This is a genomic window from Bacillus sp. FSL K6-2861 (genome assembly GCF_038630725.1).
GTDB lineage: Bacteria > Bacillota > Bacilli > Bacillales > Bacillaceae > Bacillus > Bacillus velezensis.
Genome location: NZ_CP152037.1, coordinates 230,172 through 345,514 on the forward strand (window position 1 = coordinate 230,172; position 115,343 = coordinate 345,514).

General features: G+C 45.2%; 94 protein-coding genes, 2 pseudogenes and 1 other annotated feature (1 of these 97 only partly in view). Of the genes and pseudogenes, 71 read left to right on the top strand and 25 right to left on the bottom strand.

Features of this window, described 5'->3' with window-relative positions; genetic code table 11:
- From NYE62_RS01240 to NYE62_RS01285, 10 genes are all read left to right on the top strand, one after another.
- Positions 1-5,900: the 3' portion of an amino acid adenylation domain-containing protein gene (locus NYE62_RS01240; RefSeq protein ID WP_342497183.1), read on the top strand. It extends 4,858 nt beyond the left edge of the window; 5,900 of the gene's 10,758 nt are visible here — the last part of the coding sequence; its start codon lies off the left edge, out of view; its stop codon occupies positions 5,898-5,900.
- Between the two features lie 82 nt (positions 5,901-5,982).
- Positions 5,983-7,236 carry an ACP S-malonyltransferase gene (fabD, locus tag NYE62_RS01245; RefSeq protein WP_033575111.1) on the top strand — a complete coding sequence of 418 codons (1,254 nt, stop codon included), beginning with the start codon at positions 5,983-5,985 and terminating at the stop codon, positions 7,234-7,236.
- Between the two features lie 43 nt (positions 7,237-7,279).
- Complete coding sequence (locus NYE62_RS01250) at positions 7,280-12,052, top strand: SDR family NAD(P)-dependent oxidoreductase (RefSeq protein WP_342497184.1); 4,773 nt, start codon at positions 7,280-7,282, stop codon at positions 12,050-12,052.
- A 185-nt stretch (positions 12,053-12,237) separates the two neighbouring features.
- Positions 12,238-17,028 (top strand): SDR family NAD(P)-dependent oxidoreductase, encoded by a 4,791-nt coding sequence (locus NYE62_RS01255; RefSeq protein WP_342497185.1) that lies wholly within the window; start codon positions 12,238-12,240, stop codon positions 17,026-17,028.
- Between the two features lie 21 nt (positions 17,029-17,049).
- Entirely contained in the window at positions 17,050-18,573 is a 1,524-nt protein-coding gene (locus NYE62_RS01260; protein WP_342497186.1) for an FAD-dependent oxidoreductase, read from the top strand.
- Between the two features lie 97 nt (positions 18,574-18,670).
- Positions 18,671-25,291, top strand: coding sequence for an amino acid adenylation domain-containing protein (locus tag NYE62_RS01265; RefSeq protein ID WP_342497187.1), 6,621 nt, complete (start codon positions 18,671-18,673; stop codon positions 25,289-25,291).
- 20 nt (positions 25,292-25,311) lie between these two features.
- The gene (locus NYE62_RS01270) at positions 25,312-26,355 is read left to right on the top strand and encodes a methyltransferase (RefSeq protein ID WP_033575115.1); all 1,044 of its coding nucleotides are present in this window, start codon (positions 25,312-25,314) and stop codon (positions 26,353-26,355) included.
- 156 nt (positions 26,356-26,511) lie between these two features.
- Positions 26,512-26,988 carry a DUF4879 domain-containing protein gene (locus tag NYE62_RS01275; protein WP_033575116.1) on the top strand — a complete coding sequence of 159 codons (477 nt, stop codon included), beginning with the start codon at positions 26,512-26,514 and terminating at the stop codon, positions 26,986-26,988.
- A gap of 80 nt (positions 26,989-27,068) precedes the next feature.
- Positions 27,069-27,317 (top strand): sigma-G-dependent sporulation-specific acid-soluble spore protein CsgA, encoded by a 249-nt coding sequence (locus tag NYE62_RS01280; protein WP_007408989.1) that lies wholly within the window; start codon positions 27,069-27,071, stop codon positions 27,315-27,317.
- Between the two features lie 109 nt (positions 27,318-27,426).
- Entirely contained in the window at positions 27,427-28,125 is a 699-nt protein-coding gene (locus tag NYE62_RS01285) for a hypothetical protein (RefSeq protein ID WP_033575117.1), read from the top strand.
- Positions 28,126-28,169: 44 nt separating this feature from the next.
- Here NYE62_RS01285 and NYE62_RS01290 read toward each other — a convergent pair whose 3' ends face one another.
- Positions 28,170-28,430, bottom strand: a complete 261-nt coding sequence (locus NYE62_RS01290; RefSeq protein ID WP_003156732.1) for a hypothetical protein — start codon at positions 28,428-28,430, stop codon at positions 28,170-28,172.
- A 185-nt stretch (positions 28,431-28,615) separates the two neighbouring features.
- On the opposite strand from NYE62_RS01290, the gene NYE62_RS01295 reads away from it, so the two are divergent.
- The 4 genes from NYE62_RS01295 (at position 28,616) to NYE62_RS01310 (ending at position 32,935) form a co-directional block, all read left to right on the top strand.
- Positions 28,616-30,235, top strand: coding sequence for an APC family permease (locus NYE62_RS01295; protein ID WP_015239073.1), 1,620 nt, complete (start codon positions 28,616-28,618; stop codon positions 30,233-30,235).
- A 448-nt stretch (positions 30,236-30,683) separates the two neighbouring features.
- Positions 30,684-31,346 (top strand): hypothetical protein, encoded by a 663-nt coding sequence (locus tag NYE62_RS01300; RefSeq protein WP_223255269.1) that lies wholly within the window; start codon positions 30,684-30,686, stop codon positions 31,344-31,346.
- A gap of 61 nt (positions 31,347-31,407) precedes the next feature.
- Positions 31,408-32,610 (top strand): hypothetical protein, encoded by a 1,203-nt coding sequence (locus NYE62_RS01305; protein ID WP_033575119.1) that lies wholly within the window; start codon positions 31,408-31,410, stop codon positions 32,608-32,610.
- A gap of 76 nt (positions 32,611-32,686) precedes the next feature.
- Positions 32,687-32,935 (top strand): DUF2651 family protein, encoded by a 249-nt coding sequence (locus NYE62_RS01310; RefSeq protein ID WP_014720665.1) that lies wholly within the window; start codon positions 32,687-32,689, stop codon positions 32,933-32,935.
- A gap of 178 nt (positions 32,936-33,113) precedes the next feature.
- Here the strand turns inward: NYE62_RS01310 and NYE62_RS01315 are convergent, their stop codons facing one another.
- Entirely contained in the window at positions 33,114-34,001 is an 888-nt protein-coding gene (locus NYE62_RS01315; protein WP_033575120.1) for a glycerophosphodiester phosphodiesterase, read from the bottom strand.
- 95 nt (positions 34,002-34,096) lie between these two features.
- A complete protein-coding gene (gene glpT, locus NYE62_RS01320; RefSeq protein WP_003156725.1) occupies positions 34,097-35,431 on the bottom strand; it encodes a glycerol-3-phosphate transporter in 1,335 nt (444 codons plus the stop codon).
- Between the two features lie 334 nt (positions 35,432-35,765).
- Here glpT and NYE62_RS01325 point away from each other — a divergent pair, with 334 nt between their 5' ends.
- Positions 35,766-36,008: a DUF2651 family protein gene (locus NYE62_RS01325; RefSeq protein WP_007408994.1), complete on the top strand. Its 243-nt coding sequence runs from the start codon at positions 35,766-35,768 to the stop codon at positions 36,006-36,008.
- Positions 36,009-36,063: 55 nt separating this feature from the next.
- Here the strand turns inward: NYE62_RS01325 and hpaB are convergent, their stop codons facing one another.
- From hpaB to NYE62_RS01340, 3 genes are all read right to left on the bottom strand, one after another.
- A complete protein-coding gene (hpaB, locus tag NYE62_RS01330) occupies positions 36,064-37,509 on the bottom strand; it encodes a 4-hydroxyphenylacetate 3-monooxygenase, oxygenase component (RefSeq protein WP_021495313.1) in 1,446 nt (481 codons plus the stop codon).
- Positions 37,510-37,659: 150 nt separating this feature from the next.
- Entirely contained in the window at positions 37,660-38,085 is a 426-nt protein-coding gene (locus NYE62_RS01335; protein WP_023356680.1) for a hypothetical protein, read from the bottom strand.
- Between the two features lie 72 nt (positions 38,086-38,157).
- Complete coding sequence (locus NYE62_RS01340) at positions 38,158-40,332, bottom strand: glycoside hydrolase domain-containing protein (RefSeq protein ID WP_342497188.1); 2,175 nt, start codon at positions 40,330-40,332, stop codon at positions 38,158-38,160.
- Between the two features lie 375 nt (positions 40,333-40,707).
- Between NYE62_RS01340 and NYE62_RS01345 the strand changes: the two genes are divergently transcribed.
- From NYE62_RS01345 to NYE62_RS01385, 9 genes are all read left to right on the top strand, one after another.
- Positions 40,708-41,151, top strand: a complete 444-nt coding sequence (locus NYE62_RS01345) for a Ser-Thr-rich GPI-anchored membrane family protein (protein ID WP_007408999.1) — start codon at positions 40,708-40,710, stop codon at positions 41,149-41,151.
- A 264-nt stretch (positions 41,152-41,415) separates the two neighbouring features.
- Entirely contained in the window at positions 41,416-41,886 is a 471-nt protein-coding gene (locus NYE62_RS01350) for a helix-turn-helix domain-containing protein (RefSeq protein ID WP_003156718.1), read from the top strand.
- 71 nt (positions 41,887-41,957) lie between these two features.
- Complete coding sequence (locus NYE62_RS01355; RefSeq protein WP_108725186.1) at positions 41,958-43,028, top strand: iron-containing alcohol dehydrogenase family protein; 1,071 nt, start codon at positions 41,958-41,960, stop codon at positions 43,026-43,028.
- Positions 43,029-43,109: 81 nt separating this feature from the next.
- Positions 43,110-44,264, top strand: a complete 1,155-nt coding sequence (gene purT / locus NYE62_RS01360; protein WP_007409001.1) for a phosphoribosylglycinamide formyltransferase 2 — start codon at positions 43,110-43,112, stop codon at positions 44,262-44,264.
- Between the two features lie 476 nt (positions 44,265-44,740).
- Positions 44,741-45,274 (top strand): CDP-diacylglycerol--serine O-phosphatidyltransferase, encoded by a 534-nt coding sequence (pssA, locus tag NYE62_RS01365; RefSeq protein WP_003156712.1) that lies wholly within the window; start codon positions 44,741-44,743, stop codon positions 45,272-45,274.
- Positions 45,265-45,753 (top strand): DedA family protein, encoded by a 489-nt coding sequence (locus NYE62_RS01370; RefSeq protein ID WP_003156711.1) that lies wholly within the window; start codon positions 45,265-45,267, stop codon positions 45,751-45,753. Before pssA ends, NYE62_RS01370 begins: the two co-directional genes overlap by 10 nt.
- Positions 45,746-46,561: a phosphatidylserine decarboxylase gene (locus NYE62_RS01375; RefSeq protein ID WP_007409003.1), complete on the top strand. Its 816-nt coding sequence runs from the start codon at positions 45,746-45,748 to the stop codon at positions 46,559-46,561. The genes NYE62_RS01370 and NYE62_RS01375 overlap by 8 nt, the downstream gene beginning before the upstream one ends.
- A gap of 42 nt (positions 46,562-46,603) precedes the next feature.
- Positions 46,604-46,879: a hypothetical protein gene (locus NYE62_RS01380; protein ID WP_007409004.1), complete on the top strand. Its 276-nt coding sequence runs from the start codon at positions 46,604-46,606 to the stop codon at positions 46,877-46,879.
- Positions 46,880-46,983: 104 nt separating this feature from the next.
- Complete coding sequence (locus tag NYE62_RS01385; RefSeq protein WP_007609165.1) at positions 46,984-47,952, top strand: rhodanese-related sulfurtransferase; 969 nt, start codon at positions 46,984-46,986, stop codon at positions 47,950-47,952.
- Positions 47,953-47,988: 36 nt separating this feature from the next.
- Here NYE62_RS01385 and gltP read toward each other — a convergent pair whose 3' ends face one another.
- Positions 47,989-49,239 (bottom strand): glutamate-aspartate/proton symporter GltP, encoded by a 1,251-nt coding sequence (gene gltP / locus NYE62_RS01390; protein WP_007409006.1) that lies wholly within the window; start codon positions 49,237-49,239, stop codon positions 47,989-47,991.
- A 369-nt stretch (positions 49,240-49,608) separates the two neighbouring features.
- Here gltP and NYE62_RS01395 point away from each other — a divergent pair, with 369 nt between their 5' ends.
- Positions 49,609-50,676, top strand: a complete 1,068-nt coding sequence (locus tag NYE62_RS01395) for a branched-chain amino acid aminotransferase (RefSeq protein ID WP_251257347.1) — start codon at positions 49,609-49,611, stop codon at positions 50,674-50,676.
- A 40-nt stretch (positions 50,677-50,716) separates the two neighbouring features.
- Here the strand turns inward: NYE62_RS01395 and NYE62_RS01400 are convergent, their stop codons facing one another.
- From NYE62_RS01400 to NYE62_RS01415, 4 genes are all read right to left on the bottom strand, one after another.
- Complete coding sequence (locus NYE62_RS01400) at positions 50,717-52,120, bottom strand: amino acid permease (protein WP_162782339.1); 1,404 nt, start codon at positions 52,118-52,120, stop codon at positions 50,717-50,719.
- Between the two features lie 113 nt (positions 52,121-52,233).
- Positions 52,234-53,181 carry a homocysteine S-methyltransferase gene (gene mmuM / locus NYE62_RS01405; RefSeq protein ID WP_144464844.1) on the bottom strand — a complete coding sequence of 316 codons (948 nt, stop codon included), beginning with the start codon at positions 53,179-53,181 and terminating at the stop codon, positions 52,234-52,236.
- Between the two features lie 115 nt (positions 53,182-53,296).
- The gene (locus NYE62_RS01410) at positions 53,297-54,733 is read right to left on the bottom strand and encodes an alanine/glycine:cation symporter family protein (RefSeq protein ID WP_032870223.1); all 1,437 of its coding nucleotides are present in this window, start codon (positions 54,731-54,733) and stop codon (positions 53,297-53,299) included.
- Between the two features lie 24 nt (positions 54,734-54,757).
- Entirely contained in the window at positions 54,758-55,741 is a 984-nt protein-coding gene (locus NYE62_RS01415) for a glutaminase (protein ID WP_007409011.1), read from the bottom strand.
- 243 nt (positions 55,742-55,984) lie between these two features.
- Between NYE62_RS01415 and NYE62_RS01420 the strand changes: the two genes are divergently transcribed.
- The 5 genes and pseudogenes from NYE62_RS01420 to NYE62_RS01440 all read left to right on the top strand — a co-directional run.
- Positions 55,985-57,277: a sensor histidine kinase gene (locus tag NYE62_RS01420; RefSeq protein ID WP_160222818.1), complete on the top strand. Its 1,293-nt coding sequence runs from the start codon at positions 55,985-55,987 to the stop codon at positions 57,275-57,277.
- A gap of 1 nt (position 57,278) precedes the next feature.
- A complete protein-coding gene (locus NYE62_RS01425; RefSeq protein ID WP_039252880.1) occupies positions 57,279-58,226 on the top strand; it encodes a DNA-binding domain-containing protein in 948 nt (315 codons plus the stop codon).
- A gap of 5 nt (positions 58,227-58,231) precedes the next feature.
- Positions 58,232-58,468: pseudogene (locus tag NYE62_RS01430) on the top strand (hypothetical protein); the annotation flags it as partial.
- Positions 58,469-58,516: 48 nt separating this feature from the next.
- Positions 58,517-58,766: a binding site (T-box leader), on the top strand.
- A gap of 88 nt (positions 58,767-58,854) precedes the next feature.
- The gene (locus NYE62_RS01435; RefSeq protein ID WP_007409016.1) at positions 58,855-59,019 is read left to right on the top strand and encodes a tryptophan RNA-binding attenuator protein inhibitory protein; all 165 of its coding nucleotides are present in this window, start codon (positions 58,855-58,857) and stop codon (positions 59,017-59,019) included.
- Between the two features lie 115 nt (positions 59,020-59,134).
- Positions 59,135-59,313: pseudogene (locus NYE62_RS01440) on the top strand (IS5/IS1182 family transposase); the annotation flags it as partial.
- A gap of 144 nt (positions 59,314-59,457) precedes the next feature.
- Here NYE62_RS01440 and NYE62_RS01445 read toward each other — a convergent pair.
- Complete coding sequence (locus NYE62_RS01445; RefSeq protein ID WP_007409018.1) at positions 59,458-60,351, bottom strand: cation diffusion facilitator family transporter; 894 nt, start codon at positions 60,349-60,351, stop codon at positions 59,458-59,460.
- 427 nt (positions 60,352-60,778) lie between these two features.
- Here NYE62_RS01445 and NYE62_RS01450 point away from each other — a divergent pair, with 427 nt between their 5' ends.
- The 4 genes from NYE62_RS01450 to NYE62_RS01465 all read left to right on the top strand — a co-directional run bounded on the left by NYE62_RS01450 (position 60,779) and on the right by NYE62_RS01465 (position 63,402).
- Positions 60,779-61,399, top strand: a complete 621-nt coding sequence (locus NYE62_RS01450; RefSeq protein ID WP_007409019.1) for a nitroreductase family protein — start codon at positions 60,779-60,781, stop codon at positions 61,397-61,399.
- Between the two features lie 24 nt (positions 61,400-61,423).
- Positions 61,424-62,362, top strand: a complete 939-nt coding sequence (locus NYE62_RS01455; RefSeq protein WP_342497189.1) for a ring-cleaving dioxygenase — start codon at positions 61,424-61,426, stop codon at positions 62,360-62,362.
- 132 nt (positions 62,363-62,494) lie between these two features.
- Positions 62,495-62,884: a DoxX family protein gene (locus NYE62_RS01460; protein WP_015239089.1), complete on the top strand. Its 390-nt coding sequence runs from the start codon at positions 62,495-62,497 to the stop codon at positions 62,882-62,884.
- A gap of 179 nt (positions 62,885-63,063) precedes the next feature.
- The gene (locus tag NYE62_RS01465) at positions 63,064-63,402 is read left to right on the top strand and encodes a thioredoxin family protein (RefSeq protein ID WP_064115789.1); all 339 of its coding nucleotides are present in this window, start codon (positions 63,064-63,066) and stop codon (positions 63,400-63,402) included.
- A 63-nt stretch (positions 63,403-63,465) separates the two neighbouring features.
- Here NYE62_RS01465 and NYE62_RS01470 read toward each other — a convergent pair whose 3' ends face one another.
- Complete coding sequence (locus tag NYE62_RS01470; RefSeq protein WP_003156684.1) at positions 63,466-63,849, bottom strand: DUF2512 family protein; 384 nt, start codon at positions 63,847-63,849, stop codon at positions 63,466-63,468.
- Between the two features lie 153 nt (positions 63,850-64,002).
- Between NYE62_RS01470 and NYE62_RS01475 the strand changes: the two genes are divergently transcribed.
- The 4 genes from NYE62_RS01475 (at position 64,003) to tatC (ending at position 67,443) form a co-directional block, all read left to right on the top strand.
- Entirely contained in the window at positions 64,003-64,431 is a 429-nt protein-coding gene (locus NYE62_RS01475; protein ID WP_007409023.1) for a cell wall hydrolase, read from the top strand.
- Positions 64,432-64,694: 263 nt separating this feature from the next.
- Positions 64,695-66,446 carry an alkaline phosphatase gene (locus tag NYE62_RS01480; protein WP_033575133.1) on the top strand — a complete coding sequence of 584 codons (1,752 nt, stop codon included), beginning with the start codon at positions 64,695-64,697 and terminating at the stop codon, positions 66,444-66,446.
- A 12-nt stretch (positions 66,447-66,458) separates the two neighbouring features.
- Complete coding sequence (locus NYE62_RS01485; protein ID WP_003156681.1) at positions 66,459-66,656, top strand: twin-arginine translocase TatA/TatE family subunit; 198 nt, start codon at positions 66,459-66,461, stop codon at positions 66,654-66,656.
- Between the two features lie 61 nt (positions 66,657-66,717).
- Entirely contained in the window at positions 66,718-67,443 is a 726-nt protein-coding gene (gene tatC, locus NYE62_RS01490) for a twin-arginine translocase subunit TatC (protein ID WP_007409026.1), read from the top strand.
- Here tatC and pcp read toward each other — a convergent pair.
- Positions 67,440-68,087 (bottom strand): pyroglutamyl-peptidase I, encoded by a 648-nt coding sequence (pcp, locus tag NYE62_RS01495; protein WP_007409027.1) that lies wholly within the window; start codon positions 68,085-68,087, stop codon positions 67,440-67,442. The genes tatC and pcp overlap by 4 nt on opposite strands.
- 71 nt (positions 68,088-68,158) lie before the next feature.
- Here pcp and NYE62_RS01500 point away from each other — a divergent pair, with 71 nt between their 5' ends.
- The gene (locus NYE62_RS01500) at positions 68,159-69,286 is read left to right on the top strand and encodes an aminotransferase class V-fold PLP-dependent enzyme (RefSeq protein ID WP_342497190.1); all 1,128 of its coding nucleotides are present in this window, start codon (positions 68,159-68,161) and stop codon (positions 69,284-69,286) included.
- Positions 69,287-69,321: 35 nt separating this feature from the next.
- Here the strand turns inward: NYE62_RS01500 and lmr(B) are convergent, their stop codons facing one another.
- Together lmr(B) and NYE62_RS01510 are read right to left on the bottom strand one after the other, a co-directional pair.
- Positions 69,322-70,761, bottom strand: coding sequence for a lincomycin efflux MFS transporter Lmr(B) (lmr(B), locus tag NYE62_RS01505; RefSeq protein WP_032865253.1), 1,440 nt, complete (start codon positions 70,759-70,761; stop codon positions 69,322-69,324).
- Between the two features lie 36 nt (positions 70,762-70,797).
- A complete protein-coding gene (locus tag NYE62_RS01510) occupies positions 70,798-71,364 on the bottom strand; it encodes a TetR/AcrR family transcriptional regulator (RefSeq protein WP_015416737.1) in 567 nt (188 codons plus the stop codon).
- Between the two features lie 177 nt (positions 71,365-71,541).
- Between NYE62_RS01510 and NYE62_RS01515 the strand changes: the two genes are divergently transcribed.
- The 4 genes from NYE62_RS01515 to NYE62_RS01530 all read left to right on the top strand — a co-directional run bounded on the left by NYE62_RS01515 (position 71,542) and on the right by NYE62_RS01530 (position 75,767).
- On the top strand, positions 71,542-72,657 hold the full coding sequence (locus NYE62_RS01515; RefSeq protein WP_144664461.1) for a type II asparaginase: 1,116 nt from the start codon (positions 71,542-71,544) through the stop codon (positions 72,655-72,657).
- Between the two features lie 195 nt (positions 72,658-72,852).
- A complete protein-coding gene (locus tag NYE62_RS01520) occupies positions 72,853-73,497 on the top strand; it encodes a triacylglycerol lipase (protein ID WP_007409033.1) in 645 nt (214 codons plus the stop codon).
- 136 nt (positions 73,498-73,633) lie between these two features.
- Positions 73,634-74,704, top strand: a complete 1,071-nt coding sequence (locus tag NYE62_RS01525) for a helix-turn-helix domain-containing protein (RefSeq protein ID WP_015416739.1) — start codon at positions 73,634-73,636, stop codon at positions 74,702-74,704.
- Between the two features lie 130 nt (positions 74,705-74,834).
- Positions 74,835-75,767 carry an aldo/keto reductase gene (locus NYE62_RS01530; RefSeq protein WP_007609226.1) on the top strand — a complete coding sequence of 311 codons (933 nt, stop codon included), beginning with the start codon at positions 74,835-74,837 and terminating at the stop codon, positions 75,765-75,767.
- Between the two features lie 43 nt (positions 75,768-75,810).
- Here the strand turns inward: NYE62_RS01530 and NYE62_RS01535 are convergent, their stop codons facing one another.
- Positions 75,811-76,806: a DUF5105 domain-containing protein gene (locus NYE62_RS01535; RefSeq protein WP_015416740.1), complete on the bottom strand. Its 996-nt coding sequence runs from the start codon at positions 76,804-76,806 to the stop codon at positions 75,811-75,813.
- 126 nt (positions 76,807-76,932) lie between these two features.
- On the opposite strand from NYE62_RS01535, the gene NYE62_RS01540 reads away from it, so the two are divergent.
- Both NYE62_RS01540 and NYE62_RS01545 read left to right on the top strand, forming a co-directional pair.
- Positions 76,933-78,333, top strand: a complete 1,401-nt coding sequence (locus NYE62_RS01540; RefSeq protein ID WP_144664556.1) for a YcdB/YcdC domain-containing protein — start codon at positions 76,933-76,935, stop codon at positions 78,331-78,333.
- A 200-nt stretch (positions 78,334-78,533) separates the two neighbouring features.
- Positions 78,534-79,892, top strand: a complete 1,359-nt coding sequence (locus NYE62_RS01545) for a YcdB/YcdC domain-containing protein (protein ID WP_094032898.1) — start codon at positions 78,534-78,536, stop codon at positions 79,890-79,892.
- On the opposite strand, the gene NYE62_RS01550 is transcribed toward NYE62_RS01545, so the two are convergent.
- Positions 79,889-80,392 carry a M15 family metallopeptidase gene (locus NYE62_RS01550; RefSeq protein ID WP_060563028.1) on the bottom strand — a complete coding sequence of 168 codons (504 nt, stop codon included), beginning with the start codon at positions 80,390-80,392 and terminating at the stop codon, positions 79,889-79,891. The two genes, NYE62_RS01545 and NYE62_RS01550, sit on opposite strands and share 4 nt — an antisense overlap.
- A 109-nt stretch (positions 80,393-80,501) precedes the next feature.
- On the opposite strand from NYE62_RS01550, the gene NYE62_RS01555 reads away from it, so the two are divergent.
- From NYE62_RS01555 to NYE62_RS01580, 6 genes are all read left to right on the top strand, one after another.
- Entirely contained in the window at positions 80,502-81,623 is a 1,122-nt protein-coding gene (locus NYE62_RS01555; RefSeq protein WP_061861129.1) for a Rap family tetratricopeptide repeat protein, read from the top strand.
- Positions 81,624-81,738: 115 nt separating this feature from the next.
- Positions 81,739-82,518: a glucose 1-dehydrogenase gene (locus NYE62_RS01560; protein WP_094032899.1), complete on the top strand. Its 780-nt coding sequence runs from the start codon at positions 81,739-81,741 to the stop codon at positions 82,516-82,518.
- A gap of 83 nt (positions 82,519-82,601) precedes the next feature.
- Positions 82,602-84,281, top strand: a complete 1,680-nt coding sequence (locus NYE62_RS01565) for an alpha-glucosidase (protein ID WP_144664463.1) — start codon at positions 82,602-82,604, stop codon at positions 84,279-84,281.
- A 185-nt stretch (positions 84,282-84,466) separates the two neighbouring features.
- Positions 84,467-85,426, top strand: a complete 960-nt coding sequence (locus NYE62_RS01570; RefSeq protein ID WP_144664465.1) for a metal ABC transporter substrate-binding protein — start codon at positions 84,467-84,469, stop codon at positions 85,424-85,426.
- 54 nt (positions 85,427-85,480) lie between these two features.
- Positions 85,481-86,176: a metal ABC transporter ATP-binding protein gene (locus tag NYE62_RS01575; protein WP_003156655.1), complete on the top strand. Its 696-nt coding sequence runs from the start codon at positions 85,481-85,483 to the stop codon at positions 86,174-86,176.
- Positions 86,134-86,973 carry a metal ABC transporter permease gene (locus tag NYE62_RS01580; RefSeq protein WP_007409044.1) on the top strand — a complete coding sequence of 280 codons (840 nt, stop codon included), beginning with the start codon at positions 86,134-86,136 and terminating at the stop codon, positions 86,971-86,973. The genes NYE62_RS01575 and NYE62_RS01580 overlap by 43 nt, the downstream gene beginning before the upstream one ends.
- A gap of 44 nt (positions 86,974-87,017) precedes the next feature.
- Here NYE62_RS01580 and NYE62_RS01585 read toward each other — a convergent pair whose 3' ends face one another.
- Complete coding sequence (locus NYE62_RS01585) at positions 87,018-88,013, bottom strand: LLM class flavin-dependent oxidoreductase (protein ID WP_007409045.1); 996 nt, start codon at positions 88,011-88,013, stop codon at positions 87,018-87,020.
- Positions 88,014-88,288: 275 nt separating this feature from the next.
- Here NYE62_RS01585 and NYE62_RS01590 point away from each other — a divergent pair, with 275 nt between their 5' ends.
- The 10 genes from NYE62_RS01590 to NYE62_RS01635 all read left to right on the top strand — a co-directional run bounded on the left by NYE62_RS01590 (position 88,289) and on the right by NYE62_RS01635 (position 98,388).
- Complete coding sequence (locus tag NYE62_RS01590; protein ID WP_144464861.1) at positions 88,289-88,885, top strand: TerD family protein; 597 nt, start codon at positions 88,289-88,291, stop codon at positions 88,883-88,885.
- A 23-nt stretch (positions 88,886-88,908) separates the two neighbouring features.
- Positions 88,909-89,490 carry a TerD family protein gene (locus tag NYE62_RS01595; protein WP_003156648.1) on the top strand — a complete coding sequence of 194 codons (582 nt, stop codon included), beginning with the start codon at positions 88,909-88,911 and terminating at the stop codon, positions 89,488-89,490.
- A 32-nt stretch (positions 89,491-89,522) separates the two neighbouring features.
- Positions 89,523-90,101, top strand: coding sequence for a TerD family protein (locus tag NYE62_RS01600; RefSeq protein ID WP_003156645.1), 579 nt, complete (start codon positions 89,523-89,525; stop codon positions 90,099-90,101).
- A 38-nt stretch (positions 90,102-90,139) separates the two neighbouring features.
- Positions 90,140-90,913, top strand: a complete 774-nt coding sequence (locus NYE62_RS01605) for a TerC family protein (RefSeq protein ID WP_003156644.1) — start codon at positions 90,140-90,142, stop codon at positions 90,911-90,913.
- A gap of 72 nt (positions 90,914-90,985) precedes the next feature.
- Positions 90,986-92,608, top strand: a complete 1,623-nt coding sequence (locus NYE62_RS01610; protein WP_007409048.1) for a YceG family protein — start codon at positions 90,986-90,988, stop codon at positions 92,606-92,608.
- Positions 92,609-92,614: 6 nt separating this feature from the next.
- Complete coding sequence (locus NYE62_RS01615; RefSeq protein ID WP_007609246.1) at positions 92,615-93,703, top strand: toxic anion resistance protein; 1,089 nt, start codon at positions 92,615-92,617, stop codon at positions 93,701-93,703.
- 114 nt (positions 93,704-93,817) lie between these two features.
- Positions 93,818-95,020, top strand: a complete 1,203-nt coding sequence (locus tag NYE62_RS01620) for an MFS transporter (protein WP_144664469.1) — start codon at positions 93,818-93,820, stop codon at positions 95,018-95,020.
- Between the two features lie 381 nt (positions 95,021-95,401).
- The gene (gene opuAA / locus NYE62_RS01625) at positions 95,402-96,658 is read left to right on the top strand and encodes a glycine/proline betaine ABC transporter ATP-binding protein OpuAA (RefSeq protein ID WP_015416756.1); all 1,257 of its coding nucleotides are present in this window, start codon (positions 95,402-95,404) and stop codon (positions 96,656-96,658) included.
- Positions 96,659-97,507 carry a glycine/proline betaine ABC transporter permease subunit OpuAB gene (gene opuAB / locus NYE62_RS01630; RefSeq protein WP_003156639.1) on the top strand — a complete coding sequence of 283 codons (849 nt, stop codon included), beginning with the start codon at positions 96,659-96,661 and terminating at the stop codon, positions 97,505-97,507. It abuts the gene before it with no gap.
- Complete coding sequence (locus NYE62_RS01635; RefSeq protein ID WP_007409051.1) at positions 97,507-98,388, top strand: glycine betaine ABC transporter substrate-binding protein; 882 nt, start codon at positions 97,507-97,509, stop codon at positions 98,386-98,388. The genes opuAB and NYE62_RS01635 overlap by 1 nt, the downstream gene beginning before the upstream one ends.
- 34 nt (positions 98,389-98,422) lie before the next feature.
- Here NYE62_RS01635 and NYE62_RS01640 read toward each other — a convergent pair whose 3' ends face one another.
- The gene (locus tag NYE62_RS01640; protein ID WP_039252859.1) at positions 98,423-99,544 is read right to left on the bottom strand and encodes a M20 peptidase aminoacylase family protein; all 1,122 of its coding nucleotides are present in this window, start codon (positions 99,542-99,544) and stop codon (positions 98,423-98,425) included.
- 133 nt (positions 99,545-99,677) lie between these two features.
- On the opposite strand from NYE62_RS01640, the gene NYE62_RS01645 reads away from it, so the two are divergent.
- From NYE62_RS01645 to NYE62_RS01660, 4 genes are all read left to right on the top strand, one after another.
- The gene (locus NYE62_RS01645; RefSeq protein WP_144664471.1) at positions 99,678-101,111 is read left to right on the top strand and encodes a YfcC family protein; all 1,434 of its coding nucleotides are present in this window, start codon (positions 99,678-99,680) and stop codon (positions 101,109-101,111) included.
- A 91-nt stretch (positions 101,112-101,202) separates the two neighbouring features.
- Positions 101,203-101,691 carry a DUF6773 family protein gene (locus NYE62_RS01650; protein ID WP_015416759.1) on the top strand — a complete coding sequence of 163 codons (489 nt, stop codon included), beginning with the start codon at positions 101,203-101,205 and terminating at the stop codon, positions 101,689-101,691.
- A 229-nt stretch (positions 101,692-101,920) separates the two neighbouring features.
- The gene (locus NYE62_RS01655) at positions 101,921-103,900 is read left to right on the top strand and encodes a starch-binding protein (protein ID WP_144664473.1); all 1,980 of its coding nucleotides are present in this window, start codon (positions 101,921-101,923) and stop codon (positions 103,898-103,900) included.
- Positions 103,901-104,170: 270 nt separating this feature from the next.
- Complete coding sequence (locus NYE62_RS01660) at positions 104,171-105,124, top strand: L-lactate dehydrogenase (protein WP_014416851.1); 954 nt, start codon at positions 104,171-104,173, stop codon at positions 105,122-105,124.
- Positions 105,125-105,165: 41 nt separating this feature from the next.
- On the opposite strand, the gene NYE62_RS01665 is transcribed toward NYE62_RS01660, so the two are convergent.
- Entirely contained in the window at positions 105,166-106,698 is a 1,533-nt protein-coding gene (locus NYE62_RS01665) for an MDR family MFS transporter (RefSeq protein WP_003156627.1), read from the bottom strand.
- Between the two features lie 113 nt (positions 106,699-106,811).
- On the opposite strand from NYE62_RS01665, the gene NYE62_RS01670 reads away from it, so the two are divergent.
- The 3 genes from NYE62_RS01670 to NYE62_RS01680 all read left to right on the top strand — a co-directional run bounded on the left by NYE62_RS01670 (position 106,812) and on the right by NYE62_RS01680 (position 108,795).
- Positions 106,812-107,273: a MarR family transcriptional regulator gene (locus NYE62_RS01670; RefSeq protein WP_144664475.1), complete on the top strand. Its 462-nt coding sequence runs from the start codon at positions 106,812-106,814 to the stop codon at positions 107,271-107,273.
- Between the two features lie 63 nt (positions 107,274-107,336).
- Entirely contained in the window at positions 107,337-107,966 is a 630-nt protein-coding gene (locus NYE62_RS01675) for a LysE family translocator (protein ID WP_043021494.1), read from the top strand.
- A gap of 67 nt (positions 107,967-108,033) precedes the next feature.
- Complete coding sequence (locus NYE62_RS01680) at positions 108,034-108,795, top strand: YqcI/YcgG family protein (protein WP_064115801.1); 762 nt, start codon at positions 108,034-108,036, stop codon at positions 108,793-108,795.
- Position 108,796: 1 nt separating this feature from the next.
- Here NYE62_RS01680 and NYE62_RS01685 read toward each other — a convergent pair whose 3' ends face one another.
- The gene (locus NYE62_RS01685) at positions 108,797-110,125 is read right to left on the bottom strand and encodes an amino acid permease (RefSeq protein ID WP_144664477.1); all 1,329 of its coding nucleotides are present in this window, start codon (positions 110,123-110,125) and stop codon (positions 108,797-108,799) included.
- A 124-nt stretch (positions 110,126-110,249) separates the two neighbouring features.
- Between NYE62_RS01685 and NYE62_RS01690 the strand changes: the two genes are divergently transcribed.
- Both NYE62_RS01690 and nadE read left to right on the top strand, forming a co-directional pair.
- On the top strand, positions 110,250-110,846 hold the full coding sequence (locus NYE62_RS01690) for a DUF1989 domain-containing protein (RefSeq protein ID WP_011996295.1): 597 nt from the start codon (positions 110,250-110,252) through the stop codon (positions 110,844-110,846).
- A 134-nt stretch (positions 110,847-110,980) separates the two neighbouring features.
- Positions 110,981-111,799, top strand: a complete 819-nt coding sequence (nadE, locus tag NYE62_RS01695) for an ammonia-dependent NAD(+) synthetase (protein ID WP_007409061.1) — start codon at positions 110,981-110,983, stop codon at positions 111,797-111,799.
- Between the two features lie 50 nt (positions 111,800-111,849).
- Here the strand turns inward: nadE and NYE62_RS01700 are convergent, their stop codons facing one another.
- From NYE62_RS01700 to NYE62_RS01710, 3 genes are all read right to left on the bottom strand, one after another.
- On the bottom strand, positions 111,850-112,134 hold the full coding sequence (locus NYE62_RS01700) for an antimicrobial peptide LCI (protein WP_007409062.1): 285 nt from the start codon (positions 112,132-112,134) through the stop codon (positions 111,850-111,852).
- Positions 112,135-112,314: 180 nt separating this feature from the next.
- Positions 112,315-112,908, bottom strand: a complete 594-nt coding sequence (gene tmrB / locus NYE62_RS01705) for a tunicamycin resistance ATP-binding TmrB (RefSeq protein ID WP_053573756.1) — start codon at positions 112,906-112,908, stop codon at positions 112,315-112,317.
- Between the two features lie 54 nt (positions 112,909-112,962).
- Positions 112,963-113,751, bottom strand: coding sequence for a sugar phosphate isomerase/epimerase family protein (locus NYE62_RS01710; protein WP_326243981.1), 789 nt, complete (start codon positions 113,749-113,751; stop codon positions 112,963-112,965).
- A 217-nt stretch (positions 113,752-113,968) separates the two neighbouring features.
- Here NYE62_RS01710 and NYE62_RS01715 point away from each other — a divergent pair, with 217 nt between their 5' ends.
- Positions 113,969-115,279: an MFS transporter gene (locus NYE62_RS01715; protein ID WP_342497191.1), complete on the top strand. Its 1,311-nt coding sequence runs from the start codon at positions 113,969-113,971 to the stop codon at positions 115,277-115,279.
- Positions 115,280-115,343 lie beyond the last annotated feature (64 nt).

The window sequence follows — 115,343 nt, forward strand, 5'->3', positions numbered from 1 at the left end:
TATTAGGAAAACAATTGGAATTACTTCCTTTAGGGGCAGCCGGGGAACTTTGTGTCAGCGGAGAAGGGCTTGCGGACGGATATAAAAATAAAGCGGGCTTGACGTCAGAAAAATTTGTAGATAACCCCTTTGAACCCGGGGCTAAGTTATACAGAACAGGGGATATGGCAAAATGGATGCCGGACGGGACAATTGATTATTTAGGAAGAATTGATGATCAAGTCAAAATCAGAGGGTATCGTATTGAAACGGGAGAAATAGAAAACCGGCTTCTGAAAATGAGTCACATAAGAGAGGCTGTTGTTGTAGCGAGAGATGACCAACATGGGGATAAATATCTCTGCGGTTATGTTACTTCCGACAAAAAAATAGATGTTTATGCTTTAAAAGAAAATCTGTCTAAAGAATTACCGTTATTTATGGTGCCAAGTTATATCTTCCAGATTGAAAAAATGCCGTTAAGCTCAAACGGAAAAATAGATACGAAATCATTGCCGATTATAGATATTGCGGATGTATTGGAGTCTGCATATGAAGCACCGCGAAATAAAAAGGAACAAATTCTCGCATGCGTATGGGAGAAAGTTCTGGGGATGAAATCAATCGGGATTAACTATAACTATTACGAGATCGGCGGAGACTCAATTAAATCCATTTTAGTAGTTTCCGAACTCCAAAAATACGGCTTAAAACTTGAAGTCAGAGATTTAATGAAATATCCGCACATAAAAGACTTGAGTGCTCACGTAAAATCAGCTGATATACAAGCAGATCAGTCGATTGTAGAAGGAGACGTTGATCTGACACCGATTCAAAAATGGTTTATAGAACAGAGATTTGAACAAGAAAACCACTATAACCAAGCCTTTATGCTTTACAAAAAGTCCGGCATAGAAGAAAAAGCAATCGAAACGGCCTTTTTGGAATTGGTGAGGCATCATGATGCCCTCAGGATGCAGTTTAAAAAGGAAAACGGTGAAATTAAGCAATGGAATAGGGGCATTAAACAGGCAAAAGAAACATTTACTTTAGACGTATTTGATATGACACAAACAGAAGATCCAGCCATGGCAATTGAATCACTGGCTGACCGTATGCAGAACGAATTGAGCTTGGAAAAGGGGATTTTAATAAAACTGGCGGTATTTAAAACCAAAAACGGAGATCATCTTCTATTAACCATTCATCATATGATCATTGACGGAGTATCTTGGAGAATCCTATTGGAAGATTTTGAAACTGCTTATCTTCAAACAGTTAATGGGAACAAGGTGGAGCTGGAAACTAAAACAGCATCGTTCAAAGAATGGGCGCGTCAATTGAAAGAATATGCAAACAGCAAGGCTCTTCAAAAGGAAGCTGGGTACTGGGAGACCATAGAAACGGCTAATATTGAACCTCTTCCAAAGGATTTCATTGCCGAAAGCTGCTCTTATGAAGATAGTAAAGAAATTAAAATTGAATTAACAGAGGATCAAACAAAAACACTTTTAAGAAATACAAATGCAGCATATCATACACAAATTAATGATATATTGCTTTGCTCACTGGGACTTGCAGCCAAAGAGTGGACCGGCAACGAGAAGATCCTTGTGAATCTTGAAGGGCACGGCCGTGAAAGTGTTATAAAAACCCCGGTCCATCGCACAATAGGCTGGTTTACGACAATATACCCAATTGTTCTCGATATGACAGAAAGTAATAGTTTATCAAGCTCCATTAAGTATACAAAGGAAATGCTTAGACATATCCCCCAAAACGGGATTGGTTACGGAATACTCAGATATTTGTCGGACTCGGTTCACCTTCAATTAAAACCTGATATCAGTTTTAACTACTTGGGTGAATTTGGCCAAGAAGATCGCAGCAACCTATTTCAAATATCACCTTTGTCCGCCGGAACGAGCATATCTGGAAGAAATAAAAAGACACATAGTATAGAAATAAATGGATATATCATGGATGGCAGGCTGATGTTTTCGTTCAATTACAGTGCAAACCAATATAAACGAGAGACGATTGAGCAATTTACGAAAGCCTATCAATTGAAAATAAATCAGATCATAGAACATTGTGTGAATAAGAAAATATCTGAGAAAACCCCATGGGATTATGGGGATCCCGATCTTCAAATAGAGGAGTTAAATCAAATTCTTGCAAGCGGTGCTGAAGTAGAAAAAATTCATTCTCTTTCACCGATGCAGGAAGGCATGCTGTATAACGCTGTGATTGACCATCAATCTAGCGCTTATTTCGAACAAAGTGAAATAACAGTTGAAGGAAATCTGAATACAGAAGTTCTCAGTGACGCATTAAACAGACTGATTGATAAATATGAAATATTAAGAACGTCATTTTTCTATAACGGTTTCCGTGTATTTAAACAAGCCATTTTAAAAGAAAGAAAACTAAACATTCAATATCATGATATCAGCCAATGGGAGGAGCAGAAGAAGGATGCCTTTGTAGGGCAATTCAAGGTGAGAGACAGGAATACTCCGTTTGATCTGAACAAAGATTGTCTGATCAGAGTATCGGTGATCAAGCTGGGAAGAAATAAATTTAAAGTCATATACAGTTTCCACCACATTATTTTGGATGGCTGGAGTGTCGGTATTCTGTTAAAAGAGCTTATGGATCTATACGGTGACGTGGCTGAAGGGAAAAAACTCCTTCAAGAAACACCTGTACCGTACAGTCGTTATCTTGAATGGCTTGATCAGCAGGACAAGGACCGTGCATTTGAATATTGGAAGGAATACCTTTCTGCATATGAACAAGAGATCTCATTTCCGGAACTGGTATTGAAATCTGACGAGTATCAGCATGATCAAAAACTGGGAGCGCTTAACGGTGAAACCGCCGCTAAGCTGAAAAAAATCGCTGAGTCAAACAGCATTACATTAAATTCTATCGTTCAAACAGCATGGGGGATATTGCTGCAGAAATATAACAATACAAATGATGTGGTATTTGGTTCCATTGTTTCAGGCAGACCGAGTGAGATAAACGGAATTGAAAATATGGTCGGCTTATTTATAAATGCAGTGCCAATCAGAGTGAAAAGAGAATGTGATACATCATTTATTTCATTGGCTAAACAAATAAATAAAGACTTTATTGAAGCGAACGAATACAGTTATTGTTCTCTGGCAGACATACAGTCTTTGACAAGTATGAAGAATAAATTAATCAATCACGTAGTCGTGTATGAAAATTACCCGTTGAATGAGGATCTTTTCCAAGATTCAGCCCATTCGAGTGTGAAAATAACTGCTGAACATGGGTTTGAACAAACCAACTATGATTTAGAGCTTTTAATTGCTCCCGGTGACGAATTGCATATGAAAATCACATATAACGCCAGTGTTTACAGTAAAGAAACGGTAAGTTCAATCTTGGATAACCTGGTTAGCGTTTTACAGCAGGCAGCGGCTGATCATGAAGTAATGGTTTCTCAGATCGATATGGTAAATGAGACAGAGAAACAAAAGCTGGTGAAAGAATTCAACTGCACGGAATTATCATATAAGAAAGAAAAGACGTTACAAGAGCTTTTCGAAGAGCAAGCTGTAAGGACACCTGATGCAATCGCTCTGGAATGGAACGGAGACTTCCTGACCTATAAGGAGCTGAATAATAAGGCAAATCAATTGGCACGAGCCCTCAGGGAAAACGGCATCAAAGAGAATGTTGTGGTTCCTATTTTGGTAAGAAGGTCTTTCCGATTGATTATAGGAATATTAGGAATACTAAAGGCAGGGGGATGTTACTTACCGCTTGATCCAGATTATCCGGCAGACAGGATCAATTATATGCTGAAAGACAGTAAAAGCGGCCTGCTGTTAACTGAGGAAGGACTTCCAAATGAATTAACGTACAGCGGAACTGTATTTAACATAGATTCAGAGGATTTATTACATCACTTGGAGACGAACATTGATGTTATTAACAGGGCCGAAGATTTAGCATATGTCATTTATACGTCGGGATCAACCGGAAAACCGAAAGGGGTCGCCGTAGAGCACCGTGCCGTTCATAACTTTATCAAGGGAATAACAGACAGGATCAGCTTTTCACAAGACAATGTCCTTCTTTCGGTCACCACGTGTTCATTTGACATATTCGGATTAGAGTCGCTGCTGCCTTTAACTCAAGGGCTGAAAGTTGTCATAGCCGGTGAAGCGGAACAAAGAGATCCGTACTTGTTAAACAAGATCGTTGTTGAGACTGATGTCAATACTATTCAGCTTACGCCATCCAGATTAAAGCTGATGCTAAGTGCAGAAAACAGCACGGAGAGTCTTCAGAAATTGAAGACCATCATGGTTGGGGGCGAGGTATTTCAACGGGAATTGTTATTTGAACTAAAAAAATATAAAAATCTGAAGATCTATAATATGTACGGTCCGACTGAGACGACGATTTGGTCTTCTGTGAAAGACTTAACCAATGAAAATAGTGTAAATATAGGCAAGCCGATTGCGAATACACAGATATATATTGTAGATCATGATGGAAACACTGTACCGCTCGGCAGTACTGGCGAATTATGCATTGCTGGAGCCGGAATGGCCAGAGGATATTTAGGAAAAGAAGATTTGACTGCGCAAAAGTTTGTAGACAATCCGTTTGTTAAAGGAACCAAGATGTATAAGACAGGAGATTTAGCAAGGTGGCTGCCTAATGGTGAACTGGACGTTATCGGAAGAATGGACAATCAGGTAAAGATCAGAGGGTATCGGATAGAATTGGGAGAGATTGAAAGCATAGTAAACCAACACGAAAAAGTTAAGGAATGTGTAGCTGCCGGAAAAACAAATTCCGCAGGAGTCCAAGATTTAGTTCTGTATTATGTGGCAGAAAGCACTGTATATCCTTCAGAATTTATTAAATTATTATCACCTGTGCTTCCTGAGTATATGATTCCGCAGATCTTTATGAAAATTGACCAAATTCCGCTGACAGCAAACGGAAAAATAAATGTCCTGGCACTGCCTGAACCTGTGATAGATAGAACAGGTTTTGACCGGCCTTTTGAGGAAGCGGTAACGGATGTACAAAAAAGTATCAGCCGTGTTTGGACCGATGTTTTAAAAATAGAAGAGCTTGGAATACATGATAACTTCTTTGAAGCAGGCGGTAATTCAATCAAAATCGTTGCAGTTTATAATGAGCTTCAGAAGCTGTATCCAAAACAAATTCAAATTGCTGACTTGTTTGCATATCCGACTATTTACAGATTGTCCGAATATATAGAATCAGCTATAGCCTTTGCGGAGATAGCAGTGTCCTTGGAAAAAGAAATCATTCCTATTACTTTACCGCTTGAATACATCTCGGAATCAACTGGACAAAGTCATACAGCCATGCACGAATATGCGGTAAATGCGAATTATTATGATGGTTTAAAAACAATATGCAATACCTACAAATATGATATTTCTCATGTTTTATTAGCGGGTTATGTATTTTTATTAGCTGATGTCAGCCAGCAAAACTTGGTTCATATCCAATTTTCGGGTCATGGAGATGATCGGATGAGTCAGCTGTCTTTTGATCTGTCTGATATCGAGAATTTTCACGATATTATTCGTATGGCGAAGGAGCAGATTGAGAATCAAGAGGATTCAGATCAATACGATTTGAATACTCACTATAAGAAATCAAGTTCGGCCCAAGATGTTTTTCCTCTTTTTTATATTAGTAATGAATCAAAAAAAGAGTACTCAGAATTATATGATCTGGTTTTTGCAGTTCATGAAAAGCCATCCGAAGCAGAAATCGTTTTTATATATAACCATCAGAAACTAAATGAGCACAAAATGAAAGATTTATTTTATAACTACATGAATTTGATTCAAGTGATTACAGCAGACAAAGCAGACAATTCAATATAAAGCGGCCGGTTCTGCCTTACATTTTGCTGATCGGCAGAATGTAAGGCAAATCAGGCATTATAGAGACTTTGGAGGTATTTAAATGTCGAAAATAGGTTTTTTATTTTCAGGACAAGGATCTCAATATGCAGGAATGGGCAAACGTTTATGTGACAATTTTATTATCGCTAAAAAAACGTTTGACGAAGCCAGTGATGCATTGGGATTTGACCTGAAGAAATTATGTATAGATGGAAGTGCCGCTGAGCTATCTCAAACAGAAAATACTCAGCCGGCCATCCTGGCAACAAGTATTGCACAATTCAGAATCTACATGGAAGAGGTCGGAAAAGAACCTGAATACATCGCCGGCCATAGTTTAGGAGAATATTCTGCCTTGGTTTGCAGTGACGTTTTGGATTTTCAGGACGCTGTAAAGCTGGTGAGAGCCAGAGGATTATTAATGAAAGAAGCTGCCGCACAAGGGACCGGAGCAATGGCTGTTATCAGGAACCTGGATGAAAGAATAGCAGAAGAAGAGTGCGAATCTCTCTCTTCAAGAGGAAAAACGATTGCTGTTTCTAACTACAATGGATATAAAGATGTTGTGGTATCCGGAGAAGCGGCAGCAGTTGAAGAGCTTAGTGAAACTCTTAAAGCCAGAGGAGCAGACATTTTTAAATTAAATGTAAGTGCTGCTTTTCATTCTCCGATCATGGGTTTTGCTGCGGAAAAATTCAGCCATGAGCTAAAAAAGTATGATCTCAGAACTCCAAAATACAAAGTTTTATCTAATGTGACGGCTCTTCCATATTCGGATAAACAGCAAATGGCTGACATACTGGGAACTCAAATCGTAAAACCGGTAAATTGGATGGGAATCATGAAGTATTTAGAAGCAAACCATACTGATACTGTGATTGAATTTGGACCGAAATCTGTATTAAGGAATCTTGTAAGAAACAATATCGCTGACATCAAATCGTACAGCTATGACAAAGAAGAGGACGTGAAAATTATAAAAGAGACTCTTTTGAACGAATCTGTTTCACTGCAAGCCGGTTTTTCTATTATCTCGAGAAGTTTAGGGATCGCGGTTGCTACTAAAAATTACAACTGGAACAATGAGGAATACGCCAAAGGTGTAATCGAACCATATGAAAAAGTAGCTGCCATACAGGCTGAACTTGAAACATCAGGTCGTCAGCCGTCAAGAGAACAAATGCATATGGCAGTAGAAATGCTGAAGTCAGTGTTTCGAACCAAAAAAACCCCTATAGATGAACAGAAAAAAAGATTTAATCAATTATTTTCTGAAACAAACACAAAAAAACACTTTGAAGACTTTGAAGTTTGACAGGTATGATTACCTATCTAGTGATTCTCAGCGAGGTAAAAAAATGAAAACAGACTTTATAAGTTTAAGTAATTTAAAAGCGGCCGCTTTTACAAATCAAACTCTGAATGTAAAGAAACAAAAAAACGAGGTAGGGGCCAAAGACATTTCCGGAGATGACATTGCCATTGTCGGTTTATCATGCAGAATCGGCGAAGCCAATCACGTAAATGAATATTGGGATTTACTTTTACGAGGAAAAGAGTTCATCAGAGACATTCCGCTGAACAGAAAAAAAGATGCTGACCAGTCATTAAAAAACAGCGGAACCAAGTACAGTAAAGATGCAGCCTATACAAAAATAGCCTATATGGATGAGATTGATAAATTTGATTGTGACTTTTTCAGTATCCTTCCAAATGAAGCAAAGTTGATTGATCCCAGACAAAGATTATTTATTGAAACGGCCTGGAACGCATTGGAAGACGGGGGTTACGGCGGCGGAAAATTATGTGGGACAAATACGGGAGTATACATTGGACTCAGCAGTGACGGCTCAAATGAATACTTCAGATTGCTTGAAAAAGGAGATCAATCGTTACTCGGACTGGCTACCGCGGGTAACATTAAATCAGTTATCGCAAGCAGACTGTCATATATCTTGGATTTTAAAGGGCCAGCAATGGTAATCGATACTGCATGCTCTTCATCACTTGTCGCCCTCCATACGGCTTGTCAGGCAATAAGAAATAAGGATTGCGATATGGCATTAGCCGGCGGAGTGAATATAAAAGTATTCCCAAAGACAATAGAGGAGAGCAGGTTAAATATCGGGAATTCTTCATCTGATTTTGCTGTAAGGACTTTCGATGATTCAGCTGACGGCACGAATAGCGGCGAAGGAGTCGCTGCCGTATTGCTGAAGCCGCTGGCCCAAGCGATTCGTGATCATGACCAGATCTATGCAGTCATTAAGGGGAGCGCTGTTAACCAGGACGGCAGCTCAGTAGGAATTACCGCTCCTAACGCAGCAGCTCAAGAACAAGTAATAGTAGATGCGTGGAAAAATGCAAAAATAGATCCTAAAACAATTACATATATTGAAGCTCATGGGACAGGGACCAAATTAGGGGATCCGATTGAAATAAATGCGTTGCAACGGGCTTTCAGAAAATATACAGACCGAAAACAGTTCTGTGCCGTATCTTCAGTCAAAACAAACATCGGGCATCTTGATAGTTTGTCGGGAATAGCGGGTTTAATTAAAGCGGTAATGGCATTAAAGCATAAAAAAATTCCGCCAAGTTTACATTTTAAAGTGCCGAACCGAAATATCAATTTTCATGAATCGCCTGTTTACGTCAATGACTCCGTTTCAGCATGGGAGAGCAGCGGAGTATACAGGTGCGGCATCAGCAGTTTTGGGCTGAGCGGTACAAACTGTCATGTCATTTTAGAAGAGGCACCCGCAGTTGAAAAAGTCGATCAATCCGTTTTATCTGAACATATTTTTACTGTTTCAGCTAGGACTAAAACATCACTCGCGCACTTGCTTACAGATCATATTGATTATTTAAAGAGAGAAACAGATGTGAATCTGGGAGATATATGTTATACAGCAAACACTGGGAGATTGCCAAACAAATACAGAATCGCTATGGTAATAAGCTCTGTCGCGGAACTGCTGAAAAAGCTGGAGTTTTTATCATGCTCTGAATGGAAAACGTATCGGGAGAAAAATATATACTTTCAATCGATAACAAATCAAACAAAGTTTATAGGAAAAACGCATACAGACAGTGTGCAGAATACTCAAACAATAAAAAATGTGATTCAAAGAGTCAGACAAAACGTCTCTAATATTTCAACCTCTGACTCACATATTTTATGTGAAATGTATTGTGATGGGGCGAATATCAACTTTGAAGATCTTTATAGCGAGATGAATTTTCAAAAGGTCAGCTTGCCGACATACAAATTCAGCGGAAAAAGATTATGGGCTGAGCCGGCTGCAGACGGCCCTTCAGCCGATGAGAAAAAACAATCTTTATTGAGCAATCTTGCAGTGCAGTCACTGAATCTGGAAGTGTATATATCCCATTTGAATGTCACTGATTATTGGTTTTTAAATGAACATAAAGTGAATGATTCTTACGTTATCCCTGGAACGGTTTATATAGAAACAGCTAGAGAAGCGGGAAGAAAATACTTCGGCGCACCTTTCGGCATTCTGTTAAAAGACGTTACGTTTTCAAATCAGTTAAAGGTAAAAGCAAATGAAGTTAAAGAAGTTCATACGATCATAAAGAAAAAGGACAGCGTTTTAGAGTTTAGTGTGATAAGTAAGTCCGGCGATAAATGGATAAAGCACGCGGAAGCGGTCATTGCGAAAGAAGAACCGGTACGGGAAACATATGACATTGAGGATTTAAAGAAAAGCTTCAATGCTGTCTATGCCATTCAACGTAATAATCATCCATTGACAGAAATAAACACCGATGAATACAAGTCGGTTTATCATATAGAAGATACCAATAGACCGGAAAGCATCGTTCAAGTCGGAGGCAGATGGAAATGCACCAATGCAATCTACAGAGACGACGACAGGCTTCTATGTGAATTGGAATTGCCGAAAGAATATGAGAGTGATTTCGTTCAGTTTTCGCTTCATCCTGCGATGATGGATTGTGCCGTTAATGCCGGGACATTCACGATAGATAACGAAACCTATCTCCCTTATTTTTATAAAGAATTTAAGATTTATGGCTCCGCTTCTAAAAAGTTTTACAGTTATATCAAGAAAAAGAGCCGAAGCAACGGAGAAACAGGAACGTTTCGCATCGTCCTGCTGAATGAGACTGGAGAAGTATTCGGTGAAATAAACAATTACATCGTAAAAAGGGTGCATAAAGCAGCTGAAAAGACTAAAAGGAACAATATATATCATAAGCTATCTTGGATAAGAGAAAGCGATCAATCACACGAGATGCGAGAAATTCATCATCCTATTTTATTATTTAAGAATAATGGCTGCAGTTTATCCGAGGAAATCATTCGAAGCTTAGAACTGGAAGGGAAAACTGTGATTGTCGCGGAACAGGGTGACTATTTCTCTAAAATCGGAAGCCATCATTATACAGTCAGTGATTCTCAAGAAGATTATGACTGTCTTGTAAAAACTCTTCAAAGTGAAAAGGTTTCTCAGATTGTCCATTTGATGTCTATCAGCGATGAGAAAGACAAAAACATATATCAGCTTCAGAAAAAAATATCCTCAGGGGTAGACAGTTTATTTTATTTAACAAAATCACTTGTAGAAAATACAAAAAATAACATAGAACTGATGCTGTTTGCAGACCTTGCACATCAAGTAAGCGGTGAAGAACCAGACATTAACCCGCATAACGCGGCATTTTTCGGTTTTGGAAAAGTAATTGAAAAGGAATATTCGCGTGTAAGTGTCAGATGCATAGATTTGGATCAAAATCTTATGGCGGAAAACATCATGTTTGAAATCAACTCAAAAAAACAGTCAGAGCTTGTCGCTTACAGAGACCGGCATAAATACGTTCAAGAGCTCCAGACTGAAGACTTATCCGTAATTCGGGAAGGGAAAATAAGCATCAGAAAGAACGGTGTATATGTTATTACCGGCGGTATGGGCGGACTGGGATTAGAAATGGCCAAGTATTTATCATCAAAAGAAAATGTCCAATTAATCCTCATTGGACGCTCCGAGCAGCAGATCAACATGGAGAAGGGAAACAAAAAGAAAATCGATGCTCTAAAAGAAATAAAAGAAAGCGGTTCTAAGGTAGATTACTATAAGGCCGATGTCGCAAATGAAAGTGAAATGATTCATGTATTCGAGGAAATAAAGAGTAAATACAATACAATCCACGGTGTCATACATAGTGCTGGTGTTTCTGGAGATGGGTTTATTTTCAGAAAGGAAAAAAAAGTGTTTGATAACGTGCTCAGACCGAAAGTTAATGGAACATGGATATTAAACGAGCTGACAAAGCATGAGCATCTGGATTTCTTCATAATGTTTTCTTCTATCACAGCACTTGCGGGGAGTATGGGGCAGGCTGATTATACTGCGGCTAATGCCTACCTGGATTCCTTCGCAGAACGCAGACAGCGAAGAAGACCGGATGAAAAAACAGTTACGATTAATTGGTGCGGCTGGTCTGATGTGGGTATGCTTGCCGAATATATTGAAGAGCGTCAAAAGGCCGGAAACGAACATAAAGATGAAAACGGCTTTAAGACGATTACCTCAGCTGAAGCGATACGTGCCTTCGATGAAGTCATGCAAAAGGACATCCGGAATGTGATCATCGGGGAAATTGATCATCGGGTACTGGAATTAAATCAAGATCAAATTCAGTTCCGATTATCCCCGGATATTTTGACTTTTAAGGAGCAGGCGATTGTAAAAAAATCTGTTGAGTCGAAAACTGATCAGACATTTTGCTTCAGCGATATTGAAAATAAACTAATGAAAGCTTGGATAAAAGTTTTAGGCTTAGAACAAATCAGTATAACTGATAAATTTTATGATTTGGGCGGAGATTCAATATCCGCGATATATCTGGTAAAAGAAATAGAGAAAGAATGGCCTTCTCTCATTGATGTTTCTGATATTTTTACGTATCCCTCCATTAAGGAGATGTCAACCTACCTTGAATCCCACTTCAGTGATCAGAAGTCTTCTGACCGAATCCCTGAAGAAGACAATGAAGATGACCTGGATGCAATTTTGAATAAGCTGGCATCCGGAGAGATGGAAGTCAGCGAAGCAAATCAAATATTTCATCCAGACCGAAAATAACTGAATTGGGCCTGTAAAAATATATTCGCAAAATGAAATATTGGCAGGCTGCGAATGGAATGAAGAAAAAGCAGCCTGCCTATCACATTATTATGGGAACTGAATTCCATTTTAAGGTAAAATTGTAGATCTTATTACCCTTCCTATCAAAAATTTTCTTAGAAAGAAAGCGGGAGTGATCCGTAATGAATAGCGTTCAATCTTATATATTTGAACAAGTGAAACAGCATAAGCTAAGCCAGAAAGAAGCAAAGCGAATGCTAAAAGAATTAAAGGCTGCAAGCAGCAATGAAGATATTGCTATCATTGGAATTTCCTGCAAACTGCCGAAAGCAAACAATACAGATGAATACTGGCAGAATCTGATGAATGGAGAAGACTGCAAAGCGGAATATCCAAAAGATATGATCAATTACATTAAACCGATCGTAAACAATAAAGGGTTTACTGATTTTCTCGGTTCAGGATATCTGACGGAAGAACAAGCAGATAACTGGAAACCTGGCGGATATTTAGAAGACGTAGACAAGTTCGATCCTGAATTTTTTAATATTTCTCCTAAAGAAGCAAAGGCCATTGACCCGTCTCATAGAGTATTGCTGGAGACGGTATGGACTGCGATTGAAGATGCAGGGTATGCAGGGGACAAAATTTATGGAAGCAACACATCGCTCTTTGTTGGAAAAGACCATGTCAATAATACGTTGTACCGCTACATTACAGAATCAGAATCGACAAGTATGACGGGCAACTGGCCGGGTTTGATGGCGGGGCGGATTAATTATTTATTAAATTTAAAAGGAAGTTCTATGGTTTTGGATTCTGCTTGCAGCTCGGGGCTGCTTGGTGTGCATCTTGCCTGTAATGCTTTGAAAAATAAAGAATGCGATATGTCTATTGTCAGCGGAATTTCATTAGGATTCTTTCCGCGCTTCAAAACGTCCAAAAAATCAATGATGGAATCAGTAAGTGATAAAGTACACTCATTTGATAAAGACGCAGACGGGACATTTTTCAGTGACGGAGTAGCGGCAGTCATCTTAAAACCTTTAAGTAAAGCCAAGCAGGACGGAGATCATATTTATGCTGTTATCAAAGGGAGTGCAGTTAATAATGACGGGGCCTCAAACGGATTGACAGCTCCAAATGCCATCGCCCAGGAAGAAGTACTGGTTCAGGCATGGGAAAATGCTCAAATTGATCCCGAAACCATTCAATATATCGAAGCGCACGGTACAGGCACAAAGCTTGGAGATCCAATTGAAATAAAGGGGATTTCCAATGCGTTTTCAAAATATACGGACAAGCTGCAGTTTTGCGGGATCGGATCTGTTAAATCTAATATTGGCCATACCGTTGCCGTTTCGGGTTTGGCGTCACTTATCAAGATCGTTCTGTCTATGAAGCATCAAGTCATCCCTCCGAGTATTAATTTTAAAGAACCGAATTCATTGATTAACTTTGTGAAGTCACCTGTATTTGTTACAGACAAAGCCCATGAATGGCCTAAAAATAACTCACCGAGGAGAGCGGGAATCAGTTCTTTCGGCTTTGTGGGGACCAATTCACATGTAGTGATTGAAGATGCTGGAGATGAGGTTGAAGAGGTCATTCCTGCAAATGAAACATTTGAGATATTTACTTTATCAGCTAAAACAGAGAATTCTTTAATGAAACTCATCAAGGAATATAATGAATTCTTTAAAAAAGGAACTCAAAAAAACGTAAAACACATTTGCTATACGGCAAACACAGGGCGGGGCCATTACGGCTACCGATTGGCTCTGATTGTAAAAAGTTACGAAGAATTAAAGAGAAAAATCGGCAGGCTTGCAGGACAAAACCTGAATGAAATATCAGAAAAAGGCGTATATTTTTCTTTCCATAAAGTTGGTTCTGATAGAAAACAGATTATGGATGAAGGAGAAATTTCCTTATCTGAACATCGAAAAATGAATGCTCAATCTGACAATTTGATACATGACATTCTTACTGAAGGGGATGAATATTTACTGCTAAACCTTACGGAAATTTGCAACCTGTATATCAGAGGAGCAAAAGTAGAATGGACAAAAATGTACAAGGATGAGCACAGAAAGATTGTCAGTCTTCCGACATACCAATTTGAAAGAACATTATGCTGGGGAGAAGTAAAGGACAGAAGAGGTGAAGCGCCGCATCAGAAAAATATCAGTCACCCGCTGATTGACCAGTGTTTGGCTGATTCAATGAATGAGACGATTTATTCAACGACATTTAATGTGAATAAGGATTGGGTTTTAAGTGACCATAAAATCATGGGGGCTTGTGTTATTCCGGGGACGACTTATATCGAAATGGGAAGAAGAGCAAGTGCCGCTTACTATAAAAGCAATCAATTAGAATTACGAGATATTATCTTCTTCACTCCGTTAACGGTAAATGAGGATGAGAATAAGGTTGTACACACAATCATTAAGAAAAAGAAAGAATGTATTCAATTTATAATAGCCAGTCAGGAAGGAGAAACCTGGATTACACATGCAGAAGGAAAAGCGTTTCCATTAACAGACTCTGTATCAATGTTTGATTTACACTCTGTTAGGAATGACAGTAACAGAGAGAAGATAAAAGTCAATTATGAAAATAAAAATGGTTTAATCAGCAAAGTCTTTACTTTCGGACCGAGGTGGCTGAACTTCAAAGAAGTCATACTGGGCCCTGATGAACAGTTGGCCGAATTAAAATTGGCTGATGAATTTACAGCAGATTTAAAAGACGTCTTTTTACATCCCGCTTTGCTAGATAATGCGGTGAACGTGTTTATTGGAGAAGATGATGACGATAGTACATTCCTTCCTTTTTCATATAAAAGTGTGAAGATTTACTCAAGAATGCCGCAGCATTTTTATGCATTTGTCAAAAAGAACGCAAGCAGCAAAGAGACAAAGCTGTGTGATATTCAGTTAATAGATACAGAAGGACATGTTTTTGCAGAAATCACCGATTATGTATTAAAAAAAGTAAATCGGATTAATGCCCTTTTTGAAGAAAGTTCTGAATCACTTTATCAATTAAAATGGGTGGCGCAAGAAGCTTTTGAAGAAGAAAAAACAGAGGTAACAGGTCCTGTACTGTTATTTAAAGACAACATGGAAATTTATAAATCTATACTGGAACAGTTGAAAATTCGTGACGATGATGTTATTGAAGTGGAGTTTGGGGATGAATTTCAGAAGATAAATGGGCGGAAATTTCTAATTAGCGGATCAGAAGAAGACTATGTTCAATTATTGCATAGCATAAACGATCAAAATATCAGCAGCATTATACATATGTCTTCTATCAGCCGCCAAGGAACGGAATCATTAACAGATTTAGAAGACATGCAGAATAAAGGCGTATACAGCCTGTTCCGCTTAGTCCGGGGGTTAAGTAAGAATAAGATGAAAAGCAATATTAATTTGCATCTTATTTCTGATCTTGTGACAGAAGTGTCAGGAGAAGAAAATACAATCAATCCATTGGGCGCCGCGCTGTTTGGTCTGGGACGTGTTATTTCGCAGGAGTTCCAAAATGTTTCATGTAAAGCAATTGATATTGATGAACATACTTCACCGGAAATTATTAGTGAGGAGTTAAGAACAAAAGGGAAACACTATCAAGTCGCCTTTAGGGATGGTAAGCGGTATATCAGTCGGTTGGATACGGTTGAACGAATAAAGAATAAGAAACACGGCGGTTTGGAAATTAAAGAAAACGGTGTCTATATGATTACCGGCGGCACCGGCGGAATCGGTTTGGAGATCGCAAAGCACCTGGCTGGAAAACATAACGTCAATGCTGTATTGCTCAATCGCTCTAAACTGCCTGATCAAAGCCGATGGGACGACATCATTGCTGATGGAACGGATTTAAAGCTTTGCAGAAAACTGAAGTCCATCAGAGCTATCGAGTCAATGGGTTCTAAAGTTGATTGCTACAGCTGTGAAGTTTCTGACTTAAACAGCATGGGGCCGGTAATTGAAGAAATAAAACAGAAATACGGTACGATCAATGGCGTGTTCCATTGTGCCGGAGTTGCCGGGGACGGTTTCCTCTTTAGAAAAGAAGCTGATATTTTTAAAGAAGTGCTCGCTCCTAAAATTAATGGAACATGGGTTATCAATCATTTAACGAGAGACGTAGATTTAGATTTCACGATTTTGTTCTCCTCAATTAATTCTATTTTCGGAGGTGCCGGACAGGGAGATTATACAGCTGCAAATGCTTATTTAGATTCCTTTGCTTATATGCAAAACAAACAGGGAAAAAACACGCTGTCAATTAACTGGCCGGCTTGGGATGAGGTCGGCATAGCTGTCGATTATGGAATTACTGATGAGAGTTCTATTTTCAGATTATTGACGGTAGAAAGGGCTATTTCCGTTTTAGAAGAAATAGCATCGAATAAGCTTACTAATATCATTCCAGGTACATTAAATATGAAGCTCCTCGCTTTTGCAAAGGATGAATTGTCTTTTGAATTATCTGAGCAAATCAAAAACAAATTAATAGATAAAAACAGGACAAAAAACGAAGCAGAAAAACGTCGAAGAACAGATACTGAAGATATAGTGCTCAAAGGAAAGGGAGAACTTTACTCCGATACCGAAAAAAGTATTGCGCAAATGTACTCTATGGTTTTGGATATGCAAGAGCTAGATTTATATGAAAGCTTTAGTGCCATGGGCGGCGATTCTATTATGGCAACCCAACTGTTAAAACTGATTAATCAACAATATCCTGACATTGTGGATATATCCGATATATTTACATATTCCTCTGTAGTGGAGCTATCAGAGTATATTGACAAGCAGCTGAATAAAGATCCACAGCAAGAAACGGAAGAAGATACTGCTGAAAATCGGCTTGAGCAAGAACTCAACAATCTATTTGACGACCTGGAGAACGGCAAAATCAATATACAAGAAGGATTGAAAATTTTAGAAAACTAGTTTCGGAAAAGGGGAAAATTAATGAAGAATACAGAAGAAAACAAGACTGCAATCATAATCGGAGGCGGTATTGCAGGAATGGCCGCGGGCTGTTACTTGCAAATGAACGGATACAGCACGAAAATTTTTGAAATGGGCTTGCTGCCGGGTGGTTTATGTACCGGCTGGAAGAGAAAAGGGTACTTTTTTGACGGTTGTATCAGCTGGCTGGTCGGTTCAGGACCTAACAACACGTTCCATAAATTTTGGAAAGAGCTGAACGTGATACAAAGTATGGAATTCATTAATGATGAAGAATTTGCGGTTGTTAACTTTAGAAATGGTGATACATTTACGCTGTATGCTGATGTAGATAAATTAGAACAGGAGTTTTTAAAAGTTGCACCTGAAGATGCGGAAACAATTAAGCTTTTAACTGATGGCATTCGAGTTGTTTCTGATGTAGATCTGGATTTGGATAAAGCGCCCGAACTGTTCGATTTAGCAGACTTTGAGGCCTTCAAAGCAAAGGCTGGCCCTTACATGAAAGTAATGGGGCAATGGGGAAAAGTGACGATCAAAGAATTCGCCCAGCGCTTTAAAAGCAGTTTTGTAAGAGAAAATGTAAATCGTCTGTTTTGGTTTAATGTAGATACCCCTATATCTTACTTTATGGCTACTTTAGGCTGGGCTAATAGCAAATCTTCAGGACATCCTGTAGAAGGTTCTCTGCAATTCGCAAAAATTATTGAAGCCAGATATGTTGAATTAGGCGGTGAGATTCAATATAAATCACCTGTTTCTAAGGTTTTAGTAGAAAATGATAAAGCGATCGGAATAGAGTTGAAAAACGGACAGTGTCATTATGGAGATATCGTCATTTCAGCAGCGGATGGCTATAAAACTATTTTTGAAATGCTGGATGGAAAATATACAGATGATGAACTGACATTTTGTTATGACAACCTTAAAACAAGTGCGCCGCAAATTTATGTCGGATTGGGCGTATCAAAAACGTTTGAAAAATATCCTCATTATTTGAGCCTGGAATTAGAACAGCCTCTTAATGCCTATGGCTGTGACAACGTTAAAAACATATTTGTGAAAATATATAACGAAAATCCTTCATTCGCACCTGATGGCAAAACGAGTATTATCGTGTATGCGAAAACTTCTGCTGAATACTGGGAGACTTTGCAAAAAAACAACCGCGAAAAATATGAAGAAGAGAAAAAAGCAATTGCGAATGTAATGATTGATGAATTAGACAAATGGTTTGGTGAAATTAAATCAAATATTGACGTGACTGATGTATCCACCCCATATACGATCAGAAGATACACAAATAATAGAAATGGAAGCTGGCAGGGCTGGGAAAAACAGATGGAAGGCATCATACACGAGAAAAAACTGAAACGTTCACTTCCCGGACTTAAAGACTTTTATATGGTTGGGCATTGGAGTCAAGTGGGAGGAGGTCTTCCGAGTGTTGTCTTACAGGCAAGAAATCTAGTGCAGGTGTTATGTAAAGAAGATGGAAAGGTTTTTGAGACAAAAATTAACTAATTCAATAAGCTGCTTCTTCAATTGAAGCAGCTATTCTATATATCCATGATGCTTCTCATATTTTATATAGAATCAAAATCGATAGGGGTGATTAATCGTGGATGATATTTCGATTATAAAACAATATGTATTGGAGCAAGTAAAAGAGCAAAAAATGAACAGGGAAATGGCTTTGCGCATTTTGAAAGGATTATCAGATAAGTCTAAGAAAAATCAATGTGATATTGCCATTATCGGCATATCCTGCCGTTTCTCAAAAGCCAATAATGCAAAAGAATACTGGCAAAACATTATGAACCGTGCCTCATGCATCCGGGACTTACCGAAGAAGCGGCGGAAAGATATTGATCCATTGCTGCCCAGTGCGAATGAGAATTCTTATTTTAAAGCGGGTTTCTTAGATGAAATTGATAAGTTTGATTCATCATTTTTCAGAATTTCGCCAAGAGAAGCCATGCTTATGGATCCGAAACAAAGATTGTTTTTGGAGACAGTTTATCACGCTATTGAGGACTCCGGTTATGCTGGGAACAAGTTACAAGGTTCGAATACAGGTATTTTCGTTGGACATGATCATAGCGGTGACTTGAAGTTTTCCTATGCTTCCCTAGTAAATGATGCGGATATGATTGCAATGACAGGTACTTATCCCGGCATATTGGCAAGCAGGACCTCCTACATTTTTAATCTGAAAGGGCCAAGCTTGGTTGTTGATACAGCCTGCTCTTCCGGACTCGTTTCGGTTCATCTTGCTTGTGAGGCACTTAAAAATGAAGAATGCAGCATGGCTATTGCGGGAGGCGTTAATTTATTTCTGAGACCTGAAAATATAGGTACGATGAGCGAAATAGAAGCGGAAAACGCTAAAATCAGCATTTTTGATAAAAATGCAAAGGGGACAGCATGGGGTGAGGGGATTTCTGCTATTGTATTAAAACCTTTACATAGGGCTATAGAAGACAGAGACCACATATATGCTGTCATTAAAGGGAGCGCTACGAATAATGACGGGGCTTCTAACGGAATCACCGCTCCTAATGCTGAATCACAAGAGAAATTGATTACGCGTGCCTGGAAGAATGCGAATATTAGTCCGGAAACTATTTCTTATATTGAAACGCATGGAACAGGCACGATTTTGGGAGACCCGATTGAGATCAAAGGGATAACGAATGCGTTTAAGAAATATACCGATAAAAAGCAGTTTTGCGGTATAGGTTCAGTCAAACCCAATATCGGCCATACAGTCGGGGCATCAGGCATGGCGTCTCTCATTAAAGCATGCATGGCTTTAAAAGAGAAGGTCATCCCCCCAAGTATCAACTTTAATGAACCGAATCCTTTAATTAATTTTTCGAATTCACCTGTTTATGTGAATGACATGATAAGAAATTGGGAAAAAGGAGAGACGCCAAGAAGAGCCGGTGTAAGTTCGTTTGGCTTCAGCGGAACCAACTGTCATATTGTATTGGAAGAAGCACCTGGAATAATAGGTGAGACTGAACAGAGACAGGTAAAAGAGGTATTCACTCTGTCTGCAAAAAATAAGTCCGTCCTGAATGATATTGCATCAAAGTATCTTCATTTTATCTCGGAAGAAAACAATTTGAATCTCTCTGATCTTTGTTATACAGCGAATACGGGAAGAAAACATCTGGAGAATAGAGTGTGTTTTCTCGTAAAAGACATCGAAGATCTGAAGGAAAAACTTGAAAGTCTGCTCGAAGCGCCGGTTCAGCAAGAAGAAGCTGCATTTTCTTTTAAGACCGATAGAGATCTAAGTACCGCTGCTGGAAAAAAACTTAAGGCTTATAATGCAGGCGGGAGAACAGATGAGAGTCTTCTGATTGATATAAGCAAGCTCTATGAAAAAGGTGCAGAGATCGATTGGGAAATGATATACGAAGGAGAAAAAAGAAGAAAAATCAGCTTGCCGGGTTACGCATTTTTGCGGGAGAGACATTGGGTGAAACTGCCTGAAAAATTACCGATAAGCAATGCACTAGATAACCCTTCAGTCAACAAGCCTCAAATAATAAGACTGAGTGGCAGGGAAGACGGCTGTTATTCAGAAACAGAGCTAATGGCAGGACAAATTTGGGGAAATGCCCTTGGAATCAATCCGATCGATGTTACATCCGATTTTTATGAAATGGGCGGAGATTCAATCATAGCAATAGAAATCATCAACTTTATCAATAAACAGCAAGGAACGGAGCTTTCAGTTTCAGACTTGCTAAAGCATTCGAATATAAAACTCTTCTCAGCTTATTTGGATGAATATTCTCTGAGGAAGACAAATGATGTGAATGTGATTCCCAAAGCGGGCGATTTTGAGTGGTATGAGGCATCATCTGCACAGAAAAGAATTTTTATTCTAGATCAATTAAATAAAAACAGCACTTCTTATAATATCCCGTTCTTTTTAATGATTGAAGGAGAGTTGGACGATAAACGTTTAGAAGATGCGTTTAAAAAATTAATAATCAGGCATGAGGTTTTAAGAACGTCCATAGTTTTAAGAGGCGGGCAGCTTGTGCAAAACATAGAAAAAGACGTTCGATTTAAAATGGATAGAATCAAGACCTCCGACGAAGAATTAGAGAGCCTTATGGCTAATTTTGTCCGCCCGTTTGATGTAGAAAAGGCTCCTTTACTGCGTGCAGGATTAGCCGAGATTAGTCATCAAAAACATCTTTTAATGATAGATTTACAGCATATTATAGCGGATGGGGCGTCTATCCCGATCCTCCAAAGGGAATTGATAAATTTATACGAAGGCAACGAACTGCCGCCATTGAACGTTCAATTTAAGGATTTTGCGAATTGGCAAAATGAATTATTTCATACTGAAGAAATGAAAAAACAAAAAGACTTTTGGTTAAATGAGTTTAAAGGAGAAATTCCCGCTCTCAATCTGCCCGCAGATTTTTCAAGAGAAGCCAAACGAGATGATCAAGGTGAACGAATCTATTTTTATGCAGGAAGAGAGCTGACCGCCAAGTTAAAAGAATTAAACGCAAAACAAAAAGTCACCCTTTTCATGACTTTAATGGCTTCATTTAATGTGCTGCTCCATAAACTTACTGGTCAAGAAGATATTGTTATCGGCACACCTGTAGCCGGAAGAAAGCATAAAGAATTAGAAAACATGATAGGAATGTTTGTAAATACGCTGGCACTGAGAAATAAACCATCTGCCGACAAAACATTCAAAGAACTGCTTGAAGCCGTTAGGGATAATGCGCTTCTGGCTTATGAAAATCAAGATTATCCTTTTGAAGAGCTTGTAGACCATTTGAACCTTGAGAGGGATATAAACCAGAATGCTCTTTTCAACGTTATGTTTGTCCTTCAGCTGATGGATAATCCGGCAATTGAAGTAAATGGGCTGAAATATAAGCCGTATCCTTACGAAAACAAAACAGCCAAATTTGATCTTTTGCTTCAAGCATTTCCTTCAAAAGAGGACATCAAGTTTGAGTTCACTTATTCATCAAACTTGTTTAAGCGCACAACTGTAGAAAAATTCTCACAGCGATTCTTAATGATTCTCAATCATATTGTTGAAAGTCAAAATGGACTAATCGGTGAGATTAACATTTTAGAAGAAAATGAACGACGCGATATGTTGAGTTACAGTGGAAAATCACTGAGAAGCAGAGGCACAGATGCATCTATCTGTGAGCTTTTTGAGAAGCAGGCGGAAGCAACGCCGAATCAAATAGCTGTGTCTGCACAAGACGGAAGCTTAACTTATAGTGAGCTGAACAAAAATGCAAACCGGCTTGGAAGAGCACTCATTCAAAAAGGTATCAAAAAGAATGAAGCAGTGGGCATAGCTGCAGACCGAACCACTGATTTTATCATCGGAGTAATGGGAATTTTAAAAGCGGGAGCAGCTTATCTGCCAATTGATCCATCATATCCGCAAGAAAGAGTTGAGTATATGCTCAAAGACAGCGGGGCCCGCTTGTTACTGACGGATCGTAACAATCATTGTCAAAGGTACGGAGTAGAAAGTGTTTGTCTGAATGAATTGGAAACAGTTCCAGACGACGGGAGAAATGTTAAAGGAGGAGCGGAACGGCACAGCCTTGCCTATATCATCTACACTTCTGGATCAACGGGACACCCAAAAGGTGTGATGATCGAACATAAAAGTATAGTGAATTTAACAGAAGCCCTGCATGAACGTATCTACTGCAAACATGGCGGGCGGCAGAATGTAGCGTTGTTGGCACCCTTTTCCTTTGACGCTTCTGTCAAACAGATTTTTTCTGCGCTGCTTTTGGGACACTCTCTTTACATCATCTCTGAAGAAGCCAGGCATGATATCACGAAACTTGCTGAGTTCTATATCCAAAATAAAATAAATATTTCTGATGGAACACCAGCCTATCTCAGCCTGCTCTCTGAGTCTCCGCAGTGTGGCCGTATAGGTGTAAAACATTTTATTATAGGCGGCGAAGTGCTTAAACCTGAAGAAGTAAAGCGTTTTTATAAAGTATTTAAGAAGAATGACCGTCCTTATATAACAAATGTATATGGACCGACGGAATGCTGTGTTGATGCTGCATCTTATACGATAAACCCAGATAATATTTCCAATATAAAGAGGATCCCTATCGGCACGCCGATAAAAAACTGTTCTATCTACATACTAGATAAACAGCAGAAGCCTGTGCCGCCGGGAGTTATCGGAGAGTTATACATCGGAGGGGAAGGAGTTGGACGGGGTTATTGCAATCGTGAAGAACTAACCGAGGCTAAGTTTATCCCGGATCTTGTTCATTCTGGTGAGAAAATGTATAAAACCGGAGATTTAGGCAAGTGGAATGAGGATGGGAATATAGAATTTGCCGGAAGAATCGATCGTCAAGTAAAAATCAGAGGATTTAGAATTGAACTGGATGAGATTGTAAACAGACTGCTGTCTCACCAAAATGTTCAAGAAGCGGTTGCGATTGCTCACAATGATCAGATATATGCCTATACAGTATGTAAAGATACGCAGCCGCCTTCTCAGCTAAAAGAATACTTATTGGAATATCTGCCGGAATATATGGTCCCGACAGTCATTATGGGCATAGATAAAATTCCGTTGACGAACAATGGGAAGACTGATGTAAAACGTTTGCCGCTACCAGCTGAAAATAATGCCGAGCTGCATCACTTTATTGCTCCGAGAAACGAGATTGAACGAATCGTCAGTGAGGTCTGGTCCGACATTCTTGAAGTTTCTAAAATCAGTATAAAAGATAATTTTTTCGTTTTAGGCGGAGACTCAATTAAAGCCATACAAGCAGCGGTCAGAATGGAAAAATTCAATCTTAGGCTGGAAGTGAAAGACATTTTTCATTACCAGACAATCGAAGGAGTTTCGAATAAAGTCAGTTATATAACAGCGGCATCTGATAACAGTGTGATAACGGGGGAAGCCGGTCTTGTGCCAATTCAATGCTGGCTGGCTGAACGCCATAATGATACTCTGCACCATCGGAATCTTTCTTTTATGCTATACAGGGAAGCCGGGTTTGGCGAAGATATTGTAAAAGACATTTTCACCCGGATTATTCAGCATCATGACAGTCTGAGAACAGTATTCAAACGTAAAGGCGATAGAATGGTACAGGTAATAAGAGGCCTGACGGACGGCGACTTGTTTGACTTTCATCTGATCAATGCAATAAACATGCCGCAATCAGTTTTAAAAATGAAAATAAATCAAATACAAGCCAGTATGGATCTGACTCACGGACCGCTTGTTAAATTGGCACTTATTAAGGAAGCAGATGGGGAACATCTGTTAATCGTCATTCACCAAATGATAATTGATCATATGTCTTGGAGAATACTGCTTGAAGATTTTAATACAGCATATCAGCAAGTTAAAAGTAACGAAGACATTGTATTACCAAATAAAACCGATTCGTATTTAAAATGGTCTGATTATCTCTATAAATATGCTGAAAGTGAACGGCTGTTGTTTGAGAAAGAGTATTGGACGAAACTCGAAAATGTTTATGCTCCGTCTATTCCGGTTGATATTCAGGAGCAAATTGCCAAAGTCAAAGATAACAGACAAGTGTACAGGCAGTTTAATGTTCGGGAAACTGAAAATATAATGAATGCGATTCAAGGACAAGATCATTTCACTATTGAGACTGTTTTGCTCACAGCGTTAGGTTTGACAATAAAACATCAAACAGGCAGTAATACATCTCTCGTGCACTTAGGCAACCATGGCCGCACTCATCAGAGTGAGAAGCTTAATATCTACAGAACAGTAGGCAGATTTTCTGCAATCTATCCAGTGGCTTTGGAGGTCTCCGATTCAGATCATATCGGTTCGAGTTTAGATAATGTTAACTCGACCTTAGCAAATATTCCTGATCAAGGGATAGGATATGGTATTTTAAGATATTTAAAACAAGATATAAAAGAGAAATCAAAACCAGACATTTCATTTAATTATATGGGCGAATTTGATAATGAACTGCACACAGAAAGCTTTACGGTATCTCCGCTTTCAACCGGGAATGATATAAGTGAAGATGAAATTTGGAATTACAAGTTTAAGTTTATTGTGTTGGTAAGAGAGAAAAAATTGAGCATTGGAATTGAATATAATCAAAATCAGTACCATAAGAGTACTGTAGAAAATCTGCTTAATCAGTATATGCATTATATCAAAAAAGCAGCAGAAACCATTTAATTAATCGGAGGTTAACGTAAATGACCAATTCAGTTCAGCAAGATAAACAAGTACCGAAGAAATATCCTCAGGCCGCAGTCATGCAAATGGTTTCAGGGCTGGGGTTTTCCCTGGCAGTTAAAACAGCGGTAGAATTAGATGTATTTTCCGCTTTTCAAAATGGACCAGCTTCAGCGGAAGCGATAGCTGAAGCCCTTGAATTGAACCCCTCTGCCTTATTCAGGCTCTTAAGAGCGCTGGAATCCGTCGGTTTGGTCGCCCAAGCTCAAAATGGCTATTATGATGTAACAGAGTATGGTGCCACTTTGATGCCTGGGAAAGCAAAATCCATTGAGCCTTTGGTAGAATATCTGCTGCATGAAACAGTAGTGCAGTCTATGTTTAAAATGGATTATAGTATCAAAACCGGCAAATCCGCTTTTGAAGCCATTTATGGCGATAAATGGTATGAGAATAATAGTCTTGATCAAGATTACTTAAAAACAATGGATAAGGCGATGGAGATTTATTCAAAAATGAGTCTGCCATCCATATTGAAAGCTTACTCATTTGAAAAGTTTGATGTTATCGTAGACGTCGCGGGAGGAATGGGCCAGTTAATAACAGGCATTTTAGGTGCTGCTCCTAAATCAAAGGGGATATTGTTTGATCTTCCAAAAACGATACAAAGTGCAAAAAAGCATTTAGCATCTTCAGAGATGAGCGAACGCTGTCAGTTTACGGAAGGGAGTATGTTTGAGGAAATTCCTTCCGGAGGAGACTTGTATGTGATAAGCAAAGTGTTAAATGATTGGGATGATGAGCATGTGGTTGCTATTCTTGAAAATATAGCCGGTGCCATGTCTGATCATTCCAAGCTGATTATAGTTGAAAATGTGCCTGAAGCAGACAAGCTGTCCCCTGAAGAAGCTTTTCGTGATTTATTATTTTTAGTATGCTCTGCAGGCGGCAGAGTCAGAAAGAAAACCGAGTTTGAACAATTGATTGAGAAAGCCGGATTAACACTATTAAATGTAATTCAGACCCCGAGTAAATACACAATTTTGGAGTGTGGAAAGAAATAATGTTATATAAGCTATCTCTTTAGGAGATAGCTTTTTTTATATAAAAAGTTCACCAATTTGACTGATTGATTCTGTCTATCTATTGATTTCTCTGATAAAATAAAACTTATAATATTTAACATAATTATAAATTTGAACCATCAGGGAGGAAGAAACATGAAAAAGAGACTCGTTATGCTATTCGCGGCGGCCGCCGCTGTTTTGTTGCTTGTGAGCGGGTTGTGGGCTCCATCAGCGTCTGCGGCGCCGGCTCCTGCTTTAACACAAATCCGTATTATCGGTGTGACGTCTGACGGTCAGAATTACCAATGGGAAAATATCGGGCCGAACCAAATCAGCGCATCAAAACCGATGAAGGGGACAACGGGTTATTTAGCCGTATATTTCCAAGGGTATCCGAACAATAATACGATCCAGGCGTTTAACAACGGAACGAATATTACAAATCTTACGTCAAAAGCGCTGGAAGATGAATATACAAAAAACGGCAATATCGTTACAGGCTATATTAAATATTACAGCGTTCCTCTTTCTTATGTCAGTTCAGGAACGTTCTCTTTCTCCGCAACGGGGCTGAACGGGCCGTACACGCCGTTAAGCAGCGGATTTTTCTCCATTCAGGTACAGAGTTAAAACAGCCGCCCGGTGCTTTCATGTATAGTTTTTCTCTCTTTCCGGGAAGCTATTCCTAAAGAAAAGGGAGGGCTTACATGATGGACAGGACACTCGGATATTTGCGCGAGTCGCTTTCGAACCACTTGGAGCATGATGTGTGCCGAGGGATTTATAAAAAGCTTCAGGTGAAGCATTATGCAAATGAGGGCGAGTTTGTGAAAGATCTAAATGATTTGGAAATGGATGCGCTGAATCAGGTGCTTGAAAAGGAAATCAAATATGCTGAGAACGAGCAGGATGAGAAGCGCACGATGGAATTGAATGAAGTATATGAGCTCCTGTTTTAAAAAGCCTCCCGGCGGTCGGGAGGCTTTTTATTGTTTCAGAAACAGTTTACAGAATCATCCAACCCTTTGTATAATGGATAGTTGTGAAAAACACAGACGGAGGAGAAACATGAACGAATTAAAAAAACAGACGGTTCTTGAGTTGTCATCGGTTGAAAAAGCTTTGGTTTTTCTGGTGCCGCCATTATTGGGGCTGGTCATCGGATGGTTTCTGCCGGTCATTGCGAAGTGGGCCGTAACATTGGATTGGCTGCCTGTTATCGGGCCGCTGGAAATGATCGCTTCTTTTCACGGATGGAAGGCTGCGGCTGTCATCGCCGTTATCGGCTTAATCGGGGGAGTGTGGCTGACGCGGACTGTTTTTAAAGAATGTCTTACGGCGGTCGTGACGGACAGCGAGGTGTCCTTAACCATATATAATGAAGAAAGCGTGTTTTCGAAAGACAGCATTTCCGGTGTGTTTACGGATGAGAAGCATCTTGTCTTATTAGGCACTGAAGGACAGGAGCTTTTTCGGGAGAAGCTTGAGCCGGCGGTTGAAAAAGCGGCTGATGCGTTTCGCGCGCATGGGTATGTCTGGCTGGGGACGGAAGATCCTTTTAAAGAAGAATACAAACGGTGGGTGCCGGACACGCCGGATTTGGAGCCAGGGGCAAATGCTCTTTTAAAAGCGAGAGAAAAGGCGCTGAAAGAGGAGGAAAAGGCTGATGCGAAAGAACTGAAAGCGGAAATATCCAAACTGGGCATTACCGTGCGGGATAAAGGCTCGCGCCAATATTGGCGGTTCTATCAAACGCCGTCTGCATAAAAAAGCTGCCGCCGTTTGATACGGCCGGGCAGCCCGGGAACAGATTATTTCTTCTTGTCATCATAATATTGAACCGGGTACATGGAGCCTTCGGATACCATTTTGTTATCTTCAATATCTTCGGGATGCGGGTTGCCTGCTTTGTTGACGGGGAATGATTCAATATCCTGCTTCCCGGAGAGCGATGTTTTCATATTGCGGATAAAGTTCATCACCTTTTGGCGGTTTGATTTATCTTTGAGCAGGTAGGAAGTCACTCCGACAGTCGACACGGCAAGTCCTGAAATGAGCAGTTTTTGTTTCACGATAAAAACTCCTTTCTATTTCTGGCTTGCAGTAGTTATTCCCGCTTAACGGCTGTTTAAACATCGGAAGGGTAATTTTGGCTTTCTGCTTTAATGCGATAAAGATTGACAAAACTATTTTCAGAATAATATTATAAATATATGATAGCGCTGGAGTCATATTTTAATTGAAAGGTGTTAACTTTATGAATCAATTACATCGCAGAATGGGAACGTTTGCACTCATGATGGTCGGACTTGGGTCGATGATTGGCTCCGGCTGGTTATTCGGGGCGTGGCGGGCGGCTCAGATTGCGGGACCTGCCGCAATTATTTCCTGGATTATCGGTATGATCGTTATTTTGTTTATCGCACTTTCTTACAGTGAATTGGGTTCAATGTTCCCGGAAGCCGGGGGAATGGTAAAATATACTCAATATTCTCATGGATCATTTATTGGATTTATCGCAGGATGGGCAAACTGGATTGCGATTGTTTCCGTTATTCCGGTGGAAGCGGTTGCGTCTGTTCAATACATGAGCTCATGGCCGTGGGAATGGGCAAAATGGACAAGCAATCTCGTTCACAACGGCACTCTTACGGGAGAGGGGCTCGGCTTCGCATCCGTATTACTGATTATTTACTTTTTACTGAATTATTGGACAGTTAACTTATTTTCAAAAGCGAATTCATTGATTACCATCTTTAAAATTATTATTCCGGGGCTGACAATCGGAGCGCTGCTGTTTACCGGTTTTCACGGCGGAAACTTCACATCCGGTTCAAGCATTGCGCCGAACGGCTGGGCGAGCGTGCTGACGGCGGTGGCCACATCAGGTATCGTATTTGCGTTTAACGGGTTTCAAAGCCCGATTAACATGGCCGGAGAAGCAAAAAATCCCGGCAAATCGATTCCGATTGCGGTTGTCGGTTCGCTGCTGGTCGCAACCGTCATTTACGTCCTATTGCAAATCGCATTTATCGGTGCGGTTGAACCTTCCATGATTGTTCACGGCTGGAGTCACCTGAACTTCAACTCTCCATTTGCCGATTTGGCGATCGCATTGAATATCAACTGGCTTGTCATTATTCTTTATGCGGATGCGTTCGTATCTCCGTCAGGAACGGGTATCACATATACCGCCACGACGTCACGCATGATTTACGGCATGGAAAAAAATAAATATATGCCGAGCATTTTCGGAAAGCTTCATCCGCTGTACGGCGTGCCGCGCCAAGCGATGATTTTCAACCTGATCGTATCGTTTATCTTTCTGTTTTTATTCAGAGGATGGGGCGTGCTTGCTGAAATCATTTCCGTTGCGACGCTGATTTCTTATATCACGGGTCCCGTGACGGTGATGACGCTGCGGCGGACGGCGGCGGATTTGTACAGGCCTCTCCGTCTGAAAGGTCTCAGCGTGGTGGCACCGCTCGGCTTCGTGTTCGCGTCTCTCGTGCTGTATTGGGCGCGCTGGCCGTTAACAGGGCAGGTGCTGTTTATCATTTTGATCGGCCTTCCGATTTATTTCTACTACCAAGCGAAAGCGAAGTGGAAAGGATTCCGCAGAAACTTTAAAGGCGGCGTCTGGATGGTTGTCTATCTGCTCAGCATGATGGTCATTTCATGGCTCGGAAGTGAAAAATTCGGCGGTCTGAACATCATTCCGTACGGCTGGGATATGGGGCTGATCGCAATCGTTGCCCTTGCCTTCTATGCGTGGGCCCTGAAGAGCGGATTCAAGACTGAGTATTTGAAAGACGCCAAAGCAATCAACGATCAATTAAAAGGCGGACAGGCGGAAGCCGCTGCCGGAAAAGAATAATGATTGATAAAAACCTTGCGGTAACGTTCCCGCAAGGTTTTTTGATCGGGCAAAAAAACATGGGTTCGATACAGACGTGACGATGAATGAGAAAGCCTAACGACAGGCAACCACGGACAGTATTCTTTTTTTCTCATGATTTCTCCGCCTTATCAATAACTGTCTTCCATATTAAACAATGAATGTAAAAGATATGTTGGGCAACTTCTTTCTTCTCCGTAACTTCATCCGTTTTCCTGTACTTCAAGTCAAAGTTTTAGCGACAAAACAAATAATTAATCATAGAGAAAATACAGTACGTAAGTTGCGTTTGAAATAATTGTATAATAAATTAAAATATGGGAAAGTAAATAGTTGGGGATAATAAGTATGAAAATGCGAAGATTTTTTTGCAACATTATGCATCGTTACTCCCTTAGTATTTGGAGGTTTTACGAGTGTTAAGGCTGTGGACTCGTATAATTCAGAAACAGTAAACTACATATTGAAAATGAATCCGAATCTGTCGAAAAAAGAATTAATTGAATCCGTTAATAATTTAGTTAAACAAGATAATAAAACATCTAATGAGATCTTAGAGGAAATTAAAACTGAATTAAAGAAGCAAGAAAAGCTAGATAAAGAAGATAAAAGTAATAGAATGAGCACAATGGGCAAGAGTAGCGGGCCGAAAATTATAGGATCAAGCTCTAAAGGTAATGTTTACTATACACCTGCATCTACTTTTGGGCTTCCGCATGGACATGTCGGTATGTACTATAAGGGAAATCAAATTGTCGAATCGGTCCCTAAAAAAGGTGTTCGTGCAATAGCTTCATCGAAACATAAGGTCGAAAAAAACGCTGTAATTCAAAATGTGAAAGTTTCTAGTTCTAAAAAAAATAATTCAGTAAATTGGGGTTACAGCAGGGTTGGGAAGGATGGTTATTCATATAATTTTGCAACAAATAGAAAATCGAGTCATTATGGTGATAAAAACTGTTCAAAACTATTATGGTCAGCTTTTAAGCTAAAGGCTGGTATAGATATGGATAAAGATAAAGGTATGGGCGTCTATCCAAGAGACATCAGAGATTCCAGTTATACAAAAACTATTAAAACATTTAGATGAATTATTTTCACTCCCTAAGTTTATTTAGGAAGTCATATTATTTTAAGGAGAGAGATTATATTTGAACAAGATTAAGTGGCTTATTATAATTGCGGTCATAGTATTAATAGGTATATTTATATGTATTGGAACTTTTAAATATACTAATTCAGTTTCTGACGTTAAACAAACTGAAAAAGAAAAGGAAAAGTATTTCTTGAATGATAAAATTGCAGCTATATATTATTCAGCTACAATAGATTATCCTAAAGATGGGAGTTATACTGTATACATTGATGAAAAAGGAGCAGCAACAGCTGTAAAAGGAGATGCTATTGAGGTTGGAACCATTGCACAAGATGAAAAAAACATAGTTAGACAGGACAAAAAAGAAGTTTATATGATAGGCGATAACTTTAAAAAATTCCCGATGCAGCATCAAGTACATACAAGTTATGGGCAATCATCAGGCCATTTAATAAAAGAAAATATCTTTTATTTTTTGAATAATCAAGGAGTCGGTGAAAACCATTATAATAGTTTAATTAGATGGGGTAACGGCAGTGGATTTCATGAAAAGATTATTCCGGGTTTCTATACAAGTACTGGTAATGACGGTGAATATATTTACGTGATAAATGAAGATTCTTCAATAAAAAATCCGACTTTTCAGGGTATTAAAATAGATAAAGATAAAGTTACAGTAGGGAAAGGAACAACAATTCCTATATTAAATGAAGAAAATTGGAGTGTTTATTCACAAATAATAGTTAAAAAAAGCTCAGCCTTTTTTATACTATATAACCAAACGGATAAATCAAACAAAGTACAATTCAAAGTAGCAGAAATTGATTTAGAGCATAAAAAGTTTAAAGGGGCATATCCTTTAGGCAGTTATAATATCCCTGATGAAATTTCTCAACTGGCAATTCCTCTTTCCACTAATAACTTTTTTGTGAAAAATGACACTTTATATCATTTGGCAGCTAATTCAATACTTTATACTTTCGATTTGAAAAGTATGAAGCCGGGAAAAAAAATTCCGTTAAATAGGTCGACAAAATTTGAAAACCAAGCAAAATTCACTTATTTTGACGAATCTAAAATTTTCTTGTTAGAAATAAGCAAGGGTGGGAAATATGTGATTAATTCTTACTCTTATAAAAACGGAAAAAAATTAAAATCTACTCCTATCAGAGGACTTGAAAAAATTATTAACAATACCCATGTTTCTGAATATGACTTTTTTATGATTAAGAAAAACAAAGAAGTATGGAGTGGATAGATACATTTTTTAAATCGCTAGATAGCTGAGTGAGTATATTTAAAGGGAAAAATTAAATTCACAAAGGAGAATAATAATGGATGAGCTAGATCTTGCTTTTGGTATTTTACCACTTTCTATTATCGTCTTATCGATTATATTCACTTATATTTTCAAAAAAGTGTATATAATGCCGCTTGTCAGTATAGTTGTTTCAGTCATATTAATGTTCACTGTTTTTAATCTATCCTTCTGGGGATGGGTGGTTGTCTATGGTTTAGTATCACTTGTATTATCGTCTATTACAAATAGTATAAGAAAGAAAATAGATAATAGAAATAAATAATTATATCCTTTTGTTTGTAAGGTATCATAGGTAATTCACAATTACAGTGATACCTTTAATTAATATAAAGGTGAATGTAAGCTTTAATAATATGCTCCGCCCGCTACATAACCCATGACGGCGTTTGCATGATCGGGCAAAAAAATGGGTTCGGCATCATCTCCGAACCCATGTGGCTTTATGATTTGTATTCTTTTTTAACCTTTTGGAATATATCCGCATAGTTGGTAAACACACCGGTTACGCCCCAATTCAGCAGACGGCGCATGTCCGCCTCGCTGTTTACGGTGTAAGGATGAAGCAGAAGGCCGTGGCTGCGAATGTTTCGGACATTTTGAGCGTTCAGCGCTTTGTAATCCGGTCCGATTCCGACGGCATATGTTTTAATGTCCGTTAAATCTGCGTCAGTCATTGACGTCATCTGTTCCGCTTCAAGCAATTGGACAGCGGGAAGTTTCGGATCGAGCTGTTTGATTTTCAGAAGGCTGTCCCTGCTGAAAGACTGAATGATAACTTGTCCAAGTTTCGCATGCTTACCTGCCAATTTGTATTTTTTCAGTGAAGCGATCAGTTTTTCTTCCATACCCGGATATGTTTCGGGCGCCTTTGTTTCAATATAATAGTTTGCATGTCTGCCGAACCGTTTTAACACGTCATCAAGTGTGGGAACGCGAAGTCCGACGTAATTCGGTTTTGCTTTTTCCGGATAGGCCTTATTGAACCAAGAGCCGGCGTCGAGCTTTTGAATCTCGGCTAATGTATGATCCTTCACCCAGCCTTGTCCGTTTGTGGTACGGTCCAGTTTTTCATCATGCATGACGATCAGCTTGCCGTCTTTTGTCATTTGTAAATCCAGCTCAATATAGTCAGCCTTCATTTTTTGCGCAGTTTCATAAGAAAGGATCGTGTGCTCCGGGACATATCCCGAAGCACCGCGGTGGGCAATGGTCAAAATTCTGTCAGGAGACAAGAGGTTTCCTTTTCCCGCCGCCGATACAGGCGTGACGATGAATGACAATAAACCGAATGAAAGCAATACCAGAGCAAACAATTTATGTTTCCGCATGTTTTCTTCCCCCTTAAAAATCAATATCTGTCTCTAGCGTAGAAAATCGTTGTAAATGCTGTACTGCAAAAATATTAATCTTTTATGTTGTTTTCTTACACATGCTCCGCCCGCTTGCCCGTATTCCACGTCATAGCCAAGAAGACGATGGACAGCACGCATGAGGAGATAAGCATGATAAAGCCGCCGTTCCAGTCAAAGCGGTCTACGACATAACCCATGATGGCGTTGGCGAAAGCAGAGCCTCCGATGTAGCCGAAAAACCCGGTTAAGCCGGCTGCCGTTCCCGCCGCTTTTTTAGGCGCAAGGTCAATGGCCTGAAGCCCGATCAGCATGACAGGTCCATAGATTAAGAAGCCGATGCTGATCAGCGCGATATTATCGATGAGCGGATGACCGGCAGGGTTAAGCCAGTAGACCAATACAGCGATAAATACGCCGGCCATGAACAGTACGCCTGCCGGCGCGCGGCGGCTTTTGAAAAACCGGTCGCTGATCCAGCCGCACAAAATCGTTCCCGGAATTCCCGCATATTCATAAAGGAAATAAGACCATCTGGAATCTTCAGGAGAGAACCCTTTCGCTTCCGTCAAATAAGTCGGCGCCCAGTCAACGACACCGTACCGTACGAAATAAACAAAGACATTGGCAAATGCGATATACCACAGAAATTTATTATTCAGCACGTATTTGAAAAGAATTTCTTTGGTCGTCATCTCTTTTTCCTGGTCTTTGAACGCATGCTTCGGATAGTCATTCCGGTATTCTTCAATCGGCGGAAGCCCGCAGGATTGCGGCGTGTCCCGTACGAGAAGAACAATCACAAATGAAATGACGATGGCGATAATCGCCGGAAAGAAAAACACGCTTTTCCAAGTAACAAACATGGCGATGCCGAGAGTCACGAGCGGGGCGAGAATACCTCCGCCTATGTTATGGGCGACATTCCATATCGACATTTTCGTGCCGCGTTCACTGATGGAAAACCAATGAGCCATCGTCCGTCCGCAAGGCGGCCAGCCCATTCCTTGAAACCATCCGTTAATAAACATAAAAATAAACATAATCGTCACGCTTGACGTGACCCACGGCATGGAAACAAATAAAATGTTTACGACACCTGACAAAAACAGACCCGTCGCAAGGAAATACCTCGGGTTGCAGCGGTCAGACACCATCCCCATAATAAATTTACTGAAGCCGTAAGCGATTGATACGGCCGCAAGCACCAAGCCAAGTTCCCCTTTTGAAAACCCTTGTTCCTGAAAATAAGGAATAGCGAAGGCAAAGTTTTTGCGAAGCAAATAATACCCGGCATACCCGATGAAAATCCCCAAAAATACTTGCAGCCTGAGCCGTTTATAGGCCGCATCCGTCTTTGAATCATCCAATCTCTCAATATGCGGAGCCGGCTTAAACAATTGAAACATCATATCCTCCCCTTTGCTGAACGTCTATCATGATGTATGTATGACTCCTTTCCTTGAAAATGACAAAAAGAACCAGAAATCACCCTTGTGAAAGGGCGGGGTTTCCTGGTTCTCCTCATCTCCATCCAAAAATCATTAACTTGTGTATGATAGCGCTTTCTTAAATTATCACAGTCTGACGTGAATGTAAACGCTTTAAGGAAAGTTTTCATTTTTTTGAATAAATAACCGGAGGGAAAATCAGCCGGAGCGCGAAAGATTTGAAGTACTCGATTTTGTACTCAGGCATAAGATGTGTTAGGCCGGACTAAGAAAAGCGAAGGGAGTGCATCTGTTGATTGATGAATTGGATTTTGCGTTCGGTGTTCTGCCGCTTTGTATCATCATCTTGTCAGTCGCCGGAACGTACCTGTTTAAAAACGCGTTCATTATGCCGGCTGCCGCTTTGGCCGTTTGCCTTATATGCACCTTTACCGTATTGAATTTCTCGTTTATCGGGTGGGCCGTCGTGTATACGCTTGTCTCTTTCGCGTTATCGCATATTACGATGGTGGTGATCAGCCAAAATAAAAAATAGGATCGGCGGCAGCCGATCCAGCTATCATAAGCAGAGATGCGCTCTCTGCTTTGTTTTATTTATGAATGTGCAGGAATTCCTTGATGACCGCGGTCTGTTCTTCTTTTGGATAGCTTCTGTACAGATGGCTGGTTAAGCGGACGGGGTCACCGAAGAAGTACCGCTCATATTGTGTCTGTCTTGTTCCGAAGGGGCTCATGGTCAAATCCCATGCGAGGCGGAACACTTTTACCCGGTCCTCAGCGTTCAATTCGGCCGCCTGCAAATATTGGTCAAGGTCTCCTCTGATGTCAGAACGGAACGCTTTTTCAGTCGGCAAAGTCACCATTCCGCTTGCCCCGATCAGCTGAATGATTTCCGTGAAGCGCGGGTAGATGTCGGGAAAAATCGCGCTGACCACACGAAGCGGAGTGACACTCGGACGCATATAACCCCATTCATCTGTTTCCGCATCATTCTCCGACTTTTCCAAAAGGGCTTTCATCGTTTCCAGACCGGTGATGATTTCAGCCATCTTAGCCTGAATATGCTGATATTCGCCCACATCTATCGCTTCGACAAGCGTTTGGGCGAGGCCCAGGAGAAACTCCGTCTTTACAATTTGTCTCGTGATGACTTGATGAAATGCGAAGGCGTTAAAAGAGCTTTTCATATTAAAATCAAAAGCCGCCTCGTAATTATTATAAAAAAATACGCGTTCCCAAGGGACCAAAACGTGATCAAATACAACGATAGAATCCATTTCTTCATATCTTGAGCTGAGCGGATAATCAAACGATGATTTGCCGAGTACGAAAGATTCCCTGCAGATGAATTTTACTCCCTTTGTATTGGAAGGGATTGAAAAAGCGAACGCTTCATCCGATTCAAAATACATTTTAGGCAGAGAAACCACGAGCACTTCATCCGTCAGGCCGCCTTGTGTGGCTAAAATCCGGGCGCCGTGTATGATGAGGCCTTTTTCATTTTTATCGACGACTTTTGCCGAGATAGGTGTCGGCGATACGTTTACACCCATTTGTGAACGATTCACCTGAGGGGTGATAAACGTGTGCGTAAAAGAAAGATCCTGTGCAGCAGCGCGTTCGTACAGCGCTTGAACATGTTCCGGAAAACAATGCTCGCGGTCTTTCAAAAGCGCGGCGGAGGAGGCGAAGCTCATCAGCACGGTATTCATATAATCCGGGCTTCGTCCCATCATTCCGTGCGTGTGTCTGGCCCAATGTTCGAACATGTTTCTTCTTCTTTTTACGTCTTCTTTCGTTTTCGGCTGCAGGTATGAAAGCCCGGCCCGTTCTTTTTTACCGGGAAGACTGTAAGTCATTTGATCTTTCATATCCGGTTTCGTTTGCAAATCATAAAGAGAGCGCTTCGTTTCCAGAAGGCCCTTAAATGCGGGATGCTCAGAAATCTGTCCCTCGATCTTTTCACCATCAAGCCAAATCTCATTTCCAAGCTGATTTAATCGGTCAATGAACATTTTGCCATTAATGATACCCATCATGTCGCCCTTCTTTCTTTGCGGATCCACTACCTCATTATATTGAAAACGAAATTGGGTGTTCCGGTTATTTCCAAAGGAGAAGAGCCTTTTTTGATAAGGGGGGTGAAGGGATTGCATAATAAAAAAACCCCTTAAGCAGAGGGGTTTTTAACTGATCATGTCTTTGTATCGTTGTTCGAGGACGAAGTCTATCATTCCGGTGATACGGGTGTTTTCAGATTTTTGTCTGAAACGGTCAGACACTTGGATTTTTCTTGAAAACGGAAATACAGCAATAATCCAAACAAGGCCGGCCAGGCCGAAAACCATCTGCAGAGCCATTTCAATCAAATCATTAAAATGAGTGCTGAAAAAAAAGATATATAACGTGATGAATGTGACTGTACATACGATTTTGACAGTATGTTGGAAGGTGAGGGGCGGTTCAGTGAAACACATTTTCATTTGATTCAGTGTGAGCGAATCTTGTTTCATTAAGTATGTAAGCAGTTCTTTGTCATTTTGACTTCGCGGAATCAAATCGGTTTCTATTTTTTGAACGGTTTCCTTGTATGTCTGCATATCAATCTTCATGCGAATCCTCCTTTAGAAATAACTCCAAGAATACTCATTGAGCATTCCTGGAGCAAGGAGCTGCCTGTTCAATTATAGAAATAGTGATAAAACCGTGCTGAACAAGGCTGCAGCTCCTCCTAATTCAGGTGCTAAAACGACTAAAGCACCGATCCCTACAATAACAATAATTCCTGCGCCTGCAATAGCCATGGTATTCACGACAGAATTCCAATCCGGGGAGTACACCTCTTCGGAATCCGGCAACCTGAAGCTCTTTTGTTTTATTTTAAATGTAATGGTAGTTGTTAGTCCAGTTGTAGCACTGTCACCGACCGGAATATCAGGTGTATAAATTTTAAATTGAATATTCAGCGATCCTGCAGCCGGATTGACATACACTTCTAAATAACCGTTGCGGACTGACAAGCTCAGACTGTTAAGCAGGTTTTGATAGGAATCAATTTGTGATGCTGTAAAAGAGACTTGTGAATCTCCCATCAGACCGGTAATATAAGCTCCCGGTTTGCCATTTGTAATGGTAACTGTGTTGGGAGAACCTTCGCTTGGCACTGTTGCCAAAAGTGAAGTAGATAAAAGAATATCCATTTCAGGTGATGCATAAATGGTTTCTGTCTTGTCGAATTCAAACATGGCATTCGCAAGATTCGATATATTTTCTAAAGCAGGAATGGTTGTTAAAATATCCGTCAGTGTGCGCAGTCTTGCATCATACACGGGATCAGAAGGCGGATGGACGCTGCTTGCACCCGAGTCTTTTCCGGAGTATCCGTCTTTGTCAATGGCGACTTTTCCCGCTCCGCTTCCGATCGTGCCTTCATAAAATTGATCAAAAGCCCAGTTTTTCGGCATCGGGTATCCGAGGTTGCCGCTGAATCCGGTCGACATGTTAGCCGTAAAGCTATATTTGGTCAGACCTGCTTTTGACGTCCGGATACAAATGTTTCTCGGTCCGTATACGCCGATTTCATATTTCGGCGCAGTTGAGAACGCCTGCATTTTCATAAAAGCTGACTTGATTTCTTGAAAGTAAGGGATGATTTTATCTGTGACTTCATAATCATACGCATCGAAATCGACCGCAAAGTAAATGGTCGTTCCTGACGGAAAACCTAATCTTCGGGCGGCTGATGCAGCGCTGTACGCATCTCTCGTTCCTTGGTCTTTTACAAAATAAGAAGATTTATAGCCGCCGTCCTGATAAATCGGAAACACGCTTAAGCCGGCATTGAAAATCGTGGAAAGTTCTTTTGACGTTAACGCTTTCGATGTCAGTCCGCTGCTTGTCCGCACATTCCCGGTCAGATATCTTCCCACGATCTTATAGCCATTCTCACGCAAAGTTTTGGCCGTATCTGCCGTCAAAATGGCAGCGGTGTCACAAGCTGAAGCAGCCCGTGTTGTGTCGCCTGAGCTTGATAATAAAGCTTTAATCGTCGGCATGTCCGCATAACCAGTCTGCGGCAGGCACATAAACTTTTGGAAAGCTTTCACTGCCGATACAACTCCGACGCCGTATTTTCCGTCGAATTCACCGGGATCAAACGCTTCCCCATTACAGTAAAGCGCGTATTGGACAATCAAGACAAAGCCTGTCCGTGAATCGCCGGGAGTCAAGGTAGGGCATAAGCTGGTCGTTCCGTTTCCGAAAAATCCATTGGCGACGCTTGTGCTCATGCCTTCTTCTTTTTGCAGGGCATAAATGAGAGCCTTGTTTGTATCGCGGGCATATAAGCCGTCACAAGGCATCAAGCCGATGTAGTCATTGTAATCCCGGTTCAGGTTCTGCTGGATTTGGCGGATTTTTTTGTCGCCTCCCGCTACTAATCGAAAAGCGCTCATATCCAGCAAGGCTTTCATAATGAGTGCCGTGACGATGCCGTCTTGCTTAGTGAGCCCGGCCGCTTTTTGAAACTCTTTTACAGCGCTTTCGGTATTTTCATAGAAAACGCCTGAAAATCCGCCGGGGTTAAAACCTTTACACCACAGCGCCCCTTGCAGAATGTAATTCATGTTTGTCGGCTTAGAATCGGGAGCCTGCTTTTTCAACGGCTTAAACAATCTTTGTGTCGTCGGTCCGAAGTTATCGGCAGGTTCTGAAATACCAAGCTCAATTTGAAGCGCCCGTGTCAGACCGTAAATGGTATCCCAGCCCGTTTTTCCGTTTTCCGGCACTTTGTTGTACCCGTGTCTGCCTTTGTACGTCTCATTCAGCCATTGTTGTGTTTCCAGGACCATTTCGTCCATTGTAATCCCTCCATTGCGTGTAGTGTGCGTTCATTCATAGGTGGCAAACGTATGACAGTTTGTCATGGGTGCAGGAGTTTATCCAAGGAGAGCCCCATCATACAGCCGCAGAACAAACGCCGAAAGAGAGGCATTGATAGGAAAAGACCTCGCTATGACAATTGATATAAAAACAACAAAATGAATAGCGGTTTAAAGTAACTTTATCACTTAATCAAAAATAACAAGAATCATAAGTAGTAGTCATATAGTCATTTTAAGGGCTGTTCACATCTCTTCCTGCGGTCAAAATGGTTAGTTGGACGGATTTATGATTGGCTATATTGTCATTAACATAAATAGGGTAAATAGTTACAGGAAGGAAGGATTTTCTCGATGAAAAGCAAAAAGATTTTTAAGTCGCTCATCATTATTTTTACTCTTTTAATCAGCGGAATTGGTTTTATGGGTTTTTCTTCTCCGCAAAAAGCAGAGGCTAAAGACTGGCTTCATACTTATAAAAGCGGGTATTTCACTAACTATGTGATCAATACATATCACCCTAAATTCACTAAAACGACAAAAAAGTACACCTTGAGAGCCGTGACTTTTAAATCCAACAGTAAAGGGAAGGGCACGTATAAAATATACGTCCAAAAGCAAGTCAACGGCAAAGGTGCCTGGAAAACAATCAAAACCGCCAATGCAAAGAAAAATGGAACGACTTATTTTGAAACACCTTCGTTAAAAAAAGGAGATTCATACAGATTTAAAATGGTCAATCAGGGTTCGAAAAAACGTGTCAATTATAGTGCAAGATGGATTGTGTTCGCTTCATAATGCTGATTTTCCGATCTATAAAGTTTTAGCTGCTGCAACTGCGGCAGCTTTTTATTTTGTCCGGAGCTCAACCGCCAGGGAGCCCGCACCTGTCTCTTCGGGCGTACGTTTGTATTTCACCGCATCATTCTGGATTATGCGGAAAGGTACATCGCTTCAATGATAAGCCAATCCCGGGTTCTTTTGCTTCGTTTGAAAATGTTCTGATATAAAAAAGGCGTGCCGCGGTGTAAAATGGCTATATTGATAAATATGGAGGTTGAGATGGATCAAGATTATATGACTGAGCTTGTCTCAGTCCAGCTGAAGAAAATCCGGTCGGAGAGAGGCTACACACAGGAGAAAATGGCGGATGTGATCGGCCTTTCTAAAAAGTCGCTGGTGCAGATTGAGAAAGGGCGGGCGCTTGCGGAATGGCCGCATGTTGTGGCGGTTTGCGCGCTTTTCAGATCAAGTGAAACACTGCAATCCGTATTAGGAGATGATCCGCTGGAGGTCATTGAAACGGTTGCTCACCGCACAATTGACAGGCCGAAGGGGAAGACGATGGGCGGCAAGGTGTGGTGGAAAGCCATCGAGAAAAAAGGCGAGTTCCGCTTGCAGCAGCATTTGATTTCCCACCATTACCGCATCCTTGATTCTTATGATGATCTGTGGTTCAGCAGTTTTGAAAAGGCAGAGGCTTTGGAGCGGCTTGATGAGCTGTTTTTGGAGGCGGAAGAAGCGAAGCGCTAAGCACCTCCGGTTGATGTATTTTCTGACAAGTGGGAAAATATATATAAATTCCAGCCAAAGGAGAGATTCGAATGAAGCCTGAAGATATCGTCCGAAGCGGCCCGAATCAGTACATATGCAAGGAAGGAATCGCAAAAGAACTTCCGGGGCTGCTGGAGACATTCAGAAAACCCGTTATTGTGACCGGAATCAAATCCTATCAGGCGTTCTCCGATTACGGCGGCGGTTCTTCCTGGGATGTGATTCAGCATAAAGGATACTGTTCACCTGAGGCGGTGCGTAAGGTCTGTGAGCAGGCGGAAGACGCGGATGTGATCATCGGTATCGGAGGCGGCACGATTTTGGATTTGGCAAAAGCGGCGGCAGACCGGCTTGATATAGAAGCTGTGATGGTTCCTTCCATTGCGGGGACGTGTGCGGCAAGTACGCCGTTGAGTGTCATATATGATGAGAGCGGCAATTTTATCAGAGTTGATTATCATAAGCGTTCAAGCTATTTGACGCTTGTTGATCCGCTGTTTTTGCTTTCCTCTCCCATTGAATATATGAAAAGCGGGATCGGTGATACGCTGGCGAAATGGTATGAGGCTGAGGCGGTCATCAGAAATACGGAGGAGGCGGCGCCGCTGATGGCGCAGGCGGGGCTGAGACAGGCGGAATATATCCGTAATCTGTTATTGCGTTACAGTGAAGCGGCCGTCGGAAGCATGGAGAAAGGCGAGCTGTCCGTGCCGTTCATCCATACGGCGGAAACGATCATTATGCTTGCGGGAACGGTCGGCGGGTATGGCGGCCGTTTGTGCAGGATGGCAGGGGCGCATGCGGTCCACAACGGACTCAGTTTTCTTCAGGAGACACATCAGGTGCTGCATGGCCAGAAGGTTGCTTACGGCATATTGGTGCAGCTCGCGCTTGAGAATCGGAGACCTGAGATTGAAGAGCTGCTTCCGTTTTACCGCCGGCTCGGTTTCCCCGTCAGCCTCTGTGATCTCGGCATCCTTGACAACCATGAGGAAGCCAAGCGCCGCATTGCTTCTCACGCCTGCCGGGCGGAAGAATCGTTATGTTTAATGGGGCAATATTGCGAGAAGGACGTGTCAGCGGCGATTGAATCGCTCGAATCAGCGCAAAAGACAGGATAGAGCTTGTCATCTATCTTGTCTTTATTTTTTGAATATTTCCGTTATAATGAGTGGGGTATAGAAAGGGAGGGGCCAAAGGACATGTATCAGGCGAAGAAGATGTTGTTATTAGGATCAGGCGAGCTGGGGAAAGAAGTCGTCATTGAAGCGCAGCGGCTCGGGGTTGTCACTGTAGCCGTTGACAGCTATGAGCATGCTCCCGCCATGCAGGCCGCGCACAAAAGCTATGTGATTGATATGCTTGATAAAGCGCAGGTCAGAGAAGTCATTGAGAAAGAAAAACCGGACTTGATCGTGCCGGAAGTGGAAGCCATTGCGACGGATGAGCTGCTGAAGCTTGAGGAAGAAGGTTTTCACGTCATTCCGAATGCGCGTGCGGCAAAGCTGACGATGGACCGTGAAGGCATCAGACGGCTTGCGGCAGAGACGCTTCATCTTCCGACTGCCGGCTATGAATTCGCGAATACATATGAAGAATTTAAAGAAGCGGCGGAAACAATCGGCTTTCCGTGCGTGGTAAAACCGCTGATGAGCTCTTCCGGAAAAGGGCAAAGCGTGTGCCGCTCGGCTTCCGGGCTGAAAAGCTGCTGGGACATGGCGATGGAAGGCGGCCGGGTGAAAAACGGCCGGGTCATCGTTGAGGAATTCATTCCGTTTGAATCAGAAATCACTCTTCTGACAGTGCGCGCGGCGAACGGTACGTCCTTTTGCGCGCCGATCGGACATGAACAAAAAGACGGTGACTATATTGAATCATGGCAGCCTCATCATATGACGGAACAGCAGATCAAAGAGGCGAAACACATTGCGAAAAGCATAACGGACGAGCTCGGCGGATACGGTTTGTTCGGGGTGGAGCTTTTCCTTACTGAAGATAAAGTATATTTCAGCGAGGTGTCTCCCCGTCCGCATGATACGGGGCTCGTTACGCTTGTAACGCAGAATTTGTCGGAGTTTGCGCTTCATGTCCGCGCGGTATTGGGATTCCCGATTCCCGAAATCACTCAGCTGTCGCCGGGGGCAAGCCGTCCGCTGAAGGCGCCAAAAGAGCTTGCTGATTATGCGGTTGAAGGTTTGGAGAAGGCTTTGGCAGTAAAAAGCACTCAGGTCCGCGTATTCGGTAAACCCGTCACGAAAGTAGGACGCCGTATGGCGGTTGCGCTTTCTGCAGCTGAGACCGTTGAAGAAGCCAGAGAAATAGCGGCCGAAGCACTCAGTCATTTATCAATTACATAAAATGATCTTAAAAGGCGTTTTTACCGTAATGGTAAGGCGCCTTTTTTGTTTGGCAGACTATATACTGGAAAACGGGGTTGTGAGATAATGTATGAGGCCGTTTTGTGCCGGCTTTTTAATTCATGAAACTTTTTATGTCCGCAATCGTTATATGTAATGTTCTCATTTCACGGAGAAGGAAATAACAATACATCATACGGCTTTTCATTCATCAAGAACGGACAATCCGGATCGCGGCATGGAATATTGAAGCAGGGTAATCCGGAATAAAGGCATCCATGATTGCTTACCTTAATATGAACGGCGAAAAAACAAAAATCACCAGATTAGATTGTTCAAATAACACCAAATGCTGTATAATAAAAGAATTTGAATGATAGCATTGAAAGAATTTCATTTTATGTTTCCGTAAAATGGAGCCTTTATGCATACGCAGTCCGATTTGATATGGTTTTAATTGGGGGTTTGTGTAAACTGTGAATTATATACCTAGTATGATTACAATTGGAAATTTTATTTGCGGGCTCTTATCGATTCATTCCCTTTTGTATCATAATATACACTCTGCGGTGATCTTTATTTTCACCGGGATGTTTCTTGATTTCTTTGACGGTTTGGCCGCCCGTAAGCTGAACGCGGTATCGGAGATGGGAAGGGAGCTTGACTCTTTTGCTGATCTCGTGACGTTCGGCGTAGCGCCGTCCATGCTCGCTTACAGTGTTTCACTATATACGCTTCCGTTCATCGGAATTTTAATCGCGCTTTCCTACAGCATCTGCGGGATGATCCGTCTTTCCAGATTTAATATTGAACAAAGCAAGCTGCCGACGTTTATCGGGATGCCGATTCCGTTTGCGGGTATGTGTCTTGTCATTTTGAGCTTTATCAATAACGCTTTTCTTCTGGGGGCAGGAACGATCGCGCTCGGTTATTTAATGGTCAGCAACATTAAATTTCCGCACTTTAAAAAACAGGCGCCTGAAAACCTGGAGAGCAGAAGATGGAATTAGTTCAGCAATTAATATCCGATTACGGATATATCGCGATTTTTCTTATGCTGACACTCGGTATTATCGGATTGCCTATTCCGGATGAAGTCATGATGACGCTTGTGGGCTACTTCGCTCATTTAAACGTGCTGAATTACGGGCTCTCCATTCTGATCAGCTTTATCGGAGCGCTCCTGGGGATGATTATCAGCTACTTCATCGGCAGAAAAGCCGGCCGGCCGTTTATTAATAAGTTCGGGAAATGGGTCGGCCTGAAGGAAAAGAGGATGGAGAAAGTAGACAGGTGGATGAAGAAGTACGGGCCGTACACCATTATTTTAGGTTATTTCATCCCCGGCATCAGACACGTGACCTGCTACTTTTCCGGAATCGGCAGAATGGAATTCAAAACCTACTTATGCTTCGCCGCCATCGGAGCGTTTTTATGGTGTTTTATTTTTATTACTATAGGAAAATTCATAGGAGTAATCAATGTTTAATACTGCCGCTAAAGTTCTTTACCGTTCATTGATTGAACTGACTAATAATCGATTGACGTCTTATCTCATTAAAAACTTCTGTGAATCGAAACTGAGCAAGCCGATGATTCCGCTGTTTTCCAAACACTATCGCATCAACTGGAATGAAACGGAACGCACGGCTTCTGACTTTGATTCATTGGCGTCATTTTTCATTCGTGATATTAATTTGAATCTCCGCCCCGTGGCAAAAGAGAAGAACGCCATCGTCAGCCCGGTGGACGGTGTCGTTCAGACGGTTGGCATGATTAAACCCAATCAAACTTTCATGGTAAAAGGGAAGGATTATTCGTTCGCCGAACTGACGGGGTTTAAAAGCGCCGATCACAAGTATAACGGCGGGTGTTTTGCCGTGCTTTATCTGAGCCCGAGACATTACCACCGCTTCCATTCTCCCGTCAGCTGCACGTATCAGAAGCTGGCCGAGTTGGGGAAACGCTCCTATCCTGTTAATACGATGGGGTTAAAGTACGGGAAAGATGTGCTCTCAAAAAATTACCGTTATGTGTACGAGCTGACCCGTGCTGATCAGCAGATGCTCATGATTCCGGTAGGTGCGATGAATATTAACTCGATCGTTCAGACAAACACCGGAAACAGGCTTGAGACGGGGGAAGAGCTGGGCTATTTTTCATTTGGATCGACCGTTATTTTAGTATTCGAGAAAGATATGTTTACCCCTTCGGATAACCTGACTGAAGGCCGTGAATTACAGGTCGGCCAGATCATCGGTTATGCGGAGTCACAGGAGGAGGCGTCCGCTTTATAAAAGCTGCTCCTCTTTTTTATATGGTGTAAGGAAGTGAACATTATGGAAGAAAAGGACTTGGCAAAGCTGATAGAGCAGTACCAGCATACAGGGGATCAGCAAATTCTTGAAGCCGTGCGGGACGCATGCCGGCCTGTCGTTGAGGCGCTCATCTCAGAACTGGCTGAAGACAGCGCCGATCTTCTGCGGGCAAAAGGCCGTGACCGTTTTCCGTTTATTATCGGCAAGTATCAGACCGCAGCCGGCCTTTCGCTTGAGACCTTTTTGCGCAACACGTATCGGTTTTATTTTCAGCAGGTTTTAAAAGGCGAAGCGTGACTGGAAGAAAGAGTGCGGACGGAAATGTTCATCTTTCGCCCGTTTTCCTGTATGATATAGTAGAGTGTGCGATCATTAATATAATTGAACAGGGTGTATAAATCATGGAAAAACAATATAGAGTTTTACTTTATTATAAATATGTAAAGATTGATGAGCCTGAGGAGTTCACGGCTCAGCATTTGAAGTTTTGTAAGGAGCTCGGTCTGTTAGGCCGTATTTTGATTTCTGAGGAAGGTATTAACGGTACGGTGTCCGGAACGGTTGAACAGACGGAACAATACATGAATGCGCTGAAAGCTGATCCGCGCTTTGCCGACATGCCGATCAAAATTGACGAGGCTGACGGACATGCATTCCGCAAAATGTTTGTGCGCCATAAAAAAGAATTGGTGACGCTTCGTCTCGAAGATGATGTTGATCCGAATGTCACGACGGGCAAGCATTTGAAACCGAAAGACTTTTATGAGCAAATGCAGGATCCTGACACGATCGTGATCGACGCCAGAAACGACTATGAGTATGACCTCGGTCATTTCCGCGGAGCGGTCAGACCTGATATTGAGGCGTTCCGTGAGCTGCCGGACTGGATTGAAGAGCACAAAGACATGCTTGAAGGCAAAAAAATCCTCACGTACTGCACAGGCGGCGTACGCTGTGAAAAATTTTCCGGCTGGCTGCTGAAGAAGGGCTTTGAAGACGTGTCCCAGCTTGACGGCGGTATCGTCACTTACGGTAAAGATCCTGAAGTGAAAGGGCAACTGTGGGACGGACAGTGCTACGTGTTTGACGAAAGAATCAGCGTACCGGTCAACCGCGTAGAGCACGTTATCATCGGAAAAGACTATTTCACGGGCGAGCCGTGCGAGCGTTATGTGAACTGCGCAAATCCGGCATGTAATAAAAAAATGATCTGCACACCTGAGAATGAATACAAATACATGCGCAGCTGCAGTCACGAATGCCGTACGAACGAACGCAACATGTATGTGAAAGAGCACGAAATGACTCAGGAAGAAATCAATGAACGCCTTGCTTTGATTGAGAAAGAGGATCATGCGGCGATTGATTAATAGAAAAGACCACCAATAAGGTGGTCTTTTTTGTGTTTACATACTTTCTGTCCGGGCGGTCTGGTCTGCCGTGACGGGTCCTTTATATTTGAATGCTTTTTCCCACTTGGACACGACGATGCAGGCGACCGCATGGCCGGGCACGTTGACGCCGGTTCTCGCCATGTCCATGACGCGGTCGACACCGGCAATGATGGCGACGCCTTCCGCGGGGAGACCGACGGCATTCGCTGTCGCCAGAAGCACGACGAGTGAGCCTGACGGGACGGCGGCAATACCTTTGCTTGTCATGACGAGGACAAGCATCATCAGAAGCTGCTGAGAAAGCGGCATCTCCACATGAAACGCCTGCGCCAGAAAAATACAGGACACCGATAAATAGAGGCTTGAGCCGTCACAGTTCAGCGATAAACCTGACGGAACCACAAAGGAGACGACCCGCTTCGGACAGCCGTATTTCTCCATCCGATCCATCAGCTGAGGCAGAATGGTTTCTGTGCTTGTCGTGGAGAAAGCGATCAAAAACAGATCCCAAATCATTTTCAGCACTTCAAAGTACTTGATTTTAAAGATAAGCCCCACGATCGGAAACAGAACGAAGAGTATCAGGAACAGCCCGAGGAACACAGTGCCGATCAGCTTCAGCATCGGAAGCAAAAGCGCGATTCCGAATTGCCCGACAGAGGCGGCCATCAGGGCGAGAACGCCGATCGGAGCGGTGACCATTACCATTTGCGTCAGCTTGAACATAATATTTGCCGTGGATTCGAAGAAACTCATGACAGGTGCGGAGGCTTTGCCGATGCCGGCTGCGGCAACACCGAATAAAATCGCGAAAAAAATGACGGCGAGAAGATCGTTTTTCGCCATGACGTCAATGATGTTAACGGGGATAATATCAAGAAGCATTTGTTTCAGGTCGACTACTTTTTCCGTATAGCCGGAAAGCTCGTGAATATCTTTTTTAGCAAGATGAGAGAGGTTAAGGCCGACTCCCGGCTTCAGCACGTTCGCCAACAACAGACCGAGCGCCAGAACAAGCGTCGTAATCACTTCAAACCAAATAATCGTTTTGATGCCGAGACTGCCCATCTTTTTCATACTGCCGCTGCCGGCGGCTCCGATAACAATGGTCGAAAACACGATCGGCACGACAATCATTTTAATCAGGCGGATAAATCCGTCTCCGACGGGCCGCAGCGCCATCCCGAAATCCGGGAAGAAATGGCCGATCAATGCTCCGATGGCTAAAGCGATCAAAATCTGGAATGCGATAAATTTTTTCAAGCGAATCCCCCTTTTACTTGCGCATTTCATACGTAATTCGTGAAGCAGGCGGCAACCACCTTCCTATCCGCCATAAATTTGTCACATTATTGACTGTGCGAAAGAAAGGATTGCTTTACATTATGTAAGCGCAATCATTTAATATGACAGAAAGTCCTCATTGAAAAAAATCAAGCAGAATAAAATAAAGTTAGATTTTCGCTTGAAAATATCAAAAATTTTGATAATTATCCTCTTATAAGTGGTATATTTGATATGATACGGTCAACTGCATCCTCATATATCTGTGCATACACGATTCAGGCAGAGAAAACAGGCAGCTTATAAAAGACTGAAAATTTTAACAATTACAAGAAAGGTGTGCTTTTGTTGAATCAACTGATTGAAAGACGTAAGGTCACAGCAAGAAAAGAAAAACCGGACTCCGCTTCATTGGGGTTTGGCAAGTACTTCACAGATTACATGTTTGTCATGGATTACGAAGAGGAGAGAGGGTGGCATGATCCGAGAATCACCCCTTATGAACCGGTCCATCTGGATCCTTCCGCATCGGTTTTCCATTACGGGCAGGCCGTATTTGAAGGGCTGAAGGCTTACAGGTCAGAAGACGGACGGGTGTTGATGTTCCGTCCTGACCAAAATATAAAACGGCTGAATAAATCGTTACGGCGGATGAGCATGCCGCCTCTTGATGAGAAGCTGGCGCTGGAGGCATTGATACAATTGGTGGAGCTGGAACAGGAATGGATACCGATAGAAAAAGGAACCTCTTTATATATCCGTCCGTTTGTAATTGCGACTGAGCCTTCTTTAGGCGTCCGGCCGTCAAAGCGTTACAAGTTCATGGTTGTTCTGACGCCTGTCGGTTCGTATTACGGCGATCAGCTGAAACCGATCCGAATTTATGTGGAGGATGAGTATGTGCGTGCCGTCACCGGCGGAGTGGGCGACGTCAAAACGTCCGGAAATTATGCGGCCAGCTTACAGGCTCAGCGGAAAGCCGAAGAACTGGGGTATGATCAGGTGCTTTGGCTCGACGGGGTGGAAAAGAAATATGCCGAAGAGGTAGGGAGTATGAATATCTTTTTCATCATAAACGGAGAGGCCGTAACGCCGGCGTTAAACGGAAGCATTCTCGGGGGCATCACACGCGCATCTGTGATAGAGCTGTTAAAAAGCTGGGGCATCCGCGTCAGGGAAGAACAGGTCGCCATTGAAGACATCTATGAGGCTGCGATGAGAGGCGAGGTGTCAGAGGTATTCGGTACGGGAACCGCGGCCGTCATCTCGCCGGTCGGCGCGCTGCACATTCACGGAGCAACGATTGAACTGAATAACGGTTTGATCGGTGAAGTGTCAGAAAGGCTCTATGAAACGATTGCCGGCATCCAAGTCGGGAAGGTGCGGGATTCGTTCAGGTGGGTGGTTGAAGTATAAATGAAAAAAGAACCCTTGCGCTGCAGGGTTCTTTTTTTGGTTATTGGGATTTTACGGCTTGCACGCGGGCTCTGCTTTTCCGGTTTTTCAAGTAATAAGCGGTGTAGCAAACGGCCATAAATGCAATTCCGCAATAAAGGGCGATGGCCTGGTTCGGATCAAAAGCGATGCCGATACAGGAGGCGAGGCATAGGAGAAAGGCCGCTATCGGTACGGCCGGATATCCCGGCGTCCTGTATTTCAAGTCTGAAAGCTGGTGCCCTTCTGTAAGAAACCGTCTTCGGAACAAAAATTGCGATGCGGCGATGCTCATCCACACAGCCACTACCGCAAATCCTGAGACGGAGACGAGAACAAGATAGACTGTATCCGCTGCAAATACGCTTGACAACAACGACAGAATGCCGCCGATCATACTGAAGATCAGAGCGTTAAAAGGAATGCCTTTAGAGGTCAGCCTGGCAAAGGCGGGATGAAGCTCCCCTTCTTTAGACAGGGACCACAGCATGCGTGATGACGCGTACAGCCCTGAATTGGCCGCAGACAGTAGCGCCGTTAAAATGACGAAATTCATCAGATCGGCCGCATAAGGCACGCCGACTCTGTCAAATACCGTGACGAACGGGCTTTCAATCACACCGGCTTCCTTGCTGGAGATCATCCCTGACAGCACAAAAATCGTTCCGATAAAGAAAAGCGCCAGCCGCCAGACTGTAGTCTTAATGGCGCGCGGAACGGTTTTTTCCGGATCGGCGCTTTCCCCTGCGGCGATTCCGATCAATTCCGTCCCTGAAAAAGCGAAGTTTACTGAAAGCATCGTCATCAGTATCGGGAAAAAGCCATTTGGAAAAAGGCTGCCGCCATCCGTAAAGTTCGACAGCATAGGTGCGGCCTCACCGCTTTTCATCGGGACGATGCCGAACATCGCCGCTCCGCCCAATAAAATAAACAGTAAGATGGCTAAGACTTTAATGCTTGAGAACCAAAACTCCGATTCAGCAAAAAATTTCACGGAGAAGGCGTTTAATAAAAAGATGAAAAGAGCGAATACCGCACTCCACATCCAAACCGAAGTATGCGGGAACCAGCGCTGCATGAAAAGCCCGGCCGCCGTGAATTCAGAGCCCAGCGCCACCGCCCACGTCAGCCAGTACAGCCATGCGACCGTAAAGCCCGTCGCGGGCCCGATATAGGTCTTCGCATAGGTGTGGAATGCGCCCGTCACCGGCATGGCCACTGACAGTTCACCGAGGCAAAGCATGACAAGATAGACGATGCCCGCGCCCAAAAGGTAAGCGAAAATGGTGCCCGCCGGACCCGCCTGATGAATGGTATACCCAGAGCTTAAAAACAGCCCCGTTCCGATCACACCTCCGAGTGATAGCATAAAGAGGTGTCTGCTTTTCATACTTCTCTGAAAATTCGTCTCGTTCTTGTTGTTCATTGTTTTCCAACTTTCTGCGAGGGCCGTTCTAATAAAAAATCTCATGCCGACGAACGGCACGAGATTCCGGCGAACCGGCTTTTTGAATAGAATATACAAACTATTCCGATTAGTCAAGTTGTTTTTAAGGTCTTGGCCCAATCGGCAATGGCCTGAATGTCCGCAGGTTTCGTCCGGCAGCAGCCTCCGATCATGCTCACGCCGTTTTCGTACCAGCCTTGCGCGCTTTTTCCGAAATGGTTTTCGCACGCTGCGCCTTTCCAGGTTTTTGTCACTGGGTCATATTGTTCGCCGGAGTTCGGATAGGCGATAATCGGTTTGGATGCTGACCGTTTGATTTCTTCTATCAACGGCGGAATATGTTCAATCGGTGTGCAGTTGATGCCGATCGCTGCGATTTGACTGCAGGAGTCAAGCAGGGCCGCGCATTTGGAAATTGGCGTGCCTTCGCTGATATGCCGTCCGTCTTTGGCGCTGAAGCTGATCCATGCATAAGTGCCGGGGAATTCCTCCAGCAGCCTTGTGATCGCTTTTGCTTCTGACAGACACGGAATGGTCTCACAGGCCAAAAGATCGGCGCCGGATTCTATGAGGGCTTTCATCCGGGTGCGGTGAAAGCTGATCAGCTCATCCTCCGTCAGTCCGTAATGCCCGCGATATTCTGAGCCGTCAGCGAGGCTCGCGCCGTAAGGCCCGATAGAAGCGGCGACCAAAGGTTTGGGCCGGTGTAAACGGTTTTCTTCATGCGCCCAAAATTCATCGCGTGCTTGTGCGGCAAGTTCAACAGATGTCTGAATGAGACGTATCGCATCGGTTTCCGGGATGCCGCGCGCTGCAAATCCTTCGATTGTCGATTGATAACTGGCGGTGATCGCGCAATCAGCGCCGGCGGCAAAATATTCTGCATGCACCTGTTTGATCAGTTCTGGTCTCTCCAAAAGAATTTTGGCCGACCACAGATCATCATGTAAATCACAGCCCATCCGCTCAAGCTCGGTTGCCATCGCGCCGTCTATGATCATAACCGGGTATTCATTTAATATTTGTGTAATGGGATTCATAGGCCTTCCTTTCTGACTTTACTGAAAATATATAAAAAGGGTAATGGACGCTATTCTCTTTGTCAATGAACCGGCAGAAAAAAGGTGTTCAGGACGCTGCCCGAACACCTTTTGTTTAGGAAATGTGTTTGCCTTTCGCACTTTTCGCGATGTCTGAATACTCCCAGCAGTCGATCCCGTCATCATCAGGGAGTACATCTCTGTAAAAGACGGGGTCCTTTCCGGCTTTCTTTTGCCGGGCATAATCGCTCAAAGCGGCAAACGCTTTTTTCGACAGAAGGAAAATCGCGATTAAGTTCACGACCACCATTAAGCCCATGAATAAGTCAGCCATATCCCACACAAGCTGGACTTTGGAAATACAGCCGAACAGTACCATTCCGAGCACGCAGATGCGGTAAATGAACAGCCATTTTTTGTTCTGGCTTAAAAATCCGATATTGGTTTCTCCGTAATAATAGTTGCCCATCAGAGCGCTGAAGCCGAACAAAAGCATTAAGACGGCAAGGAAACCTGACGCCCACGCGCCGACATGGTCGCTCAAGGCGGCCTGAGAAAGCGCGATGCCGCTCAGTCCCGGCTGGTGATAAGCGTCTGAAAATAAAATGATAAGCGCCGTGCTTGTACAAATGACGAGCGTATCCGTCAGGACGCCGAATGCCTGAATGAGCCCCTGTTTCACCGGGTGGCTCGTCGTAGCTGTCGCCGCCGCGTTCGGAGCGCTTCCCATACCCGCTTCATTTGAGAAAATCCCGCGCCTTACACCTTGCATCAAGGCCGCACCTAAAGCGCCGCCCGCTGCCTGATCAATGCCGAACGCATTTTTTACGATTAGCGACAGAACGCCGGGCAATTGGGTGATGTTCGTCAGAATGACAAAGAAAGCGACACCGATATATAAAACGGCCAAGACGACTACGATGTATTCCGCCATTTTCGCAATTCGTTTGACGCCGCCGAAGATTACGCCGCCGAAAACCACGATTAAAATAATGCCCAATGTAAGCCGGCTGGTGCCGAATGCGTTTTGAAAGGCGACGCTGATCGTATTGGATTGAACGGAATTAAAAACTACCCCGAATGACAGTGTGATTAATACGGCGAACAGCGCGCCCATCCAGCGTTTCTTCAGGCCCTTTTCCATGTAATAGGCCGGGCCTCCGCGAAATCCGTTTTGATCTTTTACTTTATAGATTTGGGCCAGCGTGCTTTCAACAAAGCTTGAAGCCGAACCGATGACTGCGATAATCCACATCCAGAAAATAGCGCCCGGACCGCCGAGTGCGATCGCAATGGCGATTCCGGTAATATTCCCGGTTCCGACACGCGCCGCCATACTGATGCAAAATGCCTGAAACGGGGAAATGGTGTTTTTTGTCCGGGCGGCCGCGCCTTCCTTCAAAACCCGGATCATTTCCTTCAGCATGCGGACTTGCAGACCCTTTGATCTGAACGTAAAAAACAGTCCCAGAGAAAGAAGCAGTACGATTAACAGTTTTGACCATAAAAAATCATTTGCCGAGCCGATTACATTTTCAAGGAATTCCTGCATCCAATCACCTCTTGGTTCGTTTGATTAAAAAATACTGAGCTCCCACTCCTGTGCGATATGTTTCAGCAGCATGCCGCCGGTCAGGCTGTTGCCGTATTCATCAATGGCCGGACCGTAAATGCCGATGCCGCAGCCGTTATGAAAAGGCTGTTCTCTTCTGGCGCTTGGGGGAACCAATGCCATAATGCCGCCGGATACCCCGCTTTTGGCCGGGACGCCGACGAAAGCCGCATATTTGCCTGACGCATTGTACATTCCGCACGTCAGCATCAGGGCTTTGGCGAGTTTCGCGACATCTTTCGGAATGACCTGTTCCCGTCGGATCGGATGGTAGCCGTCATGCGCAAGTATCAATCCGATTAAAGCGATGTCCTCGGTTGTACCCTCCATGGCGCACTGCTTTAAATACACTTCAAGCGTTTCTTCCACATCCGCCTCTAGAAAGTTCGTTTCTTTTAAATAGTAGGCGAGCGCTCTGTTCCGATGCGCGGTCTGCCATTCAGAACGGAAGACCTCCTCGTGAATGTGAGGGCGTTTTCCTATTAATTTTTCAAAAACGGAAAAGAGATATTCTAATTTATCATGCGCCGTTTCACCCGGAAGCAGCGAGGCGACGGTAATGGCGCCGGCATTGATCATCGGGTTGAAGGGCTTCCCGGGTTTATGGATTTCAAGCCGGATGATAGAATTAAACGCATCACCCGTCGGTTCCACGTCCACACGATCCAGCACGTAAGAAATGCCTCTGTTCATGCAGGCGGCAATAAAGCTGATGACTTTTGAGATGCTCTGCAATGTGAACGGGACATTCCATTCACCGGCATGAATCATTGAGCCATCCGGCTCTAATATGCAAATGCCCAGCTGAGAGTCGTTGATTTCTCCGAGGGCGGGTATATAATTTGCGCTTTTTCCATTGACGGAAAACGGTCGGTAATGCTCGACCCAATCTTGTAAAAGTGAAGCCAGTTCCTCTTTTTCAAGGCGCTCTCTGACCATATCTTTCATAACATTCCTCCTCTATTGCAAGCCTGTCCGAAGCGGAAACCGGTCTTGGAAAACGTTTTCAAAAATAGCGTGTTCCATGTTAATGTATAATGACATCTACAGAATCATACAAAATACGACAAAATCATTCTTAAAATAAGCCGATAGATTTATAAATCAGCCGGAGTGTCCCGCCATTCGGGTCTAAAGAAATTTGCGGACTGTATCGGTCTTGTTCAAAATAGACAGAAGAAGGAAGTGATTATGATCAGGCTCGACTATTTACTGAAAAAAGACGGCTATCTTTTCGCCCTTATGCTGATCACCGTGCCGTTGGCGGGGGAACTGAAATTTTACCCCCTGAATGAGGTATATCGGATCAGCTTCGGCGCCCCGGCTTTTTTCTTTTTTCTGCTGCTGCTTCGGCATGTGCCGGCAGTATTGTCAGGGCTGTTGACAGGTGCAGCCGTTGTGGCATTCCGGATCGGCCTGGCGTGCTGGGGAGGAGAGCATGCCGGCTTTACGGAGGTTTTTTTCAGCCAATATCCCAGTTTCTTTTTTTACTTTACATATGCCTGCTTGTTTTATGTGCTGAAGGTCAGGCTTTTTTGGGATCGGCCGCTGATGATCGGGTTTCTCGGTTTTCTCATTGAAATTGCGTCTGATGCCGTTGAAATGACGGTTCAGTTTTCCGGCGGCCGGCAGATTATGATGCCGGACAAGCTGGCGGATATTGCGGTTATCGCTGTTTCTCACACATTTATTGTGCTGAGTTTTTTCAACGTGATGAAGCTGCACGAATCTCAGGTCAGGGAAAAACAAACGAGAAAGCAGCATGAGCACATGCTGATGATTGTGTCCAACTTATATGAAGAAACGATTCATTTGAAAAAAACGCTGAAAACGACGGAGCATGTGACGAAAGAATCCTATCAGCTATATCGGGAAATGAGCGGGAACGACCGGGAGCTCGGGAGCCGAATGCTGCGCCTTGCGGGAGAGATTCATGAAGTGAAAAAAGACAATCAGCGAATATTCGCCGGCCTGTCGAAGCTGATTTCCAATGAGAGATTCCGGGATTACATGAATGCCGCCGCTCTGGTCGGCATCGTCATCCGAATCAATGAAAAATACGCCGAATCTTTAGGAAAGGACATTCAATTCCGGAGCGTGATTGAAGGAGAGCATCCCGATTATCACGTCTTTACCGTCTTGTCGATCTTAAATAACCTGACCGCCAATGCCGTCGAAGCCATGGGAGACAGGGGTGAGATCCGCCTCGCGCTGCGCAGGACGGAAGGAGAAAAGGCTGAATTTCAGGCGGAAGATGACGGTCCCGGCATTCCGGAAAAAATCGGAGAGGTCGTTTATGATCCCGGGTTTACGTCCAAATACGATGAATTCGGCACACCTTCAACGGGCATCGGGCTTACTTACGTGAAGGAAATCGTAACTGAACTTGACGGAGACATTTCCTTTCATAACAAGCCAAAAGGCGTCATATTTACGATTAAACTGCCGGTGAAGCATTTGATTGCAGAAAGGATGAACTCATAATATGCGTTTTTTTATAGCTGATGATGACCGGGCGATCCGTTCCATTTTAAAACAGATGATCGAGGACGAGGACTTAGGAGAAGTCGTCGGTGAGGCAGAGGACGGAAGCCAGATTGAAGGGCATTATCTCCATTTTAAACAAGTCGATATTTTATTAATTGATCTGCTGATGCCGGGTCGGGACGGGATTGAGACGATCCGGCATCTTCAGGGATCGTACAACGGAAAAGCGGTGATGATATCGCAGGTGGAGGCAAAGGAAATGGTGGGAGAAGCTTATTCTCTCGGCATCGAATACTTTATCCACAAACCGATCAACAAAATCGAGATCGTCACCGTTTTGGGAAAAGTAAAAGAGCGGATTGAACTGGAAACCTCGATCGGCGACATCCAACACTCGTTAAGCCGTCTTATTCAGCGGAATGAGCCGAAAAAAAGCGGGCCGGGGGGGATGCACGAGAAATCAATCAAAGAAACAGGAAAATTTCTTTTATCGGAATTAGGCATCGTGGGAGAAAGCGGGGCGCATGACCTCATGGCCGTCCTTCACTATTTATTTGAGGATGAACAGGCGGAAAGAAACATCCCGTCTTTAAAGCAGATGTTTACAAACGTCGCCATCCGGAAGCTGGGGCCTGCGGCGGCACAAGCCGAGGTTAACAGGGAAATCAAAGCCTCGGAACAGCGGATCAGAAGGGCCGTCATTCATTCGTTAAACCATTTCGCTTCATTGGGCACAACTGATTTTTCAAACCCCAAATTTGAATATTACGCCTCGAAATTCTTTGATTTCCCCGCTGTCAGCAAGAGAATGAAAGAAATGCAGGCTAAGGAAACCGTGCCGCTTTCTCCGGTTAAAGTGAATATGAAAAAATTCATTCACGTCTTCTTTTTGGAGGCGAAAGATTTACGCGAAGGATCAAAATTTGTCAGCGGAGGCAGCCGGTAAGCTGGCTTTGGAAAAGATGGCAAACGTGGATAAATGACAGTTCGTACTGGCCTGATTTTTCCGTGCTGATCCATGGCGACTTGCATCCTCCGCATATTTTTGTAAACGAAAATCAGCATGTGACAGAATGGCAGGCCGCTTACCCTGTGGAAACGGCGAAGTTCGCGCTTCAGACGGGGCAAGAGGAGCATATGCAAATGGCGCGGGACATGCTCGGCCTGACCGATCCGAAAGGTTATTGACTTCCGCCGGATGACAGCGTATGATACATTTTAAAATAAAAGAACGGATGAACAATGCTGAGGAAGAGTAAGTACGCATCAGCGCGCGGGGTTCAGAGAGTCGGTGGCCGCTGTGAACCGATCCCCGTCCGGTGCCGAATGGGCTTCTGAATTGCTGCGCTGAAATGACAGTAGGCGGTGCCGGGATTCTTCCCCGTTATCAAGAAAGGAGTATTGAAACCGTGTGTTTCTGTACTTTTTGAGAGAATGGCTTATCAGCCGTTAATAAAGGTGGCACCGCGAAAACCTCGTCCTTTGATGGACGGGGTTTTTTTGTATTGTTAAGGAGGTGATGGCCATGGAAAGTGACTGGAGACGGACAGACAATCAAAAAAGGAGGGATATTCATGGTGATCGCAACCGACGATCTTGAGCTCACGTGTCCGCATTGTGAAGGAACCGGCGAGGAGAAGGAAGGGACGCCCTGTCCGAAGTGCGGCGCGAAGGGCGTCATATTGACCGCTCAAGGAAACACGCTGCTGCATTTTATCAGAAAGCATATTGATCAGTGAAATCAAACGAAAAAGGCCGTTATCCGGCCTTCAGGCTGTCGAGAAAACCTCGACAGCCTTTATGTTTCCCTTGTCATAAAATAAAAGAAAGACTGAAAAAAACGGTTTCTTTCTCATGTTCCACACAAGAAATTTTTCTCGAAACACAGCCGAATTCGTTCTGTTTAACCAACTCGTCGAAGAGGATCACCTTCTTCGAAAAATTGATAAATACATAGACTTCTCTTTCATTGTTGAAAAGGTCAAACCTTACTGCAGCGAACACTTGATCCGCTGATCTTATTCAAAATGATGTTGAAGATTGCCACATACCCAGCCAAGCAAAGCTAGGCATGTGGGAGTGCTTTTTCTGCACCTGAAATCAAATGAATATGTAAAGAAACAGCACAAAACAAAAAAGCTTGTAGAAAAACATCATTTTCTCTACAAGCTGCTTTTTCATTCTTCAAAATAAGGATTCACATGGATGAGCACTTCTTCAACATCTGAAAAGTGTCTTTGGATTTCATTTCGGATTTCGCGGGCAATATCGTGTCCCTGCTTAATCGTCAAATCATGATCCAAAGATAACCGGACATCAAGCAATTTATAGTGGCCGTGTTCTCTTGCTCGGATTTTATCGAGCCGTTTGACTTGAGGGCAATGCAAAATAACGGCTTTATATTCCTCTATCAGTTCGGGATCAACACTTTTTTCCATGAGAACGTCAACAGACGGCCTGATTAATTCCATTGAAATCTTAAAAATGAGGTACGCCACGATGACACTGGCAATTGCATCGGCGTACAACAGATAGGACCACCCGCGTGTGTTCCCGATAATCGCCAATAGGACGCCGATAAAAGCGGCAAGAGAGGCAACGATATCGCCTTTATGATCGTATGCAATCGCTATAATCGCTTTACTGTTCCATTTTTCCCCTTGTTTGATCGAATAACGATATAAGATCTGCTTAGCCGCGTAGGATATCAGAGCCGCAAACAATGCGCTGTATTGCGGGATGCTTGGACCTTCAACAAAGGACGAAATCGCTTCTATCAGAATATACACGGAAACGAGCACTAATATGATTCCTACAATCGCTTCGCTGATGACCTCAGCTTTGCCATGCCCGAAAGGATGGTCTTGATCGGGCGGCTTATTAGAAATGCCGATGACGGCCAGGACAGCAATTGAAGCCGCGACATCTGCTGCAGAATGTATACCGTCGGCAAAAACTGCTTCACTATCGCCTATCAGTCCAAAAAAGATCTTTCCTGCCATTAAGATCAGATTGGCTATCAATGCAATCAAAGCAACTTTTTTGCTTATTTGTTCTCTTTCACTTGTCATTTTTTCCTCCTATAAAACTGCACAAAAAAATAGAGGCGCTTTTGATTCGCTCTCCGTATCCTTTCTTGTGTAATCACTTTGCTTATCGTACCAATTCAGTTTCGAGTGGGTCTATAGCAAGGTTGTTTCCTGTTTACTAATAAATAAGGTGACAGAAAAAAAGTTGGAGCAGGGCTAAACAGTACACAGACAAAATGACGCTGAATTTAAAAATGAACTGTTGACATTTGAGTGTTTATCTTTTATTATTATCTCGAATTCAAGATTTTTTAATTCAAGATAATTTAATTAGAGTGCAGGATAAGAACCTGCCGATCGTTTGAATCACGAAAAGATCAGTGAAGAGAACGTTTCGTTTTTGATCATATGTTATTTGATTTTTTATACTATAATATCTCGAATTCGAGATAAAAGGGGTGCGAGGGAAATGGCTGAATTTGTACAGCTAGTGAATGAAAGAAGATCTGCAAGCAACTTTCTTCCAGAACATCCAATCACAAGAGATGAGCTCAATGAAATGTTTGAATTGGTTGCGTTGGCTCCATCAGCTTTTAATTTGCAGCATACAAAATATGTGACGGTTCTTGACCCGGATGTAAAAGAAAAGCTGAAGCAGGCCGCAAACGGACAATATAAAGTGTTTAGCTCATCAGCTGTTCTTTTGGTTTTAGGGGATAAGCAGGCATATCAGCAAGCGGCTGACATCTATGAAGGATTGAAGATGCTGGGGGTATTAAATAAACAAGAGTATGATCACATGGTTCAAGACACCGTTTCGTTTTATGAAAACAGGGGAGAACCATTTAAGAGAGATGAGGCGATAAGAAATGCTTCACTTTCTGCGATGATGTTTATGCTGAGTGCTAAGGAAAAAGGCTGGGACACCTGTCCGATGATAGGGTTTGATGCTGAAGCCGTGAAACAGATTTTGAAGATAGATGATCAATTTGAGGTCGTCATGATGATTACAATCGGGAAAGAAAAAATAGAAAGCAGAAGGCCGCGCGGCTACCGAAAGCCTGTGAATGAGTTTGTGGAGTATATTTAACTATTTGTAAAGGAGCAAATAAAAATGGCGAAAAAAACGATGGGCATCCATCATATTACAGCAATTGTCGGTCACCCTCAAGAGAATGCTGATTTCTACGCTGGAGTGCTGGGGCTGCGATTGGTCAAGCAAACGGTCAATTTTGATGATCCGGGTACGTATCACCTTTATTTTGGGGATGAAGGCGGGAAGCCGGGAACAATCATCACATTCTTTCCGTGGGCGGGCGCCCGCCAAGGCATCATTGGAGACGGACAGGTTGGCGTGACATCTTACGCCGTGCCGAAGGGTGCCATGGCGTTTTGGGAAAAGAGACTTGAAAAGTTCAACATTCCATACACAAAAATCGAGCGTTTTGGAGAACAATATATAGAATTTGATGACCCGCATGGCCTGCATTTAGCAATCGTGGAAAGAGAAGCAGGGGAGGCCAATACGTGGACTTTCGGAGATGTAACCCCGGATGTTGCCATTAAAGGCTTTGGCGGTGCAACCCTGTTATCAGCACAGCCTGAAAAAACAGGTGAATTGCTAGAAAACATCATGGGGCTTGAGCGAGTCGGTAAAGAAGGAGACTTCGTTCGTTATCGTTCTGCCGGTGATATCGGAAATGTGATTGACCTTAAGTTAACGCCTATCGGCCGCGGGCAAATGGGGGTCGGCACGGTCCATCACATCGCTTGGCGGGCTCAGGATGACGAAGATCAATTAGATTGGCAGAGGTTCATTGCTGCGCACGGATATGGTGTGACTCCTGTTCAGGATAGAAACTATTTTAATGCGGTTTACTTCAGAGAACACGGGGAAATCTTATTTGAGATCGCAACTGATCCGCCGGGCTTTGCCCATGATGAGTCACAAGAAACAATGGGCGGAAAACTGATGCTCCCTGAGCAGTATGAACCGCACCGGGCACAAATTGAACTAGGGCTGCTGCCGTTTGAAGTGAGAGAATTAGATTGATTGATAGATGAACGTGAAGCATGAAGAAAAATAACAAGACATACATTTAACAGATGTTTGCTGGAAGCGACTGTTGGTAAACAAGCTGCCTTGCAGCACATCATATAATATGAAAAATAAGGAGAGATAAAAATGGAAGATGCAGGACTATTACTTATTCGAATCATAATTGGTGTGGTGTTTCTGTTTTATGGATCACAAAAATTATTCGGCTGGTTTGGCGGATACGGAATTAAAGGAACCGGACAGTGGTTCGAGTCAATTGGAGTTAAACCGGGCAATGCCGCGGCCGCTTTATCAGGTCTCGGGGAACTCGCAAGCGGAATTCTATTTATTTTAGGTGTTTTCCTCCCGCTCGGAGCTGCTATTATAACGATTATTATGTTAGGTGCCATCGTAAAAGTCCATGGAGCGAAAGGATTTGCCAACGGTGCCGGCGGTTTTGAATATAACTTGGTGCTGATTGCAGTCTCCATCGGAGTTGCACTCATCGGTTCAGGGGCGTACGCTTTGCATTTTTAATATAAGTATCTAAGAACAGTTACTGAAAAGCGGTAACTGTTCTTTTATTTTTCAAGCACAACGTTCAGGTGCTCTGAATAGCAAAAAAGCGGATATGATCAATATAAATGTGTATAGTGAATGTACGCGTATTGATGAGCTTGGTCATGAAAGACGAGCCGATTTGGAGGAGGGTTTTGATGAAAGAGATGGCAGAATTACATTCATTAGATTCTATCGAGAATTTTATTAAACAGCATCAATTCAGTTTTATCTACATTTCAAGACCCGCCTGTACAGTATGTCACGCTGTTCTGCCGCAGCTCAGAAACGTATTGGATCAGTTTCCGAATATCAAATTGGGGCATATCAATGCTGACGAGGTAGAAGAGGTGGCCGGCAGATTTTCAGTCTTCACTGTTCCCGTGCTTCTTTTGTTCATTGATGGGACTGAGTTTCTGAGAGAAGCCCGCTTTGTTCGTTTTGAACAGCTCGAAGAAAGGCTGAAAAGGGTTTATCAGTTATATCAAGATGTATAAAGCGTTTATACTTTACAAATAAAAAGCCCCCTTTAAAGGGGCTTTTATCCGGCCTTTTTTACGTTATTCGGACCGGGGTTCTAAAAAACGGGACCCGCCCAAGTCTTTTCTCATCAGATAGATATGGAAAAAATATTCTCCGACGGCGATGATGACGGCGGAAATAAGAGCGGCAAACGCCAGTCTTCCTCCGGAAATGCCCATGGACAGCGGCATTCCCATCAGCCAGACAACAAGAAACGCGATTCCGAAATCAGCGGACGCCGCCGTGATGTTATTCCATCTCGGCAGCACGTACAGGTCGCCCGTAAAGTAAGAAACGGCTCCCAGCACAATGGTCATCAGCAGCACGTCGCCGAATGTAAAGCGAAAACCTAAGCCGAGTATCAGATACAGAATAATGATGGTCATAATGCCTTTGATGGCAAGCGCTTTAATGTGTTCCATGCGAATTCCTCCTTATGGAAATCATGTTAGTATGTTTCCTCATAACGTGAAATATAAACCCTTTTTTCGTGAACATTTGTTTTCTGGCTTTTGTCTGTCATCACTGGGCCGCGGCTGAATATGATGAAGGGAGAAAATACGGGAGGTGTCATGATGGCAGTCGTAAAAGCGTCGAGCGCCGATCTGGATCTAATGGCAAGGCTGCTCAGGGCGGAAGCGGAAGGCGAAGGGAAGCAGGGAATGCTTTTGGTCGGCAATGTGGGAATCAATCGGGTGCGGGCGAATTGTTCTGATTTTAAAGGCCTGCGCACCATCAGGCAGATGGTGTTTCAGCCGCACGCGTTTGAAGCGGTGACTCACGGATACTTTTACCAGAGACCGCGTGAATCCGAGCGGAGGCTTGCCCGCCGGACGATTAACGGAGAACGGTTTTGGCCGGCTAAGTTCAGTCTGTGGTATTTTAAGCCGCCGGGAAACTGCCCGCCGACTTGGTATAATCAGCCGTTTGTCGCGAGATTCAAATCCCACTGCTTCTATCAGCCGACAGGTGAAACGTGCGAAAACGTGTACAATACATTTTAATCCCGGGCGCACCGTTCTGAGAATGAACGGTGTTTTTTTAATTTCTTGTGAAGAAAAATAGGAAAAAAGTTCGCTTGACGGATGACAAGCCAAAAAGAAACAGAGGGGGTTTTCTCCCGGCGGGGCAAGGTTTGTCGAAACAATGTGAAAAATGTCTCCCGCCGTCCATTTTTCAGCCTTACAAACCCTTCACACTTCTTCATAGCGGTTTAACATTTCTTTTTTATAATAAGGGCGATCAATGAGACGAAAGGGGAACTGACATGACACATGACGGCCGTTTAGATGAATGGATCAAGGAATTGGAGAACAAAAGCTTTCAGAACAATACGTTTGACCGCCGCGCATTTATACAGGGCGCCGGGAAAATCGCCGGTCTTTCCCTCGGGTTAGCGATCGCGCAATCCATCGGCGCGTTTGAAGTGAATGCCGCTCCGAAATTTTCAAACTATCCGTTCACCCTCGGCGTAGCTTCCGGCGACCCGCTGTCTGACAGCGTCATTCTCTGGACGCGTCTTGCCCCTGACCCGCTGAATGGGGGCGGCATGCCGAAGCAGGCCGTGCCGGTAAAATGGGAAATCGCCGCTGATGAACATTTTCGTCACATCGTCAAACGCGGAACGGAAATGGCCAAGCCGAATCTCGGACACTCCGTCCATGTCGAGGCGGACGGGCTCAAGCCCAATAAAGTGTACTATTACCGGTTTAAAAGCGGGCATGAGCTCAGTCCCGTCGGCCGGACGAAAACGCTGCCCGCTCCCGGTGCTGACGTATCCGCCATGACGTTTGCATTTGCTTCATGCCAGCAGTATGAACACGGCTATTATACGGCGTATAAACATATGGCGAAGGAAAAGCTTGATCTCGTGTTCCATCTCGGAGATTACATTTATGAATACGGACCGAACGAATATGTGTCAAAAACGGGAAATGTCAGGACGCACAGCAGCGCTGAAGTGTATACACTGTCAGATTACCGCAACCGTCATGCCCAATACCGCTCTGATGCCAATCTGAAAGCCGCCCACGCCGCATTTCCGTGGGTCGTGACGTGGGACGATCATGAGGTGGAAAACAATTATGCCAATATTATCCCTGAAAAAGGCCAATCCGTTGAAGCGTTTGTGCTCAGGAGGGCCGCAGCTTATCAGGCTTATTATGAACACATGCCGCTCAGGCGCATGTCATTGCCGAACGGTCCTGATATGCGGCTGTACAGGCAATTTTCTTATGGCAATTTAGCATCGTTCAATGTGCTTGATACAAGACAGTACAGAGATGATCAGGCCAACGGCGACGGGAATAAGCCGCCTTCTGATGAGTGGAGAGATCCGAAGCGTACATTGATGGGGACAGAACAGGAGCAATGGCTCTTCGGAAATTTAGCCGCCTCGAAAGCGAAGTGGAATGTGCTGGCGCAGCAAATCTTTTTCGCGCAATGGAATTTCGGAACAACCGCCAATCCGATATACAGCATGGATTCATGGGACGGCTACCCGGCTCAGCGGGAGCGGGTCATCAATTTTATAAAAAGCAAAAACCTGAACAATGTCATCGTGCTGACGGGTGATGTTCACGCAAGCTGGGCGTCAAACCTGCATACCGATTTTAATCAAACGAATTCAAAGATTTTCGGAGCCGAATTCGTCGGAACTTCCATTACATCTGGAGGAAACGGAGCGGATAAACGGGCCGATACGGATCAGATCTTAAAACAAAACCCGCATATTAAGTTTTTCAACGATTACCGCGGCTATGTCCGCTGTACGGTGACCCCTGCCCAATGGAGAGCGGATTACAGAGTGGTGCCGTACGTGACGGAGCCGGGGGCTGAGGTATCCACGCGGGCTTCATTCATTTATCAGAAAGACCAGACGGGGATTCGGAAGGTCTCTCAAGCTGCGGTTGCAGGCGGTGTAAAGCAGTCAAATGAGGTGGAAGAGGATCGTTTCTTCGCCCATAACAATGCGCATGAAAAGCAAATGAGAAAGAAACGGGCCAAAATCTCACAATAAGGAGGCACACTCATGTTTTCTAATATCGGCATTCCCGGGTTGATCCTGATCTTCGTCATCGCTCTCATCATTTTCGGGCCTTCAAAGCTTCCGGAAATCGGCCGTGCCGCCGGCCGCACGCTGCTTGAATTTAAAAGTGCCGCAAAAACACTGGTCTCAAATGAAGAGCCGGACAAGCAGACGGCTGAGAAAGACAAAACGGCAGGCTGAATCCTGACATGGGGGCAGACGAATCCGCTTCTGCCTCTTTCTCTATAAGGAGGATGTACGATTGGATAAAAAAGAAACCCACTTGATCGGGCATTTAGAGGAAGTCCGGCAGCGTCTCATTAAAACCGTTATCGCCTTTCTCGTGTTTTTTATCGGCGCCTGCTGGTTTGTGCAGGATATTTATGACTGGCTGATCAAGGATTTGGATGGCAGGCTGGCCGTTTTAGGGCCGAGCGAGATTTTATGGGTGTATATGATGATTGCGGGAATATGCGCCCTTACGGCAACGATTCCGGTTGCCGCTTTTCAGCTCTGGCGTTTTACGGCGCCGGCTTTGACCCCGTTTGAACGCCGCGCCGCTTTGCTTTACATCCCGGGGCTTTCGGTTTTGTTTATTATCGGAATTTCCTTCGGGTATTTTGTGCTGTTTCCGATTGTGCTCGGATTTTTAACACAATTATCCGCCGGCCATTTTGACATGGTATTTACGGCGGACAAGTATTTTACCTTTATGCTGAATCTTACATTACCGTTCGGATTTTTGTTTGAAATGCCTCTGGCCGTCATGTTTTTGACACGGCTCGGAATCGTGAATCCAACCCGGCTGGCAAAGGCGCGGAAGCTTTCGTATTTTGTGCTGATCGTTGTCTCGGTGCTGATTACGCCTCCGGATTTTATGTCTGACTTTCTCGTCATGATTCCGCTGCTCGTCCTCTATGAAATCAGTGTGACGCTGTCCCGCATCGTTTACCGGAAGAAATGGGCCGAGGCGCCGTCTGCAGCTTAGTGAAGTTCGCCTCCGCCGGTCTCAATATCGTCCTCATGCGCCGCGGCGGTCACCGCGGCGATTTTGAGCGCTTTTGTCACGAGATCCAGGCTGAGGCTCGGCGCAGACTTTTGCAAGGTTTGCTCCGGAATGTACGGGATGTGTATAAACCCGCCGCGGATGTGCGGATGATGGCGGCTGATTTCATCCATCAGCCCGTAAAAGAGGTGATTGCATACAAATGTCCCCGCCGTGTAGGATACAGCCGCGGGAATGCCTTCCTTTTTGATTTCCTCAACGATCCGTTTGATCGGAAGGCCGGTCCAATAAGCCGCGGGACCGTCTTGAGAAATGTTTTCCCCGACAGGCTGGTTTCCTTCGTTATCCGGTATGCGCGCCTCATTGAGATTGATCGCGACCCGTTCCGGCGTGATCTGCATTCTGCCGCCTGCCTGTCCGACACAGATGATAATGTCAGGCTGATGCTTTTTGATCGCCTCGCGCAGCACGGCAAGAGACTTATAAAAAACGGTCGGCACTTGTTCAGATACGATAGAGGCGGGGCCCTCAGCGGCACCATTCAGCCGTTTGACCGCTTCCCATGAAGGATTGACCGTTTCCCCGCCGAAGGGGTCAAAGCCTGTCAGCAATACTTTTTTCTCCATATAAAACCCTCCTTTTCTTTTTACCATACTCTATAATGGACATATATTCCTGCCGAAGGGGGAAACATGTCTTGAATTCGCCTCTGGTGCAATACCGATCTTTATTTCCGGCGCTCCGCACACATACGATGCTCGCCAGCTGCTCTCAAAGCGCTCTTGCCCTGCCGGTTTCAAAAGCGATCAATGACTATCAGGAAAGCCTGCTTCAGCATGGCGGAAACTGGGAAGAAGCCATTGGACGAACGGAGCAGGCAAGGTGTGAATTTGCGAAATTGATCGGCGCCCATCCTGAAGAAATCGCCGTTTTACCTTCAGTAACGGCTGCTGTCTCTGCCGTCGTTTCTGCTTTGCCGGATTGCCGAAAGAAACAGGCGGTGTATACGGAATTGGATTTTCCGGCGATCGCCCACATTTTGAAGGCACAGACTGAGATGGAGCTTTCAGTCGTGCCGTCTGAAGACGGAATGATCCCGTTAGAACGGTATGAGACGTACATATCGGAACAGACGCTTTTCACCTGTGTGCCCCATGTGTCATATACGTCCGGTTTTGTCCAGGATATGAAGCGCATTGCCGAGATATCCGCAAAGAAGGGATCGCTTCTTTTTGTCGATGCTTATCAATCAGCGGGGCACATCCCGATTGATGTAAAAGAATGGGGAGTTGATATGCTGGCCGCGGGTGCGAGAAAGTATATGCTCGGCATACCGGGAACGGCGTTTCTTTATGTCAGAAAGGAACTCGCCGAACGGCTGAAGCCGAAAGTCACCGGGTGGTTCGGGCAGCAGCGGGCGTCGATGCTGGATTTAACCCGTTTTTCTTATGCGGACGGAGCCAAACGCTTTGAGACCGGAACCCCGGCTTTTATCAGCATATATGCGGCACAGGCGGCTTTATCTCTAGTAAACGATGCCGACACAGACCGCATTCACCGGGAAGTAAAAAAACTCAGCACATTTGCGTATGAATACGCTTTTGAAAAAGGGTTGCACCTCACAGGGCCGCCGTCTGCCGATGACAGACCCGGCATGATTTCCATACGGGATGAAAAAGCGGCGGAAACGGCTGCGCTGTTGAGGCGGAAAAACATCGTATGCGCACCCAGCGGACATATCATCCGGCTGGCGCCTCATTTCTATAACACGGCCGATGATCTGATGTATGCGATTGATGAACTGGCTGAAGCGCGCGGTATATAAAAAAACAGCAGACTCACGGGGAGCCTGCTGTTTTCTTATGAGTGATTCACTTTGACCCGTTTCATAAAGAAGGCGCTGATCAAGCCGATAACAGCGACAATCATCGCGAAGATAAAGGCGTGCTGGACGCCCGCAATCAGCGCGTGAGAGTATGCGGAAGGATCATTCGGGTTTTTCACGGTGCTCATATAATTCTTCTGCCCGGCTGCCATGATGCTGACCGCCACCGCAGTGCCGATTGCGCCGGCCATCTGCTGGAGCGTATTCATAATGGCCGTTCCGTCCGGATAAAATTCCGGCGGCAGCTGGTTTAAGCCGTTCGTTTGCGCCGGCATCATGATCATGGAAATGCCGATCATCAGGCATGTGTGGAGCACGACGATGAGAATGGCCGTTGAAGTGCCGGTAATGTTTGAGAAAAACCAAAGTACGGCGGCCGTGATGACAAACCCGGGAATGACAAGCCACTTCGGTCCGTATTTGTCAAACAGGCGCCCCGTCACCGGAGACATAAAGCCGTTTAAAATACCGCCCGGCAGCAGGATGAGTCCGGACGTAAACGCCGTCAGCATCAGTCCGCTTTGTAAATACATAGGCAATAGAAGCATTGTTGATAAGATAACCATCATACAGATAAATACAATCACGACACCGAGAACAAACATCGGATAGCGGAAAGCGCGCAGATTCATCATCGGCTGCTTCATTGTCAGCTGCCTGATGGAAAATAAGATGAGCGCGATCGCACCGACAGTGAGCGAACCGATAACCGTCGGGCTTGACCAGCCGTCTGATCCTTCGCCCGCATTGCTGAATCCGAATACGATGCCGCCAAACCCGATCGTAGACAGAATAATGGAAAGCACGTCAATTTTCGGTTTTGTAATGTCAGACACGTTCTGCATGTAGGCGATGCCGAATAAAAGAGCCAACACAAGAAACGGCAGAGAAATCCAGAAAATCCAATGCCAGTTCAAATGCTCTAACACAAGCCCTGAAAATGTCGGACCGATCGCAGGAGCGAACATGATGACAAGCCCGATCGTCCCCATCGCCGCTCCGCGCTTATGCGGCGGAAAGATGACGAGGATTGTATTAAACATCAGCGGCAGCAGCAGCCCGGTTCCTAAAGCCTGCACGATTCTCGCCGCCAAAAGAAACGGAAAGCTCGGCGCAAGCGCTGCAATCAGCGTGCCGATAATGGAAAAAGCGAGTGAAACGATAAACAGCTGTCTCGTCGTAAACCATTGCAAAAGCAGACCCGATACCGGGACAAGAATACCGAGAACGAGCAGATAGCCCGTCGTCAGCCACTGGACGGTCGCAGGAGTGATATGTAACTCCTTCATCAGGTCAGTCAGGGCGATATTCAGCGCCGTTTCACTGAACATGCCGATAAACCCTGCCGTCAGTAAAGAAATCATGATCGGCATGACTTTATATTGTTTGGAAGGCTGAGCGTTTTCCAAAATCATTCTCCTCTCTTTCTATACGTACATGTCTCTCGTATTTTATGTCTTCAGCAGGTTCGGGATTTGTTTAGAAATATGGAGGATCGGCATTTTGTCTTTTTTGGCTAAGGACACAATGATGCCGCCTTCTATCATGGCATTTAAAACAGTGCTGATTTCCGCCGCTTTCTCATCAGAAAAACCGGCTGATCTCAATTTGCCCGCGAACAGATTCTCCCATTCCTGATAAGCGCTTTGACAGGCCTGCCGGAGCTTTTCGCTCTTTAAAGCAGTCTCGGCAGCCAGTAAACCGACAGGAAACCCTTCAAAGTTTTCCGGACATGTGAATTGGCTTGATAAGTCCTGTAAAAACGCTTGAATGCTTTCCGCAGGATCAGGATGGGCATCAAGGCTTTCTTTTATTTTCATACGGATATAATGGCTCATTTCATTGACAGCCTCAATGGCGAGCTGCTCTTTGCCGTCCGGAAAATGATAGTAAAGAGAACCTTTCGGCGCACCGCTTTCTTTAATAATCTGATTCAGCCCCGTGCCGTAATACCCCTGAAGCTGAAACAGCCTGGTTGCCGCGGCGAGGATTTTTTCACGAGAATCTCCATAGCTCATAATGTTCCCACCTTACTGATTTTTGACAAATTTAAAATATAGTGACTGGTCTATTATCTTGATTTCACATGACGGTGTCAAGGTTTTTTAACGGTTATTTTCTTCGGGAGGTTGCCTGACAAGCGCGTTGACCGGTGAGAGGAAAATCTTCATAAATAAAGAAAAGGAGAGAAAAGAATGAAAAAACAATTTATGCCCTTCATTACATTTATCACGGCTCTGCTCTTCATCGCGGCCGGCTGCTCCCAATCTCCTCAAGCGAAAGAAACACCGCCCCGGATGGCAGCCGCAGCCTCAGCGAAAAAAGACGGACTTCCGAATGTTAAAATTCTTGCCGCCGGCGGCACAATTGCAGGCGCTGCTCCTTCAAAGACGTCAGCTACGGAGTACACGGCGGGGGCAATCGGAGTTGACGCCCTGATTCAGGCCGTTCCGGAGATAAAAGAGGTCGCGCATGTGAGCGGAGAACAGGTTGTGAATATCGGCAGCCAGAATATGAATAACGAGACACTGCTGAAACTTGCAAAACGGGTAAACAAGCTGCTCAAGTCTGATGATACAGACGGCATTGTCATTACACATGGAACAGACACACTTGAGGAAACCGCCTACTTTCTCAATCTGACGGTCAAAAGTGACAAGCCCGTTGTTGTCGCCGGGTCAATGAGGCCGTCCACGGCGATCGGAGCAGACGGGCCGTCCAACTTATATAACGCTGTAAAAACAGCGGCTGCGCCTGATGCGAAAGGTAAGGGGACGCTTGTCGTATTAAATGACAGAATCGCTTCGGCGCGCTATGTGACAAAAACCAATACAACCGCGGCAGACACATTCAAATCGGAAGAGATGGGTTATATCGGAACAATTGCTGATGACATCTATTTTAATAACATCATGACCCGAAAGCATACGAAGGATACAGATTTCAAGATAGATAAACTTGATAAACTGCCGCAAGTCGATATTATATACGGCTATCAAAATGACGGAAGCTATCTCTTTGAAGCTGCCGTAAAATCAGGGGCGCAAGGCATTATTTTTGCAGGCTCGGGAAACGGCTCAATGTCTGATGCGGCGCAAAAAGGCGCCGTAAAGTCGGTCAAAAGCGGGCTGGCGGTCGTCCGCTCCACAAGGACGGGAAACGGAACGGTAACACCTAATCGAGAGTATGAAAAAGACCATTTGACAGCTTCAAACTCTCTCAACCCTCAAAAAGCGCGGATTCTGCTGATGCTCGCGCTGACAAAAACGCATGACCCTAAGCGGATTCAAACCTATTTCAATGAGTACTAGGAGAAGAGAACCGGGTGTTCTCTCCTTTTTTTGTTTGCCGTATTAAAGTATAAGTGTGCTTTCGGGAAAGGGGCGTCTTTCTCATTTTTCCGCCTCTTTTTCAATTGTTGAAAACAGTAAAAAATACTCTATTTTTTCCTTTTCTTCTCTAATAAAATGAAAATTGCAAAAAATTACATAACAGGAGGAAAGTTCATGAAACAAATCAAAAGCAAAATCCTAGCGATCCTTACAGTCTGCATGCTCTCCGTCATTTCCGTATTTGCCTTCCAGCCGACCGTATCGAAAGCCTCCTCAGAGCATAACCCGGTTGTCATGGTCCACGGAATCGGCGGGGCGTCCTTTAACTTCGCGGGAATCAAAACGTACTTGGCATCCCAAGGCTGGTCAAGAAATGAGATGTACGCCATTGATTTTCTGGACAAAACCGGAAACAACAGACACAATGCACCGAGACTGTCCAATTACGTGAAAAAAGTGCTCAGCGAAACAGGTGCGAAAAAAGTCGATATCGTCGCGCACAGCATGGGCGGCGCCAACACGCTCTATTACATTAAAAATCTTGACGGCGGAGACAAAATCGCAAACGTCGTCACACTGGGCGGAGCGAACGGCCTTGTGACCAACCGGGCGCTTCCGGGGACTGATCCGAACCAAAAGATTTTATATACATCGATTTACAGCTCAGCGGACTTAATCGTCCTGAACCCGCTGTCACGGCTGATCGGCGGGAAAAACGTGCAGATTCACGGTGTCGGACACATCGGACTTTTGATGAACAGCCAAGTAAACGGGCTGATTAAAGAAGGTCTGAACGGCGGCGGACAAAATACAAATTAACAGTTTCAAAGCCCCGGAGAATGAGAATATCCCGGGGTCTTTTTTTCTTCCATATTCTTTTTTCGCCGTAAACCAAGCCCTCTGAAGTTATTTTTGTTAAAATAATAAAGTTATATCAGAATTCGGAGGGTTTATTGTGGGAAAAGTGAAAAGAAATGCCCCTTGCCCATGCGGCAGCGGGAAGAAATATAAAAAATGCTGCGGAAGCAAAGAAGCTGCCATTCCGGCAGACATCGCGGCAAAAGAAGCGAAACAGATTCAGGAAAGCCTAATGGAGTACGCCTTTACAGCACATAGAGACGGCATATCATCATTTATTAACCAGCACGCGTTCATTACGGAGCTGGACAGACAGACAAAAGACATCGGAGTCTTCAACCTCGGCATCTGGGGAATTTTCTTCCGTCCGCTGGCAGGCGGCAAGACGATTTTTGAAGAATATCTTCAGAAAAAAGCCGGCGGCATCAACCGCCCGAAAACACGGGAAATCGTTGAATCATGGAAAAGCATGACACCTGCCGTTATGGTGCTTGAAGATGTGAAAGAAGGAATGATTCACTTTGAAGATGTGATGACGAAAAAACAATTCAAAGTGGAAATGGACGTCAGCCAGCAGGATCTTCCGCCGGCGGGAAGCCTGATTCTCGGCTATCCGATCCACGAAGCGGAAAAAGCGGAGTTCTTCATGCAATTTACGATCTTCCCTGTGAAGCGGACCGAAGCTCTAATCAGCAAAGTGAAAAAGGCGGCTGCCCCGGCTCTTGCGGAAGGAAAATCGCCTGAGCGCTTTATGCAGGACAACTTCGACATTGTGCTGGCCGCTCTTTTAGGAACGGCGGAAGAGCCTGAGCAGGCTGCTGAAGAAAAACAGACAGAGTGGGCCAACGACATGGAGAAGGAAACGGCAGACGCCATTGAAAAAGGCCTGAGCGGGGATGAATACCCGGCTGAGCTGGTTCCGGCCGTTATTGATCTGTGGAAAACGTTCTGTGTCAAAAAAACACCGACGATCAGAAAGCCTGAAGCTTTCGCGGCGGCGGTCGAATATTACGTAAACAGCATTTCTCTGAACGGCGCGTCCGTTTCTCAAGCGAAGCTGGCGAAGAAGTACGGCGTCAGCGCCTCAACGATTTCCAGCCGCTATAAGGAAATCGAGGGTGCTCTCACGGATGAAGCCGAACGCTTCGCCGCAGCTCTGACATCTTAATACACAGCCAAAAAAACCTTGAAGGGCAAACGCTTTTCAAGGTTTTTTCTGTAGATAGGCTCTCAGGCAGGATAATTCTTACCGTCTATCTAATACTAAACAGAGCGATAAAAAGAAGGGAGCCTGAGCCATGGATGAGACACGTACGCTGGGCAGGACGGATTTACGGGTAAAGCGTATCGGTTTTGGCGCAAATGCGGTCGGAGGACATAATCTGTTTCCGAATCTTAATGATGAAACGGGAAAAGAACTCATCCGCACAGCATTGGACGGCGGCGTCAATTTTATTGATACGGCGTTTATATACGGTTTGGGGCGTTCCGAAGAGTTAATCGGTGAAGTTGTCGCAGAGCGCGGCGTGCGGGACAGCCTCGTGATTGCGTCAAAAGGCGCGCATAAAGAAGTCAACGGACAAATCGAGCTGGACAACAGCCGTGAATTTCTCCGGAGTGAGGCGGAAAACAGCCTGAAGCGGCTGAAAACAGACGTGATTGATTTGTATTACGTCCACTTCCCTGACGGCAAAACACCGCTCTCCGAAGTGGCGGGCACGCTAAAAGAACTGAAGGACGAAGGGAAAATCAGAGCAATCGGCGCGTCCAATCTCAGCTTCCGGCAATTGCAGGAGTTTAACGCCGACGGCTATTTAGAGGTTTTTCAATCGGAATATTCACTGATTCAGCGTGAGGCGGAGCATGATCTGCTGCCTTATTGTGAAAAGAACGGCATTTCCTTTATTCCTTATTTTCCGCTTGCTTCCGGCTTGCTGACGGGAAAGTTTACAAAAGACACAGTCTTTGAGGACAGCCGAAAGAACAGGCCGCCGTTTCAGGGGGAAGCTTTTCGCCAAAACCTGGAGAGAGTGGATAAGCTTCGGGCCGTTGCGGAGGAAAAAGGGGCGCAGACAGCGCATATCGCACTCGCGTGGCTTCTGTCGCAGCCGGCAGTGGATGCGATCATTCCCGGAGCCAAACGCCCCGACCAGCTGAAACACAATCTGGACGCGCTTCATGTGCAGTTAACCGAGGATGAGGTTCAATATATCAGTGACATCTTTAAGTGAAAATAAAAAAAGGAAATAGCCTGGGCTATTTCCTTTCTTGTTGTCAGGACGTTTTCAAAAACGCTTCTGTCAATCCTTCCAGATCGGCGTCTGTATCCAGATACCACTGGCCGCGGGCGTTTTTCTTCATCTCGATTTCTCTTGTAACGGAAGAAGAAGCCGGTTTCAGGCGCATAAACTCTTCCGGATAGACAGAAAGCAGGTGGCTGACAATTTCGTTTTCATCAGCATCAGGGTGCTTTCCGGCATAGTCTTGCACGCGGTCTTGCAGCTGGCCCGCAAGCGGAGACATATCAAGCGGCGTCACTTTTGCTTCAAGGACGGCTTTTTTGCCTGACATGGATTTGGTATGCACCTTGAGCTCTGTGTTATCCCGAAGCGCTGATGACATGGCGTCAATAATAGCGGAAATGGCTTTTGAATCCGCCTGTTCTTGTGAAATGCCTGCAGAAGCGATAAAGCTGGCTTTCGCCGATTCCTGATATGCGGCGGCCGTCATTTTTTCATTTACACCGGTCAGGCGGGTGAAATCTTTATTGTGCTTGCCGTACAGCATCACATCAATGTATGCGGATAATGCGTCCGCCGGGTCAGGTTTTGCATTTGAGGCTGTGCCTTTGACTTTCAGTTTATAAGATAAAGGCTTCGCGTCTTTTGCCTGCGGCTGATATACCAATTCATAGGATTTGCCTTCGTCAGCCGTGAAGTACAGATTGCCCGTCACTGTCTTACCGGCATGAAGCGTGCCGCTCTGCATCAAGTCTTCCTTATCGGCCTTGGCTGTTTTCGCGTCATCCTGATAAAGTGAGAAGTCGCTGCTTTTGACGGTAAGCGGGTCTTTGCCCGTATTTTTGACGGTGACCGTTACTTTCAGCGCGGCCGGATGTTCAGTATCGTCTGAAGCGGCCCATGCCGTCTCTTTTATTTTCACTTTCGCCGTGCTGCTTTCCTGGCCGCCGCTCGTTTCGCTGCTGCATGCGGCGGTAAATGCCGTGAGAAGCAGAATGAAAAACACGGCGCTCATTTTTTTGATGGACATCTGGTTTACCCCCTGTTGTTAATGATTAATTCGATAGTCATGAAGACAGACAGGTTAATTATACTAGTTTTGTATAAAAGAGTCTTGGTAATCATCAATCTTTTTGGAAGAAAAGGAAGTGTTATGATGAATAAAGAAGAATTGAAACAGCTGGCTCTCCGAATCGGAAACGTACCTGCCCGCTACGAGAGTAATGTGGAAGAATACCAGGAAGATGAGGTTCTGTTTTGGTGGGAAGATAAGAATGATCCGGAAGCCGGCATCATGGTCGAATTAGACCGGGAAGGAAAACTGAAATACTTATCCCGTCCGGCTTTCCAGACTGATCTGCCGGCTCTTTCGGAATCGGACATAGAAGAACGGATGCGGGCGTTTTTAGAAACCCATCGTCCGGGGGCATTGGCTGAGTTTGAACCGGAAAAAAACGGACCCGCAAATGATGGCGATGTGAGATATTCCTATGTTCAGATGGCTGACGGTCTGCCGCTTCCGCTGACCGGGTTTTACATCGACCTGGCTGTGACAGGGGAAGTAACCGGCTTTTCTTACCATGGGAAGGCCGATGATCTGTTAAGACCGGAGACAATTGCGGACAAGCGGGAAGCATTGGCTCACTTTGTCAAACATATTGAAGCAGAGCTGTTGTTCACCGTCCTGCATCAGTCCGTCTATGTGCAGGGGGATGACAAGCCCCATCTCGTCTATGAAATCGTGTCTCCGACGCGGCCGATATCGGCCGACCTGAAGGAAGAGAATGCAGAATTAGACGAATATGAAGAGCTGGAAGACGGCACGCGGCCGTATGTCCCGATTTCACGCCCTGCACCTGAAGCGGAAAAGATGAGCATCAATGACATGATCGGGCTGCACGACGGTTTTTATAAAGAGAGGGAAAGCGATCTTGGAGAGGGCTGTATCGGCATTGCCTGGCGTCCTGAAAAAACAAAATCCGTGCGGGAAGATAAAAGCTTTGAAAGTCTGTTTAAAGAACGGAATGAACACGTATTGAAAACAAGATATGATAAAGAATCGGGCCGGCTCACCGGGGTGATGTCATTTATAAAAGTTGAAGGTGAATCGGTGTTTTCCGAGGAAGAATGCCATCACATGGCCATCCGCTTTTTATTCGCCATGTTTCCGGAAGCGGATCAGTATTTCCGGGTTCAATATGATGAACCGGATGATGAAGGAGAAAACGTGGGACTTACATATAAGGCTTGTTCGGGCGGCGTTGATTTGCGATTCGGAGAGGGAAGAATCTGTGTCAGCAAAAAGACGGGTCTTGTCACTTTTTATATGCCGCCGGAAATTGATCCGAAAGAGCTCGAGGAAATCGATCCCGTTCCTTCATTGACAATGGAAGAGGCGAAGGACGCGATCCGCCGGGCCATCAAAGCAGAGCTCGCTTGGGACCATTGTTACGATGACGGCAGCTGCGGAAAAGTGTACAGGCTCGTATACAAGCCGGTTTTCCCGCAGTTTATTGAGGCTCATACGGGAGAAGCGATCACGAGTTTAATAGGCTGAAGGTCATGGGCGTCCGTCCCGGGGCTTTCACGGGGAATGTGACATTTGTATGAAAAAGTGCCGCTCAGAATACGGCTCTTTTCCCTCTTTGCTAAAAATAGACACATAAAAGGCACTTTCTTCCCTTTAAAAGGATAAGGACGTTTTTATATAATAAAAAACAGTTCTTTTTTATACACTCTTCTGAAAGGATGACCCCATTGCTGAAAGAACATCTAAGAAAAAAAGCGCTGGATATCGGGAACATACCGCCGCACTATGAGCTTGAAATAGAAGATTATGATGAAAAACAAAAAATGAGAGCCTATTATATATGGAAAGATCGTAACCATCCGGATAAAACGGTCACGATTGAGCTGGGCGACGACGGATCTTTGCTTACCTATTCACGCAACGACTGCCCGGGTTCAGACATGAAGCTGTCAGACGCCGAATTAAAGCTGACGGCTCTTCGGTTTGCGGCGAGACACCGCCCGCTTACTTTTATGAATTTCATCTTTCAGGCGAGGGAAGAACGCAATGGGTGCATCCGATTTATCTATACAAAAAAAGTGCTCGGCCGGCCGCTTCCCGATTCAGGTTTTTTCGTTGATGTAACCAGGAGCGGCTTCGTCGTGCAGTTTATCTATTACGGGGATAAGGGTGAAGCGCCCGTCCCGGAAACATTCGTCGATCGGGAAAAAGTCGTCTCGCATTACATGAGTGTGCTGACATTCAGTCTCGTCTATGATGTGGTCAATTTTGAGAAAATACCGCGTCTCGTCTATGAACCGATTCTGCCGGCTTACAGCTATCCGGCCGGTGAAGATGATATCGTGCCGGATCAGCAGCTTTGCGAAGACAGGAATGAGCCGGCAAAACCGCTTCCCGCGTTTGAACATAAACGGGAAATCAGCCTGGATGAATTAATGGGGTTTACCTCGGATATGGTTCAGACGCGCCGGCGCGATCTCGGGGATGAGATCGGAACGACATGGCGGAAAGGGTCGGTTCCGGAACGGAAAGATTTGAGTATCGAAAGCTATTTTGAAAGCAGCAACAAAAATACAATGAAGATGAAAACGGACAAAAAGACAGGGAAAATGACAGCCTTTAAATCTTTTATTGAGCATCAGGGCCCGGCCTTTTATTCTGCGGAAGAGTGTGAGGCCGTCGCGCTTCAATTTTTATACAAACTTTATCCGAGAGCGGACGAGTTTTTTAAAATGAACCCGGTGAAAACGGACGGAAGGGGCAGGTTCCGCTTCCATTTTTCCATATGGCATCAGGATATTCCGCTGCGGTTCGGCGCTGCGAGAATACTTGTCAGTCCCGTAACGGGGCTTGTGGAAGCTTACATGGCGCCTGACATTGACCCGGAGCAGCTGGAGAAGATCAATCCGGTCCCGGCCGTTACTCCCGAAGAAGCAAAGGCCGCTTTTTTATCCGATTTCCATCTGCGGCTGGAGTGGCAGCGCGATTTTACGCCGTCCGGCAATGAAGGATATAAGCTTGTGTACAGGCCTGTCTATCCTCCGTACATTGATGCGCAAAAGCGAAAAAAGAAAAGGTTTTATTAGCCAGGGATCATTTGTAAATGAGGATAATCTTTAAAGCCTCTCCAATCGCCTCCCCAATCAAAACCGAGCGTTTTGGCAATCGATACGACCTCAAGCCAATCGGGCGTGCCGTTTCGGTTTCCGTCGTACGTCATATCCCAAATTAGGCTTCCATCCTTTTTTTGCAGGGCGAAGTCGATCGCAAGGCCGTAATTGTGGTAAGATTCCCCGCCTTTTGCGTAGGTGACGATATTTCCTTTTTTTGAACGTCCTTGACGGTACAATTCGTTTTGTTCCTCAATTGATCTGAAACCCTCTGTGATAACGACGGTGATGCCTTTTTTCAGAGCGGCCGTCTGCAATAGCTCCGCATTCTGTTTCACGAGCGGATGAAGAGCGCTTGGAATGGCTCTATCTTGTAATGCCGTCTGCGGCCTCAATTCTTTCTGCACATAGGAAAAACATAGGTCTGCGGAAAAGAAGAGGATCAAAAGCAGCGCAATTCTGACTGGTAGTTTCATGGTGAATTCTCTCTTTCTTTAATTGATTAAAATCTTTGTTTGCTCACTGCCATAAATTTGCTATGATAAAATATAACATAATTAGTAGCCGGAGGAAGGAGGCAAATCTATGAAATCCAAGATTCCATCTGAAGAAGTGGCCGTAAAGATGAATGAATGGTATAAGCTGATCCGCGCGTTTGAAGCCGATCAAGCTGAAGCGCTGAAGCGGGAGATTCAATATGAACTCGAAGATATGGAAGAGAACCAGGATTTATTGTTGTATTTTTCATTGATGGAATTTCGGCACCGCATCATGCTGGATAAATTAAAACCCATGAAAGACGGCGACTGCCAGCCTCCGTTCTCTGAAATGCTCACTGAGATTGAGATGAACCAGCAAAAGCTGACCGGCTTACTGGAATATTATTTTTACTATTTCAGGGGAATGTATGAATTTAAGCAGAAAAACTTCATCTCAGCGATTTCTCATTATAAGCGGGCTGAGGAAAAGCTTGAATATGTGGAAGATGACATAGAGAAAGCCGAGTTTCTGTATAAAATTTCTGAGGTGTACTATCATATCAAGCAGACTTTCTTTTCGATGAATTACGCGGGGCAGGCGCTTGATATTTACAAGAAATATGAATTATACGGAATGAGAAGGGTGCAGTGCAAATTTATCATTGCCGGAAATCTGATGGACGCCCAGCAGCATAAAAAAGCGCTGGAATACCTCAAATGCGCCTTGGAACACGCGGAGCGGCTTGATGATCAATATATGATTGCTGCGGCCTATTATAATATCGGGCACTGTATGTACAGTCTGGGTGATTTTTGCAAGGCGGCGGAGGATTTTGAACGGGCGGCTGCCGGATTTGAAGCACACAGCTTCCGGCAGGTCATCCAGGCTGTTTTTTCACTCACGCATATCTACTTTAAAACGGAAAAATACAGTGAAGCCGCCGCCAGCTGCGCGCGGGGCATGAGAAGCGCGGCGGAGTGGGAAGATGAGATCTATATGACGAAATTCCGTCTGATTAAAGAGCTTTATCAGGGGGAAGGCGGACAGGATTCGCTCAAAGAGTATTTTGACATTCTGGAATCAAAAGAGCTGTTGGCTGACACAGAGGAACTGCTTCAGGACGCGGCTCATTTCTTTCATCAACGGGAGAACTACAAAGCGGCATCTTATTTTTTCAGCAGGCTTGTCGGCGTGCAAAAAAGGCTGCAAATGAACAACTACGCATAATGAAAAAAAGAACGAGGGAGCTTCGGTTTCATCGTTCTTTTTATGATTCCTTTTGTTTTCAGCCGATTAAAACCGGGTACATGCTCTGTATTAACATCAGGGAGGAAATGAGACAATGTATCAGGATTTACAGGGAAAAACAGCGATCGTAACAGGTTCTTCGAAAGGAATCGGAAAAGCCATTGCCGAACGCTTCGGCAAGGAGCGGATGAATGTGGTTGTGAACTACCTCGGTGATTCCGCCGGAGCGGAAGAAGCGGCGGACATCATTGAGAAAGCGGGAGGCCGAGCCGTCACCGTAAAAGCCGATGTATCCTCAGAAGAAGGGATTCAGGCGCTGTTTGATGCCGCCCAGGAGCATTTCGGGGGTGTGGACGTGATGGTCAACAATTCCGGCTTTAACGGGGCCGAAGCGATGCCCCATGAAATGAGCTTGGAGGATTGGCAAAGGGTCATCGACGTCAACGTGACCGGCACCTTTTTGGGGGCGAAAGCGGCACTGAAACATATGCTCGATCGCGGCAAAAAAGGAACGGTCTTAAACATATCGAGCGTTCATCAGCAAATACCGCGTCCTGAAAACGTGCAGTACTCGGCATCCAAAGGCGGAATCAAAATGATGACGGAAACGATGGCGCTCAATTACGCAGACAAAGGCATCCGGGTGAATGCCATCGCTCCCGGCACGATCGCCACGGAGTCCAATAAGGATCTGGAAGATGAAACACATAAACAGGCCCAGCTGAAAAAAATTCCGATGAACGCCTTCGGAAAACCGGAAGAAGTCGCCGCGGCCGCCGCATGGATGGTGTCGGAAGAAGCGAGTTACGTAACCGGAACGACACTTTTCGTCGACGGAGGCATGACGCTTTATCCGTCTCAGCTGGAAAGTTAAAAGAGGAGGGGAAACCTTCTCTTTTTTGTTTAGGAAAGGATTATAAAGGAAATGGTTCTCTAAAAAACAGGAGGGGCCGCAAGATGGAGAATGACTGGTGGAAAGACGCCGTTGTCTATCAAATCTATCCGCGAAGCTTTCAAGATACGAACGGCGACGGCATTGGCGACCTGCGGGGGATTATCGCGCGTCTCGATTATATAAAAGAACTTGGCGCTGATGTGATATGGATCTGCCCGATTTACCCGTCGCCAAACGTCGATAACGGCTACGATGTGACGGATCATCAAGCGATTATGGAATCTTACGGAAGGATGGAGGACTTTCACGATCTGCTTACAGAATGCCACAGCCGCGGATTAAAGCTTGTGATGGACTTTGTCTTAAATCATACATCCACAGAGCATCCTTGGTTCAAAGAGGCGGAAATGAATCCGGACAGCAAATACCGCGATTATTATATTTGGCGGCCGGGCACCGCGGACGGCCCGCCGACCGATTGGGTGTCGGATTACGGACAATCCGTCTGGCAGTACGAAGAACATACGGGCGAATATTACCTGCATATGAACGCCGTCAAACAAGCCGATCTGAATTGGGAAAACCCCGAAGTTCGGCAATCAGTATACGAGATGATGAGATTTTGGCTCGATAAAGGCGTGGACGGATTGCGAATAGACCAGCTCCATCTTCTGTCAAAAAAAGAATACTTGCCGCCATATGAAGATTACATCGCCCGCCGGGCCGATCCGAAGCCTTTCCGGCCAAACGGAGCACGGATACATGATTACTTAAAAGAAATGACGAAAGAGGTATTTTCCAAATATGACGTGATGTCGGTCGGCGAGGCCGGATCAGTGACGCCTGAGGAAGGGCTGGTCTACACGGGAACCGATGAGCATGAACTGAATATGATTTTTCATTTTCAGCATATGGAGCTTGATCAAAAGCCGGGCCAAGAGCATTGGGATGTAAAACCGCTTGAGCTGTCCGATTTGAAGAAAGTGCTCACAGATTGGCAGGAAAAACTGGAACATCAAGGCTGGAATACGCTGTATTGGTGCAATCATGACCAGCCTCGGATCGTATCCCGTTTCGGAGACGAAGGCACATACCGCAAAGCATCCGCCAAAATGCTTGCCGCCCTGCTTTATTTCATGAAAGGCACGCCGTACATTTACCAGGGGGAAGAAATCGGCATGACAAACGCTCCGTTTGACAGAATAGAGGATTATCAAGATATTCAGACCGTCAATATGTATCATAAAAGGGTATTTGAAATGGGTCGGAACAGGGAAGAAGTCATGGCGTCCATTATGGCGAAAAGCCGGGACCATGCCCGTACACCGATGCAGTGGGACGGCAGCAAGAATGCCGGATTTACGGAGGGCGAACCGTGGCTCACGGTCAATCCCAATTACAAAACCGTCAATGCGGCCGAGGCTCAGGATGATCCCGATTCTATATTGAACTTTTACAAAAAACTGATCCGCCTGCGAAAACAGTATGCTGATATCATAAAAGGCAGCTACACGCTGCTGCTTCCTGATGACCCGCAGCTGTTTGTGTATGAAAGACAGGCAAACGGACAAAAACTCATGTCCATCAGCAACGTATCGAAAGAAGAAGCCGCCTTTTATTGGCCGGACGGCTCCGAACCTGAAAGCGCCGAGCTTCTTCTCAGCAACTATGAAAATGACGGCGGCACGGAATCCCGCATCGCATTCCGCCCTTACGAAACAAGAGTTTATCTGCTTGCCTGATATGTGATATGACGCCCCCGTCCATACATGACGGGGGCTTTTTAGGTAAATCGGACATCAATTTAGAAAAAAATATCTTGCAAAACGTAATTACTTCGTTTTATTATGGTATAGGTAACAAATGAACGAGAAAGTACGCTTTGGAAATCGTCATCATTCTGATTTACAGAACAGGGGGAAACGGCTTGTTAAAAAAATGGAGCGGAATCATTGTCATTGCGGCATGCTTTTTAATCGCGGCGGGCTGCGGCAATTCACCTTCAAAAGGTTCGTCAGGTTCTTCAAAAAGCGGCAAACTGCACGTCGTGACGACCTTTTATCCTATGTACGAATTCACGAAACAAATTGTCAAAGACAAAGGCGATGTAGACATTCTCATCCCGTCTTCGGTCGAACCCCATGATTGGGAGCCGACGCCGAAGGATATCGCCGGCATTCAAAACGCCGATCTTTTCGTATACAACAGCGAATATATGGAGACATGGGTTCCTTCAGCGGAAAAAAGCATGGGCTCTGATCATGCGAAGTTTGTAAAGGCGTCGAAAGGAATTGACTTACTCGAAGGTTCGGATGAAGAGGAAGAGGAACATGGACACGGCGGTCATGACCACAGCCACAGCATGGACCCTCACGTGTGGCTCAGCCCGGTTCTTGCGCAAAAAGAGGTCAAAACCATTACGGCGCAGATTGTAAAACAGGACCCGAAGAATAAAGCATACTATGAGAAAAATAGTAAAGAATATATTGCAAAACTGCAGGATCTTGATAAACTATACCGTACAACATTAAATAAAGCGGCGAAAAAAGAATTGATCACACAGCACGCGGCATTCAGCTATCTCGCCAAAGAATACGGCTTAAAACAAGTTGCGATTGCAGGCCTTTCTCCTGAAGAAGAGCCGAGTGCGGCCAAACTGGCGGATCTCAAAACGTTTGCCAAACAGCATGATGTGAAGATCATCTACTTTGAAGAAGTTGCATCGCCTAAAGTTGCAGATACGCTTGCCGGTGAAATCGGCGCGAAAACGGAAGTGCTCAATACACTGGAAGGTTTAAGCCAAAAAGAACGGGATAAAGGCATCGGTTATATCGACATTATGGAGAAAAACCTTGATGCACTGAAAGATTCGCTATTGGTTAAATAACATAGTGTGCGCCGCGGGGTGCACACTATTTCTATGCGGGAAAGGAAGGTCAGCATGAATCTCGTTACATTACAGGATATCGTTTTTGGTTATTCGCATACACCCGTGCTTGACGGCGTGTCGCTGGAAATCAAAAGCGGCGAATTCGTCGGCATTACAGGACCGAACGGCGCGTCAAAATCGACGCTGATGAAAGTCATGCTCGGCATGCTCAGACCTTGGGAAGGAACGGCCGAGATCAGTAAAAAAAACGCAGCCGGAAAACGCCTGACAATCGGCTATGTTCCGCAGCAGATTTCTTCATTTAACGCAGGATTCCCAAGCACGGTTCTGGAGCTTGTACAATCAGGCCGTTATACGAAAGGAAAATGGTTTAAACGATTGAACGAAACGGATCACCACGAGGTGGAAAACGCGCTGAAGATGGTGGAAATGTGGGATTTCCGCCACCGGAAAATCGGCGATTTATCCGGCGGACAGAAGCAGAAAATCTGCATTGCGAGAATGCTTGCGAGCAATCCGGATCTGCTGATGCTTGATGAGCCGACAACCGCGGTTGATTATGAAAGCAGGCAGGGTTTCTACGAATTTATGCACCATCAGGTGAAAAATCACAACCGCACCGTCGTCATGGTGACACACGAACAAAACGAAGTACAGCAGTATCTGGATAAAGTCATACGGCTTGAAAGGGGGGAAAAAGGCGGATGGAAATGTTTGACTTGGAATTCATGCGACGAGCTTTTCTAGCGGGAAGCATGATCGGAATTATGGCGCCGATATTAGGCGTATATCTCGTGCTGAGAAGACAGGCGCTGATGGCGGATACGCTGTCTCATATTTCATTGTCGGGCGTGGCCATCGGTTTTTTTCTCAGTACCAATATTACGGCGGCGAGCATCGTTGTCGTCACGATCGGAGCGATCGGCATTGAATACATGCGGCGGGCGTACCGTACATATTCAGAGGTATCTATCGCAATCTTAATGGCGGCCGGGCTGTCGTTTGCGATGTTTCTGATCAGCCTGTCAAAAGGCGGCGCGTCGATGAGCATCGATCAATATTTATTTGGATCGCTTGTCACGGTCAGCCAGCAGCAGGTCTATATTATCGGAGGCATTACCCTGCTGATTCTGCTTTATTTCATTATATTAAACAGACCGCTCTATCTGCTTACTTTTGACGAGGCGACGGCGAAGACATCAGGCATTAACACAAACCTGCTGTCAATGTCATTCAGCATCGTGACGGGGCTGGCGATTTCGGTCATTATTCCGATTATCGGCGTGCTGCTCGTTTCCGCGCTCCTCGTACTGCCCGCGGCTTTTGCAATCCGTATCGCCAAAGGGTTTAAATGGGTGTTTGCGGCAGCCATTATTATTTCTCTTTTCAGTGTGTTCATGGGGCTGACGTCTTCGTACCAGCTCGGAACGCCTCCGGGGCCGTCAATCACTTTACTGTTAATCATTCTGCTTCTGCTCGGGTTTACGCTGCAGGGGATTTGGAATGCGTTTAAAAAAGGAAAAGAACGAAAAAACCGCCGTTAAGCGGTGCAGCAGTCTCATCTGCTGCTCCGTTTGACGGCTTTTTTTCACAGAAATATATCAGCAAGACGCTCATATGACTCTTTTTTTGCTTCGAAATCAAAGACGTTGCACAGCACCATCATCTCTTTTGTCTGATACCGCTCGGAAAGTTCAAGCAGACGGCGTTTCACTGCGGCAGGAGAGCCGATCACCATCCGCTTCCTGTTTTCTTCTATCTGTTTACGATCCTCCGGCGAATACGGATAAGCCTTCGCTTCTTCCACACTCGGCACGCGGCTGTCGGCGCCTTTTCCGACACGAAGAAGCCATAAATCCTGGCTTAAGGCGAGTTCTTCCGCTTTCTCATCCGTAGCCGCGCATATGACGAAAATGGCACAGAGCGAGGCGGGAGCGGAAAAATGGGCGGAGGCCCGGAAATGGTCCCGATAGATCTGAAAAGCTTTTTCCCCGCGTTCCGGATTAATGAAATGGCCGAAGACATAGCCCGCACCTTGAAGAGCGGCGCGTCTGGCGCTGTTTTCCCCGAGGCCGAGCACCCAAAGCTGCGGGGCTGTTTCAATCAAAGGCGCTGTTTTTATTCCTGCATAAGCATGGTCCGAGGGAACCGAATCTGTCAGAAAGGATGATAAATCCTGAAGCTGCCTGTTGAACTCGGTCATGCTTTTCTTTACCCCGTCTGTGAGGGCGAGCCGGATTTTCGTCGTGCCGCCCGGTGAGCGTCCGACCCCAAGGTCAATCCGGTTCGGGTGCAGCGCCTCAAGCTGACGGAAAGTTTCCGCGACTTTATAGGGGCTGTACTGCGGCAGCAGCACGCCGCCTGATCCGACACGGATGGACGTTGTGGCTGCGGCGGTATGAGCGATCATAATTTCCGGCGAAACGCTTGCGAGCCCTCTTGTGCCGTGATGCTCGGCAAACCAGTACCGCTTATAGCCCCATCCTTCACTGAGACGGGCGAGCTCCGCTGAACGGCGGAGCGTCTCGTGCGGCCCGTTTCCTTTGGATACGGGCGCCTGATCAAGTATGCTTAAATCAATCACTCGTCTGCCCCTTTCCTGACATGTATTGATACAAGGATAGGAAAAATGTTCAGTCTTCGTCAATTTCTTTGTTTTCTCTATTCTCTCCGGAACGAAGGAGAATATAGGAAGTAATTTTTCGCCGTTTTTCGCCAAAAATTCTTATGTTTTATGAAACTTTGATATAATAAAAGACGTATATCTTAATAAACACCGGGATTCTTGTCCCGGAATTTAGTAAAAATGCGCACTTGCGGCGTGCTTAGCGGCACCCTTACAGAATAGGAGTGAATCATATGGCGATCTCTTTACAAAAAGGACAGCGGATTGATTTAACAAAAGGAAAAGCCGGCCTGTCAAAACTGCTGGTCGGACTCGGCTGGGACCCTGTATCATCCGGGGGCTTTTTCGGAAAGCTGTTCGGCGGAGGCGGTGCCAATATCGACTGTGACGCTTCCGTACTGATGCTTGAAAATGATAAAATGACAGACAGCAAAAACGTCATCTATTTCGGCAATCTGAAAAGCCGTTGCAGCGGTGTCGTACATACGGGTGACAACCTGACGGGTGAAGGCGACGGCGATGATGAACAAATTCTCATCGATTTGGCGAAAGTGCCCGCTCAGATTAATAAACTTGTGTTTGTCGTCAATATTTACGACTGCGTCAGACGAAAACAGGACTTCGGCATGATTCAAAACGCGTTCATCCGCGTCGTTGATCAGGCTAATCGCGAAGAACTGGTGACTTACAATTTAAGAGATAACTATTCAGGCAGAACGAGCCTGATCGCGGCTGAAATCTACCGCCAGGACGGCGAGTGGAAATTCGCCGCAGTAGGAGAAGGCACAAACGATACAAAAATCGGCGATATCGTTAACCGATACGCCTAAACGATAAAAAGGAGAGTGCACACATGGCAATTTCATTGGCAAAAGGACAAAAAGTAGATTTGACTAAAACAAATCCGGGTCTTTCTAAAGTCGTTGTCGGCCTTGGATGGGATACAAACAAATACGATGGCGGACATGATTTTGATTTAGATTCCAGCGTCTTTCTATTAAATGAAGCGGGAAGATGCGCGTCGCCTGATGATTTCATTTTCTATAATCAGCTTGAAGGAGGAAACGGCTCTGTCGCACATTCAGGCGACAACCTGACAGGCCAGGGCGAGGGCGATGACGAAAGCGTAAGAGTCAACCTGAGCGCGGTGCCCGCGGCTATTGACAAAATTTCATTCGTCATCACGATTCATGAAGCGGAAGCGCGCGGCCAAAACTTCGGACAAGTTTCCAACGCGTTCGTGCGCATTGTCAATGAAGAGACAAATGAAGAGCTGATCCGCTACGATCTGGCTGAAGATTTCTCAATTGAAACAGCCATTATCGCAGGGGAGCTTTACAGACATAACGGCGAATGGAAATTTTCCGCGATCGGTTCAGGCTACCAAGGCGGACTGGCCCGTATTGCGACAGATTACGGCCTGCAAATCGGCTGAACCATATCAAACACAGAAGGGAGAGACGGCACATGGCTATTCAATTGGCGAAAGGACAGCGTGTTGATCTGACAAAAACGAACCCCGGTCTTACAAAAGCGGTGATCGGTTTAGGCTGGGATACGAACAAGTACTCCGGAGGGCATGACTTTGACCTTGATGCGTCGGCTTTTCTTGTCGATGCCCATGACAACTGTGTAAATGATCTTGATTTTGTTTTCTACAATAACCTGGAACACCCGAGCGGGGGCGTCATCCATACGGGAGACAACCGGACGGGCGAGGGCGAGGGAGACGATGAACAAATTATCGTCGACTTCTCAAAAATACCCGCAAATATTGAAAAGATCGGCATCACCGTCACGATTCATGATGCGGAAGCGCGCGGCCAAAATTTCGGACAAGTTTCGAACGCGTTCGTGCGCGTCGTCGATGAAAACAGCCAGAATGAACTGCTTCGTTTCGATTTAGGGGAAGACTTCTCGATTGAAACGGCGGTTGTCGTTTGTGAGCTTTACCGCCATGGGGCTGAGTGGAAGTTTAACGCCATCGGCAGCGGGTTTTCCGGCGGTCTGGCATCACTTTGCCGGAATTACGGCTTGCAGGTGTAAGCAGGAAATTACCGTTTTACTAAATAGGAGGAAAAAACTTGGATTTTCTACATCATATTATGTCGACCTACGCTTCCTTTTTTGATTGGAAAATGTGGGGTGAGGTGCTGACTGACCCTGTATCATGGGGGCTGATCGGTTCCTTGGTTCTGCTGGAAGGGCTGCTGTCGGCCGACAATGCGTTAGTGCTTGCGGTGATGGTAAGGCATCTGCCTGAAAAACAGCGGAAGAAAGCATTAACATACGGATTGTTCGGGGCATATATTTTCCGTTTTATCTTTATCGGGATCGGAATGCTGCTCATTAAGTTCTGGTGGATTAAAGTGCTTGGCGCGCTGTACCTGGCTTGGCTCGTCATTAAGCATTTCTGGATCGGAGAAGGTGATGACGATACGGAAGGCATGAAGAAAAATTCATGGATGGTCCGTACGTTCGGAATTTTCTGGGCCACTGTCGTTTCAGTTGAGTTAATGGATCTGGCCTTCTCTGTTGACAGCATTCTGGCCGCGTTTGCGGTATCGGAAAAAGTGTGGGTGCTCTTGATCGGCGGTATGCTTGGCATTCTCATGATGCGTACAGTCGCAAAAGTATTCCTTGTTTTAATTGATAAAATCCCTGAGCTTGAAAATACGGCTTTTGTGCTGATCGGGATTATCGCCGTGAAAATGGCGGCGAGCGCCTTTGATTATGAAATGCCGCACGTGGTGTTCTTCGGAATCATCATCGCTGCGTTTGTGGTAACGTTTATTATCCACTATTTCAACAAACAAAAGCAGGTTCAGGAGCAAACGGCTGCATCTAAAGAAGAATAAAACAAAAAAGGAGGGAGAGTTCATTTCCTTCCTTTTTTGTACCGATCATCATGAAGAGAAAGGAGGAAAATGATGAGGCAGGAAGAATTGGTGATCCGAAAGGCCGAGCCGGAAAACGATGACTGGGAAACGTTTCTGATGCGGCCGCTGCCGGAACGTCCCGGTTACGAGCGGGAAAACGGGCTGGCGTTTACCCGTCTTGCCGTCCGGATTTTGGGCACTCCTTATGATGAGACGGAGTATTACAATAAGCTTTTCGAGCTGTCTTCTCACGAAAACATCCATGTGTTAAGCGAGACGCTGGATAAGACCATCGCGCCTGAAACGTTTCAGGCGCTGCAGCACATCCATTCGGTCAATCAAAAAGAGAAAGGGCTTTCGGTTTCCAGGTTTGTCGCGTTTCTCGATGGGGGCAGGCTGCTTGCCAAACACGCTGATCCGCTTATGCACCGCCGGCTGAGAACCGCGTTTATGACGCTTTTGGAAACCTTTGCGGACCGGCATGAAAACGGGCTGAATCATCCCGATTTCCGGCGTGTGCTCTTGGATGTGTCAAAGTTTTCGCTGAACCACCTGAATCCATGGCTCGAACAAGCCGATATAGAGCGTGAGATGCCGAAGGTGGTGTGGTATGGAGACGCTGCCAAAAGCCAGCTCTATTTTCTCTATTATCTCATGCTGATCGGCTGTGACGTCCTATTGTTTCATCCGGCTGCGGAAGATCCGTTCAGCTTGATTGATCCGGATGAGGAACTCAGCTTTGTGATAAAGCTCCCCGCAACAGGCGGCCTTGAGCCATTCCCGAAAGAAAAGCCGGACAGAACGTCCACGACGGCCTACCGGTCAACGAAAGAAATTGAGCATGTGCTGAACCATGAGGAATCTATGATGTATAAGCCTTGGCAGTTCAGGGATCATACCCCGCAGTCCGTGACCTTAAAAACGACGTATGATGAGTTATTTCTCATTGCGAAGGAGCGGGCGTTTATCCGGCCGCAATTTAAAGCGGACAGGGAGCGGGTGGCCGTTCCGAACCTTTTTGCGAAAGTGATGGGGGTTTCCAAAGATACGAAAGAATATTGGAACAGACTCCATACCGCTGCAGACTATCAGGAGACACACATGATCCGCAGTTTTCCGTTTACGGAAGAGCTGAAAGCCAACTACCAGTATCACTACAGTCAGGTTTTGAACGAAGAAGGAGCGATTGACGCGGACAGGCTGAAAAGAAGCAACATCTGGCAGTACAAGCATCTCCCGTCAGGCGTGCAGAACGCCATCGCCAATGTGATTTCTGACATGTGCAGAAACCCAGGGCTGAAGGCTTTGCCCGGGGAGCAGGCAAGGGATGCCGCAATCTATTTGTTCCGCCAGGCGACGAACCTGCCCGCTTCGCTGCTGCAATTGATTCAGACGTTTGATTACGCCCAAACCGTTCCGAAACTCGTTTTATATCATACGGAACAAAATGGTGAACTTACACGTTCTGACGCCGCCGCTCTGTTGTTTTTAAATAAATTCGGCGTCGATATCATCTTGTATAATCCGCCGGGCCATCAGGACATTGAGCATTATATTGAAGAAAGCCAATTTGATGTCCATTGGCTGGAGGACATGGTGTTTCGGCAGGAATATAAGGAGCCGTCACTCGTAAGAAAGCTGTTTAGAACCATTACGCAAAAGCAGGGAGAGTAAATAAACATGACAGAAAATCAAAATCCGCTTGTTCTTGATAAAAATGAAGAGATTTCTGAACAAAAAGCAGATGACATCAGGGTGCAGCTGCGCCAAGACCCTGAGGTGCAGCGCATTTCACAGCAGATTGACGTGAAAAACCAAATGGAGCTGCTTGAGTACGGAAAAGAACCGGCAGTTGAAATCTCGAAGTTCTCCGACCGCATCTTAAATATGATGAAAACAACAAGTGTCACGGATTCAGGCACAATGCTGACGCAGCTCGGAAAAATCATGGACCGTTTTGACAAAAATGATTTCGATGAACCAAAAGGATTTCTCGCTAAAATGTTCAAACGCGGCAACAGCATGATTGAAAAGATTTTTCAAAAGTACCGCACCCTGGGCGGAGAAATTGAAAAAATCCACGTCGAAATTTCAAAATACAAAGATGAAATGGCAAAGACGAACCATACGCTTGAAGAGATGTATGAAAACAACATTAACTACTACATGGAGCTTGAAAAGTATGTCGTTGCCGGGCAGATGAAGCTTGAGGAAATGCAGGCGCTCATTCCTTCTTATGAAGAAAAAGCGGCAGGCGGAAACCAGCTTGCGCAAATGCAGCTTGATACGCTGCGTGACGGGCTTCAGGCGCTTGAGGAACGTGTCTATGATTTAGATATGGCGCGGATGGTGGCGCTGCAAACGGCGCCGCAGATCCGCCTCCTTCAGCGCGGAAATACGAAGCTCATCGGGAAAATCAATTCCGCTTTCGTCATTACGATTCCGATTTTCAAAAACGGCATCATTCAGGCTGTCACAGTCAAACGGCAAAAGCTTGTGGCTGATTCAATGAGCGAGCTGGACCGCCGCACGAATGAAATGCTGAAGCGAAACGCTGAAAATATCTCAAACCAAAGCGTGGAGATTGCCCGTATGGCAGGCCGTCCGAGCATTGACATTGAGACGATTGAAACGTCTTGGAATACGATTGTCAGCGGTATGCAGGAAACGAAACAGATCGAGGAAGAGAACAGACGTATCAGAGAAGACGGCGCGAAACGGATTCAACAGCTTCAGGATAATATTAAAAACGCAGTCTTAAAGAATTAACACACACCCCGCTTGCTTACGGCAAGCGGGATTTTTTTGTGAAAAAGATAATGACAATGTGTAAAGACAGGTGTAAACTTATACGGTAATCATTTTCGATTTGAGGTGCTGCTTATGAACAAACAACCTGCCGTCACTCCGCGAAAACTTCTGGCGATTGCCGGAATGGGCTGGCTGTTTGATGCGATGGATGTCGGAATTTTATCGTTTATTATTGCCGCGCTTCACACTGATTGGAATTTAACACCTGATCAAATGAAATGGATCGGAAGCGTCAATTCCATCGGTATGGCAGCGGGCGCCTTTGTATTCGGAATGCTGGCCGACAGGATCGGCCGGAAAAAAGTGTTTATGATCACGCTGTTATTCTTTTCTGTCGGAAGCGGCATATCCGCTTTCGCAACGGGATTGACGGTTTTTCTCATATTGCGTTTTCTGATCGGAATGGGGCTTGGCGGGGAACTGCCTGTCGCCTCGACGCTCGTGTCAGAAGCGTCCGCTCCCGAAAAGCGGGGACGGATCATCGTGCTGCTTGAGAGCTTTTGGGCCGCGGGCTGGCTTCTTGCGGCGGTGATTTCCTACTTTGTCATACCGTCATTCGGCTGGCAGGCCGCGCTGCTCTTAACGGCGCTGGCCGCGTTTTATGCGCTGTACTTGCGGAAAAGCCTTCCGGAATCACCGGCGCATCAGGCATTGCCGCAGAAAAAAAGCATACGCGGGCAGGCGGGAAGTGTCTGGACGAAACCGTATATCCGGCCGACGGTGCTGCTGTCTGTCGTTTGGTTCTGCGTCGTCTTTTCTTATTACGGCATGTTTTTATGGCTGCCGAGCGTGATGCTGATGAAAGGCTACAGCATGATTGAGAGCTTCGAATACGTCCTTCTGATGACACTTGCCCAGCTTCCCGGATATTTCTCTGCGGCGTGGCTGATCGAAAAAGCGGGGCGGAAGACCATCTTAGTCATCTATTTGCTCGGAACGGCGGGCAGCGCTTATTTCTTCGGTGCCGCGGATTCATTGGCCATGCTGCTCACAGCGGGCATGCTGCTGTCCTTCTTCAATCTCGGCGCATGGGGCGTGCTTTACGCCTATACACCGGAGCAGTATCCTGCGGCGATCCGTGCGACCGGTTCCGGCACAACGGCGGCCGCCGGCAGAATCGGCGGCATTTTCGGTCCGCTTCTCGTCGGATCGCTTGCAGCCCGGAACGTTTCGTTTACAGTGATTTTCGCCGTCTTTTGTGCGGCCATCCTGATTGCCGTCATCACCATTATTATTCTCGGAAAAGAAACGAAACAGACAGAGCTTGCGCAATGAGCACCCTTTTGGGGTGCTTTTTTTAGTGAGCTGTCTGTTGACAGACCTATATTTTTCCTTAATATTCCTTTATTTTAGGAGGGGAAAACTTCTTTTTCCGGGACAATGTCGCGAAAAAATTCTTGTTTTTGTAAAAAAAGGATAGGAAATCAGTTTGCAGCACATTCGATGGAAGCGTTCTCAAGCCTGATAAAAGCCCGATTTCCTTTATAATTTATCCTCAATAAGGAGGATTAGAGAGTATTTAGAAGCATACCAGAGGAAAATAAGACACAGGGATGTTTTTAAAGTAATGATACAAAATAAACGGGATTATGATGTTTGTTTGACTTATTACAAACGTGTTACGGTATTAAAGATTGCTTATTATGGAGGGAAAATATGAATTTGGATGAGAAACCAATTAAGATAAAAGTCGAAAATGTATCTAAGGTTTTCGGAAAACAGACAAAAAAAGCCATTCAGATGCTGTCCAGCGGAAAAAACAAAAAAGAGATCCTGAAAGCGACCGGATCAACCGTTGGTGTCAATCAAGCAAACTTTGATGTATATGATGGGGAGATATTTGTCATCATGGGTCTATCGGGGAGCGGTAAATCAACTTTAGTTCGGCTGTTAAACCGGCTTATTGAACCGACTGCCGGGAATATTTATATTGATGGTGACATGATAACAAATATGTCAAAAGACCAGCTCCGGGAAGTGCGCCGGAAAAAAATCAGCATGGTCTTTCAAAAATTTGCACTGTTTCCGCACAGAACGATTCTTGAAAATACGGAATACGGCCTGGAGCTTCAAGGCGTCGACAAAAAAGAGCGTGAGCAAAAAGCGCTTGATTCGCTTAAACTTGTCGGTCTTGAAGGCTTTGAACACCAATTTCCTGATCAGCTCAGCGGTGGAATGCAGCAGCGTGTCGGACTTGCCCGCGCATTGACGAATGATCCTGACATTCTTCTGATGGATGAAGCTTTCAGTGCGCTTGATCCGCTGATCCGCAAAGACATGCAGGATGAGCTTTTAGACCTTCATGACTCTGTCGGCAAGACGATCATCTTCATCACGCATGATCTTGATGAAGCATTGCGCATCGGCGACAGAATCGTGCTGATGAAAGACGGTAACATCGTTCAGATCGGGACGCCTGAAGAAATTCTGATGAGCCCGTCCAATGAATACGTTGAGAAATTCGTTGAGGACGTTGATTTATCCAAAGTTCTGACAGCGGGCCACATCATGAAGCGCGCTGAAACCGTGCGGATTGACAAAGGGCCTCGTGTAGCGCTGCAGCTCATGAAGAATCTCGGTATTTCTTCTATTTACGCCGTTGATAAACAGAAACAGCTTCTCGGCGTCATTCACGCGGCGGATGCGAAAAAAGCGGTGGAATCCGACTTATCGCTTCAGGATATTCTAAATACTGAATTTACGACTGTAAACGAAAGCACGTACTTGACGGAAATTTTCGATGTCGTGTCTGATGCGAATATTCCGATCGCCGTCACGGACGATAAGGACCGCATGAAAGGCATTGTCGTAAAAGGCGCATTAATCGGCGCGCTTTCAGGAAATAACGATTATATAAATGTTGAAGATTCTGCTGAACAAGCTCAGGATTCTTCTGTTCAGGGGGTGAAGTAAATGGACAGATTGCCTAGAATTCCGTTAGCAGATATCGTTGACCGGTTTGTTGACTGGCTTACCATGACGTTCGGAGGTTTCTTTGACGGAATCTCAAACGGTTTGGCCGCTTTCGTAAACGCGATTGTGAGCGGTTTGGGTTTCATCCCGTCTATTTTATTGACTGTTATTTTTGCAGCTCTCGCTTGGTGGATCAGTACGAGAGGAATTGCACTCTTTACGTTAATCGGATTCCTTGTTATTGATTATTTGGGCTATTGGTCGCCGATGCTGCAAACGTTGGCGCTTGTCGTCACATCTGTTTTGATTTCCATTATTATCGGGGTTCCGATCGGCATATGGGCGTCTCAGAAAGAAACGGTCCGCCGCATTGTTACACCGATTCTGGATTTAATGCAGACCATGCCGGCTTTCGTATATCTGCTGCCTGCAATTTTCTTCTTTAATATCGGGGTTGTGCCAGGCGTCGTGGCATCTGTTATTTTCGCGATGCCTCCGACGATTCGCATGACGGTTCTCGGTATTAAACAGGTTCCGGCTGATCTGATTGAAGCGACGGAAGCATTCGGTTCAACGACGTCTCAGCGTCTGTTCAAGGTTCAGCTTCCGCTTGCCACAAAAACAATTCTTGCCGGTATTAACCAAAGCATCATGCTTGCTTTGTCAATGGTCGTTATCGCGGCCATGGTCGGTGCGCCGGGTCTCGGTTCTGAAGTATACAGCGCCGTGACACAGTTGAAAACCGGTGTCGGAGTGGAAGCGGGTATCGCGATCGTCATCGTAGCGATTACACTCGACCGTATCACGCAAAACATTAAAGTGAAGAAGAAGAGCAGGGGGAATGCCTGATGCTTAAGAAAATCATCGGTGTCGGCGTTACCGCTGCGCTGGCTCTTTCTTTGGCTGCCTGCGGTTCGCAGACTGATGGTAAGGCAACGGCTGCGGACCAGGTGAACAAAACCATTATCGGTATTGATCCGGGATCGGGGATCATGGCCCTGACGGATGAGGCTGTGAAGGATTACGGATTGAAAGACTGGAATGTCGTCACGGCGTCAAGTGCTGCCATGACGGCGACATTGAAGAAATCATATGACAGGAAAAAGCCGATCATCGTAACGGGCTGGACGCCGCACTGGATGTTCTCCAGATACAAGCTGAAGTTCCTTGATGATCCGAAAAAAACGTATGGAACTGCCGAGCAAATTCATACAATTACAAGAACCGGCTTCAGTAAGGAACAGCCTAACGCGGCCAAAGTTCTCAGCCAGTTCAAATGGACGCAGGACGATATGGGAGAAGTCATGATTGCCGTTGAGGAAGGCGAAAAGCCGGCCAAAGCCGCAGCTGAATATGTGAAAAAACACAAAGACCAAGTGGCTCAATGGACAAAAGGCGCCCATAAAGTCAAAGGTGATAAAATCAACCTGGCTTATGTGGCATGGGACAGTGAAATCGCAAGTACGAATGTAATCGGAAAAGTATTTCAAGACCTCGGCTATGACGTGAAGCTGACGCAAGTGGAGGCAGGACCGATGTGGACTGCGATTGCGACAGGCAGCGCGGATGCGTCATTGTCTGCTTGGCTTCCGAATACCCATAAGGCATATGCGTCTAAATATAAAGGCAAATATGAAGATGTAGGAACGAGTCTGACAGGCGTCAAGATGGGTCTGGTCGTTCCTCAGTATATGAAAAACGTCAATTCAATTGAAGATTTGAAGAAATAACGAAGAAAAGCAGCCCTGTAACGGGCTGCTTTTTTTATGCTTCAAACGATTTGAGGACGGCAGCCGTTAATATCTCAACGCCTGTAAAGATGGCGCTTCGGTCAAATGTCATTTGGGGATGGTGAAGCCCCGGCTGCAGACCGCATCCTAGGCCGAGCATCGTCGTTTTTAAGTTCGGCACCTTTAACCCGTAAAAGTGAAAATCCTCTCCTCCGGTTGTCACAAGAGGTTCATCCACATGTTCTTCTCCGAGAATGCCGCTTATCGCAGATGCCATGATGGCTTCCGCCTCCTTGTTTCGCTCGGCTGCCGGGAGGCTGTGTTCTTTTTGCAGTTCGATTTTTGCGCCGAATGCGGCAGCCGCCGCCTCACAGGCTCTTTCGGTTTCGGCGGTTAATTTCTCCATGGCGGCATTGGTTTGTGCGCGGAGATCAAGGCTGAACGATGCTTTTCCCGGAATGATATTGGAACTCTCACCGCCTGCCTGAAGCTTTGTCATCTTCACGGAATGCGGGATGCCGGGATCAAGATGAATGAAGCTGAGTTTTTGGACGAGAAGGGCGGCGATTTCGATACTGTTAAGGCCGAGATGCGGTCTCGCGCCGTGGGCTTCTTCTCCGATAATCAGGCCTTCTATATGCTGGCTTGAGCCATGCAGAATGGACGGTGCGCATCGGCCGTTTGCCGTTTCCTGTACGGGGCGCACGTGCACGCCGTATAAGAAATCAACATCATCCAGTACGCCTTTTTCAATCATTTTCAGCGCTCCGCCGCCTTTTTCTTCCGCCGGCTGAAAAATTAAGCGGATGGTGCCCTTCGGAAGTTTCGGCTGACTCTTTAAAAGCATCATCGTGCCGAGCGCCATCGTCATATGTGAATCATGTCCGCATGAATGGTTCGCCTGAAAGACACCGTCCACTTCCTGCCACAGCGCGTCAATATCCGCCCGGACAGCCACAACGGGCGAGCCTTCTCCGATTTCGCCGACAACACCGGTACAATCATCAAACGTGCGGGTTCGGCAGCCGGCCTCTTTCAGTTTTTCAGTCAGATATTCAGTTGTTTGATATTCTTTCCAGCTTACTTCGGGATTGGCGTGCAGGTGGTCAAAAATATCCATAATGACTTGCTTTTCATGCGCTGTGAGTCTGTTCATGCCGTAAGTCCTCCTTCAAAAGCTGTCTGTTTTTTATTTTTGATATTGAAAACAGGCAATCGGTCTGTATATAATATAGCACATATCTGTATTTTCTGAATAGTTTATAAATTTAAAGCGGGATGGTGATGTTATGGCTGTGCCGAAGGCCGAACCTGTATTGAAAAAGAAGAAATTGTTTGTGATGCCTGATGCTTATGTGCTGCTGTTCATTGTCGCTTTACTATGCGCGATAGCGTCGTACATCGTTCCCGCGGGGGAATTTGACAGGGTGACAAAGGGCAGTGTGACGTCCGCCGTCCCGGGGAGTTATCATTCTTTAGACCGGTCTCCTGTCAGCCCGATCGCTTTTTTTACCGCGATTCAGGAAGGGATGACAAGTTCCGCGCCGATTATTTTTTTAATCCTGTTTACGGGCGGCACCATTGCGATTTTGGAGAAAACGGGCGCCATCAATGGATTGATCAGTAATGTCATCAGTACGTTCCGCACAAAACAGCTGCTGTTTATTGCGATTGTCGGATCTCTATTTTCGATCCTCGGCACAACCGGCATCGTCGTTAATTCCGTGATCGGTTTTATTCCGATCGGCCTGATCGTCGCCCGCTCGCTGAAATGGGACGCCGTGGCCGGAGCGGCCGTCATTTATATCGGCTGCTATGCCGGGTTTAACGCGACGATTTTATCACCTTCACCGCTCGGATTATCACAAAGCATCGCGGAGCTGCCGCTGTTTTCCGGTATCGGCCTGCGGATTGCCGTCTACATTTGTTTTCTGTTATCATCTATTTTATATATTTATCGGTATACGAGAAAACTCAGAAAAGCAAAGGATGCCAGTCTGCTGGGGAACGATTGGTTTCCGGCGGCAGGTTCAGTCCCGCAGGTTTCTGAGCCGGAGGACAAGCATGTCCCGTTTACCGTCCGCCATAAATTGATTCTGGCTGTTGCGGCTTTGTCGCTTGCCGGCTTTTTATACGGCGCGCTTACTCTTGGCTGGTCTGATTCAGAGATGGCCGCCGTGTTCATTTTTATCTCAATCGTGTCCGGCCTGATTGCAGGAATGGCGGCAAATGATATCGCAAAAACGTTTATTACAGGCTGTCAGGGGCTCGTTTACGGTGCGCTGATCGTCGGAATGGCGAGAAGCATTTCCGTTATCCTGGAACATGGAAAGCTGCTTGATACGGTAGTCAATGGACTTGCGTCACTGCTGCACGGTTTCAGCCCGATGGCAGGCGCCATCGGAATGTATATTTCCAGCGCCCTGCTTCATTTTCTGATTTCATCGGGCTCAGGGGAGGCGGTCGTATTTATTCCGATCTTGGCGCCGCTTGCCGATCTGATGGGCATCACGAGACAGGTCGCGGTTGAAGCGGTCATGCTCGGAGAAGGCGTCGTAAACTGTGTCAATCCGACTTCCGGCGTGCTGATGGCCGTACTGGCTGCCAGCGGCATTCCGTACGTAAAGTGGCTTCGCTTCATGATTCCGCTGGCGCTGATTTGGTTTGTCATCGGTCTCGTGTTTATCTGCATAGGCGTCCTGATCAATTGGGGCCCTTATTAACATTTTTGTCAATGATATTTCGGTTTATCATTATGAATCGGCAAGATATAATGGGAGTTGTAAGCCATTCTTAATAGTACGGGAGGAAGTCATGAATCAGCGTCGGAACAGACTTTCAAACGTGAATGGAAAGAGTGAGAGTGTGAAAGAGAAAGAACGAATGATTTGGTCAGAAGTCGGAATGCTTGTGGGCACACTGTCTTTGCTTGACATCATCGTACGCGGACTTGTTCTGAACTGTCCGTTTAGGGAATGGGCCGGAAGCTTGGCGGTTTTCTTCATTATAATTGTTTATTATTGCATCAGGGCGGGGGCGTCGGGAATGCTCATGCCGAGAATAGACACCAAAGAAGAACTGCAAAAGCGGGTGAAGCAGCAGCGGATAGATTCAATTGCGGTCACTTTTGCGGTAGCGGCGATTACGATGTACGACAGGGGGTTTCCCCATACATTCTTTGCTTGGCTGAAAATGATCTTTCTTTTTATCGTCTGCGGAGGCATTCTGTTTCTGCTTCGGTATGTCATTGTGAAGCTGTCTTACAGAAGAGCGATAAAAGAAATAAAAAAGAAATCATCTTGACAGGTGGTTTCTTTTTTTGTTTGAAAGCGGGAAGTCTTTTTAATTGATAGGAATATAGATTTGAATTCACTCTGCCACGTTGCTTTGATAGAGAGAGTGTGATAAGTTGAAATGTAAGCGTTAACAAAATTATCCAGTCTTCACAACAGTTGAAAGGAGCTGAAGAAAGAGTAAGAGGAATTTTTGACTCCGCAGTCAGTCTTCAAATATGAAATAAGGAGTGTCAAAAATGTTTGAAAAACGATTCAAAACCTCTTTACTGCCGTTATTCGCCGGATTTTTATTGCTGTTTCATTTGGTTTTGTCAGGCCCGGCGGCTGCAAACGCTGAAACTGCAAACAAATCGAATAAGGTGACCGCGTCATCGGTCAAAAACGGGACCATCCTTCATGCATGGAATTGGTCGTTCAATACGTTAACACAAAATATGAAAGATATTCGTGATGCGGGCTATGCAGCCATTCAGACGTCTCCGATTAACCAAGTAAAGGAAGGGAACCAAGGAGATAAAAGCATGAGGAACTGGTACTGGCTGTATCAGCCGACATCGTACCAAATCGGCAACCGTTACTTAGGCACTGAACAAGAATTTAAGGACATGTGTGCAGCCGCGGAAAAATATGGTGTAAAAGTCATTGTCGATGCGGTTATCAATCATACTACCAGCGATTATGGCGCGATTTCTGACGAGATTAAGCGTATTCCAAACTGGACCCATGGAAACACACAAATTAAAAATTGGTCGGATCGATGGGACGTCACTCAAAATTCATTGCTTGGGCTGTATGATTGGAATACACAGAATACTGAGGTGCAGGCCTATCTGAAACGTTTCTTGGAAAGAGCATTGAATGACGGAGCAGACGGGTTCCGATATGATGCCGCCAAGCATATAGAGCTTCCGGATGATGGGAATTACGGCAGCCAATTTTGGCCGAATATCACAAATATATCGGCAGAGTTCCAATACGGAGAAATCCTGCAAGACAGCGCGTCCAGAGATACTGCTTATGCGAATTATATGAATGTGACGGCTTCTAACTATGGGCATTCCATCAGATCCGCTTTAAAGAACCGTAATCTGAGTGTGTCGAATATCTCCCATTATGCATCTGACGTGTCTGCGGACAAGTTAGTCACATGGGTGGAATCACATGATACGTATGCCAATGATGATGAAGAGTCCACATGGATGAGTGATGACGATATTCGTTTAGGCTGGGCAGTGATTGGTTCCCGCTCAGGAAGCACGCCTCTTTTCTTTTCCAGACCTGAGGGCGGAGGAAATGGTGTAAGATTTCCTGGAAAAAGTCAAATAGGAGATCGCGGGAGCGCCTTATTTAAAGATCAGGCGATCACTGCGGTCAATCAATTTCACAATGTAATGGCCGGGCAGCCTGAGGAACTCTCGAATCCGAATGGGAACAACCAAATCTTTATGAATCAGCGCGGCTCAAAAGGCGTTGTGCTGGCAAATGCAGGATCGTCTTCTGTCACCATCAATACTTCAGCGAAATTACCTGACGGCAGGTATGATAATAGGGCCGGCGCCGGTTCATTTCAAGTAGCGAACGGCAAACTGACAGGTACGATCAATGCCAGATCCGCGGCTGTTCTTTATCCTGATGATATTGGAAATGCGCCTCAGGTCTTTCTTGAGAATTACCAAACGGGGGCAGTCCATTCTTTCAATGATCAGCTGACGGTCACCCTGCGTGCAAATGCGAAAACAGCAAAAGCCGTTTACCAAATCAATAATGGGCAGCAGACAGCATTTAAGGATGGAGACCGACTAACGATCGGGAAAGGAGATCCAATCGGCACGACATACAACATCAAGTTAACCGGAACGAACGTCGAGGGTGCAGCGAGAACCCAAGAATACACGTTTGTCAAAAAAGACCCGGCCCAAACCAACATCATTGGCTATCAAAATCCGGATCATTGGGGCCAGGTAAATGTATATATTTACAAACATGATGGAGGCAGGGCCATAGAATTAACCGGATCGTGGCCCGGGAAAGCAATGACTAAGAATGCAAATGGAATGTACACGCTGACGCTGCCTGCGAATGCGGATACGGCCAATGCCAAAGTGATTTTTAACAATGGCAGCGCCCAAGTGCCCGGACAGAACCAGCCCGGCTTTGATTATGTGCAGAATGGTTTGTATAACAACTCCGGTTTAAACGGTTATCTTCCGCATTAATGGATAGGGCCATCATCACATCAGCGTGCGGGCAAACCCCCGCTTCTGGGAAAGGGACAGCGCGTCTTCAATCACGCTGAAAAGATGACAGCATCCTAAAACGGAACCGTTTTAGGATGTTGTCAAAAATCTGGAAACCATCACCGATATTTTTTTGTTCAAAAATCAAACTTTTCTCTTGCAAAAGTTTGTGAAGTGTTGCACAATATAAATGTGAAATACTTCACAAGATAAAAACAGACACCACGAAACACTGGAGGATGAGCATACATGATGAACGAACGAGTGAACAAAGTAGCATTAATCGGAGCAGGTTTTGTTGGAAGCAGTTATGCATTTGCGTTAATTAACCAAGGGATCACAGATGAGCTTGTGATCATTGATGTAAATAGAGAAAAAGCCATGGGAGATGTCATGGATTTAAATCACGGAAAGGCATTTGCGCCTCATCCGGTCAAAACGTCTTACGGCACATATGAGGATTGCAAGGATGCCGATATCGTGTGCATCTGTGCCGGAGCCAATCAAAAACCGGGCGAAACGAGACTTGAGCTGGTCGAAAAAAATCTCGCCATTTTTAAAAGCATTGTCGGTGAAGTAATGGCAAGCGGATTTGACGGCATCTTCCTCGTTGCCACAAACCCGGTCGACATTCTCACTTATGCGACTTGGACATTCAGCGGGCTGCCGAAAGAACGCGTCATCGGCAGCGGCACGACACTGGATTCTGCGCGATTCCGTTATATGCTGAGTGAATACTTCGGAGCCGCTCCGCAAAACGTACACGCCCACATTATCGGCGAGCACGGCGATACCGAGCTTCCTGTATGGAGTCACGCCAATATCGGCGGAGTGCCGGTGCAGCAATTGCTGGAGAAAAATGCAGCTTACAAACAGGACGAGCTGGATCAGATCGTTGACGATGTGAAAAACGCGGCCTACCATATTATCGAGAAAAAAGGCGCGACATATTACGGAGTGGCGATGAGCCTTGCCCGTATCACAAAAGCGATTTTGCGTAATGAAAACAGCATTTTAACCGTCAGCACATATCTGGACGGCCAATACGGTGTAAACGACGTCTTTATCGGCGTTCCGGCCGTCGTCAATCGGAACGGCATCGCAGGTGTGACGGAACTTGAGCTGAATGAAACGGAACAGGCTCAATTCAGCCGCAGCGCAAACGTGCTGAAAGATATTCTCGCTCCGCATTTCGCAGAGTAAACAAAAAAGCAGTACATGACAAACGCCATGTACTGCTTTTTTTAATTCGCTTTTTTCGCCATTTCCTGAGAGGTTTTTACTCTCGCTTTTCCCATAAACAAAATGGTAACGGCCGCAATGACGATCGGCGCCAGCGCAAGCGTAAATACATATGTGATGCTTTGCGACATGGCGTCAATAATGCGATCCAGAATGTGCGGCGGAATATGAGCGCGCGTGCCGGCCTGGAAAATCTCCTGCGGATTTCCGATGTTCTGCATCGCGCCGCCCGCTCCTTTCATGCCGCTGAATGAATCTGTGAGCTTATTGGTAAACACATTCGTCTGGATGGTTCCGAAAATCGTCACACCGAGCGTCATACCGAATGATCTCAAAAACGAGTTTGTTGAGTTGGCGCTTCCGCGGTAACGCGGCTCCAGATCGTTCATGGACGCGGCCGGCAGCAGTGAGAAGTTGAAGCCGACGCCGAATCCTGAGATCAGCATGAATACCGTCAGCATCGTACGCGCCGTATCCGGTGTCATATTGGAAAGCAGCAGCATTCCGATAAAGAAAGCGACCACGGAAATCAGCATTAAATTGCGGAACCGCACTTTCGTCTGGAAAATTCCGCCGATCATACTTCCGATAACAGAACCGATCATCATCGGCGTCAAAATAAAGCCCGCGCTTGTCGCTGTGCTTCCGTACACAGCCTGAACGAAGATCGGGATAAACACCGCTAAAATGACGAACGTGGCTCCGTAAAGGAACGCCAGAATCTGTGCCGTGGCAAATAAACGGTTTTTAAACATCCAAAATGAGATAATCGGTTCTTCCGCTTTTCTTTCCACAATAAAAAAGGCGATAAAGAACACGGCGAACACAGCGAACAGACCGATGATCTGCACGGAGTTCCAATCATACGTTTTTCCGCCGAGCTCAAGAGCGAACATCAGACCGACAATGGAAACCACCAGCGTGATTGCGCCGGCCCAGTCGATTTTCTGTTTCTTGTGTTCAAGGGATTCTTTATAATAACGAAGAATGAAAAACAATGATAAAATACCGATCGGCACGTTGATGTAAAACACCCAGTGCCAGCTGATGGAGTCGGTAATGAGCGCGCCTAAAAGCGGCCCGAGAACGCTGGACAGGCCGAAAACGGCACCGAACATGCCCGACATTTTTCCGCGTTTTTCGGGCGGAAATAAATCAAAAATGATCGTGAAGGCGATCGGCATCAGCGCGCCTCCGCCGATTCCCTGAATGACGCGGTAAATAATGAGCTGATCCATTGTTTGGGCGATTCCGCATAATGCAGATCCGATTAAGAAAAGAATAAGACCGAATAAAAAGAAACGCTTGCGTCCGTACATATCGGACAGTTTTCCGTAAATCGGCATACCGGCCATAACGGCTACCATGTATGATGCCGTCACCCACGCGAACTTGTCGAAACTTCCGAGGTCCGCCACGATATTTCCCATCGCAGTGGCAACGATTGTATTATCCATAGCCGACATTAAAATGCCCAGTAAAAGACCGATGACGACAAACTTCGTCGAGGCGTCCTTAGCGGCTGTTTGTTCCATGCTTTTTCCTCCCATACTTACTTTTGATCATTAAATTTGCTATGATCATATTAGATTTGCCGAAAATTATCTTGATCGTCAAGATAAATTGATTTTATAGGGAGGCCTGTCAGTTGTCAACAAGAAATACCAGAAGCGAGACGGAGGAAACCGCGATACAGTTATTCCGGAAGATGGCCACAAGGACGATCCTTTTTCATCAGGCGGCCGCTCAATCTCTCGGTCTGTTTCCGACCGATTTAAAATCAGCTGATATCTTAAATGAAGCAGGCCCGATGACCGCAGGCGAGCTTGGGAAAAAAACCGGCCTCAGCACAGGTTCGGTAACGGCGCTCATTGACCGGCTCGAAAAAGCGGGATATGTCATGAGGAAAAAAGACCCCGAAGACAAACGTCGGGTGATCATCGTGCCCCTGACGGCCGGAAAAGCGAATGTGAAGAAATTGTTCAGCTCCTTATCCCAGTCCACGATCAGCCTTTGCCGGCAATATAAAGAAGAAGAACTGCAGCTGATATTCGATTTTTTAGGAAAGGCGACGGACATGATGGAAGACGAGCTTGAGAAATTAAAATAATGTATCATATCACGGCCCATTCATGAATAACTTGTACAAGTTGCATGAATGAGGGGGAAGCCAATGAACATCTTTTTAAGCTACATCGTTCTCGGGCTGTCATTGTCAGCACCTGTCGGACCGGTCAATGCGGCGCAAATTGACAAAGGCATCAAAAACGGCTTTTGGCATGCATGGATTTTCGGTCTTGGCGCCATGGCCGCGGACGGGCTGTATATGATTCTGATCTATTTCGGGCTGTCTCAATTTTTGACCGCTCCTTTTGTAAAAACGTTTTTGTGGCTCTTCGGTTTTTTCGTGCTGACCTATACGGGAGTCGAAACGCTAAAAAATATCAGGGAAGCCATGAATGTCAGAAGCGGAAAAGGAAAACCGGCTTTTTACAAAACATTCGGCGCGGGATTTTTTATTTCTCTTTCCAATCCGCTGAGCATTTTATTCTGGCTCGGCATATACGGCAGCATCCTCGCTAAAACCGCTGAATCCTTCGATGCAAATCAGCTTTTGATTTACAGCTCCGGCATTCTTCTCGGCATTTTGATCTGGGATTTCTGCATGGCGATCGCTGCGAGCACTTTCAGAAATCTTCTTCATGAAACAGCGCTTCGCTGGCTGACGGGAGCGGCGGGTGTGTCTTTGATCGTTTTCGGATTTTATTTCGGCTGGCAGGGGATTCAAATGCTCATCTCATAAATAGAAGGACTGTCACCCATCGCCTGTCTCCATCATAACGTATCCTGACGATACTGGAGGTGGGCTGATGGCAAGCGAGCTGTACACAAAAAGTTGCCTTGAGGAAAAGTTATTGGATCTGCCAAATTGGCAGAGAGTCGCTTTTGAGCTTCTATCAGAAAAAGTAGGCGATAAAGCGGACGCGTTTCCGTGCATTCCGGGACGTCAGGGATTTTTGACAGATCAGCTCCGGATATCCTTTGCGGGTGATCCCCGCGAAGAGGGAACCCCGGAGGAAGTGGGACTACTGCTGTCCGAGTACGGAAAGATCTCAAGGAATACCGGAAAATACGCGTCGCTGCTTGTGATTTTTGATACGCCTGAGGATTTAGCTGAGCATTATTCCGTTGAGGCGTATGAAGAGCTGTTCTGGTCTTTTTTAAACCGGCTGAGCGGCTGCGACCCGAAAGACTGGCCGGAAGACATACCGGAAGACCCTGAACATTATAAATGGGAGTTCTGCTTTGACGGCGAGCCGTATTTTATTCTGTGCGCGACGCCTGCGCATGAAGCGAGACAAAGCAGAAGCTTCCCGTTTTTTATGCTGGCGTTTCAGCCGAGATGGGTTTTCGAAGGATTAAATGATTCAACCGCGTTCGGACGAAACATGAGCCGGCTGATCAGAAAACGCTTAGAGGCGTATGATGAAGCCCCTCTTCATCCCCGATTGGGGTGGTACGGAGGAAAAGACAATTTAGAATGGAAGCAATATTTCCTCCGTGATGATGAGACGCAAGTGTCAAAGTGTCCCTTTTCTTATTTGAAGAGACTGTTTAAACCGACGAAATAAGCTATGATCCGGCAGGGCTGTGTCCCTGCTTTTTTTGTACGATCCATGTCACGATCGCAATGACGGCGAGAAAACAAAGGCTGACCAGAAAACCGGGCCGGCTCGATTTCTCAAACAGCGTCCCGGAGACGGCCGCGACAATCAGCACAAGGGCGATAACAATCTGTACGGTTCCCATCTTTGTCGTTTCGAGCAGTTTCTTGCCCGAGAACAAAATGAACAGCCACGTATAAAGAAGCATCAGTCCCGCCGCGGTTGTCATGTGTTCATATATATTTTTCGGCAGCACCAATGACAGGATGATGGAGACGATGAGTCCGGCAAACGTCAATCCGAGCGCAGGCCAGCAGATTTTTTTGTTTTCCTTTAATCTGAAGCATTTCGGCGCATCTCCGTCATCTGCCATCGTACAAAGCAATGTCGTCACGGCAAACAGCGAGGCGACGAGCGTGGAAAATCCCGCAATAATAAAAATCCCGTTAAAAATATCAAGAATGATATCTAAATGAAAACCCTTCAGCGATGTAATAAACGGGCTGTCCTGTTCGGTGAATTTGCCCAGCGGCACTAACAGCAGCGCCAGGCCGAGAGAAATGACGTAAATCACCGCAAGAACGGCAAGCATCAGCCGGCCTGATTTTGAGGCTTCCTCCGGATTTTTCAAATGCACGGTCATCAGCCCCAAGACTTCAATTCCTCCGAAGGCGTAAAACGCATAAATCAATCCGGTCCATAACCCCATCGCTCCGTGCGGGAACAAATCCTTTGATTCGTTCGGCACCTGTACATCCGGTTTATGAGAAAATATACCGCACAGCGCCAATATGGCGATGACGATAAACATAACAATCGCCGCCGTCTTGACAACAGCGAGCACATTTTCCGTTTTTTGAAAAACGGACAGCCCCGTAAATATAATCAAGAGACCGAGCACCGCATAGATGGAGGCGAAAATCCACAGCGGCACATTCGGAAACCAATGCTTCGTAAAAAGCGAGATCGCTGTCAGCTGGCTTCCAGTGATCAGCATCTCGGACGACCAGTACACCCATCCGTTGCTGAAACCGGCCCAAGTGCCGAAAGCCTTTCTCGCATAAGCGCAAAAAGACCCCTTTTCGGGCTGTTTAGCCGAAAGCTTCGCGAGCTGCTCAAAGACAAAATAGGTGCCAAGCCCGGCAATAAGAAATGAGATCAGCGCGGAATATCCGCTTTTGACAATAGCGATGCTGGACCCGAGAAAAAAGCCCGTCCCGATTGTGCAGCCGACGCCGATTAAGGAGAGCTGCCACCAAGCGAGATTTCCTTTAGGCTGGTCCTGTGATTTACCCATGAAGTTCAACCCCTTTATCAAAGCTTAGATTGCAGCCGTCAGAAGGGGAATATACATCCAATAAATTGCTTTACATGAAACAAACGGCCGGAGTTCATAATAGAAGAAAAAAAGGAGCAGTCTGATGACACAGCAATTTATCGTACCGCCGAAAAAAGGGCTCGGCCTGAAGGTTCACAAAGGGCAGATTATAAAAGTAGTCGATGTGGAAGGGCAGCAGGTGGCTGACTTCACGGCGTATCATGCCAAGGACTTTTATGAACATCTTGATCAGGGCGCGACGATTGATGCCAACCAGTCCATTCATGTAAAAACGGGTGATCATATTTATTCGAATTTATACAAGCCGATGCTGACGCTGATTGAGGATACAGTCGGCAAGCATGACCTGCTGCTTCCCGCCTGCCGTCCGGATATGAACAGGCTTTTATACGGAAAGCATAAAGACGAGCTCCAGGATACGTGCTATGACAATATGAGCGGGGCGCTTGAACCGTTCGGGGTGCCGCGGCCGCATATGCATTACCCATTTGCCATCTTTATGAACACGGTGCTCGATGAGAAGGGGAACTTATCAGTCGAAACGCCTCTTTCTGACGCGGGTGATTATGTACGGCTCCGTGCGGAAATGGATCTCGTCGTCGCGTTTTCATCCTGTCCGATTGAAAAAGGAAAATGCAACGGAGACAGCATCACGGCGCTGCGGGTGGAAATCAGCTGATCCCGGTGTATTTGATTCACTTAAAATCTGCACCTGTGCTATATTTAACAGAGAGTCGTACATAGTGGCATGATTCATTTTCAGCATGAACGGGAAATGGATCATAAAGAAACAATGCAGGAGGAGTGATTGGGATGAGCATCCAGAAACAAATTATGAATGATCTCCATGTAAAGCCCTCAATTGATCCGAAACAAGAAATTGAGGACAGAGTGAACTTTCTGAAACAATATTTGAAAAAAACAGGTGCCAAAGGCTTTGTGCTCGGCATCAGCGGGGGGCAGGATTCCACGCTTGCGGGACGCCTCGCCCAGTTGGCGGCTGAAAGCATCAGAGAAGAAGGCGGAAACGCTGAATTTATCGCCGTCCGCCTTCCGCACGGCACACAGCAAGATGAGGATGACGCCCAATTGGCGCTCAAATTCATTAAACCTGATAAATCATGGACATTTGATATTAAGTCCGCTGTCAGCGCGTTCGCTGATCAGTATAAAAAAGACACGGGCGATCAGCTGTCTGACTTTAACAAAGGAAATGTAAAAGCCAGAATGAGAATGATCGCTCAATATGCCATCGGCGGACAAGAGGGGCTGCTTGTCATCGGAACCGACCATGCGGCCGAGGCGGTGACCGGTTTCTTCACGAAATACGGTGACGGCGGAGCTGATCTGCTGCCGCTGACCGGATTAACGAAACGCCAGGGCAGACGTTTATTAGAAGAGCTCGGCGCGCCGGAACGCCTGTATTTGAAATTACCGACGGCCGATCTGCTTGATGAAAAACCGCAGCAGACTGATGAGACCGAACTCGGCATCACATACAATGACATTGATGATTATTTAGAAGGCAAGGATGTTTCTTCCGAAGTGATTGAAGCGCTGGAAAAACGCTACCTCAGTACGGAGCATAAGCGCCAGGTGCCGGCATCGATGTTTGATGATTGGTGGAAATAGAATGAAAAAAACCTCCCTTTTGAAAGGGAGGTTTTTTGTTTATTTCATTTTTATTTATCTACACTTTCATAAATCCCTACCCAATACCCTTTGCTGCTGTCATAGTATTTGCTTTTGAAAATCCATTTTGTTCCATCTAAAACGAAAGAAGCAGCGAAGTTGCCGTTAGGGCTTTGAACGAGTTTGATGGCATTAATGCCGGCATCTGCTTTCGTTGAGATTGGGCTATTTTCCGCGGATGCGGATGCTGTTGGTGATGCGGCAAAGGCAGGAGCGGCAGACATCAGTAAGGCAAGAGACAGCGCAGAACCGGTTAACACTTTTTTGAATTTCATTTCGAGCACTCCCTTTTCAAATGAAATGTGTTACAGTGTTAATAATTAGATGATTATCCATAAAATTCCTTCTTTATTTCTAAAATTTTTTTCTTAATTTGAAAAAACATCCCTTCAGAGGGGCTTTTTATTTATTGATCCATTTGCATGGATCAGGGACATGTTTTTCAAAACGTTTTTTTATTTGATACGGATATGATTCAGCTTCACCATCAATCTGTCGGTGAATCTTCGAAGGCTGCCTCTCGAATCAGGCTTAAGAGGCAGATTTGCTTGGGCAGCGATCGTTTCTGCGACCTGCTGAATAGACATTTGGTCTGTATGGAGATGTTCTGTGAAGAGGCTATCAGACAGGCTGTTGATGCAGCGGTCGATTTGTTTTGCAGCCCAGGAGTTTTTTCCTTCCGCTCTGGTGCGCAGGCGTTTCAGCAATGTTTCCTTTGAAGCCAGCAGGGTAAAGTGGTGAATGGTCCGGCCATCCTGTCTCAGCCTGCTGATAATGTCATGGAAGTATTGAACGTTCGTAATGGTCATGGGCACAATGATGATGCCCTGATATGTATCTGACAAATAGGAAAGCATGCTGTAATTGAATTCCCGCCACAGAGGGTAGCTTTGAAAGTCATCTTCAGCGATATCCGGCGGTATCATCGAACGCATCGCAAACCCCATCTTTTCAGGATCATATATGTAAGACGGTTTCAGTCTTCTGTGCAGTTCAAACGCTGTTTGTGTTTTTCCGGAACCGAAAGCCCCATTTATCCAAATGATCATCATGATATCCCCCTTTTTTTATATGATACAAAAAAAGACCCTTCGATCGAAGAGTCAGCGGGAAAAAACAGACGTATATTCGCGGAGCGATTCCTTTATATGCGTAAAGGCATGTTCTCCAAAATACTCAAGAGAAACAAAACCGTCATATTGTCTGTTCATCAGCTCTTTTAAAAATGCTTTTTGATCGAGATCTCCTTGAAAAATCGGAGTTGGCTTGCTGAGATACCAGTTGGCAAAATCCCAGTGATAGTTTTTCAGATGAATGTGGCTGACGGTATGATACAGTTTTTCCAAAGCGGACATTTGGTCAACGTGATTGACGTGTAGGTTGGAGCCGTCAAAAATGGTGCGGACCCGCGGATGTCCGACATCCTCCAAAAATGCCAGCGCCGCCTCCGGTGTATCCGCGTACGTATCGTAATGAATCTCAAGCCCGATATCGACTTCATAGTCATCTGCGAGCCGTGCCGCCTGCTGAAATTGATCAACCGCACGTTGCCACTTTTCCGGTGACGTCCGGTGCGAAGGAAGATTGCCGGCAAAGACTCTGATCAAGGGACTGTGCAGCTGTCGTGCCGCGCTTAATGCCCTTTGAACATCCTTTAACGCCTGCCTTTCATCCTGAGTGGCGAAGTCAGTGTACAAACTGACGGCAGGCACCCCGATGCCTTCCTCCTGAAGCTGTTGATAAAGCCTGTCGAGCGGGCCGATTTCCTCTATATATTGGTTTGCGTGTCCGTACCACAGTTCGATTCCGTCAAAGGAGTGCTCCTTCGCGAAAGAAATGATGTCGAAAATATGCTTTTTTTTAAATCCTGTCGTGCAAAAACTCAGTTTCATCGATAATCCTCCCGTAACTGTCTATCATATGTGTACTTTTTCCCCGGGTGCGATACGGATAAACAGATGAAAAGGGCAGACACTTTTATGAGCGGGGTGTGTCTGCATCAGGTCAGTGCGGCACACAAATTGTTTAGCGCTTTTTTGCGTCAAAGTATTAAATAATTGACCGAAGTGTTGTACAATTAATTTCATTCGAGTAAGGGGGGAGAAGCCATTGAAAAATGAAACAGAGCTGACGGACTTCAGTCCCGTCCGCAATAAACCGACTCGCGCTCGTTATGTGATATTGGTTCTTTTGTTTTTTATCACTGCGATTAATTATATAGACCGAGCCAGTGTATCTATTGTCGGCCCATCCATTCAACATTCGCTGAACATAAGCCCCGCGCTTTTGGGCATCGTTTTTTCTGCGTTCAGCTGGACCTATACGGGGATGCAGATTCCCGGCGGACTCATTTTGGATAAATTCGGGTCGAAACGGACATACGGAATTTCTTTATTTGTATGGTCGGTTTTTACCGGAGTACAAGCTTTTGCGACAAGTTTCGGGTTTCTATTCGGCTGCCGCCTGCTCATCGGCATAGCTGAATCGCCGGCGTTTCCGGCAAACAACCGGATTGTCACGACATGGTTTCCAAGGCGGGAACGCGCCTTTGCGACGGGTGTTTATACGGCGGGGGAATATGTCGGGCTGGCGTTTGCCACACCGGTTTTATTCTGGGTGTTAACGGCAATTGACTGGCGCGCCGTATTTATTTCCTCAGGGGTGCTCGGAATTGTTTTCTCCATTTTCTGGTTTAAAATGTATCACGAGCCGAACGGGTATCGGAAAGTGAATCGTGAGGAGCTTGATTATATTAAAGAAGGCGGCGGACTGACTGAGGTGTCTGATTCAGCCGGCAGGATATCGTGGGCGGATTTCGTCCAGCTTCTAAAATACCGCAAGCTTGTCGGCTTGTATATCGGCCAATTCGCCGTAGCCTCCACGCTGTTCTTCTTTTTGACATGGTTTCCGACTTATCTGGCGGAGGCAAAGCACATGGCTTTCTTAAAAGTCGGCTTCGCCGCATCAATCCCGTATATCGCCGCTTTTTTCGGCGTATTGTTCGGCGGATTTTGGTCTGACGGCATGATGAAACGGGGGGTGTCGGTGAACGTTGCCCGGAAAACGCCCGTCATCCTCGGTCTTCTGCTGACAGGCTCCATCGTGCTCGCGAATGTTACGGATTCTGCTCCTGCGGTTTTGACGATCTTATCCATTGCTTCTTTTGCGCAGGGCATGTCCAATATATCCTGGACGATGCTGAGTGAGGTCGCGCCAAGCGAAACAATCGGATTGGCAGGGGGCGTCTTTAGCTTTTTCGCCAATATGGCCGGCATTATCACCCCGCTTCTCATCGGGTTTATCGTTTCTGCGACCGGTTCATATAACGGAGCGATTCTGTTTGTCGGCGCTGTCGCATTTATCGGGGCATTTTCTTATATTTTCATTGTCGGAAAGGTGGAACGCATTACGCTCCGATAGAAAGAAAAACTCATCTCTTCTTATAAAGGATGGGTTTTCTTTCATTGCATTATCTCTATATTTC

Bases quoted from the DNA above. Each gene is read 5' to 3' on its own strand.
- NYE62_RS01280 (WP_007408989.1), top strand. From the start codon at position 27,069: ATGGACAGGACACTCGGATATTTGCGCGAGTCGCTTTCGAACCACTTG.
- NYE62_RS01580 (WP_007409044.1), top strand. From the start codon at position 86,134: ATGGAAATGTTTGACTTGGAATTCATGCGACGAGCTTTTCTAGCGGGA.
- NYE62_RS01455 (WP_342497189.1), top strand. From the start codon at position 61,424: ATGGCGAAAAAAACGATGGGCATCCATCATATTACAGCAATTGTCGGT.
- NYE62_RS01615 (WP_007609246.1), top strand. From the start codon at position 92,615: ATGACAGAAAATCAAAATCCGCTTGTTCTTGATAAAAATGAAGAGATT.
- tmrB (WP_053573756.1), bottom strand. From the start codon at position 112,908: ATGATCATTTGGATAAATGGGGCTTTCGGTTCCGGAAAAACACAAACA.
- NYE62_RS01315 (WP_033575120.1), bottom strand. From the start codon at position 34,001: ATGCGGAAACATAAATTGTTTGCTCTGGTATTGCTTTCATTCGGTTTA.
- NYE62_RS01560 (WP_094032899.1), top strand. From the start codon at position 81,739: ATGTATCAGGATTTACAGGGAAAAACAGCGATCGTAACAGGTTCTTCG.
- NYE62_RS01510 (WP_015416737.1), bottom strand. From the start codon at position 71,364: ATGAGCTATGGAGATTCTCGTGAAAAAATCCTCGCCGCGGCAACCAGG.
- NYE62_RS01565 (WP_144664463.1), top strand. From the start codon at position 82,602: ATGGAGAATGACTGGTGGAAAGACGCCGTTGTCTATCAAATCTATCCG.
- fabD (WP_033575111.1), top strand. From the start codon at position 5,983: ATGTCGAAAATAGGTTTTTTATTTTCAGGACAAGGATCTCAATATGCA.
- NYE62_RS01460 (WP_015239089.1), top strand. From the start codon at position 62,495: ATGGAAGATGCAGGACTATTACTTATTCGAATCATAATTGGTGTGGTG.
- NYE62_RS01355 (WP_108725186.1), top strand. From the start codon at position 41,958: ATGAAGCCTGAAGATATCGTCCGAAGCGGCCCGAATCAGTACATATGC.
- opuAA (WP_015416756.1), top strand. From the start codon at position 95,402: ATGAATTTGGATGAGAAACCAATTAAGATAAAAGTCGAAAATGTATCT.
- NYE62_RS01555 (WP_061861129.1), top strand. From the start codon at position 80,502: ATGAAATCCAAGATTCCATCTGAAGAAGTGGCCGTAAAGATGAATGAA.
- NYE62_RS01590 (WP_144464861.1), top strand. From the start codon at position 88,289: ATGGCGATCTCTTTACAAAAAGGACAGCGGATTGATTTAACAAAAGGA.
- NYE62_RS01465 (WP_064115789.1), top strand. From the start codon at position 63,064: ATGAAAGAGATGGCAGAATTACATTCATTAGATTCTATCGAGAATTTT.
- hpaB (WP_021495313.1), bottom strand. From the start codon at position 37,509: ATGGGTATCATTAATGGCAAAATGTTCATTGACCGATTAAATCAGCTT.
- NYE62_RS01400 (WP_162782339.1), bottom strand. From the start codon at position 52,120: ATGAACAACAAGAACGAGACGAATTTTCAGAGAAGTATGAAAAGCAGA.
- nadE (WP_007409061.1), top strand. From the start codon at position 110,981: ATGAGCATCCAGAAACAAATTATGAATGATCTCCATGTAAAGCCCTCA.
- NYE62_RS01650 (WP_015416759.1), top strand. From the start codon at position 101,203: ATGAATCAGCGTCGGAACAGACTTTCAAACGTGAATGGAAAGAGTGAG.
- NYE62_RS01285 (WP_033575117.1), top strand. From the start codon at position 27,427: ATGAACGAATTAAAAAAACAGACGGTTCTTGAGTTGTCATCGGTTGAA.
- NYE62_RS01655 (WP_144664473.1), top strand. From the start codon at position 101,921: ATGTTTGAAAAACGATTCAAAACCTCTTTACTGCCGTTATTCGCCGGA.
- NYE62_RS01550 (WP_060563028.1), bottom strand. From the start codon at position 80,392: ATGAAACTACCAGTCAGAATTGCGCTGCTTTTGATCCTCTTCTTTTCC.
- NYE62_RS01250 (WP_342497184.1), top strand. From the start codon at position 7,280: ATGAAAACAGACTTTATAAGTTTAAGTAATTTAAAAGCGGCCGCTTTT.
- NYE62_RS01635 (WP_007409051.1), top strand. From the start codon at position 97,507: ATGCTTAAGAAAATCATCGGTGTCGGCGTTACCGCTGCGCTGGCTCTT.
- NYE62_RS01255 (WP_342497185.1), top strand. From the start codon at position 12,238: ATGAATAGCGTTCAATCTTATATATTTGAACAAGTGAAACAGCATAAG.
- NYE62_RS01595 (WP_003156648.1), top strand. From the start codon at position 88,909: ATGGCAATTTCATTGGCAAAAGGACAAAAAGTAGATTTGACTAAAACA.
- NYE62_RS01645 (WP_144664471.1), top strand. From the start codon at position 99,678: ATGGCTGTGCCGAAGGCCGAACCTGTATTGAAAAAGAAGAAATTGTTT.
- NYE62_RS01340 (WP_342497188.1), bottom strand. From the start codon at position 40,332: ATGGACGAAATGGTCCTGGAAACACAACAATGGCTGAATGAGACGTAC.
- NYE62_RS01520 (WP_007409033.1), top strand. From the start codon at position 72,853: ATGAAACAAATCAAAAGCAAAATCCTAGCGATCCTTACAGTCTGCATG.
- pcp (WP_007409027.1), bottom strand. From the start codon at position 68,087: ATGGAGAAAAAAGTATTGCTGACAGGCTTTGACCCCTTCGGCGGGGAA.
- NYE62_RS01530 (WP_007609226.1), top strand. From the start codon at position 74,835: ATGGATGAGACACGTACGCTGGGCAGGACGGATTTACGGGTAAAGCGT.
- mmuM (WP_144464844.1), bottom strand. From the start codon at position 53,181: ATGAATCCCATTACACAAATATTAAATGAATACCCGGTTATGATCATA.
- NYE62_RS01275 (WP_033575116.1), top strand. From the start codon at position 26,512: ATGAAAAAGAGACTCGTTATGCTATTCGCGGCGGCCGCCGCTGTTTTG.
- glpT (WP_003156725.1), bottom strand. From the start codon at position 35,431: ATGTTTCAATTGTTTAAGCCGGCTCCGCATATTGAGAGATTGGATGAT.
- NYE62_RS01260 (WP_342497186.1), top strand. From the start codon at position 17,050: ATGAAGAATACAGAAGAAAACAAGACTGCAATCATAATCGGAGGCGGT.
- NYE62_RS01685 (WP_144664477.1), bottom strand. From the start codon at position 110,125: ATGGGTAAATCACAGGACCAGCCTAAAGGAAATCTCGCTTGGTGGCAG.
- NYE62_RS01375 (WP_007409003.1), top strand. From the start codon at position 45,746: ATGTTTAATACTGCCGCTAAAGTTCTTTACCGTTCATTGATTGAACTG.
- NYE62_RS01445 (WP_007409018.1), bottom strand. From the start codon at position 60,351: ATGACAAGTGAAAGAGAACAAATAAGCAAAAAAGTTGCTTTGATTGCA.
- NYE62_RS01540 (WP_144664556.1), top strand. From the start codon at position 76,933: ATGAATAAAGAAGAATTGAAACAGCTGGCTCTCCGAATCGGAAACGTA.
- NYE62_RS01485 (WP_003156681.1), top strand. From the start codon at position 66,459: ATGTTTTCTAATATCGGCATTCCCGGGTTGATCCTGATCTTCGTCATC.
- NYE62_RS01310 (WP_014720665.1), top strand. From the start codon at position 32,687: ATGGATGAGCTAGATCTTGCTTTTGGTATTTTACCACTTTCTATTATC.
- NYE62_RS01435 (WP_007409016.1), top strand. From the start codon at position 58,855: ATGGTGATCGCAACCGACGATCTTGAGCTCACGTGTCCGCATTGTGAA.
- NYE62_RS01600 (WP_003156645.1), top strand. From the start codon at position 89,523: ATGGCTATTCAATTGGCGAAAGGACAGCGTGTTGATCTGACAAAAACG.
- NYE62_RS01450 (WP_007409019.1), top strand. From the start codon at position 60,779: ATGGCTGAATTTGTACAGCTAGTGAATGAAAGAAGATCTGCAAGCAAC.
- NYE62_RS01295 (WP_015239073.1), top strand. From the start codon at position 28,616: ATGAATCAATTACATCGCAGAATGGGAACGTTTGCACTCATGATGGTC.
- NYE62_RS01370 (WP_003156711.1), top strand. From the start codon at position 45,265: ATGGAATTAGTTCAGCAATTAATATCCGATTACGGATATATCGCGATT.
- NYE62_RS01675 (WP_043021494.1), top strand. From the start codon at position 107,337: ATGAACATCTTTTTAAGCTACATCGTTCTCGGGCTGTCATTGTCAGCA.
- NYE62_RS01415 (WP_007409011.1), bottom strand. From the start codon at position 55,741: ATGAAAGATATGGTCAGAGAGCGCCTTGAAAAAGAGGAACTGGCTTCA.
- NYE62_RS01470 (WP_003156684.1), bottom strand. From the start codon at position 63,849: ATGGAACACATTAAAGCGCTTGCCATCAAAGGCATTATGACCATCATT.
- NYE62_RS01345 (WP_007408999.1), top strand. From the start codon at position 40,708: ATGAAAAGCAAAAAGATTTTTAAGTCGCTCATCATTATTTTTACTCTT.
- NYE62_RS01665 (WP_003156627.1), bottom strand. From the start codon at position 106,698: ATGGAACAAACAGCCGCTAAGGACGCCTCGACGAAGTTTGTCGTCATC.
- NYE62_RS01620 (WP_144664469.1), top strand. From the start codon at position 93,818: ATGAACAAACAACCTGCCGTCACTCCGCGAAAACTTCTGGCGATTGCC.
- NYE62_RS01710 (WP_326243981.1), bottom strand. From the start codon at position 113,751: ATGAAACTGAGTTTTTGCACGACAGGATTTAAAAAAAAGCATATTTTC.
- NYE62_RS01335 (WP_023356680.1), bottom strand. From the start codon at position 38,085: ATGAAGATTGATATGCAGACATACAAGGAAACCGTTCAAAAAATAGAA.
- NYE62_RS01680 (WP_064115801.1), top strand. From the start codon at position 108,034: ATGGCAAGCGAGCTGTACACAAAAAGTTGCCTTGAGGAAAAGTTATTG.
- NYE62_RS01270 (WP_033575115.1), top strand. From the start codon at position 25,312: ATGACCAATTCAGTTCAGCAAGATAAACAAGTACCGAAGAAATATCCT.
- purT (WP_007409001.1), top strand. From the start codon at position 43,110: ATGTATCAGGCGAAGAAGATGTTGTTATTAGGATCAGGCGAGCTGGGG.
- NYE62_RS01425 (WP_039252880.1), top strand. From the start codon at position 57,279: ATGCGTTTTTTTATAGCTGATGATGACCGGGCGATCCGTTCCATTTTA.
- NYE62_RS01480 (WP_033575133.1), top strand. From the start codon at position 64,695: ATGACACATGACGGCCGTTTAGATGAATGGATCAAGGAATTGGAGAAC.
- NYE62_RS01385 (WP_007609165.1), top strand. From the start codon at position 46,984: ATGGAAAAACAATATAGAGTTTTACTTTATTATAAATATGTAAAGATT.
- NYE62_RS01640 (WP_039252859.1), bottom strand. From the start codon at position 99,544: ATGAACAGACTCACAGCGCATGAAAAGCAAGTCATTATGGATATTTTT.
- opuAB (WP_003156639.1), top strand. From the start codon at position 96,659: ATGGACAGATTGCCTAGAATTCCGTTAGCAGATATCGTTGACCGGTTT.
- NYE62_RS01380 (WP_007409004.1), top strand. From the start codon at position 46,604: ATGGAAGAAAAGGACTTGGCAAAGCTGATAGAGCAGTACCAGCATACA.
- NYE62_RS01660 (WP_014416851.1), top strand. From the start codon at position 104,171: ATGATGAACGAACGAGTGAACAAAGTAGCATTAATCGGAGCAGGTTTT.
- NYE62_RS01410 (WP_032870223.1), bottom strand. From the start codon at position 54,733: ATGCAGGAATTCCTTGAAAATGTAATCGGCTCGGCAAATGATTTTTTA.
- NYE62_RS01610 (WP_007409048.1), top strand. From the start codon at position 90,986: ATGAGGCAGGAAGAATTGGTGATCCGAAAGGCCGAGCCGGAAAACGAT.
- NYE62_RS01535 (WP_015416740.1), bottom strand. From the start codon at position 76,806: ATGTCCATCAAAAAAATGAGCGCCGTGTTTTTCATTCTGCTTCTCACG.
- NYE62_RS01575 (WP_003156655.1), top strand. From the start codon at position 85,481: ATGAATCTCGTTACATTACAGGATATCGTTTTTGGTTATTCGCATACA.
- NYE62_RS01700 (WP_007409062.1), bottom strand. From the start codon at position 112,134: ATGAAATTCAAAAAAGTGTTAACCGGTTCTGCGCTGTCTCTTGCCTTA.
- NYE62_RS01475 (WP_007409023.1), top strand. From the start codon at position 64,003: ATGGCAGTCGTAAAAGCGTCGAGCGCCGATCTGGATCTAATGGCAAGG.
- NYE62_RS01420 (WP_160222818.1), top strand. From the start codon at position 55,985: ATGATCAGGCTCGACTATTTACTGAAAAAAGACGGCTATCTTTTCGCC.
- NYE62_RS01515 (WP_144664461.1), top strand. From the start codon at position 71,542: ATGAAAAAACAATTTATGCCCTTCATTACATTTATCACGGCTCTGCTC.
- NYE62_RS01350 (WP_003156718.1), top strand. From the start codon at position 41,416: ATGGATCAAGATTATATGACTGAGCTTGTCTCAGTCCAGCTGAAGAAA.
- NYE62_RS01690 (WP_011996295.1), top strand. From the start codon at position 110,250: ATGACACAGCAATTTATCGTACCGCCGAAAAAAGGGCTCGGCCTGAAG.